This window comes from Streptomyces sp. NBC_00096, from assembly GCF_045041305.1.
Lineage (GTDB): Bacteria > Actinomycetota > Actinomycetes > Streptomycetales > Streptomycetaceae > Streptomyces.
The window spans coordinates 799,749-915,091 of record NZ_CP108221.1 but is presented as its reverse complement, the minus strand read 5'-3'; the positions used below and the strand labels follow the sequence as shown (position 1 = coordinate 915,091).

Here is a 115,343-nt window from a genome sequence, read left to right as displayed (position 1 = left end):
GGTGAAGACGTTGCCCTTGAGGGTGATGCCGCCGGAGCCGGGGATGTCGTGGAACCGGAGCTCCGAAGAGGCTTCCGGGACGGTGCCGGCGGTGGTCGTGGCGGCGGTGGTTGTGGCGGTGGTGGCAGGGGCCGCCTGGGCCTGATGGGGGGCCAGGCCCAGGGCGGCTGCTGCCAGTACGGCTGCCATGGCGGTCGCGGTGCTGGTGGTGCGGACCGTGCGGACCATCGATCGCTCCTCGCGTGTGCCGGGTGTCAAAGTGACCCGACGGTAACGGGAGGGGCTTACCGGTAGTAACCCGTGAGTAAGTTACGTGCCGGTAACGATTGAACTTTGGTCAGCCGCTCTGCGGGGCCCCGGTCTGGGCGCTCTTGCCCTGCCACTGCTCCCAGGACAGGTTCCACTCGCCGTAGCCGTTGCCGATGTCCGCGTTGCCCTTCGAGCCGTCGCCGACGACCTCGAGGGGGTCGCCGACCTGGGACGCCGCGAAAAAGGCCTTGGCGTTGGCGTCGCTCATGCCCACGCAGCCCGAACTGGTGTTGGCGCGGCCGAAGTTGCCGTTGTTCCACGGCGCGGCGTGCACGTACATGCCCGACCAGGTCAGCCGGATCGAGTAGTCGACGTCCTTGTTGTAGGCATTGCCGAGGCCCACGGTCTCGGAGTTCATCCGGATCGTGCCCTCCTTGAGCATCAGCACCATCTTCCCGCTCCAGGAGGCCTTCTGGCCGCCCGGAGTGCCGGCCGAGACCGGGATGGTGTCGACGTTCTGGCCGTTCTCGGTGACCGACATCTTGCTCGTGTCGAGGTCCACCTTCATCCGGCGATCCTTGCCGATCTTGAACTCGGTGTTGTAGTCCTTCACGAACATGCCGCCGCCCGGGCCGGAGTCCACGCCGTTCAGGTGCATGTCGACCTTCACGTCGGTGCCGGACTTCCAGTACTCCCTGGGCCGCCAGTCCACCCGGTCCTTGCCCGAGTAGTCCTTGATCCAGCCCCAGGAACCCTCGGTGTTGTTCGAGGTGGTGACCTTCAGCTGCTTCTCGACCTCGGCCTTGTTCTTCACCGGGTTGTCGAAGACGATCGAGACCGGCAGGCCCACGCCCACGGTGCTGCCCTTGCCGATGTTGATCGAGACCTTGTTCACCTTGTCGGCGGCCGAGGTCTTGAACGTCGTCGTGGCGCTCTGGCTGTCGGTGTTCTGGGCCTCGACCTTGTAGTCGGCGCCCGCCGAGGCGTTGCGCTCCGACTTCCAGGTCTTGCCGTCGGCGGATATCTGCCCGGCCAGCTCCCCGCCCTTGGCGTCCGTCACCTTCACCGAGGCGAGCTTGCCCTCCGCGATCGTCACGGTCACCGGCTCACCGGCCTTGACCTGGTCGCCGGTGAGGTTCACCGAAACCGCCATGTCCGGCTTCTGCTTGATCTCCGACTTGGCCGCATCGCCCGCGCCGCCGCCACCGCCGCAGGCGGTCAGCGCGGCGGCCAGCAGTGCGGTACCCGCCACCACGGCATGGCGACTGCGAACCCGATTGATCCGGCGTGTGCGGCTCAACGAAAACCCCTCCGAAGTAATGACCGTTCGCAAACGAGGATGCGAACGACACGACTCTAGGTTGCACGGGATGCGGAAAAGATCAGGATTCCGTCTGTGACGTGCACCGCAGCGATACGGTCATCGTCCGGTCACAATCGCCGCGCACATCGGTCATGGACGGCTGTGAGAGTCCTGTGCATACCCCGCTTCGGACGTAGAGGAAGGCCGAACCGCCGTGTGCGCACTGCTCGTTACCCCCGCCCAGCAGCACCAGCCCCGACCTCGGGAGCGGGAGCTCACCGTGCGTTCCCTGTCCGTACCGGAATATCTGGGTTTCATTTCCCGGCACGGCAGGGCCAGCTTCCTCCAGTACCCGTCCTGGGCCGGAGTAAAGGACCTTTGGCGCTCGGAAAGGGTCGGATGGCACTACCCGGGCGATGAGATCGAGGGCGCCGCCCTGGTCCTCTACCGTCAATTCCCCGGCACCCGAAAATACTTCGCCTATCTGCCCGAGGGTCCCGTCGCGGACTGGGCCGACCCGCACATCGACCGCTGGCTGACCCCCCTCAGGAACCACCTGAGGGCGTCCGGCGCCTTCGCCGTGCGCATCGGCCCCACCCCCGCCTACCGCCGCTGGTCCGCGGCCGACGCCAAGGCGGGCACCGGCCCGGGCCGGCAGATCTCCGACGTGCTCGCCACCGAGGTGGACCCGGTCGGCGCCGCGCTCGCCGACCGGCTGCGCACCCGCGGCTGGAAGCGCTGCGGGGGCGAGGACGACGGCGACGCCCAGCCGCGCCACGTCTTCCGCGTCCCGCTCGCCGGACGCTCCCTCGACGACCTGTGGTCGGGCCTGAACCAGGAATGGCGGCGCAATGTGCGCCAGGCCACGAAGGCCGGGGTCGAGACGGTCACCGGCACCGCCGCCGACCTGCCCGAGTTCTACCGGCTGCTGCGCATCACCGAGGAGCGCGACGGCTTCGCACTCGGCCGCTCACTCGCGTACTACCGGCAGCAGTACGAGGTCCTCAACGCCGAGGAACCCGGCCGCATGCGGCTCTACCTGGCCGTTCACCAGGGCGAGGTCCTCGCAGCCCACACCATGATCGTGGCCGGCAGCCGGGTCTGGTACCAGACCGGCGCCTCCGCCGACCACCGCCGGGAGGTCCGCCCCAGCAACGCCCTGCAGTGGCGCATGATGTGTGACGCACATGCACTCGGAGCGGACGAATACGACATGCGCGGGGTACCCTCCACCCTCGACCCCGACGAACGGTCCTTCGGGCTGCTGCGCTGGAAGCTCGGCACCGGCGGGCACGTGGTCGAAACCCTCGGCGAGTGGGAGACCTCGATGGACGGATACACCAACACGGCCCTCTACAAGGCGTTCCAGGCGTACATGGCCCGCCGGTGACCCTCGCAGACACCGGAGCGGCCACCGACCGGGCCGGGGCGGAGTCCGACGCCGGGCACGCGGCGCCGAAGAAGACCTCGGTGCTGCGCAGCGGCGCGGTCATGGCCGCCGGCTCGATCGTCTCCCGCGCCACCGGCTTCGTCCGCTCCGCCGTGATCGTCGCCGCCCTCGGCACCACGCTGCTCGGAGACGGCTACGCCGTCGCCAACACCGTCCCGAACATCCTGTACATCCTGCTCATCGGCGGCGCCCTCAACGCCGTCTTCGTCCCCGAACTGGTCCGCGCCGCCAAGGAGCACGAGGACGGCGGGGCCGCGTACACCGACCGGCTGCTCACCGTCTGCACGGCCGCACTGCTGGTGCTCACCGCCACCGCCGTACTGGCCGCCCCGCTCATCGTCTCGGCGTACACCGGCTACACCGGCGGCCAGGAGTCCACCACCGTGGCCCTGGCCCGGTACTGCCTCCCGCAGATACTCTTCTACGGCCTGTTCACCCTGCTCGGGCAGGTGCTCAACGCCCGCGGCCGGTTCGGCGCCATGATGTGGACCCCGGTCCTCAACAACCTCGTCGTCATCTCCGTCTTCGGCCTCTTCCTCCTCGTCTCCCACGGGGCGGGCGGCACGCTGACGGACTCCGAGACCCGGCTGCTCGGCATCGGCACCACCGCCGGCATCGTCGTCCAGGCCCTCGGCCTGATCCCCTCGCTGCGCGCCGCCCGCTTCCGCTGGCGCCCCCGCTTCGACTGGCGCGGCAGCGGCCTGGCCCGCCCGCTGCGCAACGCGGGCTGGCTCGTCCTGCTCGTCCTGACCAACCAGCTCGCCTACTGGGTCGTGACCCGCCTGTCCACCGCCACCGGACAGCGCGCCGTGGACGCGGGCCTGGCCGGCGGCGCCGGCTACACCGCCTACAGCAACGCCTACCTGCTGTGGATGGTCCCGCAGGGCATCGTCACCGTCTCCCTCGTCACCGCCCTCATGCCCCGGATGAGCGCCGCCGCCACCGACGGCGACCTCGCACGCGTGCGCGCGGACGTCTCCTACGCGCTGCGCTCCAGCGCCGCCCTCGTGGTCCCGGCCGCCGCGCTCTTCGCGGCCCTGGCCCCCTGGGTGATCGGCAGCGTCTTCGAGTACGGGCGCACCGGCGCCGCGGACGTCGCCGTCATGGCCGGCATGCTGGCGGCCTTCGCGCCCGGCCTGATCGCCTACTCCGCGCAGTACGTGCTCTCCCGCGGGTTCTACGCCCTGTCGGACACCCGGACCCCCTTCTTCCTCAACCTGGTCATCGCCGCCCTCAACGCCGGGCTCTCGGCCGCCGCGTACCTGCTGCTGCCGCCGCGCTGGGCGGTCACGGGGATGGCCGCGGCCTGCTCGATCGCCTTCACCGCGGGAGCGGCCGTCACCGCGTACGTCCTCGCCCGGCGGCTCGGCCCGCGCGCCGGGACCCGGACGCAGCGGCGCACCACGGCGGTACGCACGCACCTGCGGCTCCTGGCCGCCTGCGCCCCGGCGGCCGCGGCCGGGTACGCCGCCGCGCGCTCCGCCGACCGGTTCGGGAACCTGGCCGGCGCCGCGGCGGGCACCGCGGTGATCCTCCTCGGCGTCGTCCTCCTCGCCCGGCCGCTGCGGCTCACGGAGATCACCGACCTGCTCGACTCCGTACGGCGCAGGTCCGGGCGCTGACCCGGTCCCGACTCCGGTCCCGCCTCCGGCCGCCGCAGATCGGCCGAAGGCGGGAGGAGAGCGCTCGAAGAGCCTGGGATACTGTCCCGATGCCACGCGTACTGCTGATCGAGGACGACCCTTCCATCCGGGAGGGGGTGGGCCTCGGCCTGCGCCGCAGAGGCCACGAGGTCAGCGCCGCCGAGACCGGCGAGGCCGGGCTCGGCCTGATGGCCACCTTCCACCCCGAACTGGTCCTGCTCGACCTCATGCTGCCCGGCATCAACGGCGTCCAGGTCTGCCGCAGGATCCGCGAGACCAGTCAGGTGCCGATCATCATGCTGACCGCGCGCGGCGACGACTTCGACATAGTCGTCGGCCTGGAGGCCGGAGCCGACGACTACATCGTCAAACCCGCCCGCACCGAGGTCATAGAAGCCCGCATCAAGGCCGTGCTGCGCCGCCTCAGCGAGCCCGCCGGCGGCCGGCACGAGGTGGAGTTCCACGGAGAGCTGGCCATCGACCGCTCCGGCCTCACCGTCGCCAAGAACGGCGAGCGGGTCCCGCTGGCCCCCAGCGAGATCAAGCTCCTGATGCACCTGTCGGCCTCGCCCGAGCAGGTCTTCTCCCGCCAGCAGCTCCTCGAATACGTGTGGGACCACAGCTACCACGCCGACGCCAGGCTGGTCGACGCCTGCGTGCGCCGGCTGCGCCACAAGATAGAGGCGCCCGACACCGCCCCCCGCTACGTCCAGACCGTGCGCGGCTTCGGCTACCGCTTCGGCCCGCTCTAGGCGCCCCGGGTGAGACGTTTCGCACCGCTAGGCCTGCGCACCAGGCTGATCGCCGCCTTCCTGCTGGTCGCCGCCATCTCCGCGGTGACCACGGCCGCGCTCACCTACCAGCAGGCCCGCAACGCGATCCTCAAGCAGAGCCAGGACACCGCCGTCAGCACCCTGCGCGACCTGGTCGAAACCCAGACGCTCCGGCTGCCCGTGGACCAGCAGGACCTCCAGCGCATAGCCACCGACCTGGGCAAACGCGGCCAGCCACACCCCTGGATCGTGTACGGGGAGTACGGAAACCTGCGCGCCTCCTCGAACCAGGCCACCACCACGAGCACGGTCGTCAGCGCGGAGATCCGCCGGCAGGTGAGCACCAACCCGCACGGAGCCTTCCAGCGCGTGAAGGACCGCCGCGGCAACCCCTGCCTCGTCGTCGCCATGCCCGCCGTCTTCCGGTACAACGGGGGCCACGAGACCACCGGCGCCGTCTTCTACGCCGTGGTGCCCCTGGACACCGAGCAGATGACCGTGGACGCCATGGTCGGCGCCGCCAGACAGGGCGCCGTCCCGGGCCTGGCGATCGCCGTCATCCCCGCCCTGCTCGCGGCGCGCAGCGTCCTGCGACCGGTACGGGACATGCGCAAGGCCGCCCAGCGCCTGGGACGCGGCCGGCTCGACACCCGGATCGAGGTCCGCGGAGCCGACGAACTCGCCGGACTCGCCCGCACCTTCAACGAGACGGCCCGCGCCCTCGAACAGTCGGTCAGCGAACTGCGGGACGCCGAGGCCCGGGCCCGCCGCTTCGCCGCCGACGTCTCCCACGAACTGCGCACCCCGCTCGCCGGGATGCTCGCCGTCACCGAGGTGCTCGACGAGGGCGCCGAGGACCTCCACCTCGACCCCGACACCGCCAAGGCGCTGCACCTCATCAGCGCCGAGACCGGCAAGCTCGCCGTGCTCGTCGAGGACCTCATGGAGATATCCCGCTTCGACGCCCGCGCCGCCGAACTCAACCTCGACGAGGTCGACGTCGCCGAGGCCGTCACCAAAACCCTGGAACGCCGCCACTGGACCGACGGCCGGATCCGCACCGACCTGCCCCCGGGCATCCGCGCCCGGCTCGATCCGCGCCGCTTCGACGTGGTCCTCGCCAACCTCGTCGGCAACGCCCTCAGACACGGCGGGGCCCCCGTCCGGGTCAGGGTGCGCACCGAAGCCCGGCCCGGGGACGACCGGCTGCTGATCGAGGTCGCCGACAGCGGGCCCGGCATCGCCCCCGAGGTGCTGCCGCACATCTTCGACCGCTTCTTCAAGGCCGACGCCGCCCGCACCCGCTCCACGGGCAGCGGCCTGGGCCTGGCCATCACCCTGGAGAACGTCCGGCTGCACGGCGGAACCCTGCACGCGGCCAACGGCCCCGCCGGAGGGGCGCTCTTCACCCTCGACATGCCGCTGGAGGCCCGTACGTGAACCCGGTGCGCAAGGCCCTGGCCGCGGTCGCGCTGATCGGCCCGATCCTGCTCGCCACCGGCTGCGGGATCGCCACCACCGGGGTCGTCGAGAGCGGCCGCGCGGGCACCGTGGGTCTGGCCACCGAGCCCGATCCGGAGCTGCTGTACTTCGTCTCGCCCGATGGCGGGCTGGTTCCGGTGCTGCTCCCCGGCTCGGCCAAACATGCCCGGGGGGACTCCCTGGTGGCGCTGCTGACGGGTCCGAGCGACACCGCCCGGAAAGCCGGCCTGACCACCCGGCTCCCGCCGCTGGACGGCGGGACGGTCGACAAGACCTCGATGATCATCGGCGCCGACGGGGTGAGCCTGCGCATCTACCTGGCCTTCCCGGTCAAACCGCTCTCCGCGCTGGCCCGTCGTCAGCTGGCGTGCACGGCCCTGTCGGCGGTGCGCATCAGCCCGGCCCCCACCGTCACCCTCTACGGCACCGACGAGAAGCAGGAACGCGAGAAACCGGAAGAGGTGACCTGCGAGGGCGACGGCGGCTGAGCTGCCCGAGCGGCCGTGCCGGACCCGGTGCGCGTGCGTCCCCTTGCGGGCCGGTCCCGCTCACCGTCACCGTGTGACCCATGGACCCAGGCCCTGCCGTCACCCGGGAGCGAGCGGTGGACACCCCCGACGTCTTCGACCCCCGCCTCTACGCCGAAGGCATCCCGCACGCGAGCTACCGCCTGCTGCGCGACCACCGTCCGGTGGCCTGGCAGAGCGAGCCGGAGATCCTCGGCTGGCCCGCCGGCCCCGGCTTCTGGGCCGTCACCCGGCACGCCGACGTGGTCCGGGTCCTGCGCGACCACACCACGTACTCCTCCCACCTGGGCGCCACCCAGATCCGCGACCCCGACCCGGCCGACCTGCCCTTCCTACGGCGCACCATGCTCAACCAGGATCCCCCCGAGCACGGGAAACTGCGCCGGACCGTGGCCCGTGCCTTCACCCCGGCCCGTGTGGACGCCTTCGGCGCCCGCGTCCGCGGACGCGCCCGTACGCTGCTGCGCTCCGCCCGGGACGGCGCCGAGGACGGCACGGCCGATCTGGTGCGCGCCGTCACCGACGAGTACGCGCTGCTGAACCTCACCGACCTGCTGGGCGTCCCGGCCGCCGACCGGGGGCTGCTGCTGGAGTGGACCGTACGGATCATCGGCTACCAGGACCCCGAGGACGCCCCCGCTCCGCCGCTCGGTCCGGACGGAAAGCCGCTGAACCCGCGCTCCCCGGCCCTGCTGGGCGAGATGTTCGCGTACGCCCGCGAACTGGCCGCGTACAAGCGGGCCCACCCCGGCGACGACGTGATGACCGCCCTCGCGCTCGCCGGACTGGAGGAGGCGGAGCTGGAGATGTTCTTCTTCCTGCTCACCGTCGCGGGCAACGACACCGTGCGCAGCGCCGCCCCCGGCGGGCTGCTCGCCCTGGCCCGCGATCCGGACGCGTACGCCCTGCTCGCCGGCGGGCGGGTCCCGGTGGACCGGGCCGTCGAGGAACTCCTGCGCGTCCACCCGCCGGTGCTGAGCTTTCGCCGCACCGCCGCCACCGACACCGAACTCGCCGGTCAGCCGGTCCGCGCCGGGGACAAGGTGGTCGTCTTCCACGCCTCCGCCAACCACGACGAACGGTCCTTCACCGACCCGGACCGCCTCGACCTCGGGCGCGCCCCCAACCCGCACGTCTCCTTCGGCGACGGCCCGCACGTCTGCCTGGGCGCCCACTTCGCCCGGCTCCAGCTGCGCGTCCTGCACGAGGAGTGGCGCACGGCCATGCCCGCGCCGGAACTCGCGGGGGAGCCCCGCCGGCTGGTGTCGAACTTCATCAACGGGATCACACGGCTGCCGCTGCGGGTGTCCGGGCCGGGCCGGTGACGTCGGCGACCAGTTCCGTCACGTCGGGGCCGTAGGCATCCGAGTTGATCACCTTGAGCAGGATGCAGAAGGAGTCGCCGCCGTAGTCGTGGGCCAGCCGCCGGTGGTGCCTGGCCAGGTAGCGGGCCGCGGCCTGATTGCTGATGGCGGTCTGCCCGCACAGCAGGAACACCGGCCGGGAGCCCTGTCCGGCGGTCAGCCGCGCCAGCAGCACGTACTCGACGAGGCCCTTGTCCCAGCGGTACGTCTCCCCGCCGACGGTGATCGCCCCGCGGTCCGGCACGGGCTCGCTGGAGACGACGATCCGCACCCCGGGGAGCATCGAGGCCAGGTGCGCCGTCGTCCGGGCGTTGGAGGAAGGCCCGCCCACACAGAACTCGGCCCGCTCGCCGAAGCCCTGGCGGGCCCCGTCGTGCGTGACGATCTGCACGTTCGCCCCGCAGTCCTTGATCAGGGCGGATATCTCCAGCAGCGCGAAGGCGTCGTTGCGGTGCAGCGAGGAGTCGGTGCCGCCCATCTGGCGGTTGGCCACGAACAGGCAGTCGGAGCCGGCCGGCAGCCCGAAGAAGGCCTGCTTGCGGCGGAGTGCGCGGCGCCACAGGTAGGTCCGGGCGAACCAGCCGAAGCCGCCGCTGATGGCGGTGGCCGCCACCCCCAGCACGATGTTGCGCACGTCTTCGTTCATGGCCGGGATGTTAACCCGCAAGGTCTCGTGCTGACGCGTACAGTGCCCGCAGGCCTGGGCCAGCAGGGCCGTCGGGCCATCGACTGGAGGTACGGATGCGACGTCCTGCCGCAGCACGTCAGTTGGCGCTCCTCGCACTCGCGGGCGCGCTCGTCTCCACCGGCGCCGCCGCGCCGTCCGCGCAGGCGGACGCCGCCGGGACCCCGGCGAAGGTACCGGTGGCCACCGGCTACGGCGGGGCCGTGGCCAGCGTCGATGCCGACGCCAGCGCCGTCGGCATCGCCGTCCTGCGCTCCGGCGGCAACGCCGTGGACGCCGCCGTCGCCACGGCCGCCGCGCTCGGGGTCACCGAACCCTACTCGGCCGGCATCGGCGGGGGCGGCTACTTCGTGTACTACGACGCGCGGTCCGGCCGGGTACGCACCATCGACGGCCGCGAGACCGCTCCGGCGACGGCCACGGCCACCCTGTTCCAGGAGAACGGCGTCCCCATCCCCTTCGCCGAGGGCCAGACCAGCGGCCGCGGCGTCGGCGTCCCCGGCACCCCGGCCACCTGGCGGAGCGCGCTCGACGCCTGGGGCACCCGGTCGCTCGGCGAACTCCTCAAGCCCGCCGAAAAACTGGCGCGGGACGGCTTCGAGGTGGACTCCACCTTCCGGGCGCAGACCGAGCTCAACCAGGACCGCTTCAAGGACTTCCCGGACACCAGGAAGCTCTTCCTGCCGGGCGGCGCCCTTCCCGTGGTCGGCTCCACCTTCAAGAACCCGGACCTGGCGGCCACGTACGCCGAGCTCCGCCGCAAGGGTGTGGGCGCGCTCTACCGGGGCCCGCTGGCCGAGGACATCGTCCGGGCCGTGCGCAAGCCCCCGGTGGACCCGGCCGCCACCCGCGTCGTGCGGCCGGGCGATCTGACCACCGGCGACCTGCGCGCGTACGCGACCAAGCGGCAGGAGCCGACCCGGATCGGCTACCGCGGTCTGGACGTCTACAGCATGGCCCCGTCCTCCTCCGGCGGCACCACCGTCGGCGAGGCGCTGAACATCCTGGAGCGCACCGACCTCGGCTCGCTCACCGAGACCCAGTACCTGCACCGCTACATCGAGGCCTCCCGGATCGCCTTCGCCGACCGCGGTCGCTGGGTCGGGGACCCGGCCGCCGAGGACGTGCCCACGCGGGAGCTGCTCTCGCAGCGGTTCGCCGACTCGCGCGGCTGCCTCATCGACCCGGGCAAGACGCTGACCAGCCCGCTCGCTCCGGGCGACCCGCGTCACCCGGCCGCCTGCGGCGGCGCCGGGAAGGCCGCCCCGACCACGTACGAAGGGGAGAACACCACGCACCTGACGGTCGCCGACCGCTGGGGCAACGTGGTCTCGTACACCCTGACCATCGAGTCGACCGGCGGCAGCGCCATCACCGTTCCCGGCCGCGGCTTCCTGCTCAACAACGAGCTGACCGACTTCTCCTTCGCCCCGGCCGCCCCCGGCGTACCGGACCCGAACATGCCGGGCCCCGGCAAGCGGCCGCGCTCGTCGATGTCCCCGACCATCGTGCTCGAGCACGGGCGTCCGGTGCTGGCCGTGGGCTCGCCGGGCGGCGCGACCATCATCACCACCGTGCTCCAGACCCTGATCGGGCACCTGGACCGCGGGCTGCCGCTGGTCGACGCCATCGCCGCGCCGCGCGCCAGCCAGCGCAACCAGACCACCACCGAGCTGGAGCCCGGTCTGTGGAACAGCCCGGTCCGCGCCGAGCTGGAGGCCCTCGGCCAGGGCTTCCGGCAGAACCCGGAGATCGGCGCGGCCACCGGCGTCCAGCGGCTCCCCGACGGGCGCTGGCTGGCCGCCGCGGAGAAGACCCGGCGGGGCGGCGGCTCGGCGATGGTGGTGTACCCGCAGGGGCACTCGTAACGGGTGCTCATCACGGGCACTCGTAACGGGCACTCGTAACGGGTGCTCGTCACGAGTGCTCATCACGGGCACTCGTGACAGGTGCTCGTACCCCGTGGCGGGCCCTCGTGCCGGCGCCCGCTACGGGGCGGTGAGGATCCTCGGGCCGTCGGCGGTGATCGCGACCGTGTGCTCCGCGTGCGCGGCGCGGCTGCCGTCGACGGTCCGCAGGGTCCAGCCGTCCGCGTCGCAGCGGTAGTCGTCCGTGCCGCCCGCGATCAGCATCGGCTCGATGGCGATCACCATCCCGGCGCGCAGCTTCGTACCCTGCCCGGCCGGGCCCTCGTTGGGCACGCCCGGCTCCTCGTGCATGGAGCGCCCGACGCCGTGGCCGCCGAAGCCGTCGGGGATGCCGTAGCCGGCGGCCCGGCCGACCGTGCCGATGGCGTGGGCGATGTCGCCGACGCGATTGCCGGGCCGTGCGGCGGCGATGCCCGCCGCGAGGGCGGCCTCGGCGGTCCTGATGAGCCGCAGGTCGGCGGGGCGGGCCCGGCCGACGGTGAAGCTGACGGCCGCGTCGCCGACCCAGCCTCCCAGTTTGGCCCCGCAGTCGATGCTGACCAGATCGCCGTCGCGCAGCAGGTACCCGTCGGGGATGCCGTGCACGATGGCGTCGTTGACGGAGGCGCAGATGACGGCGGGGAAGGGCACCGGCGCGAGCCGCGGCCGGTACCCGAGGAAGGGCGAGCTCGCGCCCACTTCCCGGAGCACCTCGCGGGCCACCCGGTCGAGCTCCAGCAGGGACACGCCCACGTCGGCCCGGTCCCGGACGGCGGTGAGGGCGTGCGCGACGACGCGGCCGGCGGCGCGCATCTCGTCGATCGATCGGTCTGACTTCAGTTCCACCATGCCAATAACTATACCGGTATAACTGTAACGGGATAGTTATTGGGGACCGGGGTAGGATGGAGCCATGGTCCGTACCCCCCTCACCCCCGAAGAGCGCGAGCGCGGCGAGCGCCTCGGCGCCCTGTTGCGCACGGCCCGCGGCGGTCGCAGCATGGTCGAGGTCGCGGCCAGCGCCGGGCTCTCCGCCGAGACCCTCCGCAAGATCGAGACCGGCCGGGCCCCGACGCCCGCCTTCTTCACCGTGGCGGCCCTCGCCGAGGCGCTGGGGCTCTCGCTGGACGACGTGATGCGGCGCTGCGCCTTCGTGCCGGTCTGACGGGGGGCCGCGCCTCCGATCCGGCACGGCGCGGCGCGGCGCCGGGCTGCGCCTCCGGTGCGGTGCGGCGGACGGCTGCGCCTCCGGTCCGGCGCGGCGGCCTCGGCCGATCGGCCTCCTCAGCCTGCCGTTCGGGCGGGCCCGGCGGCCGAACGGCCCAATCGGCGGTGGGGCGGGCGGGGCGCGGGGCAAGCGTGAACTCGTGCCAGACATGAACGCATCCGCATCCGCATCCGCATCCAAGCGACTCGGTCTCGGACTCGTCGGCGCCCTCCTCGCGGGCGGCCTGCTGCTCGCGGCCTGCGCCGCCCCCGAGGGCCGGGCCCACGCCAAGGCCCCCGGCGACGTGGTCTTCCGCCATCCGGGCGTCGTGGTCAGCCACACCCGGCTCCAGCACGCGAAGCAGATGGTCGCGGCCGGCAAGGAGCCGTGGAACTCGGCGTACCAGGCGCTCCTGAAGAGCCGCTACGCCTCCCTCGACTACCCGGCACACCCGGCCGACGTGGTGCCCTGCCCCTTCAACTCGGGGCCGCAGTCCTGCCTCGACGAACGGCAGGACGCGATCGCCGCGTACACCCACGCCCTGCTGTGGTCGGTGAACGGGCGCACCGCCCACGCCCGCAAGGCCGTCCAGATCATGGACGGGTGGTCCGCCGTGATGAAACGTCACGCCGAGGCCAATGCCGGACTCCAGGCCGCCTGGTCCGGCTCCACCTGGGCGCGGGCCGCCGAGATCGTCCACGCCGACTACCCGAACTGGGGCGACACACAGGTCTCCCGCTTCAAGGAGATGCTGCGCACCGCCTACCTCCCGGCCGTCCGCGCGCAGGTGCCGTCGTACAACGGCAACTGGGAGCTGGCCATGACGGACGCCGCCATGAGCATCTCCGTCTTCCTGGAGGACCAGGCCGTCTTCCGCGAGTCCCTGGAGCGCTTCCGCGAGCGCGTCCCGGCGTACTTCTACCTCAAGCGGGACGGCGCCCACCCGCTGGGCCCGCCGGGCACGGGCATCGACTCGCCGGACAAGGTCAAGTCGTACTGGTTCGGCCAGGGGACGTACGTCGACGGCATCGCCCAGGAGACCTGCCGCAACCTCATGCACGTCGGCTACTCGCTCGCCGCGTCCGCGCACATCGCGGAGACGGCCTGGCACCAGGGCGTCGACCTGTACGGGGAGCAGGGCGAGCGGCTCAGGGCGGCGCTGGAGTTCCACGCGAAGTACCAGCTGGGCGAGGAGGCCCCCGAGTGGCTGTGCGGGGGCAAGGTGGAGCGCACCATGGGCCCGGACCTGGAGGTGGCCCTGCGGCACTACGAGGAGCTGACGGGCGCGGAACTCCCGTACACCCGGCGGCTGGTCGAGAAGATGCGGCCGGCGGGCACGGACGACCTGTTCGTGGCGTGGGAGACGCTCAGCCACGGGGAGGCGGCGCGGGCCGCGGCGCCTCCCGCTCAGGTCGGCTGACCGGCTGACCGCCGCGGGGCGGGGCGTGGCGGTCGCTCCGGCGTAGGGTCGGCGCATGACGGTTGAAGAGCTGGGCAGGGCGCGGTACGTCAGTCTCACCACCTTCCGCAAGGACGGCACCCCGGTGGCCACACCGGTGTGGGCGGTGGCGGACGGCGCCGAGCTGTACGTGTGGACGCGGAGCGATTCGTGGAAGGTCAAGCGGATCCGCAACGACGGGCGGGTCACGGTCTCGGCGTGCGACGTACGCGGACGCGTGGTCGAGGGGGCTCCGGTGACCGAGGGCGAGGCGCGGCTGCTGGACGAGGCGGGGCTGCGGCGGGTGCGGAAGCTGATGTCGCGCAAGTACACCTGGCAGTTCTGGATGGTGGACGTCCCGGCCGCGGTGTTCCGCCGGGGCAAGCGGCCGCACACGGCGATCGAGGTCAGGTTTGCCCCGCCCGCCGTCAAGCTTTGAGACTCCTGTAGCCCGCCCGTAACACGGGTGGGATCCAATGCGGGGATGGAGACCGCGACTTCACAGGTGATCGGGCAACTCTCCGGATACATGCGGGGGTTGACGCAGAGACTGGATCCAGGGGCGGGCTGGTACGGGGAGTTCCTGCGGCGGGACCCGGAGGGGATGCGGGCCTGTCTCGACGGTGCCGCGATGCCGCCGTGGGACGTACTGGAGTCGCTGCTCGGTGACTTGGCCTCATCGGTGGGCGCGGCGCCGCTCGCGCGGGAGACGGAGTACGCGGCCGGCCTGCGGGCGGCGGCGGTCGGGGTCTGGGACCGGCTGCCGGGCGGAGCGGAGGAGCTGCGCACCCTGCTGGCGTCGGTCGCGGCGCAGCGGACCCAGGCGACCTCGGCGCTGCGCGTGCTGTCCGCGCGGCTCGTGGAGGCCGCGGACCCGGCGGAGGCGGCGGCCCTGTCCCGGGAACTCTCCTGGACCCGCGACGACGCCTCGCGCGGGGCCTCCCGGCACGCCGACCTGACGGCCCGCCTGGAGGCGGTGGCCCCGCCCGCCCCGGGAGCGCACCCCGGAGCCGCGGCGCACGGCGGCCCCGGACCCTTGACCGGCGTCCCCGCGCAGCGCTCCGCGGGGCCGACGGCGGGGACACGGGCGGGGGCGCCGATGGAGGCACCGGCGGGGACATCGGCGGGGACATCGGCGGGCGTACGGGCCGGGGCGGAGACCGGAGCACCGGCCGGAGCCCCGGTCGGAGCGCCGGTCGCGGAGGAGCGGCCCGTCGGGCGGGCGGAGGGGCGGTGGCTGCGCGGTGCGCGGCGGACCGGCGGGGCCCGGTACGCGGGTGCGGCGGTACCCGAAGGGCAGGCCTTCACCCTGCCTCCGGGGCATCCGTCGTCCGACGTGCCGTTGCGGGGCGCCCGCTTCGGCCGCCCCGCGCGCCGGCTCGCCGACCCCGTCCCTGCGGGCGGCCCGCTCACGGAACGGGACGCGCCGACCGGCCGGGCCGTGCACCCCGGGCCGGCCTGGGGGGCCCGGGGCGGCACCGACGGCCGGGAAGGGGGCCCGGGCGGGCACCCGGCACCGATCTGGAGCGCGCCGGACGGCCCCGGGGCCGCCACCGCCCCGGCGCCGGGACCGCACCCGCGCAACGCGTCCGGAGCCTGGGCCGACGCCCCGCAGGACGCCGGCGAGGGCGGCACTCCCGGAGTGTGGGCCGATGGCCCCGCGAACACCGACCCGCGGGGCGCCTCCCACGCCTGGCCCGACTCCGCCCCCGGCGGCGAACCGCAGGGCCGGTGGTCCGGCTCGGGCGGGAGTGCCGGACCGATGGCGGCCTCCGCCCCCGGCGGCGACCCGCAGGGCGGATCCAGCCGGTGGCCCGACTCCGCCCCCGGCGGCACCCCGCAGGACCAGTGGCCCGACTCCGCCCCCGGCGCCGACCCGCAGGGCCGGTGGTCCGGCTCCGGCGGGGGCGGCGGACCGGCGGGTGGTTTCGGCCAGTGGCCCGGATCCGGACCCGGTGGTGCCCCGTACGCGGGGGGTGGGGATCCGGTGGAGGGGTTCGTGGAGGGGCTCGTCGCGTTGCGGGGGCAGGGGCGGAGCGGGGAGGCGCACGCGCTGCTCTGCGAGGCCGCCGCCTGGCCCGCCGAGCGGCTGCCCTGGCTGGGGGAGGAACTGGTGCGGGCCGGGCTGGCCGCAGACTGGGCCACCCTGCTCTGGGAGGCGGCCTCGCTGCCGCCCGCCCGCTTCGCCGCGGCCGCCGCCGCACTCGGCCCGGCCGACCGCGAGGCCCTGCTGCGCCAGGGCGCGGCCCGCCCCGCCGCCGAGATCGCCGAGGCCGCCCTCGTGCTCGGCACGGCCGGCCACACCCGTGAGGCCGACGCCCTGCTCGCCGCCTTCGTCCGGGTCCGGACCGCGGAGGAGTCCGCCCGTCTCGCCCGCCGGGACCCCCGGTGGTTCGCGCCCCGGCTGCTCCGCGCGGCCGAAGCCCTCTCGGGGACTCACCACCGCGACCTGTTGCACGCCCTTCGAGTCGCGAATCTGCCCGTCGCCTGACCGGAAACGACCAGGTGCCGACGTAACTCCTGCGTTTGCTGATCGACTACTCCAACCGCGCGAGGCGGTCTTGCCCCGGGCCGGGCCGAGGCCTACCTTCAACTCCCTACGCGCAGCCGTCGTACAACCTCTACGTGCGTAGAAGCCGGCGTACCCGTCGCGAGGAGCAGCTCATGGCCCAAGTCGTCCGCGCCGCACTGGTCCAGGCCACCTGGACCGGAGACGCCGAATCGATGATCGCCAAACACGAGGAGCACGCCCGCCGGGCCGCCGCCCAGGGTGCGCAGATCATCGGCTTCCAGGAAGTCTTCAACGCCCCCTACTTCTGCCAGGTCCAGGAGCCAGAGCACTACCGCTGGGCCGAAGCCGTCCCCGACGGTCCCACCGTCCGGCGCATGCAGACGCTCGCCCGCGAGACCGGCATGGTGATCGTCGTACCGGTCTTCGAGCTGGAGTCGGAGGGCCTCTACTACAACACCGCCGCAGTCATCGACGCCGACGGCAGCTACCTCGGCAAGTACCGCAAGCACCACATCCCCCAGGTCAGGGGCTTCTGGGAGAAGTACTACTTCCGCCCGGGAAACCTCGGCTTCCCCGTCTTCGACACCGCCGTCGGCCGGATCGGCGTCTACATCTGCTACGACCGACACTTCCCCGAGGGCTGGCGCGAACTGGGTCTCGCGGGAGCCCAGTTGGTCTACAACCCGTCCGCGACCTCCCGGGGCCTGTCCGCGTACCTGTGGCAGCTGGAGCAGCCCGCGTCCGCCGTCGCCAACGAGTACTTCGTCGCCGCGATCAACCGCGTCGGCCAGGAGGAGTACGGCGACAACGACTTCTACGGCACCAGCTACTTCGTCGACCCGCGCGGCCAGTTCGTCGGCGAGCCCGCCAGCGACAAGGAGGAGGAACTCCTCGTCCGCGACCTCGACTTCGACCTGATCAAGGAGGTCCGCGACCAGTGGGCCTTCTACCGCGACCGGCGCCCCGACGCCTACGGAGGACTCGTACAGCCGTGACCAACCCGATCCCCCTGCACAGCCGGCACCGCACCGTCCTGCCCGACTGGCTCGCGCTCTACTACGACCGTCCCATCGAGCTCACCCACGGCGAGGGCCGCCACGTCTGGGACGCCGACGGCAACCGCTACCTCGACTTCTTCGGCGGCATCCTCACCACGATGACCGCCCACGCCCTGCCGGAGGTCACCAAGGCCGTCGCCGAGCAGGCCGGGCGGATCATCCACTCCTCCACCCTGTACCTGAACCGGCCCATGGTCGAACTGGCCGAACGCGTCTCGGCGTTGTCGGGAATCCCCGACGCCCGGGTCTTCTTCACCACCTCCGGCACCGAGGCCAACGACACCGCCCTGCTGCTCGCGACGACGTACCGCCGCTCCAACCAGATCCTGGCGATGCGCAACAGCTACCACGGCCGGTCCTTCTCCACCGTCTCCATCACCGGCAACCGTGGCTGGTCCCCGACCAGCCTCTCACCGCTCCAGACGTACTACGTCCACGGCGCGGTCCGCACCCGGGGCCCCTTCGCCCACCTCGACGACACCGCCTTCACCGCCGCGGCCGTCGCCGACCTGGAAGACGTACTCGGCCAGGTGCGCGGCGGGATCGCCGCGCTGATCGCCGAACCGGTGCAGGGCGTGGGCGGTTTCACCTCACCGCCCGACGGGCTCTACGGAGCCTTCCGCGAGGTCCTCGACCGTCACGGCATCCTCTGGATCAGTGACGAGGTGCAGACCGGCTGGGGCCGCACCGGCGAGCACTTCTGGGGCTGGCAGGCCCACGCCCAGAACGGCCCGCCGGACATCGTCACCTTCGCCAAGGGCATCGGCAACGGCATGTCCATCGGCGGAGTCGTGGCCCGCGCCGAGGTGATGAACTGCCTCGACGCCAACTCCATCTCCACCTTCGGCGGTTCACCGGTCACCATGGCGGCCGGCAACGCGAACCTCGCCTACCTCCTCGACCACGACCTGCAGGGCAACGCCCGCCGCGTGGGCGGCCTGCTGCTGGAACGGCTGCGGGCCATCGCGGTGACCGTGCCCGCCGTACGGGAGGTGCGCGGCCGGGGCCTGATGGCCGGGCTGGAGCTGACGAAGCCCGGCACCGACCAGGCCGACCCGGACGCGGCCACCGCCGTACTGGAGGCGGCCCGGGCCGGCGGCCTGCTGCTCGGCAAGGGTGGCGCCCACAACACCAGCGTGCTGCGCATCGCGCCGCCGCTCTCCCTCACCGTCGCCGAGGCGGAAGAGGGCGCCGAGATCCTCGCCGAGGCCCTGCGAAGCCTCAACTAGCCACGGGGGAGACGTACATGAGCATCCGCACCCTCATCCGCGGCGGTCTCGTCATCACGGCCGCCGACGAGCTGCACGCCGACGTCCTCATCGAGGACGGCCGGGTCGCCGCCCTTGCCGCACACGGCTCGGCGGCGGCCGGGGCCTGGACGGCCGACCGGACGATCGACGCGAGCGGGAAGTACGTCATCCCCGGCGGGGTCGACGCGCACACCCACATGGAGCTGCCCTTCGGCGGCACCGCGGCCTCCGACACCTTCGAGACCGGGACCCGGGCCGCTGCCTGGGGCGGCACCACCACCATCGTGGACTTCGCCGTCCAGACACCGGGCCACGCCCTGCGCGAGGGCCTGGACACCTGGTACGCCAAGGCCGACGGCCGGTGCGCCGTCGACTACGCCTTCCACATGATCCTCTCGGATGTCAACGAGGGGACCCTGAAGGAGATGGACCACCTGGTGGGGGAGGGGGTCACCTCCTTCAAGGGTTTCGTTGGCTCGCGTGACCAGGAATCTTCACGGCGGCTCGGCGACGTAGTGGGTCCGGGCGCCTCGTGCTGAACGACGCGAGGTCCGGCGGTGTGGGTCGCCGGCGTCTCGGCGGCCCTCTTGGCTCGGAATTGCAAGGCGAAGGGAATTAGCAGGTATGACTAGAACTCTCATTACCGGTGGCCTTGTAATTACGGCTTCCGACGAGTTGCATGCAGATGTCCTGATCGAGGATGGCCGTGTCGTGGCGATGGCGACAGCAGGCAGCCAGCAGTGGAACGCCGACCGGGTGATCGACGCCTCGCGGAAATATGTGATCCCGGGCGGGGTTGATGCGCACACGCACATGGAGCTGCCATTTGGTGGCACCTTCGCGTCGGACACGTTCGAGACCGGGACCCGAGCCGCGGCCTGGGGCGGGACGACGACGATCGTCGACTTCGCGGTGCAGACACCCGGGCACTCCCTCCGAGAAGGCTTGGACACCTGGTACGCGAAGGCCGACGGGCAATGCGCGATCGACTACGCGTTCCACATGATCGTGTCCGACGTCAATGAGCACTCCTTGAAGGAAATGGATGGACTCGTCGAAGAAGGCGTAAGTTCGTTCAAATTGTTTATGGCATACCCGGGCGTGTTCTATTCGGATGACGGGCAGATCCTGCGCGCGATGCAGCGGGCGTCGGGCAACGGCGGGCTGATCATGATGCACGCCGAGAACGGCATCGCGATCGACGTGCTCGTCGAACAGGCCCTGGCGCGCGGGGAGACCGATCCCCGCCACCACGGGGAAGTCCGCAAGGTGCTCCTCGAAGCCGAGGCGACCCACCGCGCCATCCAGCTCGCCCGGGTGGCGGGCTCCCCGCTGTACGTCGTGCACGTCTCGGCGGAGGAGGCGGTCGCGGAGCTCGCGCTGGCCCGGGACAAGGGCCTGCCCGTCTTCGGTGAAACGTGCCCGCAGTACCTGTTCCTGTCCACGGACAATCTGGAGGAGCCGGACTTCCAGGGCGCGAAGTACGTCTGCTCGACTCCGCTCCGTCCGCGAGAGCATCAGGCGGCGCTGTGGCGTGGTCTGCGGACGAACGACCTTCAGGTGGTCTCCACCGACCACTGCCCCTTCTGCTTCCGCGGCCAGAAGGAGCTGGGACGCGGGGATTTCTCGAAGATCCCGAACGGGCTGCCGGGGGTGGAGAACCGCATGGACCTCCTGCACCAGGCCGTCCTGGACGGGCACATCAGCCGGCGCCGCTGGATCGAGATCGCGTGCGCGACCCCGGCCCGGATGTTCGGCCTCTACCCGCAGAAGGGCACGATCGCGCCGGGTTCCGACGCCGACATCGTCCTCTACGATCCGCACGCCGAGCAGGTCATCTCCGCCGAGACGCACCACATGAACGTGGACTACTCGGCGTACGAGGGCAAGCGGATCACCGGGCGCGTCGACACGGTCCTGTCCCGGGGCGAGCTCGTCATCGACCGGCGCGAATACACCGGCCGCGCCGGCCACGGGGCCTTCGTTCACCGCTCCACCTGCCAGTACCTGTAAGCAAGCCGCAAGCCCGCACACAGCAGCAACAAGGAGCCATGCATGGACTTCGGCCTCGTCCTGCAGACCGACCCGCCCGCCTCCCAGGTGGTCAGCCTCATGAAGCGCGGCGAGCGCAACGGCTTCCGCTACGGCTGGACCTTCGACTCCGCCGTGCTGTGGCAGGAGCCGTTCGTCATCTACAGCCAGATCCTGGCCAACACGCAGCGCATGCACGTCGGGCCGATGGTCACCAACCCGGGCACCCGCACCTGGGAGGTGACCGCCTCCACCTTCGCGACGCTGAACGACATGTACGGCAACCGCACCGTCTGCGGGATCGGCCGTGGGGACTCGGCGATGCGGGTCGCTGGGCGTGCGCCGAACACGCTCGCCCGCCTCGGCGAGGCCGTCGACGTCATCCGTGACCTTGCTGAGGGGCGTGAGGCCGAGGTCGACGGTAAGCCGCTGCGGATTCCGTGGATCCGGGACGGGAAGCTGCCCGTCTGGATGGCGGCGTACGGGCCCAAGGCCCTCGCGCTCGCCGGACAGAAGGCCGACGGGTTCATCCTGCAACTCGCCGACCTCTACCTCACCGAATGGATGATCAAAGCAGTACGGCAGGCTGCGGTGGAGGCTGGCCGGGACCCGGCCGCGATCACGATCTGCGTGGCGGCTCCGGCGTACGTCACGGCCGACGACTCAGCGCAGGCCCTGGCCCACGCCCGTGACCAGTGTCGTTGGTTCGGCGGTATGGTCGGCAACCACGTCGCCGACCTGGTCTCCCGCTACGGCGAGCACTCCTCGATGGTCCCGGACGAGCTCACCGAGTACGTCAAGTCCCGCCAAGGCTACGATTACAGCCACCACGGTCGCACTGGCAACCCGTCCGCCGACTTCGTCCCGGACGAGATCGTCGACCGCTTCTGCCTGCTGGGCCCCGCCGAGGCGCACATCGAGAAGCTGCGTGCCCTGCGCGACCTCGGCGTGGACCAGTTCGCCGTCTACGCCATGCACGACGCCCGTGAAGTCACGATCGATGCGTACGGCTCTGACATCATCCCGATGTTCGTCTGATTCTCGCGAGTGCTGTGGGGCCGACCAGGAGGTTGGTCCCACAGCAGGTTGCGGCGGTTCTCGGGTGGACACCACGCAAGGGGATCCCGGGGGCGGTCCCCTTGCCCGGTCCCGATGCGGCGGGCTGCGCCTTCCCGCTGTGAGCAGGGCACTTGAGGCGACGCGCCAGGAGCATGTCGCGTCGTACGCGGTACCGGTCGCGGGTGGAGCGTCCACAACGCCGACGGCCCGCGGCTGGCTATCTGAGCCGTCACACCCACGAGGGCCGGTCCACCGCATCCTGCCGACAAGCAAAAATGCCATGGCTATTCCATCAAGCAGTGAATTCGCTTCGCGTTTGCTGGATTCCATTTGGGGCGGCTTCGCAGGGTGGGTGTGTGTAACGCCCGAAGTCTGTGGGCATGAAGCTGATGTCAGTGGCGGCAAGTCGTGAAGTGGAATCCGCCTGTCTCTTTATGTGTATTCAAGGGCGGCGATTCGATGCGCGTCGAGGAGTGTCTGTCTGAGGGCTGTTGCAGGCCGCCCGTTGTCAACGTGGTATTGAAGTCGAGGCCGTTTGACATAGAGGAGCGTCGACGGCTGGCTGTGATCCTCCTCGGTGGCGGTCGGGCGGATACTGGTCGAGATGTCTGCTTGCCTGAAGCTGCTCCGGGATCCACCTCATCGTCGGAGCGTCGGACCGGCGGGTTCTCTCGTGCAGGTGACTCGACTCTGGGTGAGTGAACGGGATTGGTGAACGTCGAATCCACCCTCATGCGTGTGGCCGTCTATCTCCGGGTTTCGACGGTCGGGCAACTATGCGGCTATGGCGTCGATATCCAACTGAACGAATGCCTTGCCTGGCTCGATTTTGTGGTGGGTAAGGGGGAGTATTCCTATGACGTGTATACCGATGGTGCCGTGTCGGGGAAGTCGTTCCGTCGGCCGGACTTGACGGATCTGGACACGGATCTGCTGCGATCCCTTTACGACGTTGTCGTGTTCGGAAAGCTGGACCGCATCGGCCGCACGATGAAGGAGATCCATCGCTGGGTCTACGACACCACGGACATCGAGACCGGTCGGGGGCGACGCGTCCGTGTGGCGACGGCGGACGGCCGCATCGACAGCGAGCATCCCATGTTCGGCATTCAGCTGAGCCTGCTCGCCTACGTGGCAGAGCTGGAGCACGCCCTGCTCCTGGAGCGGACCCTGCGAGGCCGGGAGATGAAGCTCGCAGCGGGGGGCTGGCCCGGAGGCGTCGCACCGTTCTGGCTGATGCTGCCGGCAAGAGGGGACTGCGGAGCGCCGACCCTGCGGGCCCAGGGAGTGGAGCTGCTCGATGTCGGTGCATGGCTGATCGCCGATCAGCAGCTGTGCGCCGCCGAGGCGGCGGCGCACCTCAACGCGCTGGGGTATGTGACGGCACGGGGCCTCCCGTGGACGGGGGACAACCTGGCCAGGGTCTTCCGGCAGACGGCTCTGGATGGCTACGTCGCCTTTCGGTTCGCACGGCATCGCGGGGCCGGCTGCGATCGTGAAGAGGGCGATGGGACGCCGGTACCGGAAGAGGCTGTCCGGATTACTGTGCCGATACCGCTTCCTGCAGGCCGTGTCCGCCAGGTGCGGGCCGCGCTTGCTCGCCGGTCCCGGACTGGAGAGGCACAGAAGACGTACCTGTTGTCGGGCCGGGTCGCCTCCCTGTGCGGGCATCACTACGTTGGCGCGCACCGGGAAGACCGCGGTCGTACCGCCTATCGGTGTACGGGGCGACGCTCCAACCCGCCCTGTAGCTGTCGGGAGATTGTGGCCGGCCCGCTGGAGGACGCGGTGTGGCGCGAGATCGTCAAGCTCCTCGTCGACCGCGTCCAGCTTCGGGTAGTGGCTGAGGACTGGCTCGGTGTCGTCCCTGGTCAGGCGAGGTCGCTTGGTGAACGCCTTGTGGGCCTTGATGCGCGCATCGAACGCTGCCGGCACGTGAGGAAGAAGAAGCTCGCCGCGCTCGCTGGGGCTGTTGCAGCAGCAGGAGACGAGGACTCCACCTTCGTACAGGAGCTGCAGGCGGCCCTTGCCGAGGTCGGGGACGACTTCGTCGGCATGGATCGACGGCTGGGTCAGTTGCGAGAGGCCGTCGCAGGGCGAATGGCGGCGGCGCAGCAACAGGAGATCCGGGCTAGAGAGGTACTGAAGGATGGTGCGGACGTGCACCGCCGCCTGGACCTGTTCGATGTTGAGCAGCGACTCGAACTCGTGGACCTCCTGGATGTCGAGGTGCGCACTGTCACGGAAGTACCCGGCGCGGTACGGGCAGCGGGTTGCCTGTTTGAGGCCTGGTTCAACGAGCGTCAACGTGCCGTGCCTCGGCCGTTGACTGATGACCAGTGGGCCGCGTTGGCCTCGTGCTTCCCTGTGCCGCGGAAGCGCTCACGCGTGGTGCCACCGCGAGTGGCCTTCGAAGCAGCGCTGTACAAGGTGCGCCACGGCATCCAGTGGGATGCTCTCCCGGTGGGGGTCCTGCAGGGGCAGCGTCCGCAAGGCGTCTATCAGCGAGCCTTGGGTTACCTGAAGGACGGGTACTGGCAGCGCGCAGTGGACGCGTTGGGGGACTACGAGGGTACGGCGGTGCCGCCGTTGTACGTACTGCCGGACATCGACATCACCTGCACTCTCGATGCGATCCTGATGGCGCACTGGGGGCATTCGGGCTCTTCGTGACCCACGCTGGGGCCTGCTGCTCCGCCGTATCCGGGTTCATGGTCGCCGGGGCTGGTGCCGAGCTGCTTAGCCGGCTTCCGTGGGAACCGCTGGGTGTCGGCCGATCTGTCGCGCCCACCAGGCCGCGGCACGCATGTCTGTCCAGATCGGAATCGTCCCCTCCGGGCTGGAGGCTTCCTCAAGCCTCTTGGGTAGGCGAGTTCACGTCACGGCGCCGGTCTTGGAAGAGGCTGACCGAGGCCATATCGAGCCGCCTTCCTCACGCGCGGGGTCCATGCCTCACGCATGGCGAAGCCGTGTGCACGTGCACGCTTGGATCTCGCCTACGCATCCATGAGTCCGACAGTGAGTCACTTTCAGCCATCAAAGATTCACGGTCCGCTATCGGAATTCAGTCATCCTGCGTGAAGCACGGGTACGTAAGCAGGTCGCTACCTCATCCTGGAACGTTCGTCACCACACGGAGGGGGAAACGATGAACGCCTTACGCCGTCATGCCGCAGATCCGGATGTCCTGACCAGGACCACGGGGCTGGTGAACTTCCTGCAGGAGATGGTGCGCAGCAGCCATCAGCGCCAGCGAGATGACCGTAGCCGTGGGAAGGACCGGCTGTGGCTCTCGGATCTGCCCGCCCAAATCCGTAAGCCCGGTGTCCGTGAGGACGGCGTGCTCCTACAGCTCAAGCATGTTCCGCAGGAGCCGCCGCCGGATCTCCCAGAACTCCTGGAAGGCTGGATCGACCCGCTGGCGTGCTTGGACCCCGACGCAGAAGACCCTCCGCTGGCCGACGAAGGGCCGGCCCACAGCAGGCTGCCGGTCCCGGCGGGAACACTCCGGGATGACGAGCCGGCCGTTATAGCTCGGGATGAGGCGCCCGAGGTGCTGCGCGTATACGGGCCGTGGCTGAACCGCTGGCGGACGTGGGCGCAGAAGGAACGACGTGAGCAGCCACTGCGCGCCTTGTACGACATGGTCTACGCCTGGCATCAGAGGCTCGCGCTGGAGGACGACCGGGTCGAGTTGGTCTTGGCGGTGGGCCTGCTGACGTGGGACAAGCCGGGGCCGGACGCGGTACACCGGCATCTGCTTGTCCAGCGCGTGGAGACCTCAGTGCACCGCGGGACCGCCGAGGTGACGGTGCGGCTGTCGGCGGAAGGGGCAATGCGCCTGGAAGATCAGGACTTCCTGGACTCCGGGGACGGCTGGATCCGGGAGCAGTCCGCGGTCCTGGGCGATGACATCGCTGCCAGTGCTGTGCACCCACTGGACCCAGACGCGCTCGAGTTGCTGTCCAAGTGGCAAGACCGCGCGTACCAGCACCGGATCGCCTTCAGTGCTCGATGGCAGCCGCCAGGGTCGCCCGAGCCCGTTTCGCGGGTGACGTACGCACCCGCCTTGGTGATGCGGCCTCGGAATTTGAACGCCCTGCTGCGCCTGTACGGGAAGATCGCGGAGACCATCGCAGCGGAGGAGTACGCGCCCCTCGGCCTGGCCCAGATGGTCTTGGACGGCCTGAGCACCGAGGAGCGCGCGGCCTGGGACGGCCATGGGCTGCGGCAGGCTCCGCTCTTTCAGGGTGATCCGCTCTTTCCAGGCAAGACGAATGAGCAGCAGCGCAGGGTGCTGCGCCGTCTGCAGAGGGACACCGGTGTGGTCGTGCAGGGCCCGCCGGGCACGGGCAAGACGCACACGATCGCCAACCTGGTGTCGGCTCTTCTCGCAGAGGGCCAGCGGGTCCTGGTCACCAGCGCCCGTGACCAGCCGCTCGCCGTACTGCGCGACAAACTTCCCAAGCCCGTCAGGGACCTGTGCGTGTTGCTGCTGAGTTCCACCCGCAGCAACAACGGCACCAGCGAACTGGAACGGACCGTGACAGCGCTGACCAAGCAGGTGGCCAGCACGGATGCCGAGACCCTGCAGGCGGAGATCACCCACTTGACCAGACGGCGCCTGGACATCCAGGGCCGCATCGGCACCCTCACCGACCAGCTGTTGTCGGTACGTGAGCAGGAGTACCGCCACCAAGGGGTGGCACCCGGCTACGCCGGCACACTGGCCGAGATCGTGCAGCGAGTCCAGGACCACAAGCCGTCACTGAGCTGGATCGGCGCCCTGGCCGACAATGTGCCCGAAGAGCCGCCGCTGTCGGCTCAGCAGGCTCAGGAACTGCTGGTGCTGCTGCGAGAAGGCGCGGGTGAACCCCGTACCGGCGGTGTACTGCCCTCTGTCGAGGAGCTGCCGTCCTCTGACCTGGTTGACGAGACCTTCGCCGCGAGCCGCCTGACATCGCACGGCCTGGACGAACAGACCCTGCAGTTACGCGACGTCCTCGCCGGGTTGGACCCCTCGTTGACCGATGACATCGCAGGTCATCTGGACAGCGCGGCGACTGCGCTGCACTACCTCGGTCTTCCAGCGGACCCGTCCCGCTGGGAGGAAGACTGGTGGGAGAGCCAGGCACTCACCGAGCGCCTGACACACCCTCAGACACTGCTGTGGAAACGAGTCGAGGACACCGCTGAATACATCACCCAGGCGCGCAACGCACTCGACTCGGTCGGAGTGCGGCGCGTGCACCTGCCCGACGGCCTCGATGTCCAGAAAGCCGGAAGCATGGCTAGTTCCGGGCAGGACCTCCTCAAGCATCTGCAGGCCAAGGGCCAGCCACATGTGCGAGAGCGGTTCATGCCGCTCGCCTCACGCGAGCAGAAGAACGCCCATGACCTCCTGACTCTTTGCACCATCGACGGTCAGAGTCCGCGCACCGTAGATGACTTGAAGCACGTCCTGGCGTACCTGCGAGCCCACATCGCCCTGGACGTCGTTGCGGTGCGCTGGAAGCAGGTGAAGGCATCTCTACCCGAAGGAGACCTCGAAGTTCTCCTTGCGGAACTGGACCATCGTCAGAAGCAGTTGAAGCACATTTCCGCCTTTGCGCAGGCGAGGGAAAGCATCGACCGGATCCTCGTCGGCCAGAGGGTCAGGCTCGCTCTGACCACGCGAACCGCCTGGCAGGTCCTCACGCACGCGGCAGGCGCCCTTGCCCACAGGCGTGCCGCTGACGAAGCGCTTGCCCAGCTCGCCTCCTGGGACCGGTACCTGAGTGCTACCGAGGACGGACAACAGCCAGCCCCAGAGGCACGTGCCCTGTCGGCCGCGCTGCGCGAACAGGACTCAGCCGGCTACATCACAGCCATCGACGCCCTGTACGCCGCACATCAACGCGATGCACGCCGGAGCCGCTGCCGACACCTGCTCGACCAAATTCGCACCGCCCACCCCGTGCTCGCCGCCCACCTGCTGGAAGAAGCCCATGACCCGCAGTGGGACGAACAACTGGCCCAGATCGAGCGTGCCTGGGCATGGGCCAGAGCCGCGCAGTTCGTCGCTATTCGCCGCACGCCCGGCTTGGAACAGAGGCTGGACACGGAACTCGGCCAGCAGGAGAGCCTGCTGGAGGAGATCACCGGTGAACTTGCCGCGACCTGGGGCCGGCTGCACTGCCTGAGGAACATGACCCCCGAACAGCGGTCGGCCCTGCAGATGTACCAAACCCACATGTCCAGCCTCGGCCGCGGTACGGGCCGCAGCGCCGACCGGCTGCGCGCTGCCGCCAAGGAACGGATGCGGGTAGCCCAGGGCGCCGTACCCGCCTGGGTCATGCCCATCGCGGACGTCGCCGAAATGGTGCAGACCGGCCACAACAGCTTCGACGTCGTCATCGTCGACGAAGCAAGTCAGGCCAGCATGGACGCCCTCTTCCTGCTGTGGCTCGCGCCGCGCGTCATCGTCGTCGGTGACGACAAGCAGTGCTCACCACCATCCACGGGCTTCGGCCGTCACCAGGCCATCCGCGACAAACTCGCCGCCTATCTCCACGACATGCCCTCCGGCGTCCGCGAGCTGTACATGCCGCACACCAACCTCTACGGCCTGCTCAGCTCGTTCTTCCCAGAAGTCATCCGCCTGGATGAACATTTCCGCTGCGTCCCGGAGATCATCAACTGGTCGTCGGCCAACTTCTACGACCACTCCCTTCTGCCGCTCCGCCAGTACGGGGGCGAACGGTTGGACCCCCTGCGTGTCACCTACGTCGAGGACGCGGCAACGGTCGGCCGCGAGGTTCGGATCCACAACCCGAGGGAAGCCGAAGCCATCGTCGACACCCTTGAGAGCATGACCGAGGATGCGGCCTACCGCGACAAGACGATCGGTGTGATCGTCCTGCAAGGCCACGGCCAGACCAAATACATCCAGGCCTTGATCGAGCAGCGCATCGCCCCCGCTGTCCGGCAACACCATCGCATCCAGGTAGGCAACGCCGCCTCGTTCCAGGGCGACGAGCGCCACGTCATCCTGCTGTCCATGGTGGTGACCGACCCACCGAAGATCGCAGGCGGCGCCCGTAGCGAACAGCAGGCGTACAACGTGGCCGCCAGCCGCGCCCAGGACCAGATGTGGCTGTTCCATTCAGTGCCGGTGGACCGCCTCAAGCCCAACGACATGCGCCTGAACCTGATCACCTACATGCACAACCCGCCGGCTGCCCTCTCCGCCGTGCATGACATCGGCTTCGTATCCCCCGATGCCGTGCAAGCACCGTTCCAGTCGATGTTCGAGCAAGAGGTCTATCTCCGGCTCAAGGACCGCGGTTACCACGTCCTGCCGCAGTATCCAGCCGGCACCAAGAAGATCGACCTCGTTGTCGTCGGCGCCCGCGGACGTCTTGCCGTGGAGTGCGACGGCGCCTACTTCCACGACACCACCCGTGAACAGATCGAACGCGACCACCAGCGCGACCGAGAACTGCGCAGGGTGGGCTGGGAGTTCTACCGCATCCCCGAGAGCGAGTTCCGCTTCGACCCGGACGAGGCGCTCACTGGGCTGTGGTCCGAACTGAAACGCCTGGACATCCATCCTGCCGAATACACGCTCCCAACAACAGCGCCCGAAGAATCGCCCGCCTGGAGCCCCCTCGACCTATCCGGTCCGGATCACGACGAGGAGGACGAGGCACCCGACGGCGACGAAGCCTATGACGCCGACTACGGCGAGCCGCCTGCCGTTTCCGACAGCACCTCATCGCGGGACGTCCAGATCAGCAGCCCCACAGACCTAAGCGACTTCTCCGGCTACGGCGGGGACGACGACCCAGAGGAACTGGAGCAGAGCGCATGACCTATGCACCGGAGAACGGCACCCGCACCCTGGACACCAACACCATCAAGGAGCTGGCGCGCATCATCTGCGGCGACGACCACCTCTACTACCGCGGTACGCGCGACCTGACACGCTTCTTCGAGAATGCCGGCTGGCTCAACGTCCTCGACTTCGACGGTGAGTCCCGCAGCGAATGGACCCTTGACCGTCTCACCGAACGCCGCGCCGACAGCGTGGCCATCGACCAGGTCCTGCTGCGCCTCGCCGATGCCCGTGAGTACTACGAGGAACCCCACCAACTGGCCAAGGTCCTCCAGGCGGTCAACATCTTCCTCGTCCACGAGGGCCTGCGTCTGGAGAACCCCGGTGGACGTCCCCGTCTGGTTGCCTGCGACCCCGCACTCGGACACCCCGGGGAGCAGGCCCCCGTCGAGCTGAAGGCCACCATGGCCGATGTCATCGCCGATGAGCGTATGGCGCAGCTCCTGCAGCACCGCCTCGACGAAGCCCGCACGTGCTTCGCCAACGGAGCCCACATCGCCGCGGTCATCATGCTCGGGTCCCTGCTCGAAGGCGTTCTCCTTACAGTCATTCAGGAACGCGACGCTTCGCTGCTGACCCGACGGGACCTCAAGCGCATCGGCCTGGGGGAGCTGATCGACATCTGCACACAGGCGCGATGGATCGACGCGGACACCACGAGCTACAGCCACACCTTGCGTGACTACCGCAACTTCGTCCACCCTCACCGCGAGTATCGCGAGGAGCACAAACCTGACCGCGACACCCTCAACGTCTCATGGTGGGTCGTCAACGGGGCTCTCAACGACCTCGCGGCCACACACCCCCACTAGGTTTCGCCTCTCGGGCTGGGAGCTGGCCTAGTACAGGTGGGCCGTCCGTCGGAAGCCGTTGGCGTCGCGCACGGTTGAGCGAGTGCGTCAAGTGGAGGCCGTCACAGTCGGATTGATGCTGCCGACTCCGTCCGAGATCGCGAGTATCTTATAAAAATGGCCCCCCGCTTGCGGTAGGGTCTCCGTAACTCAACTGCCGCCTACCGGAGGTCTTCTTGCCATTCTCCCTGTCAACGTCCCCTGCGGAGTCCGATGATGTACGGGCTCAACTTGGTGGAATGGGGACCAGGTTGGAGTACCTGCATGAAGTGCTACGTGCGGGCGAAGCGGCACGGCGAACCGCAGTCCCCAACGACCCAACGGGGACCGGGGGGCGGCGAGCCTATGAGGCGCACGTGCGCACCGTCCGGGAGCTGCATATCGAGCACGAGGGGTGGGCGCGACTCGTGCACGGCCGGCTGGAGCTAGTTTGCAACGCCGACCGGTCGATAGCGGTGGGCGTCATGGTCGGTGATGCGGCCACCGGTCAGGCGAGCCTGTTCCCGAAGAACGGGCGTCGCCGGGGCGCAGCCACCGGGCAGGTCACTCGCGCCAACGAGGGCGAGGGAGCGGCGCACGTCCAGACCGCTCTGTTCGTGGCTGGCGCGGGGCCCGGGGGTGTGTCGCTCAGCGAAGAGGAAGCCTGTGCGCTGAAAACGTGGTTTCTGTTGTCGTACCGCACGCAGGTCGGAGACGCGGTGCGTATCGACTGCGAACTGTCGCGGCCTAAGGGGTTCGTGGATGGATTTGTGGTCGAATGGGGAAGTCGGATTCCGCTTCCCGCACTCACGATGGACGGAATCGAACCCTTGAACGATGATGGGCCTGGGGAGATCGACATCCCTGTCGATTTCCGCTGAGTCCGTTGGTGGGGGCGGCGGAGTCCACCGCCCCCACCAAGTACCACCGATAGCTGAGGCAGCCCCCACATGGTGACCCCGTCCCGTATCGCCCTAGCACGCAAGCGCAGGGGGTTGACCCTGGCCGAGCTGTCGGACCGAGCAGGGGTCTCGATGCAAAGTCTGTCGAACTACGAGACGGGACGAACCGCTCCCCGGGCTGGCACCCTGAACAAGCTGGCCTCTGCCCTGGACTTCCCCGCCGCCTTCTTCCAGGGGCCGCCGCTAGAGGAACTCCCTGCCGACGGGATTTCGTGGCGGGCGCGCAGTAAGGCTTCGCCACGGGTGCTGGATGCCGCCCGTGCGGCAGGAACGCTCGGTGCGACGCTCTACGACTGGATCGCCGAAAGCTTCCGCCTTCCAGTTGTGGACGTGCCATCCCTGGGCAAGCCGGACCCGGAAACGGCCGCCGGAATGGTCCGCACCCGCTGGGAGCTGGGCGAGGCACCGGCTCCGAATATGGTGCACCTTCTGGAGGCCCATGGGGTGCGAGTGTTCTCCCTGGACCCCGACCACGCTGAGGTCGACGCGTTCGCGGTGTGGCGTGACGGCGTGCCCTTCGTGTTCCTCAACACCCTCAAGTCGGCCGAACGCGGCCGCTTTGACGCTGCGCACGAACTCGGGCACCTAGTGATGCACGGCAGCGAGCATGCCTGCTCGGGGCCTGATGCCGAACGGCAGGCAAACGCCTTCGCATCCGCGTTCCTCATGCCCAGGGCGAGCGTCCTGGGCCACATGCCGTCGGGCGCGCATGTTGACCAGATCATTCGCGGCAAGCGGATCTGGAAGGTTTCTGCCATGGCCCTGACGTACCGCATGCACGATCTTGGCCTGCTTACAGATTGGCAGTACAGGTCAACATGCGCGGAACTGAGTCGGTTGGGATTCCGTTCTGCCGAACCCGAGGGCATGGGGCAGCGGGAGACGTCGCAGGTGCTGACCAAGGTCTTCGCAGCATTGCGAGCGAAGGGTGTTCGGCCTTCCACAGTCGCGGCGGAAGTGGGGCTGACTGGCGAGGAGATGAACAGACTTCTGTTCGGCCTCACCCTTACAACCGTTGCTGGCGGTGGACAGCAGACCGTTTCCACTTCCAAGCGGCATCTGTCCACCGTCGGCTCGCCGACTTCCGGGTCTGCAGGTTCAACGGCGGCCCCTGCTCGTCTGTCCTCTCGGCGTTCCGGCCTACATGGCGCTCCGCTTCGAGGGTGAAGGAACGCGATCCGGCAGGCGCCCTCGAATGCTGCCTGGCAACGGCCGGCGTTTACGCTGCGAGCGCCAGCCAGCGAATGACGGGCACTGCGGTGCCGCCGCTGTACGTACGGCCAGATATCGACATCACCTGCACCTTCGATCCGATCTTGATGACATCACCGACTCACGCTGTGATGCCGGAAGTCTGACCCATTGGCGCTGGACCGCGATGGGCCGATAGGGAGGGGTGCATCGGCTGGCACAATCAGGATCAGTCGAACCGCTGGCAAGGCTCTACTCCATTGTCGACTGACTGCCAGCAGGTTCTTCGTCTGCTGGTGGTACAGGAGCCACCCTGCGGCTGACCAGCGGGAATGGCCGATGCAGGGCCAAGTTCTCAGTGCCTGGTCCGCGAATGGTCCGGATCTTGGTGCCTGGTCCCTGCCCGGCGCGACGCTGCGCACCGTAGCGGAAGGCGGATGTGTCCGGACCGGCGCCGCGTCACCCCGCCGAACGGGTCTTGGCGGCCGTGCGTGGTGCGGGGGCGAAACCGGGGGGTGGCGGTGGGAGGCGGGCGCCCGCCGGGGCGGCGGCATAGACGTAGGCGTCGGGCCGCAGGGCGAGGGTGGCCGCGCGGCGTCGGTCGAGCCAGGGCAGCAGGACGTCGTCGCTGTCGACGAGGGTGCCTTCCGCCGGTCGGGAGCCGGCGGGTGTGATCGTCAGGGAGGGGACGTCCCACTGGGGCTGGGGTGCGGCTGTCCGTGCGTGCAGCAGCAGCCAACCGCCATGGAGCGCGTCGTCCAGCCGTACGACCGACCCGTCGGGTGCGGTCACCCGAGGCTGCGGGATCTGGCAGCCGGACGCGGGGGTGCGGGGGTGGGCCTGGAGCCCGGTGTCGTAGCGGGCGACGGGAATCCAGTGGGAGTCCTGCAGCCACTGGGCGAAGCCCGGCACGCGGTTGAGGACCGGGAGTACGGTGTCCCGCAGCCAGGTGACCGGGCGCCGCCGTTCCGTGATGATCCGGCCGACGAACACCGCTCGCCTGGTGACCTCTTTGACGTGAGGCTTGCGCTCGGCCTCGTAGCTGTCCAGGACCGACTCCGGCAGTTGTTCCCGCAGCACGGCGTCCAGCTTCCAGCACAGGTTGGCCACGTCGCGCACCCCAGCGGCCATGCCCTGGCCGATCCACGGCGGCATCGCGTGTGCGGCGTCACCGGCCAGGAAGACCCGGCTCACCCGGAAACGGGCGGCGCAGCGGACGTGGTGGCTGTACACGGCGGCCCGCTGGATCCGGATGCTGTCCTGGCCGATCCCGTACCGGGACACGAGCTCGTAGATCGCGTGGTCCGTCGTCAGGTGCTTCTCGTCGTCGGCCGGCAGGACGGGGAACTCCCAACGGTGGTGGCCCAGCGGCGTCGGGCAGTCCACCGCCGGCCGGGCCGGGTCGCAGCGGAAGCGCAGCCGGTCGTGGTCCGGCCACGGCTTCAGCATCTCGGTGTCGACGACGACCCAGCGGTCCTCGAACGTCTGCCCCTCGTAGCCTACTTCGAGCTGTGCCCGGGTGGCGCTGGAGCCGCCGTCGGCGGCGATCACGTAGGAGGTGCGCAGGCGTCGTACGGAGTTGTCGGCGGAGGCCACCATCAGGTCGACGCCTTCCGCGTCCTGAAGCACGTACCGGCACTCGTGTCGCAGCAGCACCTTCACGCCGGGGTAGCGCGTCACGCCCTCGCGCAGCACCCGCTCCAACGCGGGCTGGTAGAGGAACATCTGCGGCGGATGGCCGTGCCCGCGCCGGGTGGGGCAGGCGCGGACGAAGGTACGGCCACGCCTGTCCACGAACTCCACGGGCCGGTCGGCGAGCATGTCCTGCTTCAGCCGCTCGGCCAGTCCGACACGCTGCCAGATCCGCAGCACCTCCTCGTCGGTGGAGATGGCGCGGGCGCGGGAGTAGACCTCGCCGTCGCGCTCGATGACGACGACCCTCAGGCCCATTGCACCCAGCAGGTTCGCGGCCGTGACCCCCGTGGGCCCGTACCCGATGACGGCGACGTCGTACGCGCCGTCCTCGGCATTCACCTCACTCACCAGGCCACCTCATTCGATACCCCTAAGATGAATTCACCCGCCTTGTAACGCATTTGCGGCTGTTGGCGCGTATGCGGCAGTCGTCCCGCCACCCTCGTACCGGAGGCAGCACCATGGCCGGTTCACCCCGTCGCGTCGACGTCCACCAGCATCTCCTCCCGCCCTTCTACCGCGACCTCCTCGCCAAGGCGGGCATCGCCGAGGCGGGCGGTCGTGCCCTGCCCGACTGGAGCCCCGAGGCGGCCTTGGAACTCATGGATCTGCTGGGCACCGCCACCGCCTTCCTGTCCGTGTCCACACCGGGCGTCGGCTTCCTGTTCGACCCCGACAAGGCGGCCGAACTCGCCCGTCAGCTCAACGACTTCTGCGCTTCGCTCCCCGCCGACCACCCCGGCCGCCTCGGCTGGTTCGCCACGCTGCCCATGCCGGACGCCGCCGCCTCCGCGGCCGAGGCCGAGCGGGCGCTGGACGAACTGGGCGCCGACGGTGTCACCCTGCTCGCCAACAACCGGGGCACCTACCTCGGCGTGCACGGCCAGGGCGCCCTGTGGCGCACCCTGAACGAGCGGGGCGCCGTCGTTCTGGTCCACCCGGCCGACCTCCCGGCTCCGGCCGTCGACGGCATTCCGCCGTTCGCCGCGGACTTCCTCCTGGACACCACCCGGGCCGCGTACCTCCTCGTACGCAACGGCATCGTCCGCCGCTACCCCGGCATCCGTTTCATCCTCGGCCACGCCGGCGGCTTCGTGCCCTACGCCTCCCACCGCATGGCGGTCGCCATCGCGAACGACACCGGGAGGAGCCCCCTCGACGTTCTGGACGACCTCCGCGGCTTCTACTTCGACACCGCGCTCTCGTCCAGCCCCGCCGCCTTGCCCACGCTGCTGGCCTTCGCCCGCCCCGGGCACGTTCTGTTCGGCAGCGACTGGCCCTTTGCCCCCACCCCCGCCGGTCAGTACTTCACCGCCGGCCTCGACACCTCCGTCGAACCGGAGACCCTGACGGCCGTCAACCACACCAATGCCGAGGCCCTCTTCGCACGCCTTGGCGCGACGCCGGTCCCGGCGCCCAGGGCGAACCTGGCGCGCGCGGCTCAACGGACCGCTGCCCGGCTGCTGTTCAAGCTCGTTCAGCCCGGCGCCCGGTGAAGCGGCTTTCCCCTGCGAGACGAGGTTCACGAGAGCCTCTCGCGGAGCAGGGAGAGCACGGCGGGCCGTTGCTGGTCCGGATGGCAGAAGTAGTGGTCGCCGGAGAACGTCTCCAGCCGGAACTCGCCGTGGGTCACTTCTTTCCATGCGCTCATGCCCTCCTCGCCGACCAGCGGGTCCCGGAGCCCGTGCAGCGCGGTGACGGGTGCATCGAGGTCCGCATCCGCGGTCGAGGGCGTGTACCCGTGGACGATGCGAAGGTCGGCACAGCCGACGGGATCCAGCACACCGAGAAGCTGCTGCCCGGCTTCCCCGCCGAGGGACTCCCGCACGGCGCGGGCGAGTTCCTCGGAATCTCCCCCGAACGCGTCCAGCAGCTCGGTGGGGGACGGCCATGCCGAGTACCCGAGGGACCCGTAGGCCTTCGCGACCCGGGTCGCCAGGGGATTGGGCCCGAGTGAGGGTGAGGTGTACGCCGCGACGAAGAGATGACGCAGCGGCCCGCCACGGACGGTGCCGAACTCGTGGGCGAGCCGGTAGGCCAGCAGCGCGCCCATGCTGTGGCCGTAGAAGGCGAAGGGGCGGTCGGTGTAGGGGGCCAGTGCCTCGGCCAGGAGCCCGACGGCCTCCCCGCAGTCCTCCAACGGGTGCTCCTGCCAACGGTTCTCCCGGCCCGGGAGCTGCACCGGGCAGACGTCGATGTCGTCCGGCAGCCCGTCCGCCCAGGTGCGGAAGACGGACGCGCCGCGTCCGCCGTACGGGAGGCAGAACAACCGCACCCGGGGGCTCCGGCTGAGCCGGTGGTGCAGAAGCCACCGGGCCGGGTCCCGGGCCACCGGGACCGAGTGCCGTTCCCCGACGGACGCCTGGTCCCGGGCGTCGGCCGGGCCAACGGATCCGGGAACCGACCGGAAGGCCGGCAAGCCTGCCAACAGGGTGGCCAGATCACCCACCGTGGGGCCACCCAGCAGTACGTCCAGCGGGACGTCGGCGCCGAGATCCGCGAACAGCAGCTGGCGCAGTCGAAGAGTGCCGAGCGAGTCGAGGCCGAGGTCGGAAAGGGAATGCTCGCTCATGTCCTGAGCGTCCACGGTGATCAGGCCGGGCAGTACGCCGGTCACGTACGCGAGGAGGATTTCAGGCTTTTCGTCCGGCGTGGCCCGCCGCAGCCGCCGCACCGTATCGGGGCGTCGCGGTGTCTGCTCGTTCACGAGGGGACCGGCGACCACGTCAGGGGGCAGGAGTCGTACCTCGGCTTCGTGGCATTCGGCCAGCAGGCGTCCCGCGTGGTCGAAGAGCCGGTAACCGCCCACGAGGCTCTGCCCGTCCACCGGCTCGGTCAGCTTGAAGTGCGCCCACAGCGGCTCGGCTCCGGCATCGGGGGTGTTGTCGAGACCGAACCGGCCCAGAGAGGCGGTGATGAACGCGGCATCGACGGAGAGTCGTTCACCACCGGCCAGGACATACAGCTGGGCGCAGGCGTCGAAGAGGCCGGGATTCAGTCGCGCCTCGGGCCCGTCCGCCCCGGCGCCCCGCAGCCGGGCAAGTACTTCGCCGTCGCCCGACCAGGCTTCCTCGACGCACATGACGGAACCGCCCAGCGCCACACCACGCCCGCGCAGGCCGCGGTAGAAGTCGTCGCCCGAGGAGTGAACGGGCAGGCGTGCGCGCAGCGCCCGGCGCTCCTCCTCGGGCAGTTCGGGCCCCACCAGGGAGGGACGGGTGCGGAACTCGCCGTACACGTGCCTGCTCCATCGCGACTCTCCGTCGGCGACGCTGTGCACGGTGAAGGACCGCCAGCCGCCCTGCTCGTGCCCACCGGTCCGGTCACCGCCCTCGACGACGATCTGCACCGTACGGCGCTCGTCGGCGAACCGCAGAACCTGTGCGAACACCACGTCGCGCAGCTCGTACGCCGGGGCCCCGCCCAGCTCGTGGGCGACCGAGGTCAGCATGTCGTGGTAATAGCCCAGGTGCAGGACCCCGGCCGTGTCGGCGAGCGCGGGCAGCCGCCGCCGACTGAGAACGGTCTCGAACTGGTGGCTCGGCAGTGGGGACCGTACGAGCGTGAGCGCCGTCGGACTCGGCGCCAAAGGGGAGGCACCGTCCGTTCGATGGACGGCGGCTCGGAAACTCTCGGCCCGTGGCACCGGCGGGGCATGTCGGGTGCGCCGGAAGGGGTAGGTGGGCAACGTGAGACAGGCGGGACGCTCACCGTCGTGGATCCCGTCCCAGGTCACCTCGGCCCCCGCCCGATAGGCCGAGGCGAGCCCTTCGAGCAGCCGGGTCCACAGGCTCGGGCCGCTCCCGGCGTCACTCGGGGCCCGGTCGCTCGCGGTCGCGCGGGTGATGCTCCACCACAGGGTGTCGGCCGCCTCGGCCGCCTCCGTGTCCGCGGCCGGGCCGACGGTGATGAAGGTTCCGTAACCGCTGTCCGCAAGGGGGGCGAGTACCACACGGACGGCATGCGGCTCCCCGTCCGGCCCGGCGCCCGGTCGAGCCTCTTCGGAGAGCCAGAAGCCGGGATCGGTCGGTCGTCCGCCGTTCGCCGCCGCCCCGGGGCCGGGGATGAAGCGCAGCCTGGGCTGTGCGAGGGAGGCCGTGGGCCGCGGGCCCGCCCCGCGGCGGGCCGCGAGGTACGCCCCGGCGTCCGGTACGTCCATGATCCCGGCGAAGCAGGCGGCAGCCAGCGCACCGACGCCGCTACCGCCCACCGCGGCGGGGACGATGCCCCACCGATCGGCAAGGAGGCGGGCAAGCGCGAGTTGATAGGTGAAGCGGAGCACGTCGGCCACGAGCGGTTCGAGCCGGGACGTCCGGTCCCGGTCAGCCGTCGTGCGCGGATCCCATGCCGCGGCGGCCCCTGCGGCCGCGGTGGCCTGCAACCGGGTGAGGCACTCCTCGTGCGCGGCGCGGAAACCCGGGCTCATCGCGTACAGCTCGGTGGTGTGCTCCGCCGCCTGGACGAGGTCGGCGTGCAGGAACAGGGCCGTGTGCCGACCGGCGCGGCGCGGCCGGTCCGGTACGAGCCGATCCGTCATTTCCTGGAGTTCTACGCCGAGTTCGACGCCCGAGGCGGTGGTCACCAGCGCAGCCCGGTAAGGGAAGTGTCGGCGGCGGGTCCCAAGGGTGTGGGCGATATCGGCCGGATCCGCCTCGGGGTGGGCACAGACCCAGTCCGCGAGACGACGCACGAGGTCGCCCAGTGCGTCGGGGTCGGCTGCGGACAGCGGCAGTACGTGTGCCCCGTGCGGCGATCGCAGGGCGGCGGCGCGCTGCTCCGGGGCAGTGGTCTCGGCGTCTTCCAGGACCACGTGGGCATTGGTGCCGCTGAAGCCGAAGGAGCTCACCCCCGCGATCCGCGAGCCCTTGCCTGCCGGCCAGGGCAGCGACCGGTCGGGCAGGATCACCGCGCGGCCGGCTGCGCCCAGACGTGGGTTGGGCTCCTCCAGGTGGAGGTTGCCCGGGATCCGGCCGTGCCGCAGCACCTGCACGGCTTTGATCAGCCCCGCGACACCGGCGGCCGGTTCCAGATGACCGATGGCGGACTTCAGCGCGCCGAGGACCAGGGGATGCGAGGCGGGCCGGTCCCGGCAGAGGACGTCGGCGGCGGCGCGGAACTCGATCGGATCGCCGAGCGGTGTTCCGGTGCCATGGGTCTCCAGGTATCCCACCTCGTGCGGGTCGACCCCGGCGTCCCGCAGCGCCTCGCGCAGCAGCTCCCGCTGAGCACGTTCGCTGGGCACGGTCACGCCACCGGACTTCCCGTCGTGGTTGACCGCGGAGCCGCGGATCACGGCCAGTACGGGAGCCCGGACCGCGCGGGCGTCGGACAGCCGCATGAGCGCGACCATGCCGCACCCCTCGGCCCGGACGTAGCCGTCGGCGGCGGCGTCGAAGGGACGGCACCGGCCGGTGGGCGACAACGCGCCCATCTTGCACAGAGCGACGTACGGTTCGGGCGCGAGCAGCAGGTTGACCCCGCCGGCGAGGACGGCGTCGCACTCCCCGAGGCGCAGGCTCCGCAGCGCCAGATGGACGGCCACCAGCGAGGACGAACACGCCGTGTCGATGACGAGTGCCGGTCCGCGCAGCCCCAGCGTGTGGGCGATCCGGCCGGCGGCGATGCTCGGGGCGATGCCGGTGGCGGTGAACGGACCGACCTCCGTGGGCGGGACGGGCACCCGGGAGTGGTCGGAGCCCGACATCCCGACGAACACGCCGACTCTCCGCGGCGCCGGCCCTTCGACGAGGAGCCCGCCTCTTTCCATCGCCTCCCAGCTCGTCTCCAGCAGCAGACGGTGCTGCGGATCCATCTGCGCCGCTTCCTGTGCCGGGATGCCGAACAGGTCCGCGTCGAAGGCGTCGACGTCCTCGGTCAGGAATCCGCCTCTGCTGGTGTACGTCCGGCCCGGAGCCTGGGGGTCGGCCGAGTGGTACAGCTGCGTGGGCCATCGGCCGGCGGGGACGTCGCCGACGGCGTCGACGCCGCGTTCCAGCAGTTCCCACAAGCGCTCCGGCGAGTCCGCGCCGCCGGGCAGCCGACAGGCCATGCCCACGACGGCGATCGGTTGCTGTCTGGCCGATCGCTCCTGTTCGAGCTCGGCGCGCAGGGTGCGGATGGCCGTCAACGACCGCTCCAGCAGATCGTTCTGGCGCTGCGTCACAGTCCCAGTTCCTTCAGCTCGTCGCTCAGCGCGATATCGAGGTCGTCCCCGAAGCCCTCCTCCGTCGCGCCCTGCCCCGCGGCGTCCACGGCGCTCAGGATCGGGAGCGTCCGGGCGAGCCTGCCGAGATCCGCGTACAGCACGCCGAACTCCGGTGTGCCGGTGGCGAGGGAGAGGTCGAACGCTTCGGTGGCCAGGTCGGTGTCCACGGGGGCCAGGCCGTGGCGGCGCAGCAGGTATCCCTCGGTCGCCGCGTCCACCCGCATCCCGCCGTCCCTCATGTACGGCCAGATCAATGCGATGCTGCGGCCGCTGCGTTCACCGCGGGCGCGCAGCTCCTCGCGGCGTCGGGCGAAAGCGGTGAGGAAGGCGCTGGCGTAGCCGTAGTCGCTCTGCCCGGCGTTGCCGGTGAGGGAGGTGAGCGACGAGAAGGTCATGAAGAAGTCCAGTTCGTCACCTTGGGTGAGGGCATCGAGGTGGACGGCGCCGGCGAGCTTCCCGGCGAGCACCTCGTCCACGTCCTCGGCGGTCTTGCCGGACAACAGCGCGTCCTGGATGTGTCCTGCCGCATGGATGACGCCGCCGAGTCCGCCGTGCCGGCTTCGTACCTGCTCCAGCAGGCGGCGTACGTCGTCCTCTCGGCCCATGTCCGCTCGGATGTGTTCGACTGTGGCGCCGGTCGCGGCGATCCTGTCGATCGCCTCCCGCTGGCCGGGCCCGGGTGCCGACCTGGCGGCAAGGACGAGGGTGCAGCCGGGAGCGCGCCGGGCGATGTGCTCGGCGAAGGCCATTCCCAGTGCCCCGTGACCGCCGGTGATCAGGTAGGTGCCCTTGGGGGCGAGCCGGCCCGCCTGCCGGTCACCGGCCGCCGGGCGAAGCCTCCGCATCCGCCGGACGAGGCGGCCGCCGGGAGCGTGGCGGACCTCGGCGGGAGGTTCCGGCACACCGAGCTCGCCGCCGCACGCCTCGATCACCCGTGCGAGTCCGGGCAGCGCATCCGCCGTCTCCCCGGCCACGGCCAACGACTGGCAGATCAGCCGGGGGCTTTCGTGCCGTACGCAGCGGGCGAACCCGCCGAAGGCCTCCACCAGGGGCTGCGGTCCCTCGGCTTCGGCGTACTCGTCGAGCAGCAGCAGCCGCACCGGGTCGGGGAGAGTGGCCAGAGAGCGGGCCAACGGGAAAACCGAGCGGATACCGACGTCGAGCTGTGCGTCGAGCTGTGCGTCGGGGTGTGCGTCGGGAGTCGGGGCGGTCATGCCGGCACCGGACGCCCAGCGGTGGACGAAGACCCTGGGCACGCCGCCCGGTCGGGCGGCGAGGTCCGCCACCAGCCGTGCGCAGTCCGCGTCCTGCCCCGGCCGCACGACGTACTCGTCGTCTCCGGTGCGGCCGTACTCCTCGCCCGGCCGGACCAGGATCACCGGAGTGTCCGAGCCCAGCTCCCGCTGCCGTCGGGCCAGCGCCGCGGCGAGCGTCCCGTCCCGGTCGAAGACCACCGCCCCGGTCGGCCAGGCGACGGGGGCGCCCGCCGGGTCCGGCAGGGGATCCGCGTCCCAGATCCCCTCGTAGAACATCTTCTCGAACCCGGCTTCCGGGCTCTCGATGACGGAGGACGGCCCCACGGCGGGTGCCGTGGTCACCACAGGGGGAAGGGGGACCGAGCCGATCTTCTCCAGCAGGAATCCGGCCAGTTCCCCGACGGTCGGGTAGTCGAACGTGACCGTCGCGTACATCGGTACGCCGAGCTCCTCCTCGATCCGGGCGGCGAGCTGGACGGCGAAGATCGACTCCAGGCCGAGTTCGATGAAACCGCGGTCGGGATCGGGAAGGGTTCCCGGGGCGTACTGGAGCAGCCGACCCAGCTCCCCACGGAGCCGCTCCACGAGGAAGGAGCGCCGCTCGCTCTCCGGTAGGACGGCCAGCTCGGCGAGGGTGCCGGTGTCCCGGCCGCCGTCGGGTTCCGTCGCAGTCGAGCCGTCCGGCCCGGCGTCGTCGAGCCAGTACCGGTCGCGGCTGAACGGGTAGACCGGAGCGGGTGTCCGGCGCGGGCTCTCGTCCGCCGTGTACATCTCGTGCCAGTCCCACGAGGTGCCCTGCGTCCACGCGCGGGCGATGTCGTCCCACTTCCCGAGTTCCGCGAGACGGGCCGGCTCGCCGGAAGCCGTTTCCGGTCGGGGTCCGCGCGGTGCGACCCCCCTGTGCACCACCGGGTGTCCGACGGCGCTGTCGGACGGGGAGCCGTCCTCCAGGTAGGCGCGGAGGGCGGAGACCGCTTCCTTCCGGTCGGCGGCGACGAACGCCAACCGGTGCGGCAGGGCGCTCCGTCCGCACTGCAGGGTGTAGGCCAGGTCGAGGAGAGCGTCGGCTTCGTCCCTCCCGCCGTCGGGACCGTTGCCGCCGTCGGCCAGGAACACCCGCAGCCGCTCGGCGTACCGCCGCAGTGCGGCCTCGTCGTCGGCGGACAGCACGAGGACGCGGGGGCGGCGCTCGCTCCGACGCCGGGGCGTCTGCTCGGGTGCCTCCTCCAGTACGACATGGACGTTGACGCCGCCCGCGCCGAAGGAGCTGATGCCGGCCCGGTGCGGCAGCGGCGTACCGTCCGGCCCGCTCATCGGATCCCACGGGCCGCGTACTGCCTGGACCTTGAAAGGAGTGTCCTCGAAGGGGATCTCGGGGTTGGTGCGGTCCGAGTGCAGCAGCGTCGGGACCAGCGTGCGGTACCGGAGCTGTAGCGCGGTCTTGGTCAGCTGGGCGATGCCGGCCGCCGCTTCCGCATGGCCGATGTTGGACTTCACCGAGCCGACGGCGCAGTACTGACCGACCCTGGTGGAAGGGGCGTACGCGTCGGCGAGCGCGCGCATCTCGATGGGGTCGCCGAGGCTGGTGCCGGTGCCGTGGGCCTCGACGTAGCCGATGGTGTCCGCGCTGATGCCCGCCGACCTCAGGGCCGCCTGGATCACTTCGGTCTGCGCGACGGGGTTGGGGACGCTGTAGCCGAAGGTCCGGCCGTCGCTGTTGACCGCCGAACCCTTGATGACCGCGTAGATGTGGTCGTTGTCGATCAGCGCCTGCCGGAGCGGCTTGAGCAGCACGGCGCCGACCCCCTCGGCCGGGACATAGCCGTCGCCGCCCGCGCCGAAGGCCCGGCACCGGCCGTCGCTCGCGAGGAACCCCGCGTCCTGGAGCATCATGTACTTCGTCGGGTGGAGGGAGAGGTTGACCCCTCCGGCGATCGCCGCGTCGCACTCACCGCGCCGGATGCTCTCGCAAGCGAGGTGTACCGCGTACAGGGACGAGGAGCAGGCGGTGTCGACGGTGAGGCTGGGACCGCCGAGGTTCATCAGGTAGGACACCCGGTTCGCCGCGGAGAACGTCTGGGACTCGACCGTCACCCACTCCCCGCGGGCGACCGCCCCGGCGCCGAAGAGCTGGTAGTTGTTGTACGTGAGGCCGCAGAACACCCCGACCGGCGCCCGCCGGTCACCCGCCGCGGGATCGGCGAGGGAGGCCGGTGTGTGGCCGGCGTCCTCGACGCACTCCCACGCCGTCTCGATGAACAGCCGTTGCTGTGGATCGAGGAACCGGGCCTCCACGGGTGCGATGTGGAAGAACGTGGCGTCGAAGGCGTCGACGTCGTCCAGGAAGCCGCCCCATCGCGGCCAGTCGTCGCCGTGGCGCTCCCTCGCGAGTTCGGCGTACCGGCGGAAGCCCGGACGGTCCAGGGGGATCTCGCCCACGGAATCGACGCCGTTCAGGAGATTGCGCCAGAACCCGGTGACGGTGCGGGAACCGGGGTAACGGCCGCTCATGCCGACGATGGCGATGTCGAGGCCCGACGAGGACGGTTCGCCGCGCGTCGCCGTCGGCACGGTCCGCGAGGAGGGGGTATCGACCGTCATGGGGGCGGGGGCGGAGTGCCGGGCCAGGTAGGAGGCCAGATCGCGGAGGTTCTTGTACGTGTAGAAGACCGTGGCGGACAACGGGCCGTACCGGTGCTCCAGGCGCTTGCGTAGCTGGAGCACCGTGATGGAGTCCAGGCCCAGTCGCTCGAACGGAGTGTCCACGCCGATCTCGGTCCGGTCCCATTTCAGCACTCCGGCGAACTCGTCGAGCAGCTCCTCGGCGATCTCGGTGTGTGCCGAAGGGGAGGGCACGGCGTCCACCGTGCCGGCGCGCTGACCCGAGCCCGGCAGCGTGGCCGCGTGGCCCTGTGGTGGCAGGGCGGGCGAGCTGCTCAGCTGCTGCCGGGGCCAGAACCGGCGCGGCTCGAAGGGGTAGCCGGGCAGGGGCATCCGGCGGTACGGCCATGCCGGTCGCAGCGCGGCCCAGTCCAGCGCGACACCCGCGGTCCACAACCGGGCGAGTCGGTCGAGTCCGCCGCCCGCGGCGAGCTCGGCGAGGTAGGCGGCACCCGGCGGGTCCGCTCCGAGGTCGGCGAGGGCGTCCGTGGCGACGCCGGTATGGACGCCCCGGGCCCCGGCGTCGTCGCGACAGAAGCTTTCGAGACCGGCGCGCAGTTCCGCGAGGTTCCGTGCGACGACCGCCAGCCGGTACGGCATGGCTTCCCGCCCGGTCTGCAGGGTGGCCGCGAGGTCCGGGAGGTCCGCAGGGCCCAGGAGGCCGTACGCCGGGGCTTCGTCGGGTGCCGGGGTGTCACCCAGGCGGGCGGCGAGCTGCTCGGCCTGGGCCCGTAGCCGCTCGGCGGAACGGGCGGACAACGGCACGATGTGAGCCCGGCCATCCAGCCGTGGCCGTGGTACCGGAGTCGCCGGAAGGTACTCCTCCAAGACCACGTGGGCGTTGACGCCGCCGAAGCCGAACGAGCTGATCCCGGCCCGGCGGGGCAGCGAGCGGCCCTCCGCCCCGACTGGACGGGGCCAGGCGCGGGTCCGGTTCAGGAGGCGGAAGGGGGAACCGGCCAGCCGGAGGTGCGGGTTGGGTGCGGTGAAGCCGCGCAGGGCCGGCAGGCGGCCGCATTGGACCGCGAGGATCGCCTTGACCAGGCCCGCCATGCCCGCGGCGGCCTCCAGGTGGCCGATGGAGGTCTTCACCGAGCCGATGCCGCAGTGCGGCTCGTCTGCATCGGCCAGACCCCAGTCGTCGTACAGCGTGCGGAACGCTTGTCGCAGGCCTTCGATCTCGACCGGGTCACCGAGCTCGGTGCCGGTTCCGTGGGCCTCGATCAGCCCGGCGGTGGACGGGTCCAGACCGGACTGCCGCCAGGCCGCGACGATCACGTCGGCCTGGCGGTCCGGGCTCGGGGCGGTGAGCGAGGCCGTGCGGCCGCCGTGCCCGACGGCGCTGCCCCGGATGACCGCGTGGATTGTGTCCCCGTCGGCTTCGGCCCGGGCGAGCGGCTTGAGGAGCACGGCGGCGACGCCTTCACCGCGTACGTATCCGTCGGCCCGTGCGTCGAAGGCCTTGCAGCGGCCGTCCGGGGCGAGCATTCCGGCCTGGGCGAAGGAGACGAAAGCACTCGGCCCGGCGAGGACGTTGACCCCTCCGGCGACGGCCTGGTCGCATTCACCGAGTCGGATGCTGCGGACGGCCCGGTGCACGGCCACCAAGGAGGACGAGCAGGCGGTGTCCACCGGCTCGCTGGGGCCGTGCAGCCCCAACAGGTACGAGACGCGGTTGGCGAGCACCGAGTGCGCCAGCCCGGTCGCCGTGAGGGCCTCGACCGGCGTGCCGGCGGCGGTCAGCGCCTCGACGTAGTCCATGCCGCTGACGCCGGCGAAGACCCCGGTGCGGCTGCCGGCCAGGGCGGACGGCCGGTAGCCCGCGTTCTCCACCGCGTGCCAGACGGTTTGCAGGAACAGCCGTTGCTGAGGGTCCATCAGCAGGGCCTCGGCGGGGGAGATGTCGAAGAAGGAGCAGTCGAAGGCGGCCGCGTCGCGGAGGAAGGCACCCCATCGCCGTGGTGCCGCCTGCTCAGAAGGAGTGGCGGGGCCGCCGTCGGGCGACCGCCAGTCCCAGCGGTCGGCGGGGACCTCGCCGACAGCGTCGTGTCCGGCGATCAGGTTCTCCCAGAACCCGCGGAGATCATCGGCACCCGGGAACACGCCGCTGATGCCGATCACCGCGATCGGCTCGTCCGTCGCCACGGCCGATGCCGGCCCGTGGGCGGTCGGCGGCACGGGATGCGCGGGCGCGGCTGCGTCGGCGGTCGGCGACGGGTCTTCGGCCGTCGACTCGGCCGGGTACAGGTGCGGCATCCGGTCGCGATGTGCGGACACCAGGTGGCGGGCGAGCGCGCCCACGGTGTGGTGCTCGAAGAAGACCGACGGTGCCACGTCGGTTCCCAGGTGATCGCTGAGCCGACAGGAGAACTCGATGAGCTGGAGGGAACCGAAGCCGAGTGCGGCGAGCGCCGCCGTCGAGGTGACCGCAGTGCTCCCCCCGCTCTCCCGGCCGGTGGCCCCCAGCATCTCCCGCACGTCGTGCAGGAGGTCGCGTTCGAGGAGGCGTACGTACGCCTCGTCGTCCTGCGGCTGTCGTACCGGGGCGGGCCGCGGGCGCGTCGGCTGCGCTCGAATGGCCCGGACCATTCCCGTGACCGCCGTACCCGGTCCGACCTGCTGGAAGTCGTCCACTCCCGCGTCGAGCAGGTGGCGCACCGAATCGGTCCAGCGCACGGGGGCGGTGATCTGCCGTGCCAATTCGGCGCCGATGTCCCGGCCGTGGGGCGCGGCGGTGGTGTTGGCGATCACCGGAATCCGCGGCGGCGCCAGTTCGAATCCCGTGACGAAGTCGGCGAACGCCGTCGCCGCGTCACCCATGTAGCGGGAGTGGAACGCGCCGCTCACCGGCAGCGGGAGGCAGTTGGCGCCGGCCGTCACCAGGTGCGGGACGACGCGGGTGATGCTCTCGGCAGGGCCGGAGATCACCAGCTGTTCGGCGGTGTTGTAGTTGGCGACGTCGATGTCGTCGCCTCCGCACCGGGCCAGGACGTCGGCGATGCCGTCCGCGCCGAGACCGATGACCACGGCCATACCACCACCGGCGGCCAGGGCCATGAGCTCGGCACGCTTCTGCACCAGTCGTAGGCCGCCCTCGAAGTCGAAGACACCGGCGGCTTCGAGGGCGTTGTACTCCCCGAGACTGTGGCCTGCCAGGAAGTCGGGCGGGTTGTCGTGCCGCTCCGACCAGTCCCGGTGGGCGAGGGAGTTGACGACGTACAGTGCGGGCTGGGTGTAGAGGGTGTCGTCGAGTCGGCCGTCCGGGTCGCTCAGGCACAGCCCCGCGATGGAGTATCCGAGGATGTCATCGGCCCGGGCGGTGAGGTCCGGGAACCGCGCGAAGAGCTCCCCGCCCATGCCACGGTGCTGGGAGCCCTGCCCCGGGAACAAAAGCGCGATCACTGCTGACTGCTCCGATGATGTGTTCGGGGTTCGGGAAGGGGCTGGGCGAGAACGGCCGACCGCACCAGCCCGCCCGATTCGTATGCTTCTCGGCACGCGCTTCGGCGCAGCTTGCCACTGCTGGTCAGGGGCAGGCTTCCGGGTTGTACGGGAACCAGTTCGTGCAGTTCCACGCCGTGCTTCACCATCAATGCCGTGCGCACGGCGTGCTCCACGCTGGTGTCCGTCAACTCCGCGTCGCGTACGGCCCTGGGATCCACCTCGGCGACCATGACCAGGCGTTCGCGGCCTGTGACGTCGAACCGGAAAGCGGAGATCCGGTTCGGCCGGAAGGCGGGGACGGCGTCCCCGACGGTGGCCTCCAGATCGTTGGGCCAGTGGTTGCGCCCATTGATGATAACGACGTCCTTGACCCGTCCGGTCACGTACATGTGGCCGTCCGTCAGGAATCCGAGGTCGCCGGTGCGCAGCCAGGCGCCGTCCGAGTCGACGCCCGCATCCCTGGGCCGGTCGTGGAAGGTCCCGGTTCCGGTGGCGCCTCCGGCGTAGCCGGGGCTGACGTTCCCGCCGCAGGTCCAGATCTCACCGACCCGACGGTCGGGCAGGACATGGCCGGCCGGGTCGGTTACGCACACGCGCTGGTCCACGGGCACGCCGCAGCTGACCAGTTCCACGACCTGCTCGGGCGCCGTGCACGTGTCCGCGGCGACCGCGTGTCCGCGGGCCAACGCCTCCCGGTCGCAGGGCAGCACGCGGGGCTCCTCGTCCACGGGCGCTGCGGTGACCACGAGGGTGGCCTCCGCGAGCCCGTAGGAAGGTGTGTGCGCCTCGGGGTGGAAGCCGCACCGGGCGAAGTGCTCGGAGAAGCGGCGCAGGGTCGACGCCCGGACCTGCTCACCGCCGTTGCCCAGGACCCGCAGACTGGACAGGTCGAGGTCGTCCAAGTCCGCTCCGCGTACCCGGTTCACGCACAGGTCGAGGTTGAAGCACGGTCCGGACGTGATGGTGCCGCGCCACCGGTCGATCGCCCTGAGGTAGGTCAACGGCCTGCGGACGAAGTCGGTCGGCCCCATCAGGACGCACGTGGCGCCCGCACCCAGCGGTCCCAGTACGCCGAGCATCAACCCGAGGTCGTGGTAGAGCGGCAGCCAGCTGACGGCGACGCTCAACCGGTCGACCCGGAAGGCGGCGTTCACCTGGGCCACGGCCCGTGCGATGTTGCCGTGGGTGATCTGCACGCCGCGCGGTGCGGAGGTCGATCCGGAGGTGTACTGGAGGTAGGCGACCGTTCCCGGAAGCAGGTCGACGGGCTGCCCGCCGCCGGACCTCTCATCGGGCACCTCGTCGGTCCGGATCACCTCGTACCCCGCGAGCCGCGGGTCGTCGGCCAGCAGGCGGCGGACGTCCGCTTCACCGGCCTCGTCGGTGAGCACCACGCGGACGCCGGCATGGGGCAGCACCGACGACAGCCGGTCGGCGCCCCAGACCGAGTCGGCCTCGCAGAGGGGGACGGCGACGACGCCCGCGTAAAGGCAGGCAAGGAAGGCCGTGACGTACTGCGGACCCTGCGGGCACACCAGGGCCGCTCGGCTCAAGGGCGCGCACCGTGACCGGAGTTCGGCGGCGACGGCGCGGACCCGGCGGTCCAGTTCGGCGTACGTCCAGGTGAGCGGTTCATCGACGGTCCCGCCGCGGGTGCCGACGAACCGGTAGGCGATGTCGTGCGGTCTGTCCTGCGCGAGCCGGCGCAGCCGCGCTACGGGATGGTGCGGCGGCAGGGCGGAACGGGCCGAATCCCCGGCGGCGGCACCGGACGGTTCGGGCAGGGAAGCGGACACGGTCCGGACTCTCCTCGTCGCAGTGGATTCACGATCATCGGTCGTGATCACCAACGCGTGCCCGCGGCGGAGGACACGGCGCGGGTCGGCCAACGGCGAATCGAGAACGAACGGCCCGAACAGACCGAACGGACCGCACGAATCGAACAGGTCCCACTGGAAATTTCCTTGTCGGAATCGGTGGTACGGTGCCGACCCTCTTTGCGTGCTTCGTCCCCTTGCGGGCCAGGTGGGAGCTTCCCTTCCGTGACCCGCACGCAATTCCTGGAATGGCGCAACCAGAATGAAGCAGATCATCGGATTATCCCGGTCCCGTCCCCGGGTGGTTCTTGCCGTTGCCGCTCTCTGCGTCCTGCTCTCCACCGTGGTGGGAGCGCTGACGTCGGACCGGCTCACGGCCGGTGGGATGTATCCGGAGTCAGCGGAATCCGTTCGGGCGGAGCGCATCTTGGGGGAGAGATTCGGTGCGGGCAGCCCCGACGTGCTTCTGCTTGTGAAACCTCGCGACACGAGGCAGCCGGTTGACGCGCCGGCCGTTGCGGCGGCGGGCAAGTCGCTGACCGGCGCCGCACGCCGCGCGGCCCCAGTCCACTACGTCTCCTCGTTCTGGGACGGCGATCCGGCGATGCGCGCCCGAGACGGCCGAAGCGCCGTGATCGCCGTGAAATACCGGGGTGATGAGAAAGAGGTCGGCGAGGCGGTGGAACGCCTGTTGCCGTCCGTCCTCGGCGAGCAGGGCCCGGTCACCGTGTCGGCTGCCGGCTCCTCCGCGGTCCTGGACGCGTTGCAGGAGCAGAGCCACCGTGACCTGCTCCGCGCCGAGTTGCTGACCGCTCCGCTGGTGCTGTTGCTGCTGATCCTGGTCTTCCGCAGCCTTCTGGCCGCGCTGCTTCCCGTCCTCGTCGGCGTGCTGTCCGTGACGACGACCTCGGCACTGCTCGGTACGCTGGCGATGGTCACGCCGGTCAGCGTCTTCGCACTCAACATCGCCAGCGCCCTCGGCTTTGGCCTGGCCGTCGACTACAGCCTGTTCATGGTGACGCGCTTCCGGAGCGAACTCGACTCCGGTGCGGCCACGGCTGCGGCACTGCGGACGACGCTGGCCACGGCGGGTCGGACCGTGGCGTATTCGGCGGTCGCGGTCTCGCTGTCCCTGGCCGCGTTGCTCGTATTCCCGACGATGTTCCTGAGGACCGTGGCCTTCGGCGGAATCCTCGTAACGCTGCTGTCCGCGCTCGCCACCTGGGTGGTCCTGCCGGCCGCCCTCGCCTTGCTGGGCCGTCGGCTGCGTACGGGGACCGCGCCCCGTTCGAGCGACGTCAAACGCTCGGTCGACAGGGCCACGAGCTGGGTCTGGTCCGCCAGTGCCCGGCTCGTCCGGCGAGCCCCGGCGCTGGTGGCGGCCGCGGTGACGGTCCTCCTGCTGACCTTGGCCGCCCCGTTCCCGGCAGTGTCCTTCGCCTTCCCGGACGACCGGGCGCTCCCCGCCGGAACCGCGGTCAGGGCTGCCTCCGACAGCGCGCGCCGGGACTTTCCGCAGCTGTTCGCGCCAAGGATCGCCGTGGTGTTGCCCGGTGCGGCCGCCGGACGGCAGGGGTGGGCCGGGACCGAGAACTACGCGCGCTCGCTCTCCCGCGTCCCAGGCGTACGTCAGGTCGACACCGCGACCGGCACTCTCACCCGTGGCGATCGGCACCCGCCCGCCCCGACGGCCGTGCGCTCCTTCATCAACGGCTCCGACACGTGGCTCAACGTCACGCTGACCGGCGACCGGGTCCTGGACGCGCTGGCAGCCGTACGTGACGTGTCAGCGCCCGTACCACCACTGATGGGTGGCGATGCCGCCCATCTGCAGGACACCAAGACCGCGCTCGCCGACCGCCTGCCAGCCGCCCTCGTATGGGTGGCCGCATCGATGTTCGTGCTGTTGTTCGCGTTCACCGGCAGCGTGCTGGTGCCGCTCAAGGCCATCCTGCTGACCGGACTGAGCATGACCGCAGCCCTCGGAGCCATGGTCTTCATCTTTCAGGAAGGCCATCTGCAAGGCCTCGTCGGGTCGTTCACCCCGGTAGCCGCCACCGACATCATGATGCCGATCCTGGTGATCGCCATCGCCTTCGGGCTCTCGATGGACTACGAGGTGTTCCTCCTCTCCGCCTTCCGCGAGAGTTACCTCGCTCTGGGGGACAACTCCGCGGCCATCGAGGCCGCGGTACGGCGCACGGCACCCCTGATCACCTCGGCAGCCGTCCTCATCATCGTGGTCTTCCTCGGCCAGGCGTCCTCGCCCGTCGTCCCGCTGAAGATCGTCGGCGTCGGCATGGTCCTCACCATCGTGCTGGACGTGACCGTGATGCGCATCCTGCTGGCCCCCGCCCTGATGCACCTGGCCGGCCGGGCCAACTGGTGGGCCCCCGCGCCACTGTCCCGCTTGCACGGCCGCTACGGGCTCGCCGAGACCTGAGGGACCCCTCATCTTGAGTTGCCAAGGGGCCGGATCTGGGGATACGCGTCGTGCTGAGGCGCTCTGCAGGATGCGTGCGGCCGCCGGGGGCTCCGGGGCCGGGGGCGGTGAAGCGTGCCCTGCCATGTCCGTGCCGGGAAGCCTGCCAGCAAGGCCAGCCAGCCAGGACGGCGTGTCAGGTCCGGAGTGCGGTGCGAGGCGACCTGGCAGGCCGCCAGCGCCCGAATGGCATCCACCGGACCTCCGGGTTCGGCGCGCGGTGTGACTGGCCGCGCCTCATGACCGGGCGGTGTCGACTTCCGCGACCCGGGCTCGAATCCGGTCCGTGACTGGCCCGGGGGAGCGCCCGATCACGTTGATCGGCCACGCAGCGTCACGAGTTCGCTCCGATCGGCTTCTGGTCGGAAACGGCTCCTCGGGGGCAATCGGCCCTCCAAGGCCCCGAGTTCAGGGTCTAAAAGAATCCAAGTGCAGGCCACTCTACCGATCGGGAAGATCGCCGCGCAGGCTTCCGCGGCGAAATCGTCGAGTGGCTCACTGAATGTGCTGGTCTGCACGTTTCGCTCGCGATCTTCGATGCCAACAAGCAAGACGGTCAAATCGGATGCCGCTCGTCGAGGCAATCCCGTCGATCGAAGCCCGCAACCTAAACGCGGTCCGCGCCGCCGCCGACAACCAGACCACGCTGGCCCTGCCCGGCGTACACGCAGACCTCTCCACAGCCCGAGCCCTCGTCCTCATGCTCCGCGTCATGTTCAACGGCACCCGACGTCGTATCCGGGCGTAGTGGTCCGGCTTCTAGTGGCAGTAGTTAACTGTGAGAAGTGCGAGGAAAGGTACAGTAGTTGAGGGATAGCGCTCGGTGCCTGGGTACTCCATCTTGGCGTGATCGGCCCCTGGCCCTGAGCGTCGAGTGGTGCTTCTGCCTGCGATGTCCGAGGCCCCACTGCGACGCTCTGGGCACTCTCATGAAACTCAATTACCTGTCTTTTGAGGGTTCTTAGAGTAGTGAAGCTGTTCATGGCGTACCCAGGGGTCTTCTACAGCGACGACGGGCAGATCCTGCGCGCGATGCAGCGGGCGTCGGGCAACGGCGGGCTGATCATGATGCACGCCGAGAACGGCATCGCGATCGACGTGCTCGTCGAACAGGCCCTGGCGCGCGGGGAGACCGATCCCCGCCACCACGGGGAGGTCCGCAAGGTGCTCCTCGAAGCCGAGGCCACCCACCGGGCGATCCAGCTGGCCCGGGTCGCCGGCGCGCCCCTCTACGTGGTCCACGTTTCGGCGGAAGAGGCGGTCGCGGAGCTGGCCCTGGCCAGGGACAAGGGGCTGCCGGTCTTCGGCGAGACCTGTCCGCAGTACCTCTTCCTGTCCACCGACAACCTCGAAGAGCCCGACTTCCAGGGCGCGAAGTACGTCTGCTCCACCCCGCTACGGCCGCGCGAGCACCAGGCGGCGCTGTGGCGGGGCCTGCGCACGAACGACCTCCAGGTGGTCTCCACCGACCACTGCCCGTTCTGTTTCCGGGGCCAGAAGGAGCTGGGCCGGGGGGACTTCTCGAAGATCCCGAACGGGCTGCCGGGGGTGGAGAACCGCATGGACCTCCTCCACCAGGCGGTCCTGGACGGGCACATCAGCCGCCGCCGCTGGATCGAGATCGCCTGCGCGACCCCGGCCCGGATGTTCGGCCTCTATCCGCAGAAGGGCACCATCGCGCCGGGCTCCGACGCCGACATCGTCCTCTACGATCCGCACGCCGAGCAGGTCATCTCCGCCGAGACGCACCACATGAACGTGGACTACTCGGCGTACGAGGGCAAGCGGATCACCGGACGCGTCGACACGGTCCTGTCCCGGGGCGAACTCGTCATCGACCGACGCGAGTTCACCGGCCGCGCCGGCCACGGCGCCTTCATCCCCCGCTCCACCTGTCAGTACCTGTAAGCCGCAAGCCCGCACGCAGCAGCAGCAAGGAGCCATGCATGGACTTCGGCCTCGTCCTGCAAACCGACCCGCCGGCCTCGCAGGTCGTCAGCCTGATGAAGCGGGCCGAACGCAACGGATTCCGTTACGGCTGGACCTTCGACTCGGCGGTCCTGTGGCAGGAGCCGTTCGTCATCTACAGCCAGATCCTGGCCAACACGCAGCGCATGCACGTCGGTCCGATGGTCACCAACCCGGGCACCCGCACCTGGGAGGTGACCGCTTCCACCTTCGCGACGCTGAACGACATGTACGGCAACCGCACGGTCTGCGGGATCGGGCGCGGGGACTCGGCGATGCGGGTCGCCGGGCGCGCGCCCAACACCCTCGCCCGCCTCGGCGAGGCCATCGACGTCATCCGGGACCTTGCGGAGGGCCGCGAAGCGGTCGTGGACGGGAACCCGATCAAGATCCCCTGGATCCGGGACGGGAGACTTCCGGTCTGGATGGCGGCCTACGGGCCGAAGGCCCTCGCCCTGGCAGGGCAGAAGGCGGACGGGTTCATCCTGCAGCTCGCCGACCTCTACCTCACCGAATGGATGATCAAGGCGGTCCGCCAGGCTGCCGTGGAGGCCGGCCGTGACCCGGCCGCGATCACCATCTGCGTGGCGGCCCCGGCGTACGTCACGGCCGACGACTCGGCGCAGGCCCTGGCCCACGCCCGCGACCAGTGCCGCTGGTTCGGCGGCATGGTCGGCAACCACGTGGCCGACCTGGTCTCCCGCTACGGCGAGCACTCCTCGATGGTCCCGGACGAGCTGACGGAGTACGTCAAGTCCCGCCAGGGCTACGACTACAGCCACCACGGCCGCACCGGCAACCCCTCCGCCGACTTCGTCCCCGACGAGATCGTCGACCGCTTCTGCCTGCTGGGCCCCGCCGAGGCCCACATCGCGAAGCTCCGCGCCCTGCGCGACCTGGGCGTCGACCAGTTCGCCGTCTACGACATGCACGATGCCCGGGAAGCGACCATCGACGCGTACGGCTCCGAGGTCATCCCGTCGTTCAGCTGACTTTCGCGAGGGGCGCGGGGCCGACCGGGAGGTCGGCCCCGCAACAGGTTGCCGGCGGCTCTCGTGCGACCGGTCACCACCGACCGCCGAGGACACCCACCTGGACGGGCTCCGAATCGCAGCGGCGGGCGGACCGGGTCGGTGACGGTGGGCGTGTCATCCCCACGGGGCGACGTTCGGCACGGTAGATCAGGCAAGACTCTCGCCGAGCCCAACACCGCCCCGGAGGTTCCATGTCGAAAAGCGGCGCGCCCCGCATCGACGTCCCGAGTGAGGCCCCGGCGCGGGCGTCGCTCGTGTTGGCGTCCCTGATCATCGTTGCCGCGGTGGCCAACCTGAACCTGTCGGTGGCCAACGTGGCGCTGCCCGCGATCGGGAAGGCCTTCGACTCCTCCCAGACCTCGCTGAACCTGGTCGCCGTGGGGTACTCCCTCGGCCTCGCCGCATCGGTCCTCTACCTGGGTGCGGTCGGCGACCGTCACGGGCGCAAGCTGCTGCTGCTCCTCGGTACCGCTCTGTCCGTCCCCGCCTGCCTGCTCGCCGCGTCCGCGCCGAACGACACGGTCCTGGTGATGGCCCGGATCCTCGGCGGGCTCTCGGCCGGCATGGCCTACCCGACCACCCTGGCGCTGATCACCGCCCTGTGGGCGGGGCCCGGGCGGACGAAGCCGATCGCGCTGTGGTCAGCCCTGGGCGGCGGCATCTCCATGCTCGGGCCGGTGATCGCGGGCGCGCTGCTCGAACGCTTCTTCTGGGGGTCGGTGTTCCTCATCACCCTGCCCCTCGCCGTGGTCGCGCTGGTCATGGCCCTGCTGTTCGTCCCCGCACACGCCAACGAGTCGGCCGAACCGGTGGACAACCTCGGCGGCATCCTGTCCGTCCTCCTGATCGCGGGACTGGTACTGGCGATCAATTTCGCCGCCGTCCCCCACCAGGGAGCACTGGTCGTCGGCCTCGCCGTGATCGCCCTGGCCGCCGGAGCGGCGTTCTTCCGGCGTCAGCGCCGGGCCCCCAACCCGTTGTACGACCTCCGCATCGCCGGACGGCGCACGTTCTGGGTCGCCGCATGCGCGGGAATCATCGTGTACGGCTCCATGATGGGATCGGCGTTCATCAGCCAGCAGTACCTGCAGAACGTGCTCGGGTACAACCCCGTCGAAGCCGGCGCCGCCATCCTCCCCCTCGTCGTGATGATGGTGCTCGTGGCACCACGGTCCGCGAAGCTGGTCGAGACACGTGGCGCCCGCACGACCCTGCTGATCGGCTATGCGTTCCTCTTCCTCGCCTTCGCCTGGATGCTGCTGTTCTGGGGCGAGCACAGCCGCTACTGGCACATCGGCCTCGCCTACGTGCTCACCGGTATCGGCGCCGGCCTCGCCGGGACGCCCGCATCCCACTCGCTGACCGGATCGGTGCCCGTGCGGCGGGCCGGCATGGCCTCCGGCACCGCCGACCTGCAACGGGACCTCGGCGGGGCCGTCATGCAGTCCATCATGGGGCTGCTCCTCACCGCCGGCTACGCCTCGGCCTTCAGCGCGGCGATCGCCGCCTCCCGCGAGAGCAAGGACGTGTCGGACCAGGTCCAGAGCGAGCTGACGAAGTCGTTCGCCTCCGCCGGGCAGGTCGCCCAGCAGCACCCCCAGTACACCGACCAGATCATCGCGGCAGCACGCCGGTCCTTCCTCCACGGCGACGACTGGGCGTACACCGTCGGCCTGGCCGCGATCGCCCTGGGCGCCATGCTGATCTTCTTCATGTTCCCGCACCGGGACGCCGAGCGGGAGCTCCTGGGGCGCTACTACGCCGAGGACTCCGCCTCCGCCTCCGCCGCCACCGCCACCGAGAGGTCGAGCGGACCGGGAGCCTGAGAGGCCGTAAGGTCAGCTGGTCGCCGACCGGGTCTCCCGCGCCCCAGTTGAGCCGTTCGGTTCGGGAGAGCACCCCATTGGGTCAGTGGCAGTCGTGCCACCGGGGCCATGGCAGTGCGGTGGTGCTGTCGTGGTGGCGCGGATTGCGCGTCACCGTCAGCACCCAGGGAGCGGTTCAGTGGAAGCCAGCAGCAGTGACCGTAGCCGAGCGCTCGTTGTTCCTCGGGTCCTCCAGCCGTCCGACACGAACTGCTGAGGCGCACATGCACAGCGCGATCGCGATCATGGCGGACACCCCTCCGCAGCTGCTCCCGGCCCGCCAACTCATGGCCTTCACCCTGGCCTCCCACATCCTGCTCGTTCCCTTCGGCGTGGCCCTTCCCGCCATCACCCTGCTGATGCACTACCGCGGGCTGCGCAAGGGCGATCCGGTCGCCCTGCTGCTCGCGCGGCGCTGGTCGGCGGTCATGGCCGTGCAGTTCGCCATCGGCATCGTCACCGGGACCGTGCTCTCCTTCGAGTTCGGCCTGCTCTGGCCGGGCCTCATGGGCCGGTGGGGCGATGTCTTCGGCCTCGGGTTCGGGGTCGAGGCGTGGGCGTTCTTCCTGGAGGCGATCCTCATCGCCATCTACCTCTACGGCTGGCGGAGGCTGAAGCCGTGGACGCACTTCTGGCTGGCTCTGCCCCTGCCGCTGACGGCACTGCTGGGCGCGTTCGGCATCATCGCCGCGAACTCCTGGATGAACACGCCGCGCGGCTTCTCGCTCGACGCGGGCGGCAACCCCGTGGACATCGACGTCCGCAAGGCGATCTTCACGCCGATCTTCGGCCCCGAGTACTGGCACTTCGTGGCGGGTGTCGTCCTCACGGCGGGCTACGTCGTGGCCGGGGTGTACGCGGTGGGCTGGTTGCGCGGCCGGCGTGACCACTACCACCGGCTCGGCTTCACCGTTCCGTTCACCGTCGCCGCGATCCTCACCCCCGTGCAGTTCGTGCTCGGGGATTCCATCGCCCGCTCGGTGTTCCAGGAGCAGCCGGTGAAGTTCGCCGCCACCGAGTTGGTCTGGAAGACCGCCACCCACCAACCGGAGTACCTGTTCGGACGCCTGCACGAGGACGGAACGGTCTCCGGCGGGCTCAAGTTCCCCCAACTGGACTCGATCCTCGCCGGTTTCAGCCCGGACACCCGGGTGACGGGCCTGTCGTCGGTCCCCGCGAGCGACCGCCCCACGGCGACCCAGGCCACCATCGCCCACTGGGCGTTCGACATCATGGTGTCGATCGGGAGCGTGCTCCTCCTGCTCGCGCTCTGGTACGGCTGGTGCTGGCTGCGACGCCGCGACCTGCCGGGTTCCCCGTGGTTCTTCCGGTGCGCCGCCGTGGCGGGGGTGGCCTGCCTGGTGACGGTGGAATGCGGCTGGATCACCGCCGAGGTGGGGCGCCAGCCCTGGATCGTGTACGAGAACATGCGGGTGTCCGAAGCCGTCACGGACGCCCGGGCCGCGTCGTTGTGGACGATGCTCGCCATCGTCATCGTGGTCTACGCACTGATCTTCGGCACCTTCCTGGGGGTCCTGCTCACCATGCGCACCCGCTGGCGGATCGCGGACGAACAAGAGGGCGGTGCCCAGGCCGCCGGCACTCCGGAAGGCGACGCCCCCTACGGGCCCCGCCGGGCGACCGTCGCTGCCGCACCGGATCACGATCACGGCTCCGCTCGCGGTGACGGAGGAGGGCGATGATCCAGGACGTCGTGGCCTGGGTGCTGCTGGCCGCAGTCGCCGCCTACGCCTGTGCGGGCGGGACGGACTACGGAGCCGGGTTCTGGGACCTCTTCGCGGGCGGCACCGTACGGGGCAAGCGGCCCCGGTGGCTGATCGACCACGCCATGGAGCCCGTCTGGGAGACGAACAACGTCTGGCTCATCTTCGTCCTGGTGTTCATGTGGACGGGCTTTCCGGTCCTGTTCCAGACGCTCTTCACCGCCATGTGGCTGCCTCTGGCGCTCGCGGCCCTGGGGCTCGCCCTGCGCGGTGCGGGCTTCGCCCTCCGCAAACCCATGACACGCCTCGCGCACCGCAGGATCTACGGCACCACCTTCGCCGTTTCCTCCCTCCTGGTGCCCTTCTTCCTCGGGGCGGTCGTCGGCGGGCTCGCCACGGGCCGGGTCGCTCCGGGGACGAAGGCGTCCGCGGACGCGTGGTCCAACGGGACCTCCGTGCTCTGCGGCCTGCTCACCGTCGCCGCGACCGCCTTCCTGGGGGCGGTGTTCCTCACCGCCGACGCCCGCCGCTTCGACGCCCCCGACCTCGTCCACTACTTCCGGCTGCGCGCCTGGTACGCCCTCGGGTTGATCGCCGTCCTGACCGCCGTCGGCCTCGTCGTCACACACCACGACGCGCGCTACGTCTACGACGGCCTCACCAGCGGCGTCGGCCTCGCCTCCGTCCTGGCGGCCGCCGTCTGCGCCGTGGCCACCGCCGGGCTGCTCCACCGCACGGCCACGGGCTGGGCGAGGATCACCGCGGTCGGGAGCGTCGCCCTCGTCGTCATCGCCTGGGGGCTGGCCCAGCGCCCCTACCTCATCCCCACCTCGCTGACCGTGGACCAGGCGGCCGGAGCACCGACGACACTGCGCTGGCTGCTCCTGGTCACGGTCATCGCGATCGTGCTCGTCGGACCGCCGCTGGTCCTGCTCTACCGCCTGGACACCAGCGGCGCCCTGCAACCCCTCGCCGACGACGACCTGCGCCGCACGGCCGTGAACCGGGATCGGGGCCCCCACCGCTGACCACCCCGCCTGGCCACCGCCGTCCTCACCGAACTCCACGACGAACGGGCCGCCTTACCCCGCCGCCGCCTCTCCATCGAGAGCATGGACAGGCTCCATCCCAGGCGCGCGACGCACTCGACCCGGTCGGAGTGCTCGGCGTTCCGGCTGCCGGCCCCCCGTCCTACGGTGCGAGGAGGGTGAAGTCGGCGAAGTCGAAGCCGGGGGTCACCATGCAGCTCACCAGAACCTCACGGTCTTCGGCGGGGCGGGCGCTCTGCCAGTAGCCGGCCGGCACGCACACCTCCAGCTCGGTGCCGGGGCTGCGGTGCGATCCCAGGCGGTGCTCGGTGACCGTGGTCGGGGCCGGTCCGGGCGGGCTGACGCACAGAACCAGGGGGCCGCCGGCGCGCCACAGCCAGATCTCGTCGCTGGCCACCGTGTGCCACCGGGAGCTTTCCTCCGGTGCCAGCAGGTAGTGGATGAGGGTGGCCGAGGGCCGCTGACCGGATCCGGTGGGGTGGGGAACGCTGAAGGGGGAGGTGTAGATCCTTCGGTACCAGCCGCCTTCGGGATGGGGTTCCAGGCCGAGGATGCGGGCCGTCCCGGGAAGAGAAGTCATCGGGTGCGGGCTCCGCTCGGGACGGTGGTCTCCGCGGCGGCGGGCGGTCCGTAGCGCTCGTAGTAGTCCTGGAGGAGTCCGGACTCCTCCAGGACGGTGTCGGCCCAGGCCGGGTCCAGCCCCGCCGGGGCGGGCCGGGTCGCGACGGCGCAGGCGCCGGTGAGCATCCCCGCGTACACGAGGTCGGAGTGGAGGTTGCTGATGCTGTCGGTCCCGTGGAAGTTCACGGGCCGGCCCCCGGCCAGAACCGTGACGTCCACGCCTCCCGGGAGGCGTTGGGTACGGGGCGCGTGGCCCACCGCGGAGTGGTGCGGGCCCTGGGTCGCGAGCGCGGCGAGTGCGGGCAGGTCGAACTCGACGTCGCGGCTGCTGACGCTGGCGAGGTAGGCGGGCCGCTTCAGGGCCTGGAACTCGCGGGTGGACATGCTGGTACGGCCGGTGGCCCCGAAGACGAGGAGGGGGGCGTGCCCGGTGAGGAGCGTGCAGAGTTCACGGGCAGTGGTGTAGCCGCTTTCGTGGGCGTCGATCAGGTGGAGGATGTCGGAGTCGTGGACCGCGACGCGCATGCGCCGCTGGGTCAGGAGGCCGGCGATCTGGGCGCCCACGCTGCCGTAGCCGATGACCAGAGCGGGCTGGCCCTCGATCTTCAGGGCGGGCAGCAGGTCCAGGGCTGTCGCGACGGCCTTCTCGGCGATCCAGTACGACTCGATGCGGCCCTTGAGCCTGGACTGGGCGACGGAGAAGACCGGGAACGGTAGTTCGTGTTCGCGGCCTCGGAGCTTGTAGATCCCGGACATGGTCTGCTCGACCACCCCCGCCCAGGGGCCGACCGCGTCGGCCGGCCGGAGCCCGGCCCGAGCCTGGTCCAGCAGCGTGGGTGCGATGTATCCGCCGTCGTCCAGGGCAAGACAGCGCAGGCCCCGTTGCCGGGCCAGGGCGGTGTGCCGGGTGACGGCTTCGGCATCCGTGGAATCGCGGACGGTCACCCCCAGCTCGTCAAGGTGGCCGTGGACGCGGTGGCGCCACTGGTAGGCGTAGTCCTTGCGCAGGACCGTCATGGAGTCCAGGGGAGCGCCCAGTTCGGCGAGGCATCCGACGAGGTGGATCAGGTCGGTCAGGAAGTGCCCGGTGACCAGCACCGCGAAGCCCGCGAGCGGCTTGCCCCCGCGCAGCCGGTCGACCGTGGCGCTCATCAGGGGGAGCTCGCCCGCCACCCGCTGCGTTTCCTGTTCGGAGAGGGGCTGGCGGTGCCAGATCTCCGCCCACCGCCCCAGGGAGGCGGCCGGTGGGGTGCCCGTGGCGGTGGTCAGTCGCAGGTGCAGGTGCAGCAGGGACGTTTTGTCGCACAGGCGCCGGGCCGCACGGTACAGGAGGTGAGGGCCGTCCTCGGGGGCGGCGGTGACATCGACCATGGTCGAGGCGAAGGAGACGAGGCCGTCTAAGGGCGCCGGCTGGGGGTGGTCCGGACGTCCGATGATCAGCGAGGCTGCCGAACGGATCGTCCCGACCCGGTTGCCGGACACCTGCCGCTGCTGACAGCCTGGTTCCCGAGCCGGTCCGACCGCGGGCCGGCCGGACCCGGGGGGACCGTCATGAACGTCAGAGCCGCCGCCATAGCCGCCACCGCTGCCTTCGCGCTCGCCGCGCTGGGCGCGGGCCCGGCCTTCGCGGACAACCACAGCAGCGTCGCACCGCAGGGCATGGACGGGAACTTCCAGCACGCGGACCCGCAGCAGGCGGTGGCCGCCATCGACGGCCAGTCCGAGCACCTGGCTCCGCAGAGCCAGGGCCCGCAGTACATTCAGAACTAGGCCGGACTACGGGCTCTCCGCGCCCCAGCCGTTGGGGCAGGCGGCCGGGGTGGCCGGGGCGGTGCCGTAGGCGTAGGCCACGAAGTCCTTGAGCTCCGGACCCCAGTAGGGCCACGTGTGGTCGCCGGTGCCCCGGCAGTACCGGTGGGCGACCGTGCGGTCCTTCAGGTCCTGGTGGAGGGCCGCCGTCATGGCGCCGATCTCCTTCTCGCCGGTGCCGCCCGTGCCGCCGGCGTACAGGGCCATCTTCCCGCCGTACGAGGCGTACTTGCCGTCGAGCGCCAGGTTGACCGGGTTCTGCCCCGGCCAGGTGCTCGGCGGCCCGAAGACCGTGGCCATCCGGTACGGGGTGTCGCCGGTCACCCGGAACTTCCCGTCGAACAGGCCGGTCCACAGGATCGACGCCCCCACCTGCCAGGTGGAGTCGGAGATGATGGTCTGCGCGCCCGGGTCGTAGATGTCCGTACCGGGTGAGAAGGCGCCGACCGCGGAGAACAGGTCCGGGTGGCGGCCGGCGTAGCGCAGGGCCCCGTAGCCGCCCATGGAGACGCCCGCCACGGCCCGTCCGGAGGCCGCCTTCACCGTGTTGAAGTTGGCGTCGATCCACGGGACCAGCTGGTCGATGTGGAAGGTCTCCCACTGCGGGGCGAAGAAGCCGTCCGTGTGGCCGGCCCAGTCGCTGTACCAGCCGGCCTTGCCGCCCTCCGGCATGACGACGATGCCCTTGAAGGCGGAGTCCTTCAGGCTCGCGGTGACGTTGCCCTCGTCGGTCTTCGACCACTGCTCGACGTCGCCCGTGCCGCCGTGCAGCAGGTACAGCACGGGGTAGGGGTGCGCCGGGTCGCGCTGGTAGTCCTCCGGCAGCAGGATCCGTACCCGCACCGGGACCTGGACCGGATTGATCGACGGGGTCCCGCCGTGCGCGGCGAAGATCGCGGCGGTGGTCACGGAGGCGTCGCCCATGCGCTCGCTCTGGCCGGCGGCGGCGGACCAGGTCTGCAGGGTCAGCCCGGCGGCATTGGGCGCGGGCAGCGAGGGGAGCACGGACGCCGCGCCCACGGGGGCCGCGGGCGCGGCGATCACGAGCGCGGCGGCGGTGGCGAGCAGGGCCGCCGCGCGGCGGAGGGGGCGCAAGGTCCGTAGGGGTCGCACGGGGCGAAGGGGTCTCAGGGATCGGCGCACGAAGGCTCCCAGGAAGGCGGAGGGGGAGAGGGAAGGGGGGAAGGGGGGGAAGGGGGAGGGCGCGGGCCCGGCCGGTCTAGCACGGGCGGGCGGAGGCCACCAGGAGGTCGACCGGGTTCCGGTCCGCCGCCGGGCGCCGCGGGGGTGCCGCCGGGGCCGCTGCGGCCCGCCGCCCCGTTCACCTGCGGTCCACCCGGAGTGCGGCGGTCCGCCGGGATTGCCGGTGGGGATTGTCAGCCGGTCGTGCTTTGCTGGAGGCATGATCGATGAATTCCTCGCCCGCGACCTGTCCGCCGTCGACGAAGCCGTCCGCAAGGCGGCGGCGGTCGAGATCATGCCGAGATTCCGCCAGCTCGCCGACCACGAGGTGGACCAGAAGAGCGGCCCGCACGACCTGGTGACCGACGCCGACCGCAAGGCCGAGGAGTACCTCACCGTGGCCCTGACGCGGCTGCTGCCGGGCTCGGCCGTGGTCGGGGAGGAAGCCGTCCACGCCGACCCCGGGGTGTACCGGGCGCTGCGCGGTGACGCCCCGGTGTGGATCGTGGACCCCGTCGACGGGACCCGGCAGTTCGTGCACGGCGATCCGGAGTTCTGCACACTGGTCGCGCTCGCGCACCACGGGGAGATACTCGCCTCCTGGACCTTCGCCCCGGCGCTGGAGGAAATGGCCACCGCCGTCCGCGGACAGGGCGCGTACGTCAACGGCGAGCGGATCCTGAGCGGATCCCCGGAGCCGGGCGCCGAGCTGAGGGTCGCCACCGCCCACCCGCTGTACACCACCGAGGAGGAGCGGCGCGTCCTGGCGCGGCTCGACGTCCCGGGGGTGGCCTCCCGCGCGTGCGGTTCGGCGGGCCTGGAGTACCTCAAGGTGGCCCGGGGCCGGATGGACGGCCTGGCGTTCAACTGGCCCTCCGCCTGGGACCACGCGGCCGGGCTGCTGCTGGTCGCCGAGGCCGGCGGCGCGCAGAGCACCGTCGACCGGGTCCCCTTCCGGGTGGACCGGGACAACGCGCTGCCCTTCGCGGTCGGCCGTGACGAGGCCACGGCGGTACGGATCCGGGAGCTGCTGCGGGGCGAGTGAGGACCCCGCCGGGGGCGGCGGCCGGGCCCACGGCGCACGGATCCGGCGCGGATCGCGGACGTACCCCTGGACAGGCGCAATACCCTGGGGGCGGTGCCGCCGCCGGACGAAGGAGTCGCAAGTGCCGCCGATCCTTGATGCGGTCGTCGTGGGGGCCGGGCCCAACGGGCTGACGGCCGCCGTCGAACTGGCCCGGCGCGGCCTCTCGGTGTCCGTGTTCGAAGCCGCCGACACGGTCGGCGGCGGGGCCCGGACCGAGGAGCTCACCCTCCCCGGCTTCCGGCACGACCCCTGCTCGGCGGTGCACCCGCTCGGCGCGGGCTCCCCGGTCTTCGCGACGATGCCGCTGAAGCGCTACGGGCTGGAGTGGCTGCACGCCCCGCTGCCCATGGCGCACCCCTTCGACGACGGCACGGCGGCCGTGCTCGCCCGCTCCGTCGCGCAGACGGCCGCGTCCTTCGGGCCCCGGGACGCGGGCACGTACCGGCGACTGGTGGAGCCGTTCCTCGGCAAATGGGACACCCTGGCCCGGGACTTCATGTCCCTGCCGAGCACCGCGCTGCCCCGCGACCCGGTCACCCTCGCCCGCTTCGGGCTGGCCGGACTGCCGCCGTCCACCTGGCTGCTGAGCCGCTTCCGCGACGACCGGGCCCGCGCCCTGTTCGCCGGGCTCGTCGCGCACGTCATCGCCCCGCTCGGCGGGATCGGTACCGGCGCCGTCGGCCTGGTCTTCGCCCTCGCGGCGCACGCGAACGGCTGGCCGATGCCGCGCGGCGGCTCGCAGTCCATCTCCGACGCGCTCACCGGGTACCTGCGCGACCTCGGCGGGACCGTGCACACCGGGTTCGAGGTCAAGCGGCTCGACGACCTGCCGCCGGCCCGGGCGTACGTCTTCGACACCTCCCCGACCGCGCTGGCCCGCATCGCACGCCTGGGCCGCGTCTACGACGGCTACCGCTACGGCGCCTCCGTGTTCAAGCTGGACTACGCCCTGGACGGCCCCGTCCCCTGGACCGCCGAGGAGCCGCGCCGGGCCGGCACCGTACAGATCGGTCCGCGCACCCGCGACATCGACGCGGCCCTGCAACTGGCCTCCGGCGGGCGGGCCCCGCGCACCCCCTTCCTCATCGCCGCCCAGCCCAGCCTGGTCGACCCGGGCCGGGCGCCCGAAGGGAAGCACACCTTCTGGGTGTACGGGCACGTCCCGGCGGGCTGGGACGGCGACCTCACCGAGCCGGTCGAGCGCCAACTGGAACGCTTCGCCCCCGGGTTCCGCGACCTGGTGCTCGCCCGCGCCACGGCGGGCCCGCCGCAGCTCGCCGCCCGCAACCCGAACTACGTGGGCGGCGACATCGCCTGCGGTGCGGCCTCGGGCCTGCAGCTCCTGCTGCGCCCCCGGCTCACCCTGTCCCCGTACAGCACGGCCCACCCGGCGGTGTTCCTCTGCTCCTCGGCCACCCCGCCCGGCCCCGGCGTGCACGGCATGTCGGGCCACAACGCGGCCAAGGCCGTCTGGCGCCACCTGCGGCGCAAGGGCTGACGGACACCGGGCGCGGCGGATCCGCCGGGATCGCCGGAGGCCGGATTCCGGTGTGCTGATGGGAACGAGCGAACCGGGCCTCGCCACGTACGGGGAGCGAAGGGCGCCGGGGAAATCCGGAAAGGATTCCGCTCCGAATTCCATGGCCCGCCCGGGATGCCGAAAGGCCTGCCCGCCGGCGTTCCGCGCGGCGGTCCGGGACTCTCCCCCTTTCCCGTGACGAAAGGCCGAACGGCCCGGACCGTGGAGGTCCGGGCCGTTCGGTGCCGACCGGGCAGGTGCCCGGCGGACACGGGCTAGAGTTTCGTCAGCGCCACGTATTGGTGTGCCAGAGCGCCGTCTGCCACGTGCCGTCGCCGTCCTTGCGGTAGACGACCAGGTTGCCGTCGTCCTGCAGCTGGATGTAGGCGCCCGGATTGCCGAAGGTGTTTGCCGCCCACAGTGCGCCGCCCTTGCCCTCGCCGCCGTCCTTGCCGTAAAGGACGAAGTTGCCGTCGCCCTGCATGCGGGCGTAAGCGCCGGGGCTCCACGGAGCGGTCACCCACTGCTCCTTGCCCGTGGCCAGGTCGCGGAGCGACAGGTGGCCGTCACCCTCCATGAGCAGGGCGTTGCGCTTGCCCTGGATCCAGGCACCCGGCGTCAGTTCCTGGCCGGCCTGGAGCTTGGGGCTGCGCATCCAGGTGTTCGAGGACCACAGGCTGTTCTGCCAGCCGTTGGTGGTGCCGCTCTTGTAGAGGACCAGGTTGCCGTCGGCCTGGAACTGGAGGCGTGCCCCGCTGTTGCCGGGGGTGTTGGTCGCCCACAGCGCGCCGCCCTTGCCCTCGCCGCCGTCCTGCTTGTAGATGACGAAGTTGCCGTCGTTCTGCACGACGGCGTACGCGCCGTTGTTGCCGTAGGTCCCGGAGGCCCAGAGCGCGCCTCCCTTTCCGTCGCCGCCGGTGCGGTGGTACAGGACCAGGTTGCCGTCGGCCTGCATGACCAGCTTGACGGACGGGGTGGTGTAGGTCTGGCCGGAGGCCAGCTTCGCACCGGCGTCGAAGCGGATGCTGCCGTCGACGACCAGGCCCGCCTCGTAGGCCACTTCGCCCGCCGGAACCTTCTTGCCCAGCCACGCGATCATCGTGTTGTCGGCCTTGCGGGCCCACAGGTCGGCGTTCCCGTCGCCGTTCACATCGCCGGCCGAGCCGATGGACGGGTAGTCCGCCTGCTTGACCCCGTAGCCGATGTAGACGCGGCCGGCCTTGTTCCCCCAGGTCGTGGGGTCGACATTGCCGTCGGCGCCCTTGGCACCGTAGGTGCGGAACAGATCGCCGGTGGCGTTGTCGCGCAGCCACAGGTCGGGCACCGAGTCGCCGTTGGTGTCGCCCGGTGCGATGACGGTGTACTTGTCCCAGTCGCCCTCGCCGACCAGAACCGGTTCGTTCAGCAGGTAGGTGGCGCTGTAGTAGGCCCACAGCTGCTTGCCCTGCTTGACCAGGACGTCGGGGCGGTTGTCGCCGTTCAGGTCGCCGGGAGTGATGACCTGCTCCGCGTTGTACCAGTGGTCGTCGCCGGTCCAGTCGTCACCGAAATCGCAGCCGGAGTCAGGGTCCTTGACCGGGCAGGGCACGGTCAGTTCGGTCCGGCTGCGCTCGTCGATCACCCCGGCACCCTTGTTGGCGTAGGCCCACAGGCGGCTCTTCTTCGCGACGGTGTCGTACCCGAAGGAGACGAGGTCGTTGTAGCCGTCCTTCGTCCAGTCCCCGCTGGTCAGGGTCTGCTGGCCGCGGAACGTCTCGCCGGCGCCGCCGTTGACGCCCGCGACGAAGGAGCCGTTGCCCATCCCGGCGTACATCGACAGGATGCCGTTGGAGTCCGCGGACCAGATGTCCTTGAACCCGTCGCCGTTGAGGTCTCCGGCGGCGTCACGGCCCGCGGCGCCGCGGTTGGCGTAGAACTTGTAGACCGCCGTGTCCGAGCGGTTGCCCGCCGCGTCCACGCTCTGCACGTTGACGACGTGCGGGCCGTAGCTCGGCGGAGTGATCTTCACTGGCTTGCCCGGAGTGGTGGAGAGCTGCTCCTGGTCGTTGTCCGCCCAGTAGATGAACTCCGCCACGTCGGCCACGCCGTTGGCGTCGAAGGTGAAGGTGCCGGGCGTGCGGGCCTTGCCGGTGTTCGCCGGCCAGCTGGTGTCACCGCTGGGGAACTCGGTGGAGGCGACGCGGGGCTTCTTGCTCGGCCGGTCCCGGTCGACGGTGAACGCGCAGGTGCCGGTCCACGCCGAGGTGGCATTGTCCTGGTCCCTGGCGCTGACCCGCCAGGTGTAACTGCCGCTGGGGAGGCTGGCGTCGGGGACGGTCCAGGTCGCGAACCTTCCCTGGAGGGCCGGGATCGACTGGGTCGCGGTCGGGGTGCTCTGGCCGGCCTTGAAGAGCTGGAACTCGGCGGTCAGGTTGCCGGCGTCCGGGTCCTCGATCGTGGCGTACAGGGAGATGCCGGTGTTGCCGATCGCGCCGCCCGAGCACGCGGTGCGCGGGCTCGTACCCATCGACGAAGGCGTCTTGGGCGGGTTGTTGTACTCGGTCTCGATCGTCAGCGTCTTCGGGTCGAAGCGCTTCCAGCCGAAGGTGTCCGACTCGTTCCCGGCGTAGAGGCCGACGGTCGCGGTGGACCAGTTGCCGGCCGCGGCCTGCCTGGCCAGCCCGGTGGTGTCGAACTCGAGGTTCCCGGCGGCGCAGTCGGTGCTGCTCCAGCCCTTGGAATCGTTGACCGTCGCGAGCTTGGAGATCTTGCCGGGCTGGTTGTTCCAGGTGGTGTCGGACGAGATCGCGCCGACGTGCCACAGCTCCACCGGGCGTGCCTGGCAGGACCAGGACCAGGTGTTGCGGACCCGCAGGGTCGACTTGCTGACCTGCGTGCCCTTGATGTTGGACGTGTCGAACTGGAAGAAGGAGCGGGACAGGCCGTTGGTCTCGTTCTCGTAGCCGACGCGGACGTCGTCCTTGGTGTTCCAGTACGAGTTGTTCTTGTACTTCTCGTAGACGCGCGTCCAGTTCTGCCGCTCGCCCCAGGCCCACGAGGGGTCGATGAAGACGGGGTACTTGGTCTGCGCGCCGGTCAGCAGTGCCTGGTCGGGCTTGATCTCCAGGGTGCCGTTGGCCACCGTCGTCGGCATGTGCGCGTCCTTGGCGCCGGCCGGCGGAGTGAACGCGTCCGAAGGTGCGGGCGTCTCCCCCGTGCCCGTGCCCGTGCCCGCGGCCGCGCCTGCAGCCGGGGCCTTCAGCGCCTTCGCGGCGGGTGCGGACTGGGCGCCCGCCGGAGCCGCCGCCGTCGTCGAGTCCCACATCAGCGGGGACGGGCTGGTGAAGACCGTCTGCCCGGCCGGGTTGACGGCGGTGATCGCACCGGTCCCCGCATCGGTGGACACGTTCAGTCCGACCGTGCCGACCTTGAACTTCAGGGCGGCGAGTTCCGGGTTCTTCGCCGCGGCGGCGGTCTTGACGACCAGCAGCTGCGAGAAGCCCTCGACTTCGGCCTTCACCTGGAGGTCCACGTCGGGAAGCACATCGGCGTACGTCGCCACGTTCGCGGCGAGGGTCGGCTTCGGCAGCGCCTTGGGCCACGTCAGCGACAGCGTCCGGCCGTCCTTCACACCCGTCAGCAACGGGCCCGTACCGCCCCCCGAGAACGACACGGACACGGTGGCGGCCTTGGAGGCGACCTTCCCGTCGCTCCCGAACACCAGCGTGGGATCCGTGGGCACCCACACCCCGGCACGCAGCACCCGCACCGGGGTCCCGTACCGCTTCACCGACCACTTGCCGGCCGGCGTGGCCCAGGTGTCCGAGGACTCCGTCCGGGCCGACACCAGCTCGTACGGCCGGCCGGTCGCCTTCGCCTGCTGCAGGGCGAAGTCCTCTGCGCTCATCGATCCGTCGGCGACCGGATCCGCTGCTGCCGCAACGGCGGCGGACGACGGAAGGACGGCCATTCCGGAGGCCGTTATTCCGATCGTCAGCAGGACGGGTATTGCCCGTCTGTGCCACACATTCTGCACTTCGGTATTCCTCCCCTAATTGGCGGCGCCACTGTACCCCGAGCAATGCTTACCGTGGAGACCTTTTATCGATGTGAATTTCCCCAGGAGTGCCAAGCTCTGAACTTCCTCAAATCTATTGACGAAAGCAGCGGTGCTGCCGGGCGGGAGGATCCGCTGTTCAGCCTTTCGTCGATGCGCCAGAAGTCGTTGTCCGGATTTGATCAACAAGGCGCGATTTGCCGTGGTTGAGGGATGTTCAGGGCGTCTGTCGGGGTGTCAGAACCGCTGAATGCGGCTGTTAATCTGCAATGGTAAATTTCTATAGAAGTATGGGGTGGGGTGTGAGAAAGTTTCGCATGCGAGGACTTTCTGCGGCATTGGCTGCGGCTGTCCTCACAAGCGTGCTGCCCGGCGGTATTGCCGTGGCAGACAGCAAACCCGGTCCGAAGCTGCCAGGACTGAAGCAGCCGAAGGCCGTACCCGTGTCACCTGTTCAGGCGGGCGGGGTGACGAAGGCCGATGGAGCGGGGGAGACTCCATGGAAGTCGCCGAAGGTCTCCTGGCCATCGGCGGGATCGGCCGAAGTGGACCTGGCCTCCGGGCCGGTTTCCAAGGCGTTCCTCTCCGGCGCGGCCCAGGCGCCGGCCGCCGGCACGGGCCGGGGACAGGCGGGCACGCTGCCGGTGACCGTCTCCCCGGCGCCCGGGAAGGCTGCCGAATCCCCGTCTAGGGTCACGGTTTCCGTCGCGGCGAAGGACGCCGCCCGGAAAGCCGGCGTGGACGGCGTGCTGCTGTCGGTGGGCCGCTCGGACGGTTCAGCGCAGGCGGGGGCCGCGGACGTATCGGTTGACTACAGCACCTTCCGCGGAGCCTACGGCGGTGACTACGCCGCGCGCCTGCGCCTGGTGGAGCTGCCGGCGTGCGCGCTGACGACTCCCGAGCGTGCCGAATGCCGGACGCAGAAGCCGCTCCTGACGCGGAACGACACGCGCGCCGGCAAACTCACGGCGCAGGTCGTGACGCCGGGTGCGGCCGCGGGCAAGACGTCCGGTGCCCAGCCGAAGTCCGCCCCGGCCGCCGCCCCGGCCGCCGCTCCGGCCGCCGCGCCCGTCGGCGCGGCGACGGTGCTGGCCGCGACGGCGGGCGATGCCGGTCCCACGGGTGACTACAAGGCGACATCGCTGCAGCCGTCCGGGTCGTGGAACGCGGGCGGGTCGACGGGAGCGTTCTCCTGGTCCTACGGGATCAGTACGCCCACCGTCCCCGGCGGTCTGACCCCGAAGATCTCCCTCGGCTACAGCTCGCAGTCCGTCGACGGACGCATGGGCGCGTCGAACAGCCAGGCCTCGTGGATCGGTGACGGCTGGTCCTGGGAGCCCGGCTTCATCGAGCGCAAGTACAAGTCCTGCAACGACGACCAGACCGGTGGGACCAACACCACCAAGGTCGGCGACCAGTGCTGGTTCAACGACAACGCGACCCTCTCGCTGGGTGGCAAGTCGACGGAGCTGGTCTACGAATCGGGCAAGGGCTGGCACCCGGCCTCGGACTCGGGCGAGAAGGTCGAGAAGCTCACCGGCGCCGTGAACGGCGACAAGGGCACGGCCGGAGTCGACGGCGTGGGTGAGCACTGGAAGGTCACCACGGCCGACGGCACCCAGTACTTCTTCGGCCTGAACCACCTTCCCGGCTGGAAGGACGCCACCACTCCGACGACCAACTCCACCTGGACCACGCCGGTCTTCGGCAACCAGGCGGGCGAACCCTGCTACAACGCCTCGTTCGCGAGCGCCTGGTGCCAGCAGGCCTGGCGCTGGCAGCTCGACTACGTGGTCGACCCCGGCGGGAACGCCATGGGCTACTACTGGAAGACCGAGACCAACAACTACGAGCGCAACGTCTCGTCGACCACCGGCAAGGGCACGGTCACCCCGTACGTGCGCGGCGGCTGGCTCGACCACATCGACTACGGCCTGCGCTCCGACACGGTCTACACCGCCAAGGCGATGGGCCAGGTCACGTTCGACGTCGCCGAGCGCTGCCTCTCCGCTTGCGGCACCTTCGACGAGACCAACGCCAAGAACTGGCCGGACTCCCCGTTCGACCTGTTCTGCAAGGACGGCTCCACGGAGTGCAAGGGACAGACCTCGCCGACCTTCTGGTCGCGGATGCGCCTGACCGGGATCAACACCAAGATCCTCACCGGCGGCGCGTACCAGGACGTCGACTCCTGGGCCCTGGACCAGAACTTCCCGCCCGCGGGCGACGGCATCTCCACACCCCTGTGGCTGAAGTCCATCACCCGCACCGCGAAGGCCGGCGAGGGCGAGGACATCCCCCTCAAGCCGGTGACCTTCGCCGGTGAGCAGCGGGCGAACCGCGTCGACAGGACCGGTGACGGTCTGGCGCCCTACGTGCGCCTGCGCCTGTACCAGGTGACCACGGAGACGGGCGGCACCATCGGTGTCACCTACTCACAGCCCGACTGCACCCCCACCACCCTGCCCGCCGCCGACGCGACGAACACCACGCGCTGCTATCCGGTGAAGTGGGCGTGGGAGGGCGAGGTGACCAAGGTCGACTGGTTCAACAGCTACGTCGTCACGCAGGTCGTGGAGGGTGACAACCTCGCCTCCACGCCCGACAAGGTGACCTCGTACACGTACCTGGGCGGCGCGGCCTGGGACAAGGCCGACGACGAGTTCATCAAGGCCGAGGACCGCATCCACTCCGTGTCCCGCGGCTACGGCCTCGTCCAGACCCGCACCGGCGCGGCCAGTGACCCGAAGACCCTCTCCGAGACCCGGTACTTCCGCGGCCTCGACGGCAAGGCCGTCACGGACGGCACGGGCGCCGCGGTCACCGACCGGCCCGAGTTCGCCGGAATGACGCGGGAGTCGGCCGTCTACGACGGCGACGACACGAAGAAGCTCGTCAGCGCCACCTCGAGCACCCCGTGGCGCTCGCCGTCCAGCAGCGCCACCCGGGTCCGCCCCGGTCTGCCCGATCTCGTCTCCTACAAGACCGGCACCGAGAAGGAGTCGGTCCGCACCACGGTCACGGGCGGAACCCGCACGACCGAGAAGAGCCGTCACTTCGACGCCTACGGCATGGTCGACTGGGAATCGTCCGCGGGCGACACCGCCAAGACGGGCGACGAGACCTGCACCACGACCACCTACGCGCGCAACACCGCGACGTGGATCCTGGACCGGCACAGCCGTGTCGAGACGGTCGCGGTGCCCTGCGGAACGACCCCGGCCAGGCCGGCGGACGTCATCAGCGACACCCGCACCTACTTCGACAACGGCACGCTCGGCACGGTCCCCGGCGCCGGGCTGGTCACCAAGGCCGATTCCATCAACGGCAAGGGCGACGGCTACGACGTCCAGGCCTCGGTCCCGCTCACGTGCGGTGCCGCCAAGAACCAGCTCTGCTACGACGCCTACGGCCGTCAGCTGGCCTCCGCCGACCCGTACGGCAAGGTCACGACGATCGCGTACACCCCGGCGGCGGGCGAGCCCCTGACCTCGATGGTGGTGACGAACCCGCTGGGGCACGCCGTCACCTCCGAGATGGACCCGCTGCGCTCGCAGCCCAAGAAGGTCACGGACGCCAACGGCAAGATCACCACGACGGCGTACGACGCCCTGGGCCGGGTGGCGAAGGTCTGGCTGCCCACGCGCTCGGCGGTCACCTACCCCGATTCGCCCAACCGCGTCTTCGAGTACACGGTGACCAACGACGCACCCAACGTCGTCACCTCGAAGACCCTGACGCACGACTCCCAGTACGCCACCTCGTACGCCATCTACGACGGCCTGCTGCGCGACCGCCAGACCCAGACGCAGTCGCCCGACCTGTCCGGCCGCCTGGTGTCCGAGACGTCCTACGACACCCGGGGCCTGGCCTGGCGCAACTCCGGTACCTACTACGCCACGGGTGCCCCGTCGGCTCAGCTGGTGACCGGGACGGAAACCACCTACCCGGCCTCCACCGACACCGTCTTCGACGGTGCCGGACGGCCCACCGCGGTCATCGCCAAGAAGTTCGGCACGGAGACCAAGCGCGTCACCACCAGCTACACCGGTGACACCACCACGGTCATCCCGCCCCAGGGCGGCACCGCCACGACCACGGTCGTCGACGCGCTGGGACGCACCACCGAGCAGAAGCAGTACACGAACGCCGGACGGACGACTTCCCAGTCGACCGCGTACACCTACGACAAGCTCGGCCGGCTGTCCCAGGTCACCGACCCGGGCAACGCCAAGTGGACCTACACCTACGACGTCCGCGGCCGTCAGGTCGAGGCGAACGACCCGGACAAGGGTCTGACCAAGACCGCCTTCGACGGGGGCAACCGGGTCACGGACGTGACCGACGCCGGCGGCGTCACCCTGCACTCCGACTACGACGACCTCGGCCGCCTGGTCACCACCAAGCAGGGCGCGACGACGCTGACCTCCCAGGTCTACGACACGGTCGCCAAGGGCCAGCTCTCGAAGTCGACCCGCTTCGTCGACGGCAAGGCGTACGAGTCGGCGGTCACGTCGTACAACAGCCTCTACCAGCCGGTGGGCACCGAGCTCACCATCCCGTCCACCCCCGACACCGGGGCCATGGCGGGCACCTACAAGTGGATCACCTCGTACAACCTCAACACCGGCCAGGTGATGTGGGTCAAGCACCCCGCGGTGGGCGACCTGCCGGCCGAGCAGGTCAGCAACACCTACACCTCGGTGTCCGGCCTCCTCAACACCGTGGGTGCCGGCAGCGTCCCGCTCGTCTCGGCCGTGACGTACGACCACTACGGCAGGGCCGTGCGCGAGGAGATGGGCGACTTCGCCCAGCACCTGTGGCGGACCACCGAGTACGACGAGCACACCGGAGCCGTCGCCCGCGCGTACACCGACCGCGAGGTCGCGCCGCAGCGGATCGAGGACACCAAGTACACCAATGACCCCGCGGGCAACCTGACGTCGATCACCACGGCGTTCGGCCAGGACGCCCTCCGCACCACCGACACCCAGTGCGTCAGCATGGACGCCCTGCGCCGCATCACGCAGGCATGGACCAACAAGGGCGAAGCCTGCGCGGCCACCCCGTCCGCGGCGGTCATCGGCGGAGAAGACCCGTACTGGACCACCTACACCTACGACGCGGTCGGCAACCGCAAGACGGAGACCAGGCACAAGACGGCCTCCGGTCCCGCGGCCGACACGCTGCGCACCTACACCGCCCCCACGGCCGGCAAGCACGACCTGCCCAAGGTCACCCAGACCGGCACCGACCCGCACGACGAGACCTTCACCTACGACGCCTCGGGCAACACCAAGACCCGCAAGAGCGGCACCGGTGAGACCCAGTACCTCGACTGGGACGTCGAAGGCCACGTCAAGACCATCAAGCAGGGAACGTCCACCAGCTCGTTCACGTACGACGGCGCCGGCCAGCGCCTCGTGCGCAAGGACTCGACGGGCACCACGCTCTACCTCCCCGCCGGCAACGAGCTCAAGCTCGACAAGGCGGCCAGGCTCACCGGCACCCGCTACTACGGCGACGTCGCCATGCGCACGGGCGGCAAGCTCAGCTTCACCCTGGCCGACCACCACAACACCGGCACCACCCAGGTGAGCGCCGACGCCGTGCAGACGGTGACCCGGCGCAAGACCGGCATCTTCGGCGAGGACCGCGGCACCAAGCCCGTCAACTGGGCGGGCGAAAAGGCCTTCGTAGGCGGCACCAAGGACGCGGACACGGGCCTCACCCACCTCGGCGCCCGCGAATACGACTCCACGACCGGCCGCTTCATCTCGGTGGACCCGATCATGGACCTCACCGACGCCCAGCAGCTGCACGGGTACACGTACTCGAACAACAACCCCGTCAGTTTCTGGGATCCCAGCGGCCTCTGGATCGACGACGGAAGCGGTCACTCCGAGAACAAGGAGACGGGGGCGCACTCCTACGGGCGTGACGTCAATGGGAACTATGCGGATGAAGACCTCACGGCAAATGATGTAGCCTCGATATCGAATGCCGTCAATCAGATCGAGAGGGAAATAACCGACGTCGCCCGTGAATACATGGACGACAAAACATACGCCGCATGGCGTGCGGCGTACGAAAAGGAGCTCAGCGGCTTCAGAGCGAGGGGATACGACTCGGAGGACGATCGCATTGCAACTGCGGTAAATCTCTGCGTCGGGTCTCACGCAATGAATTGCCCTGAGGAAGTGCGAAGGTACTTCTTCGACCTCGAGCTTCAGCGCTTGACTCAGTACATGGGCTACGATGGCACTCCCGGAGCGAGCGCGGGAGCGGGAGCGGGCGGGGCCGGTGCTGCCGGCCGTTCGATGTTGCGAGGGAACACCGGTAAGAAGTCTCCGACGAACTGCTTCCTCGCCGGAACGCTCGTACTCATGGCCGACGGGACTCAGAAAAAGATCGAGGACATTGAGGTCGGAGACGCGGTTCTCGCAACCGACCCGATATCGGGGGAGACTGAATCCCGGTATGTCGAAAAGCTGATACGCGCGGAGGGCGACCGAGAGCTCAATTCTCTCTCCATTGCCACCCCTGACGGAATCGGCGAAATCACGGCGACACGCGATCACCCCTTCTGGTCCCCGTCTGAGCAGGCCTGGATCAACGCAGGCGTACTGCGCCCCGGAATGACCGTGCAGACCGCAGGCGGTGCAGCCGTCGTGATTACTGCCAACAGGGCATTCGCGGAGCGTGTGAAGACGTACAACTTCACGGTGGCGGACTTCCACACCTACTATGTGCTGGCGGGCGCAACACCGGTACTCGTTCACAACAGTGTCTGTGGATCTGGGCGTGATCTGGTCCCTGACGATCGAATCGATCACATCCTCGACGGGCACCGGCATGGCGGCGAACCGGGCAACAGTCATTTCCCTGAAGGTTGGAGTGACGATGATATCCTTGATGCCATCGCCGATGTGGCTACTAGCCCGAAGAGTACGTACACATGGAAGACCGGCTCTGCGAAATATGCGGAGAGAACCGGGCTCACGAGGAAGCGCGAACCGGCCATTCAGGCTATCTTTGGAGAGGTTCGCGGTGTGCGAATAGAGGTGCGATATGAACCTCTCACCGGCAGGATTCTTACTGGATTTCCCACATCGAAATAGGGTGTGTCGATGATGGAAAAGCGTGAGCGTGTGAGGACTGTGATCGCACAGCTCCTCGAGGATTCTCCTCTGGTCTCGCAGGAGGTCATCGAGGATGTGCATCACTTGCTGGGCGTAGGAGAAGAGGGGCTGGCTTTTCACACCATGTGTTCGTGGATCTACGAGGATGAACTCCCTATTACATCCGCGTACTATCAGCGGCTGATGGCTGCAGCTCAAGAGGTGGGTGACTCCACTTCTGTCGATAAGCTCGATGAGCTGATTCTCGATCAGGTGGAAAATGATTGAACTCCTATGTAGTCCTTTCTGGGTTGCATGCTGAGTGAGAAACGAGCGAAGGGCTCCATGGCGATTTCCGTGGAGCCTTTCGGCATGTGTCGGCAAGGCGAATCTGCCACGGATGGCTGCGGCAGGCCGCCCCGTTGGGTTGTGTCGGCGTCCCGGAGCGCGTCGGAGGGGAGTGCAGCCGGTGTTGGTGCGGACCACAACTGCGGGAAGGGGCGTCGCGGTTGAAGTAGCGTGCGGCTTCTGCGGAGGAAGGGATCACGATGGTGCGCATCGTGCTTGTTCGGGGGGACATCACCGGGGAGACGGTGGATGCCGTGGTCAATGCGGCGAACTCTTCGCTGCTTGGCGGGGGTGGGGTCGACGGGGCCGTTCATCGGCGTGGGGGGCCGGAGATCCTGGCTGCCTGTGAGGATTTGCGGCGCTCGCACTACGGCAGAGGGCTGGCGACGGGGCAGGCCGTCGCCACCACGGCCGGGCGGCTTCCGGCCGGGCACGTGATCCATACGGTCGGGCCGGTCTGGTCACGGGACGAGGACCGGTCGGCACTGCTGGCCTCCTGCTACCGGGAGTCGCTGCGGGTCGCCGATGAGCTGGGAGCCCGTAGCGTCGCGTTCCCGGCGATCTCCACCGGGATCTACGGATGGCCCATCGACGACGGGGCGCGGATCGCGGTGGAGACCGTACGGGCGGCCCTGACCGAGGTGGAGGAGGTGCGGTTCGTGCTGTTCGACGAGCGTGCCCACGAAGCCTTCGTGGTGGCGGTGGCGGCAGCGGCGGAGGCGGAGGGGCCGGGGACGGACTGAGCCGGTGGCTGGCAGCCGGCTCGGCTAGGGCGTCGAGAACAGCCTGCCGTAGGCCGTGACGGTGGACGTGGGGGAGCCGGCCGCGCGGAGGGCCGCCCAGAGGAGGACCTGGTTCGCGGTCAGGACCGGGCGGTCCAGGGTGGCCTCCAGGGCGGCGATCGCGCCGACCGCGCGGAAGCCGTTGCCGCCGATGACGACCGCCTCCGCCGTGTCCGGGACCCGGGAGGCCACCCAGTCGTGCAGGGCGCGCGGCTCGATGAGGGTCTGCCCGCTGGGGAGCTCGCAGGGGGCGGCGTACGGGACCTCGAAGCCGGAGTCCTCGTAGTAGCCCCGCCCCAGGTCGCTCAGGGTCTCGTCGAACCACGGCGGGTCCACGAGGGCGATCCGGCCGGCCCCCAGGGCCCGCAGCGCCTCGACGGCGGCCGCGCAGGTGGCGACCACGGGCAGGCCGTGGGCGCGCTTGCTCAGCCGGTCCAGCATGTACCCCTCCGCACGGGGGCCGATCACGTACGCGGAGCTGGTGAAGGCGTAGGCGATCACCGCCAGGGGCGCGGCGGCCAGCAGCTCGGCCGCCTCGTCCACGTGCGGGGGCTCGGCGAAGGCCCGTACGGGGGCGAGCGGGATGGTGGGGTCCATCACACCGCCGCTCCCCATCGCGCCGAACGGCACCCGGGCGGCGTGCAGCCCCACGTCGGCGGGGGCCATGGCGCGCAGCTCCGACTCGGGGCCGACGTCGGCGTGCGGGGTGAGGACACCGAGGCGGACGCGCACGTCCCACCCGTCGGGCTGCCACATCGCTCGTTCCTCTCGGAGAGTGAGGGAGGATGCCCTACTTTGGCACCGGCCGGGCCGGTGTGCCGCGGGGCCGCGCCGCCCGAGGGGTTGTCCACAGTGTCGGGGGATCCGGACGGATGTGTCCGAGGAGGTCGCTAGGCTTCTCGGATGACCACTTCGGAAGCAGCAGTCGAGACCCCCGATGCCCTGCAGGTGCTCCACCGCGTCTTCGGGTACGACTCGTTCCGCGGCGAGCAGCAGCAGATCATCGAGCACGTCGCCGGCGGCGGCGACGCGCTGGTGCTGATGCCGACCGGCGGCGGCAAATCGCTGTGCTACCAGATCCCGGCGCTGGTCAGAGCGGGTACCGGAGTGGTGATCTCCCCGCTGATCGCGCTGATGCAGGACCAGGTGGACGCACTGAACGCGCTCGGGGTGCGGGCCGGGTTCCTCAATTCGACGCAGGGCGCCGACGAGCGGCGAGCCGTCGAGCAGGCCTTCATCGGCGGCGAGCTCGATCTGCTGTACCTGGCTCCCGAGCGGCTGCGCACCGAGGGCACGCAGCGGCTGCTCGACCGGGGCACCGTCTCGCTCTTCGCCATCGACGAGGCGCACTGCGTCGCCCAGTGGGGCCACGACTTCCGCCCCGACTACCTCGCGCTGTCCATGCTGCACGAGCGCTGGCCGAAGGTGCCGCGCATCGCACTGACCGCGACGGCCACCGAGGCCACGCACGCCGAGATCGCCGCGCGCCTCGGTCTGGAGGAGGCCCGCCACTTCGTGGCCGGCTTCGACCGGCCGAACATCCAGTACCGGATCGTCTCGAAGAACAACCCGGTCAAGCAGCTGCTGGAGCTGATCCGGACCGAGCACGCCGGGGACGCCGGGGTCGTCTACTGCCTCTCGCGGGCATCGGTGGAGAAGACGGCGGCCTCCCTGGTGGAGCACGGCATCGACGCCGTGCCGTACCACGCGGGGATGGACTCCCGCACCCGCGCGGCGAACCAGTCGCGGTTCCTGCGGGAGGACGGGGTCGTGGTGGTGGCCACGATCGCGTTCGGCATGGGCATCGACAAGCCGGACGTGCGCTTCGTGGCACACCTGGACCTGCCGAAGTCGGTCGAGGGCTACTACCAGGAGACCGGCCGCGCCGGCCGCGACGGGGAGCCGGCCACGGCCTGGCTGGCCTACGGGCTCCAGGACGTGGTGCAGCAGCGCAAGATGATCGAGGGCTCCGAGGGCGACGAAGCGCACCGCCGCGGACTGGCCCAGCACCTCGAAGCGATGCTCGCGCTGTGCGAGACGGTCGGCTGCCGCCGGGTGCGGCTGCTGGCGTACTTCGGGCAGACGGGCGCGCCGGACTGCGGGAACTGCGACACCTGCCTGACGCCGGCCGAGTCCTGGGACGGGACGGTCCCGGCGCAGAAGCTGCTGTCCACGGTGTGGCGGCTGGCCAAGGAACGGCGGCAGAAGTTCGGCGCCGGCCAGATCATCGACATCCTCCAGGGCAAGAAGACCGCCAAGGTCATCCAGTTCGACCACGACGGGCTCTCGGTGTTCGGCATCGGGGCCGATCTGGGCACTCCGGAATGGCGCGGGGTCGTACGGCAGTTGCTGGCGCTCGGGCTGCTGGCGGTGGAGGGCGACTACGGGACGCTGGTGCTGACGGAGGCCAGCGCCGAGGTGCTCGGGGGCCGCCGGAGCGTCCCGATGCGCAAGGAGGCGGCTCCGGCCGCCGGTTCCTCCCGCAGGGAGTCCGGATCGCGCTCCGGGAAGGGCGCGCGGGTACCGGTCGACCTGCCCGCGGCCGCCCTGCCGGTGTTCGAGTCCCTCCGCGCCTGGCGGGCCGAGACCGCGCGGGAGCAGGGCGTACCGGCGTACGTGGTCTTCCACGACGCGACGCTGCGGGAGATCGCCACGCAGCTGCCCGGCACGGTCGCGGAGCTGGGCACGATCAGCGGGGTCGGCGAGGCGAAGCTGGCCAAGTACGCCGAGGGCATCCTGCGGACCCTGGGCGGGGCGGAGGCCGGGCCCGAGGCCGGTGCGGAGACCGGTGCGGAGACCGGCGCGGAGATCGGCGCGGGGTCCGGCGCGGAGACCGGCGCGGGGTCCGGCGCGGCCCCGGCAGCGGCTCCGGCCCCGGCCGTCCCTGCGGCCGCTCCGTCCGTCGTCGCCCCGGCCGCGGCCCCGCCGGTCGCCCCGCCCGTCGCCGTACCGGCGCGCAGGGCTCCGGCCCCGCCGGAGGGGGAGTCCCTCTTCGGTCCGGAGGACGAGGACATCGACCCGCCCTGGGACGACTGGGAGTAGGCCGGGATCAGGCCGCGAGGAGGCCGGGGGGAGGCCGGGGGGAGGGCCCGGGGGAGGCCGGGAGAACGGCCGACCGGGCCTCGCGGCCCCGGCCGGGGCCCCGGGAAGGCTCCGGCTGCGCGGCGGCTCGTCCGGGGTCAAGCTGGAGCCATGACCGGTACCCGGTCGGGCCCCCGCAGCTCCGAATTGCGGCTGGCCCTCGCCATGCGGGGCGGGGTCAGTCTCGCCGTCTGGATGGGCGGCGCCTGCTGCGAGACCTCCCGGTTGCGCGATGCCTCCCCGGAATCTCCGGGAGTCGCCGGGGCAGCCGTCTACCGCAAGCTGCTGGCGGGCTGCCAGTACCGCAACGTGGACATCGACGTCCTCGCCGGCACCAGCGCAGGCGGGCTCAACGGCGTCCTGCTCGCCTGCCACCTGGTGTACGGAATGCCCTTCGGGGACGGGGTCCGTGACGTCTGGCTGCGCCTGGGCGACCTCGAAGACCTGCTGCGCCGCCCGGCCCTCGGCGGCCTCGAAACCCTGCTGCGCCGCGGGACCCTCTTCGTCCTGCCCGACTCGCTGATGCGCGGTGACGAGTTCTTCTACGAGGAACTCCGCGCGGCCATGGAGAAACTCATCGGGGAGGCGCCCCGCGGGTTCAAGGCCAGCACCTCGCTCCGGCTGATCCTGACGGCGACCCGGCTTCGGCCCCGCAGCGACCGGGTGCGGCCCACGCTCGGGCAGCCGCTGCTGGTCGGCCGCTCGGACGCGTACTTCCACTTCCGCCACCGCGGCGGCCTGACCGACTTCCCCGCGGAAGGCGAAGCCCGCAAGGCGGCCCTGGAGCGGCTCGCCTATGCGGCCCGCACCTCGTCCTCCTTCCCCGGGGCCTTCGAGCCGGGCCGGCTGTTCGTCGGGAACGAACCGCCCTGGCCCGCCGAGGACCCGCCCCGGGTGGACATGCGCGGGATCAGCAGCGAGACCGGCTACCCCGATGAACGGCTGAACGGCTGCGCCGAGTTCATCGACGGCGGGCTCCTCGACAACATCCCCGTCGCCTGGGCGGTCCGGGCCATCGCCGGAACCCCGGTGACGAGGAAGGCGGACCGGTGGCTGCTCTTCCTCCAGCCGGTGCCGCCCTTCCCGCCCGAGCCCGTGACGGGCACCGGCCCCGGAGCCACCCGCCTCGTCAGGATCGCCGCGAAGTCCCTGGCCGTGAAGTCGGGCGCCGAGTCCCTGTACGACGACGCGCTCGCGCTGCGGGCCGCCTCCGACACCACCCAGCTGACCCGGGGCATCACCCGCGCACTGCCCCCGGACCTCGACTCCCTGCGCTGCGCGGCGGCGGCGCGCGAGGCCTCGTACAGCGCGGCCGTGGGCCCGGCGGAGGCCAAGCGGCTCATCCGGCTGCTCGAGGACCCCTCCGGGGTGACCGGCCCCGACCCCCTCCCGGTGCCCGCGGGGCCGGGCCCGCTGGAGGCGCTCGACACGGGCCGGGGCGAGGCGTCGGTGTTCTTCGCCCGGCTGCGGGACGAGGCGGAGGCCCTCGCACCCGCCCCGCGCGCCACGCCCCTGGCCCTGGCCCGCGCGGTACGGCTGCTCATGGACTGGGTCTCGGCCTGCGAGGGCGGCTGGGACGAGGGCGACGACGGGGGCCACGACGGGGGCCGGGACGAGGGCCACGACGGGGGCCGGGACGAGGGCCGGGACGAGGGCCGTCTCCGGGCCGTGGCGGAGTGCCGGGAGCTCCTCTACGCCTACCGGTTCGCCGTCTCCACGCTCATCGCGGTCTGGGACCGGCTGCTGCTCGACGCCTACGCGGCGGGCCTCGCCGGCGGGATTCCGGCAGATCCGCTGGCCCCCCGCACCCGGGCCGCGGCGCGGCTGCGGGCCGCGCTCGCGGTTCCGTCGATGCCGGCCGGACTGCCGTCGACACCGGCGACCGGGGCGCTGGCGGCGAAGTGGCGCGCATGGGCGGTGGACCTGGCCGCCGCGCTCGCGGACGGGCCCCAGCCCGCACCGGGCACGGGCGCGGGCGGCCACCAGGAGGCCTACGCGGACCTCTGGGACCGGATCGCGGAGCTCGGGCGCCACATCGGGCAACGGCTGGACCCCGCCCCCGCCGGGTTCGGGGCCCTGGGAGCCGCCGCGCTCCTCGGCAACGCCAGGATGCTCGACGCGCTCACCGACGCCGAGGTCCTCCTCGGCCCCATGCGCCCCGATCCGCAGTCCGAGGCCACCGACATCGACTTCCACACCGTCTCCGCCGCCAATCGGAGCTGGGCCGCCGATCTGGTGCTGGGCAGGGAACGCACCCCGCAGGAGATGGTCGAGGGCAAGCTCAGCGGGAACCAGGTCGCCAACTTCGCCGCCTTCCTCAGCGTCCGCTGGCGCCTGGGGGACTGGATCTGGGGCCGGCTCGACACGGCCGCCTCGCTCGTCTCCGTCGTCGCCACCGACGAACGCCTCGAGCACGCCTTCGAGGGCTTCGTCAACCTCCCCGACCTGCGCCGGCGGGTCGCCGATCTGATGGATCCGGGACCGCGCTTCGCCGGGCTGTGGGACCAGTCCCTGGAGAACCGGCCGGAACTGGAGCCCTGGGACCGGGTGCGGTACGTCCTCACCGCCGTCCGCCAGCACGAGATCCTCGAAGAGGAGCTGCCGCTCCTCACCGACCTGCACCGCAAGGGCTTCATGGCGGGCAACCGGGTCCGGGACATCCCCGCCCCCGGGGTGGTGCCCGACTTGGACCTGGACGCCCCGGGCGCGCTGGACAAGGCCCTGGGGACACTCCGCGAGGTCGGGGCCGAACGGGCCGGCCGGCTGCTCCGGGCCCCGGACCCCTGCCGTGCGGCGGTGCGCGCCGGTCTCGTCGCCTGGCCGTCCCTCCAGCCCGCGGGGCTGGCCTGGGCCCGGCTGCCGCGCACCGTGCTGGCGGCGCTGAAGCCCCTGTTCTGCCTCCTGCCGGTGATCGGCGGGTTCGCGCCCGTACAGGCCCTCGTGGCCGCCGCCCTGATGTGGTGCGGGGTCGCCCTCAGCACCGAGAACTGGTCCTCCCTCCTGGGCCACATCCCGATCTGCCTCTTCGCCCTGATCGCTCTGAAGGCCCTGCTGGGGCAACGGGTCGGCAGCGGCAAGCTGCGCTGGTTCCTGCTGCTCCTCCTCGGGGGCGCCCTGGTCGTTTTCGGCCTGTGGCGGCCGCGCGCGGGTCCGTCCCACCCGCCCTGGGCCGGTCACCTGGACGGCGGCCTGGTCGTCGGCGCCCTGTTCGCGCTGGCCGCCTTCGCACTGCTCTGCGCGGGTTCCGACCGCTACGGGCCGGTGTGCGGGTACGCCGTGGGCGCCGGGGTCCTCGCGGGCGGGCTCCAGTACTGGCAGCCCGCCCTCGGCGGCTGGTGGGGAGCCCTGATCCTCTACTCCGTCCTCCTGTGGGTCACCGCGGTCCTGCCCTGGCTCTACCCGAAGCCGGGGCCGGGGCCGAAGTCGAAGCCGAAGCCGAAGCCGAAGTCCAAGCCAGGGCAGGACCGAAGCCAGGCCGAAACCGGGACCCGGGACGCGGGCCACCCCGCCGGAGCCCGACACAGCGCCGCTCGGTGAAGCCTCGGATAGGGTGAATCGGTAGGAATCGGGCCCCCTGGGGTGAGGTCGGCGCATTGGACACGTACCAGGAGACGAGCGGGGTACCGGACCAGCCGGTGGCTGCTGTCGGGTACGCGGGCGTACTGAGCGAGCTGCTGCCGATCGCCCTGTGGCGGGAGGACGCCGACGGGCGGGTCGTCGAGTGGTCGCTGGCCGCCCAGGACCTGCTGGGCCACCGCCCCGAGGACATCCTCGGCCGGTCCGGCAGCTCCGTGCTCGTCCCCGACGCCAACCGCGAGCTCGCCGCCCAGCTGACCGCCCGGGTCCAGGCGGGGGAGACCGTGGTCGGCACGCTGCCCGTGCGCCACCGCGACGGGCACCGCGTCCCGATGGAGATGTGGATCCTGCCCGCCCCCGATCCGCAGGGGCGCACCGGGGCCATGCTCATCGCGGTGGAGACCTCCGAGGTCCTGCGGATGCGCGATTCGCTCGCCGCGCTGCAGAGCCTGTTCACACAGTCGCCCATCGGCCTCGGCACCCTCGGCCCCGACCTGCGCTTCCTGCGCGTCAACGACGCCCTCGCCCGGATGAACGGGGTGCCGGCCGCCGAGCACATCGGCAAACGGCTCACCGAGGTCGTGCCCGGGGTCAACGCCGCCGCGCTGGAACGCCTCATGCGCAAGGTGCTGGAGTGCGGCTCCGCCGTCGTGGACGTCCGCCGCACCGGCCGCACGCCCGCCGATCCCGAGCACGACCGGACCTGGTCGTGCTCTTACGCCCCGCTGCTGGACGGCTCCGGGCGGCGGCTCGGGCTGATCGCCTCGCTCATCGACATCACCGACGGGCAGCGCGCCCAGGAGGAGGCGGAGCGCGCGCGCAGCCGGTTCGCCCTGCTGGCCGAGGCCGACGCCCGCATCGGTACGACGCTGGACCTCGGGCAGACCGCCCAGGAGCTCGTGGAGGTGCTGGTACCGCAGCTGACGGACTCGGCCGACGTACAGCTCCTGGAAACGGTACTGGAGCCCGACGAGGCCGCCGCCTCCACGCGGGGCGTGCTGCGGCGCCTCGCCGCCACCTTCCCGGACCCGGGCGCGCCCACCTCCCGGCTGGCCGCCGGGCAGACCTTCCAGATCCCGGCGCACACCGCGTACGAGCAGGTCATCACCGAGGGCCAGCCCATGAACCTCTACACGGCCGACATCCCGGCCCTGATCAAGGACCCGCGCGCGGCCGTGCTGCGCGCCTACCTGGCCACCCTCGGATGCGCCCGGATGGTCCCGCTGGTGGCCCGCGGCCGGGTGCTCGGGGTGGTGGTGGTGACCCGGATGCGCGGGCGCGAGCCCTTCGACCACGAGGACTGCGTACTGATCGACGAGGTGGTCGCGCGGGCGGCCCTCAACATCGACAACGCCCGGATGTACACCAACCAGCGCGCGGCGGCCCTGACCCTGCAGCGCAGCCTCACCAACAACGTGCTGCCCGAGGTCGCCGGGCTGGAGCTGACCGGCCGGTACCTGCCGGCCAGTGACCACGACGTCGGGGGCGACTGGTTCGACGTGATCGAACTGCCCGACGGCCGGACCGGCCTGGTGATCGGCGACGTGATGGGCCACGGCATCCACGCGGCCGCGGTCATGGGCCAACTGCGCACGGCCGTACGGACACTGGCGCGCCATCAGGTGGCCCCGGAGGAGATGCTCCGCTCGCTGGACGCGGTGGTGGCCGACCTCGGCGAGGACGAGATGGCCACGTGCGTGTACGCCGTCCACGACCCGGTGACGGGCGTGTGCGTCATCGCCCGCGCCGGGCACCCGCCGCCGGCCGTCGTCACGGCGTCCGGGGTCGTGACCTTCCTGGAGGGCCCGCCGGGAACCCCGCTCGGCACGGGCGGGCAGGAGTTCCGCACCGAGGAGGTGCTGCTGCCTCCGGGAAGCCTGCTGGCGCTCTACACCGACGGTCTGATCGAGTCCCGGGAGCGGGATCTGGACGAGGGGATGGCGGAGCTGGCGGGTGTGCTGCGGGATGCGGGCCGGCCGCTGGAGGCCTTGTGCGACACGATCCTGGAGCGCCTGCTGCCGGAGGCGGCGCAGGACGACGTGGCGGTCCTGCTGGCCCGGACCCGCTGAATCGGGATAATTGCCCTAGTGCAATAGTTGGTTGTGTCTAGCGCAATGAGTGATTATCGTTTCTCCCATGTCTGCCAAGTCGCCTTCGCCCATCACGCTCACCGGCCGCCACGTCCGCCTCGAGCCCCTGACCAGGAGTCACCTCCCCGACCTGTACGCGGCCGGCGGTGGCGACGACGAGGTCTGGCAGTGGCAGGGCGGCCCCACGCCGCACTCGCAGGAGGAGCTGGGCGCCAAGCTCGACTCGGTGCTGGCGGACGCGGAACGCGGCACGTACCTGCCCTTCGCGGTCATCCACCTCGAGAGCGGCCGGGCCGTCGGCTGGACCACGTACCTGGACATCAGCCCGGCCAACGAGCGCCTGGAGATCGGCTGGACCTGGTACGGACGCGCGTACTGGCGCACCGCGGTCAACACCGAGGCGAAGCTGCTCCTGCTCACCCACGCCTTCGAGGACCTCGGCATGGGCCGCGTGCAGCTGAAGACGGACCACCTCAACACCCGCTCCCAGGCCGCCATCGCCCGCCTCGGCGCCCAGCGCGAAGGCGTCCTGCGCCGCCACCGCCGCCGCCCGGACGGCACGTGGCGCGACAGCGTCTACTTCTCCCTGCTGGCCGACGAATGGCCGCGGGCCAAGGCCCTGCTGGCCGCCCGGCTCTGAGCCGGGGCCGCCGCTACCAGGCCAGGTCCTCCAGGCCGTCCAGGTCCAGGAGGGTCGGGGGCGCCGGCTCGGCCGTGCCCGACAGCGGCAGTTCGGCCCAGATCACCTTGCCCCGCTCCGTGTAGCGGGTGCCCCAGCGTTCCGCGTACTGCGCGACGAGGAACAGCCCGCGCCCGCCCTCGTCGGTGGTGGCCGCGTAGCGCAGGTGCGGGGAAGTGCTGCTGCCGTCGGAGATCTCGCAGATCAGGACGCGGTCCAGGAGCAGCCGGACCCGGATCGGCGCGCTCCCGTAGCGGATGGCGTTGGTGATCAGCTCGCTGAGGATGAGCTCGGCGGTGAAGGAGATGCCCTCCAGCCCCCACGCGGCCAGCTGCGCGGCGCCCGCGCGGCGCACCTGCGAGACGTCCGCGGGGTCGGAGAGCACCTCCCACTCCGCGATCCGGTCGGCCGGCAGCCGCCGGGTGTCGGCGATGAGCAGGGCGATGTCGTCGCTCGGCGTCGGGAACAGCAGCGCGGCCAGTACGTCGGCACAGGCCTGGTCGGGGCTGCGGTCCCGCCGGGACAGGGTCTCGGTCAGCAGGTCGAGCCCGGTGTCGAAGTCCCGGTCGCGGTCCTCCAGCAGCCCGTCGGTGAACAGGACGAGCCGGCTCGCCTCGGGCAGGTCCAGCTCCACGGCCTCGAAGGGCATCCCGCCGACGCCCAGCGGCAGCCCGATCGGCAGTTCGGGGTACCGGACCACCCCGTCGGGACCGACCAGCGCCGGGCCGGGGTGGCCGGCGCTGGCCATGGCGCAGCGGCCGGACACCGGGTCGTAGACCGCGTAGAGGCAGGTGGCGCCCGTGACGCCCGAGGACTCGCCCTCCCCGGACCCCTCGTCCGCGGCGGACTCGTTCTGGTCGATCCGGTCGATCAGCTCGTCCAGATGGCCCAGCAGCTCGTCGGGCGGCAGGTCGAGCGTGGAGAAGTTGTGCACGGCGGTCCGCAGCCGGCCCATCGTGGCGGCCGCGTGCACCCCGTGCCCCACGACGTCCCCGACCACCAGCGCGACCCGGGCGCCGGCGAGCGGGATCACGTCGAACCAGTCCCCGCCCACCCCCGCCTTCGCGGGCAGGTACCGGAACGCGACGTCCACGGAGTCCAGGTCCGGCAGCACCCGGGGCAGCAGGCTGCGCTGGAGGGTCACGGCCACCGCGTGCTCGCGCGTGAAGCGGCGGGCGTTGTCGATGGAGACGGCGGCCCGCGCCGCAAGCTCCTCCGCGAAGGACAGGTCCTCCTCGTGGAAGGCCTCGGGGGTGTCCGCGCGCCAGAAGTTGGCCATGCCCAGGACCACCCCGCGGGCCTGGAGCGGTACGGAGATCAGCGAGTGGAGCCCGTACTCCAGGGCCACCCGGGTGCCGTCGTGGTCCTGGGCCCGCCAGCCGAACGCGGAGCTCAGGTCGGCCGCGAGGACGGCCCGCCCGGCGTCCAGGGCCGTCGCCATCGGCGCGGTCGGCACGATGAAGCGGATCGTGTCGCCGACGGGCTGCAGGGGCGAGTCCACGCGGACCCCGCTCATGGCGGCCCGGCGCATCTCGGTGTGCGTGCCGACGCTGGGCTCCTCGCCGCGCAGCACCGGCTCCAGCAGCTCCACGGTGACGAAGTCCGCGAAGCGCGGGACGGCGACCTCGGAGAGCTCCTCGGCGGTGCGCACCACGTCGAGGGTGGTCCCGATGCGCACACCGGCGTCGTAGAGCAGCTGCAGGCGGTCGCGGGCGACGGCGGCCCGGCCGGAGAGCGCGGCGAGCTCGGTGGAGTCGCGCAGGGTCGTGACGGTGCCCGAGGGGCGGCCCCCGTAGGGCTTGGTCGGCCGCACGTTGACGGCGAGGAGCCGGCCACCCGAGCGGTGCACCTCGTCGGTGGCCACCCGCCCGGACGCCAGCAGCGCGGCCGTGCGCGGATCGAGGCCGAGATCGCCGACGTGCCGCTGCTCGGCGTCGGCCGGCAGGTCTAGGAGGCGGCGGGCCTCGTCGTTGGCGAGGACGACCCGGCCCTCGGTGTCGATGATCAGGACGCCCTCGCGGACGGCGTGCAGAACCGCTTCGTGGTGTTCGTTCATCCGGGTCATCTCGGCCTCGCCCAGGCCCCGGGTCTGGCGCCGCAGCCGGCGGCTGACGAGCGCGGCGCCGCCGGTGCCCAGGAGCAGGGCGCCGGCCGCCGCGCCCAGGAGCAGGGGCAGCTGTCCCTCGACCACGTCGCCGACGTTGGCGACCTCGATCCCGGTGGCGACCAGGCCGACCACCGTGCCCGCGGAGTCCCGTACGGGCACCACGGCGCGCACCACGTCGCTCGGCTTCCCCTCGAAGGTCTCGGTGAAGGCGTGCCCGGCGACGGCGCGCGAGAGGTCGCCGGTGGAGCGCTGGCCGATCAGCTCGGGGCGGGAGTCGGTGTACCGGATCCCGTCGGTGTTCATCACGGCGATGAAGTCGACGCCGGAGGCCCGGCGGGCGCCCTCGGCCAGCGGCTGGAGCCGGGCGGTGGGGTCGGGGGACTCCAGCGCCGCCGGGAGGCCGGGGGCGTGGGCGAAGGCCTCGGCGGCCGCCAGGGAGCGGTTGCGGGCGTCGCGCTGGCTGTCGTACCGGGCCTGGAAGAACAGGGCCGTGGCGGCGGCGGTGATCAGCACCAGCACGAGGACGGCCTGGAGCGCGAAGACCTGGCCGGCGACGCTGCGCGCACCGAGCGAGAGGTTCGCGAACAATCCGGAGACGGGGCGGGCGATCCGGCGCGCGAACCGGCGTGCGGAGCGCCTTGCACGGACGAGTGCGGACCGGCCGGGGCCCGGCCCGGACGGGAGCCCGTGCTCGGGCGCCCCTTCAGAGCCCCTGGGCAGGCCAAAACGTCCGGTCATGAGCCATTTCTAACACTGTCCGCGGGGATTGGGGGAGGCCCTGATGCGGTGGCCGCCGCACGGTAGGCGCGGGGGCTGGTGCCGATGTACGAGGCGAAGTGCTGGCGGAAGGTGACCTCACTGGCGAATCCGGCGCGCCGGGCCACCTCGGGGACCGGATGATCGGTGCGTTCCAGCAGTTTGCGGGCTTCGTCCAGACGGTGGCCGAGGAGCCATTTGTGCGGGGTGGTGCCCGTCGAGGCGGCGAAGTGCCGGGCGAAGGAGCGCGGCGACATGCCGGCCCACCGGGCCAGGGTGGCCACGTCCAGCGCCTCGTGCAGCCGCCCCAGCGCCTTCGCCCGTACGGCGGCCAGCGCCTCGGCGGTCCGGTCGGCGGCCGGGGTGGGCCGGTCCAGGTACTGGGCGTGGTCGCCGGTGCGGAAGGGGCCCGTCACCATCGAGCGGGCGATGGCGGCGGCGGCCTCGGAACCGTGGGCCTCGCGGACCAGGTGGAGGCAGAGGTCGATGCCGGAGGCGACCCCGGCGGAGGTCCACACCCCGTCGTCCTCGACGTAGAGCGGGGCCTCGGTGACCTGCACGGCGGGGTGCCGGCCGGCCAGCGCCGGGGCCAGCGACCAGTGTGTGACGGCCCGGCGGCCCGCCAGCAGCCCGGCTTCGGCCAGGATGAAGGCGCCGGCGCACAGGGCGGCCACCGCGATGCCCCGGGCGTGGGCGTCCCGCAGGGCGGCGAGGACCGGCTCGGGCGTCGGATCGCAGGGCCGGGCCAGCGCGGGGACGACGACGAGGTCGGCCTCGGCGAGCCAGTCGAGCCCCCGGTCGGGGGTCAGGGACAGCCCGCCGGGGAGCGGGATCGGGCCGGGGGTCAGGGCACACCGGCGCAGCTCGAAGGCGGGCACCCCGAGGTCGCTGCGGTCGGGACCCCAGACCTCGGTGATGACGGCGAGGTCGAAGGCGCGGATCCCGGGCTGTACGACGATCGCGACGCGGTGCATGGCGGTGAGTCTGCCACGCCCGCCCCGCCGGGCAGCGGGGCTGTGGGGGCTCGTGGGGCGATGGCGGGCCGCTGTGGAGGGGGGTGGGCCCGGAGGGTCGGTCCGGGGCCTGCGGGGGCCCCTGGGGGCTCCTCGGGGTCGCGTACGGGCTGCGGGGGCGTCGTCGCGCGGGACGCGGGCGGTGCGGAGGGGCTGTACGCGGTACGTGGAGCGGCCGCGGGCCCGGTGGGGGGTCCGTTCGAAGATGGCCGCGGGCCCGGTCGGGGTCCGTTCGGAGGCGGCCTCGTCAGGGTCGGGGCCCGTCACGGGGGGCGCCGGCTGCCAGGCTGGCAGGATCCCATCGGTCGGGGTCACCGGCGCCGCTGTCACGGGGGCCGCCGGCCGCCCAGGATGGAGCCATGACGAACAAGATCGAGATCGCCGCGAACAGTGCCCTCCTGGTCATCGACGTACAGAAGGGCTTCGACGACGCCGCCTTCTGGGGGCCGCGCAACAACCCGGCCGCCGAGGCCAACATCGCCGAACTGATGGACGCCTGGCAGGAATCGGGCCGCCCGCTGGTGCTCGTCCAGCACGCCTCCCGACCCGGCGGAGCCCTCGCGCCGGACCTGCCCGGGTACGCCCTCAAGGACTTCGTCGCCGAGCGCGCGGAGCAGGCCGCCCTGCACGTCGTGAAATCGGTGAACTCCTCCTTCTACGGCACCCCCGACCTGGCCGACTGGCTCACCGCGCAGGGCATCGGGCAGCTCGTCGTGGCCGGGATCCAGACCAACATGTGCGTGGAGACCACGGCCCGGATGGCGGGGAACCTCGGCTACGACGTCCTCGTGCCGCTCGACGCCACGCACACCTTCGACCTGGCCGCCGGACCCGGCCCGGACGCCCCGCGGCTGACGGCCGACCAGCTCGCCACCGCCACCGCCGTCAACCTGCAGGGCGGCGGCTTCGCCCGGATCGTCACCACCGCTCAGCTCGTCGAAGAGGTCCGCGTCCGGGCCGACGCGTAGCCGGGTGCGCCCGCCGGGCTGCCACGGGCACGCCGCGCGAACGCCGCCGGCCCGGCCCCCGGTGAAGGGGCCGGGCCGGCGGGTGGTGCGGGGCTGCGGTCAGAGGACGTCGGCCGCGATGTTCTGCGCCACCCGCTCCAGCAGCGGGCCCGCGTTCGGGATGCTCACCGCCGGGTCCGGCTCGATGTCCGTGAGCGGGTAGGCACGCTGGATGCCCGCCGCCTGGAGGGCCTCCGGCGTGAGCAGCAGCCGGCCGCAGACCGCGACGACCGGCTTGCCCGCCGCACGGGCCGCCGCCGCGACACCGGCCGGAGCCTTGCCGTGGAGGGTCTGCTCGTCCAGCGAGCCCTCGCCCGTGATGACCAGCGTCGCCCGCTCCAGGGCGGGCGCGAAGCCGAGCACCTCCAGCATCAGCTCGATGCCGGGGCGGAACGAGGCTCCGAGCAGCAGGGCCCCGTAGCCGATGCCGCCCGCGCCGCCCGCACCGGGCGAGAGCGCGGCCTCGGCGGCCAGGGAGCCGATCGACTTCTCCAGTACCACCGCGAAGTGCGCCAGCGCCGCGTCCAGCGTCGCCACGTCCTCGGGCGACGCCCCCTTCTGCGGGCCGTAGACCGCCGGAGCGCCCTTCGGACCCGTCAGCGGGTTGTCCACGTCGCTCGCCAGGACGAAGTCGATCTCCTTGATGCGGGGGTCGATTCCCGACAGGTCGGCCGAGGCCAGCCCGGCCAGCGCGCCGCCGCCCGGACCGACGGGTTCACCGTTCGCATCCAGGAACACCGCGCCCAGCGCGGCCAGCATGCCCGCACCGCCGTCGGTGGTGGCACTGCCGCCCACGCCGAAGACGATCGAGCGCGCTCCCGCGTCGAGTGCGGCCTTCAGCAGTTCGCCGGAGCCGTAGGTGGTCGCCGTCAGAGGGGCGAAGACCCCCGCCGGCAGCAGCTGGAGCCCGGAGGCCTCCGCCATCTCGACCACCGCGGTGCCCTCGCGCAGCGCGAAAGCGGCCGTGACCTGGTCGCCGAGCGGTCCGGTGACCCGTACCTCCCGGCGTTCGAAACCGGCCGCCACGGCGGCCGCGACCGTACCGTCGCCGCCGTCCGCGACGGGGAGGGTCTCGATCTCCACGCCCGGTACGGCCTTGCGAAGGCCGGCCGTCACCCGCTCAGCGACCTGAACGGCCGTGAGCGAGCCCTTGAATTTGTCCGCGGCGATGAGCACGCGCGCGGTCTCAGTTACTGCTCCGTCCGTCACCTTGCTAATCCCTTGCTATCGAACAGTGCAGTCGCGCCGTCCATGAGCCTATCCGGAGGATCCTCCTATGCCCATGGGTGGCCTGGGCCACACCCGGCGCGGCATGCCCCTAAATAGGTATATACACCTGCATAGTGTGGCCGCATGAGCACGGATTCACTGGAACAGCCACGTCCGGAATCCCCAGGTGGGGGCTCCGAAGGACCCGGCGGCGGCACTCCCGGCGCCACTCCCGACGGCACCCCCGACCTCACCGTCGTCACCGTCGGGGTGATCGCGGTCCTGGCCGTCGTCGCCTGGGCGGCGCTGGGCAAGAGCTCCTTCGATTCCGCGTCGGGCACCGCTCTGGCCTGGGTCCTGAACAACTTCGCGTGGCTGTTCGTGATCGCCGCCGACGTGTTCCTCGTCATGTGCGTCGTGCTCGCGATCAGCCGCTTCGGCCGGATCCGCCTCGGCAAGGACGACTCTGAGCCGGAGTTCACCAACCTCGCGTGGATCGCGATGATGTTCAGCGCGGGCATGGGGATCGGCCTGATGTTCTACGGGGTGGGGGAGCCGCTCACCCACTACCTGAACCCGCCCCCCGCCTCCGGCGCCGCCCCCGGCACCGGGGACGCCGCCCGGGCCGCCATGGACTACTCCTTCTTCCACTGGACCCTCACCCCCTGGGCGATCTACGGCATCGCGGGCCTCGCCCTCGCCTACGCGACCTTCCGCAAGGGCCGCGGCAACCGCCTGAGCTCCGCCTTCGTCCCCCTCATCGGCGAGGAGCGGGCCAACGGATGGCCCGGCAAGGCCATCGACCTGCTCGCGGTCTTCGCGACCGTCTTCGGCACCGCCACCAGCCTGGGCCTCGGCGCGCTCCAGGTGGCCAAGGGACTCAACATCACCACCGGGGTCGAGGACTCGACGACCCTCGAGCTGATCATCATCGGGTCCCTCTCCGCCGCCTTCGTGCTCTCCGCCTTCTCCGGCCTGCACAAGGGCGTCAAATGGCTCAGCACGATCAACATCGTGCTCGCCGCGTCCCTGATGCTCTTCGTCTTCGTCCTCGGCCCGACCGTCTACGTCCTCGACGTGATCCCGGCGAGCGTCGGCAGCTACCTGCACGACCTGCTTCCCATGGCCACCCGTACCGGCGCCTTCACCGACAGCGCGTGGCTCGGCGCGTGGACGATCTTCTACTGGGCGTGGTGGCTCTCCTGGGCGCCGTTCGTCGGTACCTTCATCGCCCGCATCTCGCGCGGCCGCACGATCCGCGAGTTCCTCGTCGGCGTGCTGCTGGTGCCCAGTGGCGCCACCGTCGTCTGGTTCTGCGTCATGGGCGGCACCGCGATCCGGCTCGACTCCACCGGCGCCGCCGACATGGCCGCCAAGCTCAAGGAAGGCACCGAGGCCTCCCTCTTCGCGATGCTCGACGCGCTTCCGCTGGGGACGGTCACCTCGTGGATCGCGATGGCCCTGGTGATGACGTACTTCGTCACCAGCGCCGACTCCGCCTCCCTCGTGATGGGCTCGCTCACCAGCCGCGGCGCCCTGCATCCGCCGACCTGGCTCGTCGTCACCTGGGGCGTGCTGATGGCCGCGGTGGCCGCCGTACTCCTCGTCGCGGGCGGCCTGAAGTCCCTCCAGACGGCCACCATCCTGGTCGCGCTGCCGTTCGTGATCGTGATGCTGCTGCTCTGCTGGGCCCTGATGAAGGAGCTGCGGGCCGACCCCGGCGCCGGACCCGTCCGTCACCACGCCCTGCACGGAATGCGGGACGCGGTCAAGGCCATGGTCGGCGACGCCATCACCGAACGGGGCCCGGCCCGCCACCCCCGCCTGCGCCGCGTAGCCGAGTCGAGGAACCGCGACCGCGAGGACGGACCGGGCGGCGCGGGCACCCCGGGCACCTGACCCGGCCCACCGGGGCGGGTGGGTAGGGTTGCGGCGTGACCACCACGGATGACTACGCCACCTACATCGAGAGCCTGCCCCGGGTGCTGGCCGGTGCGGCCGCGCTCTACCGGGACGCCGGGGGTCGGGTGCTCCTCGTCGAGCCCAACTACCGCGAGGGCTGGGCCCTGCCGGGCGGCACCGTCGAGTCCGACCAGGGCGAGTCCCCGCGGACGGCCGCCCGGCGCGAGAGCGCCGAGGAGATCGGCATCGACCTGCCGCTCGGCCGGCTGCTCGCCGTCGACTGGTCGCTCGGCGCGGGGCGTCCGCCGCTCGTCGCGTACCTCTACGACGGCGGCGTGCTCGACGCGGCGCAACTCGCCTCGATCAGGCTGCAGGAAGAGGAGCTGATCTCGTGGCGGCTGGTCGAGCCCGCCGAACTGACGGCATATCTGCCCGGCTCGCTCGGCCGGCGCACCCAAGAGGCGTACCGGGTCCTGCAGTCGGGCGAGGGCGCCGCGGAGCTGGAGAACGGGTCCAGGCCGACGGCTGCTTAGCCCGTCCCGCTCGTTATTCCGTGCCTACACCGAGCAGGACAGAATTCAGAAGATGATCAAGATGTACGCCTGGCCCAGCACCGCCGACGGGCCCGACGCCCTGCCCATCGTCCACTTCACCACCGATCAGCAGTCCGGCGGCGAGGTCACCCCCGACGGGGTGCCGGTCTGGATGTTCGACACCGCGATCCACGACGGCGGCTGGGCCCCGTTCACCGACTTCGAGGCCTGGTCCGTCCCGGCCCCCGGCTGGCAGGCCTTCTACCGCCGCGAGGACGACGTCCTCGCCGTCACCGGCCCCGGCTCCTGCGAGGGCTGGTACCAGGGCGGCCTCGGCGCCGACGCGGACTGGGTGGGCGCGGCCGCCGCCCAGCAGAGCGTGGTCCTGCTGGCGGCCCCCGTCCAGCACCCCTCGCTCTACGCCTACGCCGTCGAGGCGGGCGCCGCCTTCGCGCTGCTCGTGCCGCTCGTGGTGATCTAGAGGGGCCGGAGGATCTACGGGGGCCGGAGGATCTACAGGGTCTCCGCTCCCGACTCGAAGGCCAGCAGGCGCACCTTGCGGTCCACGCCGCCGCCGTAGCCGGTCATGGAACCGGAGGCCCCGATCACGCGGTGGCACGGCACGATGATGCTGACCGGGTTCTTCCCGTTGGCCAGGCCCACCGCGCGGGAGGCGTTCGGCTTGCCGAGCCTGGCGGCCAGCTCCCCGTACGACCAGGTCTGCCCGTAGGGGATCCGTACGAGCTGCTCCCACACGCTGCGCTGGAACTCGGTGCCCTCCAGCCGCACCGGCAGGTCGAACGCGGTGAGCTCGCCGGCGAAGTACGCGGTCAGCTGCCGCACCACCTCCGGGAAGGGCTCCTCGCCCGCCGCCACGCGCTCCCCGAAGGCCTCCTCGGCCGGGCGGTGGCGCTGCCCGGTCATGTAGAGGCCGCTGAGGACCCCGTCGGTGGCGACGAGGGTGAGCGGCCCGTAGGGGCTGTCGACGACGGTGTGCCGCTTGGCGGTGCTCGTGCCGGTGCTGGTGCCGCCCGTGGCGGTGCTGCTCGTGTTGCTGCTGCTCATGGTGGTTCGTGCTCCTCGGAAGTCAGGCGGGCAGGACGTTGATCGCGTGGTCCTCGGTGGCCCACAGGTACTGCACGGCGTACGCGCGCCAGGGCCGCCAGCGCGCCGCGCGGGCCGTCAGCGCGGCGGGCGTGGACGGCAGCCCGAGCCCCTTCGCGGCCCGCCGGATCCCCAGGTCGGCGGGGAGGAAGGCGTCCGGGTCGCCCAGCGCCCGCATCGCGATGATCTCGGTGGTCCACGGGCCGAACCCGGGCAGTGCGCCCAGCCGTGCCCGGGCCGACTCCCAGTCGCTGTCCGCGGCGAGCGGCAGCGAACCGTCGGCGAGCGCCGAGACGAGCGTGGTGAGGGTGGTGCGCCGGCTGCGCGGCAGGGCCAGGGACTCCGGATCGAGCCCGGCCAGCGCCCGCGAGGACGGGAAGAGGTGGGTCAGCCCGCCCTCGGGATCGGGGTCGGCCACCGGTTCGCCGTGGGCGCGCACCAGCCGGGCCGCGTGCGTACGGGCCGCGGCGGTGGACACCTGCTGCCCGAGGACCGCCCGTACGGCGAACTCCTCCGCGTCGACGGTCCGCGGCACCCGGCGCCCGGGGGCCTTGTCCACGAGCGGGGCCAGCAGCGGGTCGGCGCGCAGCTGCTCGTCGACGGCCTCGGGATCGGCGTCGAGGTCCAGCAGCCGGCGGCAGCGGCTGATGGCGATGGTGAGGTCGCGCAGATCGGTGAGGGCGAGCCGGCAGCCGATGTGGTCGGGCCGCGGGGTGAGCGCGACGACCCCGGTGCCGTACGGGAGCCGGAGCGTGCGGCGGTACGCGCCCGCCCGCCACTCCTCGACCCCGGGGACGGCCGTCGCGGCGAGGTGGCCGAAGAGGTTGTCGGGGTTGAGCGGGGCGCGGAAGGGGAGCCGCAGGCTGATGGTGCCGGGCACCCGGGCCCGGGCCGCCTCCGCCCCGCTCCGGGCGTGCAGCGGGCCCTTCCCGGCCCTGGTCCGCAGGTCGCTCGGGGCCAGGGCGAAGACCTCGCGGACGGTGTCGTTGAAGGTCCGGATCGAGGAGAACCCGGCGGCGAAGGCGATGTCCCCCATCGGGAGCTCCGAGGTCTCGATCAGCAGCCGGGCGGTCTGCGCGCGCTGGGCCCGGGCGAGGGCGAGCGGTCCGGCGCCGAGCTCGGCGTTGAGCTGGCGCTCCACCTGGCGGGCGGAGTAGCCGAGCCGGGCGGCCAGCCCCGGAACGCCCTCGCGGTCGACGACCCCGTCCTGGATGAGGCGCATGGCGCGGGCGACGGCGTCGGCGCGGGCGTTCCACTCGGGGGAGCCGGGGGAGGTGTCGGGGCGGCACCGCTTGCAGGCCCGGTACCCGCTCTGCTGGCAGGCGGCGGCGCTGGGCAGGAAGGTCATGTTCTCGACCTTGGGCGGCACGGCGGGGCAGCTGGGCCGGCAGTAGATTCCCGTGGTCCTGACGGCGGTGAAGAACCAGCCGTCGAAGCGGGCGTCCTTGGACTGGACGGCCCGTACGCAGCGCTCCGTGTCGGTGTACATGGCTTCCATCCTCCCGGGCGGGGGGCTCCCGGGCTGGCGGTTTTCCGACACCAAGTTTACCGGGGCGCCCCCTGCTTCCCCGGTCCCTGGGGCTCCGCCCGCAGGTGCGCGCAGCGGCAATTCCAGCCCCTCCGGCGTTTGAGGAGCGGGGGTCCGGGGGCTGGCCCCCGGGAACGGTGCCGCACCCGGCAACGGTTTGGGCCCCCGGCCGTCGTCAGGCGGTCCGCGTACGCGGAGAGGGCCCCCGGTCGCCTCGTGGCGGCCGGGGGCCCTCTCGTGTGCGTACAGCCGGGTTACGGGGCCTGCGTGGCCCTCGCCTCGCGGCGGTTGTGGCGGAACGTGTTCGCCCGACGGGTCGTCGCGAACAGCGGGATGGTCGCCGCCAGAGCGATCTGCAGCGCGCAGCCGGTCTGGAGCAGCAGCCCACCGCCCGGCGCGTCGAACGCCCACGCCGCCAGCAGACCCATCGCCGCGACGATCCAGCTCAGCATCGCCACCGCGAGGACGCCCCGCGGCTTGGGGTACTCGACCCGGCTCACCATCAGCCAGGCCACCCCGACGATCGCCATCAGCGTCGGAATGAACGGCAGCTCCAGCAGCACGATCGAGACGACCGTGAGCGCGCCGAAGGGGCTCGGCATGCCCTGGAACATGCCGTCCTTCATCGCCACGCAGCTGAATCTGGCCAGGCGCAGTACGACCGCCAGCAGCACCACGATCGCCGCCAGCGCCGACATCTTCTGCACCGCGTCGTCGGCGACCATGCCCCAGACGAGGACGAAGTACGCGGGCGCGAGGCCGAAGCTGATCAGGTCGGACAGGTTGTCCAGCTCCGCGCCCATCGGCGAGCTGCGCAGCTTGCGGGCCACGATGCCGTCGAAGAGGTCGAAGACCGCGGCGAGCAGCATCAGTATCACGGCCGTCGCGGCGCTGCTGCGGGCCATGCCCGACTCGCCGCTGCCGGTCAGGTGCGGGATGAGGATCCCGGTGGTGGTGAAGTACACCGCCATGAATCCGCACGTCGCGTTGCCGAGGGTGAGGGTGTCCGCTATCGACAGCCGCAGTGACAGCGGCATGTCGTCCTCGGCGGACTCCTCCTCGGAGGCCTCGGGCACCCATCCCGACGACGGGTTCGCCGGAGTCTCAGGGTCAGTCACGGTCAATTCGGGTCACCCCCGCGGTGGTGGCCTGGCCGACCTCGACCGCGACCTCGACGCCCTCGGGGAGGTAGATGTCGACGCGCGAGCCGAAGCGGATCAGACCGATGCGTTCGCCCTGCTCCACCTTGGTGCCGGCCGGCAGGTACGGGACGATCCGGCGGGCGACGGCGCCGGCGATCTGCACCATCTCGATGTCGCCGAGCTCGGTGTCGAAGTGCCAGACAACGCGCTCGTTGTTCTCGCTCTCCTTGTTGAACGCCGGAACGAATCCACCGGGGACGTGCTCCACGGACGTCACCGTGCCCGCGAGGGGCGCGCGGTTGACGTGGACGTTCAGCGGGCTCATGAAGATCGCGACCCGGGTCCGTCCGTCCTTCCACGGCATGATGCTCTGCACCACACCGTCGGCGGGGGAGATGACCCGGCCCTGCGTGATCTCACGCTCGGGGTCGCGGAAGAACCACAGCATGCCCGCCGCGAGCGCGGTGGTGGGCACGGCCACTGCCGCCCAGCGTCCGGACTTCCGGGCCCGGGTGAGGCTGAGAGCGGCGGTGGCGACGGTCGGCAGAAGCCACGGCGATGCTCCGCGCGCGAGGCGTCCACCGAGGAGGCCGACGCGAGGTGCAGAGGTTTGGCTGTGGGGCATGGATGACCTTCGTAGCGGGTGATGCCGCGCCGCAAACGGGGGGACGGGACGGCGGCTTTACTGGAATGCTATCGGTTGCGCACAACAACTGGGCAAGCCAGAAGCCGAGTCGATGACCACACGCCAGTGACTGGTAGTGACCCTCTCGCGGAAAATCACTGGATGATTTACCGCAAAAGGGACTTTCAGCCCTGGAGTCGGTACTCCTCGAGCAGGCGTCGCCCGATGATCATTTTCTGGATCTCGGCGGTACCTTCACCGATGAGCAGCATCGGCGCCTCCCGGTAGAGACGCTCGATCTCGTACTCCTTGGAGAAGCCGTAGCCACCGTGGATACGGAACGCGTCCTCCACCACCTCCTTGCAGTACTCGGAGGCGAGGTACTTCGCCATCCCTGCTTCGAGGTCGTTTCGTTCCCCGGAGTCCTTTTTGCGTGCTGCATTGACCATCATCGCATGGGCGGCTTCGACCTTGGTAGCCATCTCGGCCAGCTTGAACTGGATCGCCTGGTGCTCGGCGATGGCCTTCCCGAAAGTGTGACGTTGCTGGGCATATGAGACACCCAGCTCGAATGCACGCTGTGCGACGCCGCAGCCACGGGCCGCCACGTTGACGCGGCCGACCTCGACCCCGTCCATCATTTGGTAAAACCCTCGGCCGGTCTCGCCGCCCAGGACCCGATTGGCCGGAATGCGTAGTCCGTCCATGATGAGCTCGGTGGTGTCGACCCCCTTGTAGCCCATCTTGTCGATCTTGCCGGGAATGGTCAGGCCCGGCCGGACCTCACCGAAGCCGGCCTCCTTCTCCACCAGGAAGGTCGTCATCGACTTGTGGGGGGCGGTGCCCTCCGGGTGTCCTTCGTCACTGCGCACCAGGACGGCCACCAGCGTGGACGTGCCGCCGTTCGTCAGCCACATCTTCTGGCCGTTCAGGACGTACTCGTCGCCGTCCTTCACCGCCTTGGACGTGATGGCCGACACGTCGGAGCCCAGCCCCGGCTCGGACATCGAGAACGCGCCGCGCACCTCGCCCAGCGCCATGCGCGGGAGGAAGTACTCCTTCTGCTCCTGCGTGCCGTGCTGCTTGAGCATGTACGCCACGATGAAGTGCGTGTTGATGATGCCCGAGACGGACATCCAGCCGCGCGCGATCTCCTCTACGCACAGCGCGTAGGTGAGCAGCGACTCACCCAGGCCGCCGTACTCCTCGGGGATCATCAGGCCGAACAGGCCGAGTTCCTTGAGACCGTCGACGATCGCCTGCGGGTACTCGTCCCGGTGCTCCAGCTCGGTCGCGACCGGGATGATCTCCTTGTCGACGAACTCCCGGACGGTCTTGAGGATGTCCCTCTGGTCGTCCGTCAGGCCGGCGGTCTGGGCAAGTCGGCTCATGGTTCTACTTCCCCTGTTCCTTCAGCGTGGGGCGGCCGGGCTGCTCGCCGCCGCGCTCCTTGATGTACGTCTCGGTCGGGACCATCACCTTGCGCCGGAAGACGCAGACGAGGGTGCCGTCCTGCTTGTAGCCCTTGGTCTCCACGTAGACGATGCCGCGGTCGTTCTTCGACTTCGACGGGGTCTTGTCGAGGACCGTGGTCTCGCCGTAGATCGTGTCCCCGTGGAAGGTCGGCGCCACGTGGCGCAGCGACTCGATCTCCAGGTTGGCGATCGCCTTGCCGGAGACGTCCGGTACGGACATGCCCAGCAGCAGCGAGTAGATGTAGTTGCCCACGACGACGTTCTTGCCGAAGTCGGTCGTGTTCTCCGCGTAGTTGCTGTCCATGTGGAGCGGGTGGTGGTTCATGGTCAGCAGGCAGAAGAGGTGGTCGTCGTACTCGGTGACCGTCTTTCCGGGCCAGTGCTTGTAGACCGCGCCGATCTCGAACTCTTCGTAGGTGCGTCCGAACTGCATGCTGATCAGCCTTCCGGGATCTCGAACTTGGTGGTGCGCTGCATGCCCGCGGCGCGGCCCTTGCCCGAGATGACCAGCGCCATCTTGCGGCTGGCCTCGTCGATCATCTCGTCGCCGAGCATCGCCGAGCCCTTCTTGCCGCCGGCCTCCGAGGTGCACCAGTCGTACGCGTCGAGGATCAGCTCTGCGTGGTCGTAGTCCTCCTGCGAGGGGGAGAAGACCTCGTTGGCCGCGTCGACCTGGCCGGGGTGCAGCACCCACTTGCCGTCGAAGCCCAGGGCCGCCGCGCGCCCGGCGACCTCGCGGTAGCCGTCGACGTTCTTGATCTGGAGGAAGGGGCCGTCGATCGCCTGGAGGTCGTGCATACGGGCCGCCATCAGGATCCGCATCAGGATGTAGTGGTAGGCGTCCGCGCCGTAGCCGGGCGGCTGCATGCCCACGACCAGGGACTTCATGTTGATCGAGGCCATGAAGTCGGCCGGCCCGAAGATGATGGTCTCCAGTCGCGGGGAGGCGCCGGCGATCTCGTCGACGTTGACCAGGCCCTTGGCGTTCTCGATCTGCGCCTCGATGCCGATCTTGCCGACCTCGAAGCCCATGGTCTTCTCGATCTGCGTCAGGAGCAGGTCGAGCGCGACGACCTGCTGGGCGTCCTGGACCTTCGGCAGCATGATGCAGTCGAGGTTCTGGCCGGCGCCCTCGACGACCGTGATCACGTCGCGGTACGTCCAGTGCGTGGTCCAGTCGTTGACGCGCACCACCCGGGTCTTGCCGGTCCAGTCGCCGTTGTTCAGCGCGTCCACGATGGTGTGGCGGGCGCCCTCCTTGGCGAGCGGCGCGCAGGCGTCCTCCAGGTCGAGGAAGACCTGGTCGGCCGGCAGGCCCTGGGCCTTCTCCAGGAACCGGGGGTTGGAACCCGGCACCGCGAGACAGGAGCGGCGCGGCCGCAGCCGGTTGACCGGGGAAGAGGGCGTGGTCATGCGGGGACCTCCGTGCTTGCAGCGATTTCGGTGGAAACGGTCGTGTCTTCGGCGTCGCCGATCGGGTGGAGCTTGTTCGCCTTGCGGATCTCGTCGACGATACGGCCGATGATCTCCGTGATGCCGAAGTCCTTCGGGGTGAAGACCGCGGCCACCCCGGCCGCCTTCAGCGCCACGGCGTCGGCATTGGGAATGATGCCTCCGAGGACGACGGGGATGTCACCCGCCCCCGCCGCGCGCAGCCGTTCCAGTACGTCGGGGACGAGCGCGCTGTGCGATCCGGACAGGATGGACAGTCCGACGCAGTGCACGTCCTCGGCCAGCGCCGCCGAGGAGATCTCCTCGGGGGTCAGCCGGATCCCCTGGTAGACCACCTCGAAGCCGGCGTCGCGGGCCCGCACGGCGATCTGTTCGGCGCCGTTGGAGTGTCCGTCCAGGCCGGGCTTGCCGACCAGCAGGCGCAGCCGGCCGGAGCCCAGCTCGTCGGCGGTGCGGGAGACCTTCGCGCGGACGAGGGCCATGGGGGTCCCCTCCTCGGCGGTCACGGCCACCGGGGCCGAGGAGACCCCGGTCGGGGCCCGGAACTCGCCGAACACCTCGCGCAGGGCGTTGGACCACTCGCCGGTGGTGACACCCGCGCGGGCGCACTCCAGGGTGGCCTCCATCAGGTTCTCGTCGCCCGCGGCGGCCTCCTTCAGCCGGTCCAGGGCCTGCATGACCGTCGGGAAGACGAACGGGTCGCTGCCGCCCTGCCGGTCCGAGGACTCCTGCCGCTCGGCCCGCCAGCGGCCGATCCGCTCCACGGTCAGCGCCTCGACCGCCGCGTCCACCGTCATGATGGCGCCGTCCAGGTCGGAGGTGAGCGGGTTCTCCTCCGTCTGCTGGAAGCAGTTGACGCCGACGATCTTGTCCTCGCCGGCCTCGATCCGGGCCCGCCGCTCGGCGTGCGAGGAGACCAGCTCGCCCTTCAGGTACCCGGATTCGACGGCCGCCATCGCGCCGCCCATCTCCTGGATCCGGTCGATCTCGGCCAGGCACTCGGCCACCAGGGAGTCGACCTTGGCCTCGACGACGTGCGAGCCGGCGAAGATGTCCTCGTACTCCAGCAGGTCGCTCTCGAGCGCGAGGACCTGCTGGATGCGCAGCGACCACTGCTGGTCCCAGGGCCGGGGCAGGCCCAGCGCCTCGTTCCAGGCCGGCAACTGCACGGCGCGGGCGCGGGCGTCCTTGGAGAGGGTGACCGCGAGCATCTCCAGCACGATGCGCTGGACGTTGTTCTCCGGCTGCGCCTCGGTCAGACCCAGGGAGTTGACCTGGACGCCGTACCGGAAGCGGCGCTGCTTCTCGTTCTCGATGCCGTAGCGCTCGCGGGTCACCTTGTCCCAGATGCGGCCGAAGGCGCGCATCTTGCACATCTCCTCGATGAAGCGGACGCCCGCGTTCACGAAGAAGGAGATCCGGGCGACGACCTCGCCGAACCGTTCCTCGGGCACCTGGCCCGAGTCGCGGACCGAGTCCAGGACCGCGATGGCCGTGGACATCGCGTACGAGATCTCCTGGACGGGCGTGGCCCCGGCCTCCTGCAGGTGGTAGCTGCAGATGTTGATCGGGTTCCACTTGGGGATGTGGTTGACCGTGTACGCGATCATGTCCGTCGTCAGGCGGAGCGAGGGCCCGGGCGGGAAGACGTGCGTCCCGCGCGAGAGGTACTCCTTGACGATGTCGTTCTGGGTGGTGCCCTGGAGCTGGGCGATGTCCGCGCCCTGCTCCTCGGCGGCCACCTGGTAGAGCGCCAGCAGCCACATGGCGGTGGCGTTGATCGTCATCGAGGTGTTCATCTGCTCCAGGGGGATGTCCTGGAACAGCCGCCGCATGTCGCCCAGGTGGGAGACCGGGACCCCGACCCGGCCCACCTCGCCGCGGGCGAGGATGTGGTCGGGGTCGTAGCCGGTCTGCGTCGGCAGGTCGAACGCGACCGACAGGCCGGTCTGGCCCTTGGCGAGGTTGCGGCGGTACAGCTCGTTGGACGCCTCGGCCGTGGAGTGGCCGGCGTACGTCCGCATGAGCCACGGACGGTCCTTCTGGCGCTCTGTCATCTCAGGCTGTCCCTTTGGCCTTTGAGGCTGTATCAGACGTTGCGGAAGCGGTTGATGGCGTCGAGGTGCGTGGCGCGCAGCTCTTGGTCCCGCACGCCCAGGCCCTCCTCGGGGGCGAGGCACAGCACGCCGACCTTGCCCTGGTGGAGGTTGCGGTGGACGTCGTAGGCGGCCTGGCCGGTCTCCTCCAGGGAGTAGACCCGCGACAGGGTGGGGTGGATCTTGCCCTTGGCGACCAGGCGGTTGGCCTCCCAGGCCTCGCGGTAGTTCGCGAAGTGGGAGCCGACGATCTTCTTCAGGGACATCCACAGGTAGCGGTTGTCGTACTCGTGGTTGTAGCCCGAGGTCGAGGCGCAGGTGACGATGGTGCCGCCCTTGCGGGTGACGTAGACCGAGGCGCCGAAGGTCTCGCGGCCCGGGTGCTCGAAGACGATGTCCACGTCCTCGCCGCCGGTGAGCTCACGGATGCGCTTGCCGAAGCGCTTCCACTCCTTCTGGTCCTGGGTGTGCTCGTCCTTCCAGAACTTGTAGCCCTCGGCGCTGCGGTCGATGATCGCGGTCGCGCCCATCGCCCGGCAGATGTCCGCCTTCTGCTCGCTGGAGACCACGCAGATCGGGTTGGCGCCGCCGGCCAGCGCGAACTGGGTGGCGTACGAGCCGAGTCCGCCGCTCGCGCCCCAGATCAGGACGTTGTCGCCCTGCTTCATGCCGGCGCCGTTGCGGGAGACCAGCTGGCGGTAGGCGGTGGAGTTGACCAGGCCGGGGGAGGCGGCCTCCTCCCAGCTGAGGTGGTCGGGCTTGGGCATCAGCTGGTTGGACTTGACCAGTGCGATCTCCGCCAGGCCGCCGAAGTTGGTCTCGAAGCCCCAGATGCGCTGCTCGGGGTCGAGCATCGTGTCGTTGTGGCCGTCCGAGGACTCCAGCTCGACCGAGAGGCAGTGGGCGACGACCTCGTCGCCCGGCTTCCAGGCGTTCACACCGGGGCCGGTGCGCAGGACGACGCCCGCGAGGTCCGAGCCGATGATGTGGTACGGGAGGTCGTGGCGCTTGGTGAGCTCCGAGAGGCGCCCGTAGCGCTCCAGGAAGCTGAAGGTGGAGACCGGCTCGAAGATCGAGGTCCACACCGAGTTGTAGTTGACCGAGGAGGCCATGACGGCGACCAGGGCCTCACCCGGGCCGAGTTCCGGCAGCGGGACCTGGTCCAGGTGCAGGGACTTGCGCGGGTCCTTCTCGCGGGTGGTGAGCCCGGCGAACATCTCCGCCTCGTCCTTGTGCACGGTGATCGCGCGGTACGAGTCGGGGAGCGGCAGGGCAGCGAAGTCGGCGGCCGTCGCGGCCTGCGACTGGATCGCGTCCAGGATGTCCTTCACGGTGTTGCCTCCGGCCGTGCGCTGATGAGGGTGCGCTGAGGGAAACGGGTTGCGTGGTGTGGCGAAGCGGTGGAGCAAGAGGGTGGGGCGCCGTCGATTCGGCTGGGGTGCTGCTGCGCGTTGCCTGTGGTGGGGCGGTGCGGGGGCCTGGTGACGCAGGCATCCGGGGCGCGTTCCGTGCCGAGTGGGCCGGTCCGCGGGGACATCCGGACGAGATTCAACGTATGGCACCCCGTGTCACTCAGCAAGGCACCGCGTGCCAAAACTTTCTCTCATTTGCGGATTGACCTGCACGGATGAGCGATGATCGATCAGAGTTACCCGCGAGTAGGGGCAAGTCGGGCATACGCAGAAGGCCGCCCCCGGAATCGGGGGCGGCCTGTGTGACGAGAGTCGCGCGCGTTGCTTTCGGACTGCCTGTCGCGCGCTACTTGCCGCGCAGTGCCTCTTCGATGGTCCGCATGACCTCGTCCAGCGGGGCGTCCGTACGCGCCACCGCCACCAGGACCTCGCCCCGGGTGCGCACCGAGGCCACCTCGGGGGCCGGCGCCGCGGACGCCGTGTTCAGCGTGCGCCCCGCGCCGATCCCCGAGCCGAAGGTCTTGCGCACGATCGCGAAGGCGTGGTCCAGCTGCGCCTCCACGTCGCCCTGCCCGCCCGCCCGCAGCCAGCGCCGCAGCACGTGGTTGTGGGCCGTGACCACCGCCGAGGCGGCGACCTCCGCCAGCAGCGGGTCGTCGTTGCCGTCGTGGTGGTCCTGCTCGTCGAAGTGGGCCAGCAGGTACCGGGTGAACAGCCGCTCGTACCGGGCGACCGAGGCGATCTCCCGCTCCCGCAGCGCCGGCACCTCGCGGGTGAGCCGGTAGCGCTCCACCGACACCGCCGGCGAGGCGGCGTACATCTTCATGACTTCCTTGATCCCCCGGCACACCGTGTCGAGCGGGTGCTCGTGCGCCGGGGCCACGTCGAGGACGGCCTCGGCGCGGGTCAGGGTGTCGTCGTGGTCCGGGAAGATCGCCTCTTCCTTGGACCGGAAGTGCCGGAAGAAGGTCCGGCGGGCCACCCCTGCCACCGAGGCGATCTCGTCGACCGTCGTCGCCTCGTACCCCTTGGTCGCGAAGAGCTCCATCGCGGCCGCCGCCAGCTCGCGGCGCATCTTGAGCCGCTGCGCGGCCGCCTTGGTGCCCGCCGGGGTCTCCGGGACGTCGGAGGCCGAGGAGGCGCGGGGTGAGGTCTTGGCGGGCTGGGACATAGAGCGAAAGTACTTCATTCGAGCGGGAGAGCGCTCCCGAGGGGGGTCGGGCAAGGAAGGATGCGGGGGAGAGCCCGCACTGGGCTCGGAAGGTACGGCCTGCCGTGAGGGTCCGGCAGACCCGAGCAGCCCTCCCCACGCATCCGGCTCGTGTGCCTGCCGCCGCTTACCGGCGGGGGGCGTACTCACGGAATCCGCGGCCGGTCTTCCGGCCCAGGCAGCCCGCGGCGACCAGGTGCTCCAGCAGCGGGGAAGGGGCCAGGCCCGGGTCCCGGAACTCCTTGTGCAGGACCTGCTCGATGGCCAGCGACACGTCCAGGCCGACCACGTCGAGGAGCTCGAAGGGCCCCATCGGGTAGCCGCCGCCCAGCTTCATCGCCGCGTCGATGTCGTCGATGCCGGCGTAGTGCTGCTCGACCATCTTGATCGCGTTGTTGAGGTACGGGAACAGCAGCGCGTTCACGATGAAGCCGGCCCGGTCCCCGCAGTCCACCGCGTGCTTGCGCACCTGGGCGCAGACCGCGCGGACCGTGGCGTGCACGTCGTCGGCGGTCAGGACGGTGCGGACCACCTCGACCAGCTTCATCGCAGGGGCCGGGTTGAAGAAGTGCATGCCGATCACGTCCTCGGGCCGCGAGGTCGCGCGGGCGATCGCGATCACCGGGAGCGAGGAGGTCGTGGTGGCGAGCACCGCGCCGGGCTTGCAGACCTTGTCCAGCGCCTGGAACAGCTCCTGCTTCACCGCCAGGTCCTCGGCGACGGCCTCCACGGCCAGGTCCACGTCGGCGAAGGCGTCCAGCGAGCCCGCCGCCGTGATCCGGTCCACGGTGGCCGCGGCGGCCTCCTCCGTCAGCCGGCCCCGGTCCACCGCGCGCTTGAGGGACTTGCCGATCGCGGCCTTCGCCGCGTCCGCCTTCTCCTGGCTGCGGGCCGCGAGCACCACCGGGAAGCCGGCCTGCGCGAAGACCTGCGCGATACCGCTCGCCATGGTCCCCGAACCGGCCACGCCGACCGAGTTCACCGGACGGCTCGCCCGGACCAGGTCCCCGTCGGGCGGGGTCTGCAGGTCGCGGACGATGACCTGGCTGCCCGGTCCCTCGTACGTGTAGAACCCGCGCCCGGACTTCTGCCCGGTCAGGCCCGCCTCGGCGAGGTGGCCCAGGACCGGGGCCGGGGCGTGCAGCCGGTCACCGGAAGCCGCGTACATGGCCTCCAGGACGGTCCGGGCGGTGTCCACGCCGATCAGGTCGAGCAGCGCGAGCGGGCCCATCGGCAGACCGCAGCCCAGCCGCATCGCCGCGTCGATGTCCTCGCGGGAGGCGTACTTCGCCTCGTACATGGCGGCGGCCTGGTTCAGGTAGCCGAACAGCAGGCCGTCGGCGACGAAGCCCGGCCGGTCGCCGACCGCGACGGGCTCCTTGCCGAGCTCGCGGGCCAGCGTCGTGACCGCCTCGACGGCCGGCGGGGCCGTCAGCACGCTGGAGACGATCTCGACCAGCTTCATCGCCGTGACCGGGTTGAAGAAGTGCAGGCCGACCACGCGCTCCGGGCGCTGCGACTCGGCGGCCATCCGCGTCACCGACAGGGCGTTGGTGCCGGTGGCCAGGATCGCGGTGGGCCGGACGATCGCGTCGAGCTCGCGGAAGATCCGCTGCTTGAGCTCGTAGGACTCGGGGACCACCTCGATGACGAGATCGGCCTCGGCGGCGGCGCCCAGCTCGGAGAAGGTGCGGAAGCGGGCGAGCACGCCCTCGCGCTCCTCCTCGGTGAGCTGCCCCTTGACCACGGAGCGGGCGGTGGCCGCCGCGAGGGAAGCGGTGGCCCGGCGGGAGGCCGCGTCGCTGGTGTCGATGCCGATGACCTCGCGGCCGGCCCGGGCGAGGACCTCGGCGATGCCGGAGCCCATCGTGCCGAGACCGACGACGGCGATGGTCTGCAGAGCCGGACGGACGGGCTCGGCGGAGGGGGCGGACGGGGTGGACTGACTGGACGTGGACGGAAGGTCCATCGCGGGACTCCAGTGGAAGAGGGTGACGACTGAGGGGGCGCGCGGCGCACGGCGCGCGCGGATGCCGTACGGAAGAGCCGTGCGGAGAAGCCCGGGCCCGGTGATCCCGTGAGGAGGTGTCCGTGGGGAAGCGGCCGGGAGGGCGGAAGCGGCGGAACCCTGTCCCGGGGTCGCGCCGTGAGGTCGTACGCCATGCGTACGGAGGTCGTGCTGAACCGACTGGCACGAGGTGGCTGCGTCACCAGGCCGCCCTCGTACGTGTTGTAGGGACAGTAACCCGTTGGTAACTGGTCCGCCAGAGCGGGGAGATGTGACCTGTACCGCCCAAATGTACCGATCATCGATCATCGATCAAACGACAGTCGGGGAACCCGGCACGGCGACCCTCCCGGCCCCCTAGGGTGGCCGGGTGAACGAGGTGTTGGAGCGCCTGCGGGCGGAAGCGGGGCAGGCGCCGGGTGACGAGGCGCGGTACGAGGCACTGCTGGTGGCGGACACGGACGGCCTCGCGGCCTCCCTGACCTCCGCCGGACTGCCCCTGTGGGCCCGCGAACTGGCCGCGTACCGACTGGGGCTGGCCGGGGACCGGCGCGCCTTCGAGTCGCTGGTCCTGCTGCTCAACCACCGTGACCCGGCGCGCTGTGAGGCCGCCGCGCGGGCGCTGGCCGTCCTCGGGGACCCGCGCACCGCGCGCGCGGCGGCGGCCCTGGCGACCAACGAACTGCGCACGGCCTACGCCCTGCACCCGGTCCGGCTGCTCGCGGCGCTGCGCGCCCCGGAGTCCGCCCCCGCGCTGATCCGCACCCTGTCGCGGCTGCTCGCGCCGAACGACCCGTACTGGCGGGTGGCCCTGGCCTGCGTGGAGGGGCTGGGCGCGCTGGCGGACCGGCGCGCCCGCGAAGTCCTCGTACGGGCCCAGTCGCACCCCCGGCTGGCGGTGGCGGCGACCGCGGCCCTGCGGGGGCTGGAGCTCAGCTAGCGAAACCGGTCTTGAACCCGGTCCCGAAACCGGCCCCGGAACCGGTCCTGAAGCCGGTCTCGGTCTCGGCCCCGTGTCCGGACCTCGTCCCGGCCCCATCCCGCTCGGGGACGATCGCGAAGGCCTCGATCTCCAGCAGCAGTTCGGGCCGGAACAGCGCCACGACCTGGACCGCCGAGGAGGCCGGGAGACGGTCCTGGGCGAACACCTCGTCACGGGCCGTGCGTACCGCGGGGAGGTGGGCCACGTCCGTGACGAAGTACGTCACCTTCACCACGTCCTCGAAGGTCGCCCCGGCCGCCGCCAGGCACCGGCGCAGGTTCTGGAACACCTGCCGGGCCTGGGCGGCGGCGTCGCCCTCGCCGACGACCTCGCCCTTCTCGTCGAAGGCGCACTGCCCGGACACGGCGACGAACCGCCCGGTGCCCCAGACGACGTGGTTGTAGCCGGTGCCCGGGGCGACGCCCTCCGGCGCGGGGATCCGGGTGAGATGGTCGTCCTGTGAAGTGGTCATGGCACGATCCTGCCCGCTCCGGCCGGGATGGCCAAGGTCGGCAAGGCCGGCGGGGTCGGCAAGATCCGAAAGGGACGGTCTAGCCGCGGAAGCCGAGCAGGCCGTGCAGCGCCGCGCCGCCCGCCGACGGCGGCACCGCGCGGGTCGCGGGGATGGGCGTCGGGGCCGGCTGGGCGGGGCAGACGGCGTCGGCGGCCTTGCCCGTCAGCAGGTACGAGGACAGCTTCTCGTCCAGGCACTTGTTGCCGCTGAGCGAGACGCCGTGGTTGCCACCGCCCTCCTCGACCACCAGCGCCGAGCCCGCCAGCTTGCGCCGCATGCTCACCGCGCCCTCGTACGGGGTCGCCGCGTCCTCCGTCGCCTGGAGGAGGAGCGCCTGCGGGAGCGCGGTGTTGGTGACGTCGGGGGCCTGCAGCGGCTCCGCCGGCCAGAACGCGCACGGGGCGTTGTACCAGGCGTTGTTCCAGGTCATGAAGGGCGCCTTGGCGTGCGTGCGCCACATGTCGGCCCGCCACCGGTTCCAGTCCTTCGGCCAGGCCGAGTCCCGGCACTGCACCGCCGTGTACACGCTGTAGCTGTTGCCCGCCGAGGGCTCCACCGCGCCGAACTTCTCGTACGCGGCGACCAGCGGCTTGGGGTCCGCCTGCACGGCGTACGCGGAAAAGGCCGCCGCCAGGTGGGGCCAGTAGCCGTTGAAGTAGCCGCCCGGCATGAAGGTGTCCTCCAGCTCGGCCGGGCCCACCTTGCCGCCCGCCGGGGCAGTGCGCAGCGCGGTGCGCATGTCGTACCAGCGGGCCTCGACCGCGGCCGGGTCGGTGCCCAGGTGGTAGGTGGAGTCGTACGTGGCCACCCAGGCCAGGAAGGCCTTGTGGCGGGCGTCGAAGGCCTGGTCCTGGGCGAGGTTGTCCTCGTACCAGACCCCGGCCGGGTCGACGACCGAGTCCAGGACCAGGCGGTGCACCCGGTCGGGGTGGAGCTTGGCGTACACCGCGCCCAGGTAGGTGCCGTAGGAGTAGCCGAAGTAGCTGACCTTGTCCGCGTTCAGGGCGGTGCGCAGCACCTCCAGGTCGCGGGCCGCCGAGACCGTGCCGATGTACGGGAGGACGTCCGCGTGCTTGGTCTGGCAGGACTCGGCGAAGGACTTCACCCGCTCCAGGTTGGCCCGCTCGGTCTCCTCGTCCAGGGGTACGGAGTCGGGCCGTACGGGGGTGAAGTGGCCCGCGCCGCAGTCCAGGACGGGCTCGCTCTTGCCCACGCCGCGCGGATCGAAGCCGATCACGTCGTACTGGGCGGCCACGTCCTTGGGCAGCGCGGCGGCGATGTACCCGGCCAGGGTGAGGCCGCTGCCGCCGGGCCCGCCGGGATTGACCAGCAGCGGCCCCTGGGAGCGCGCGGCCGTGTGGGGGACCCGGGTCAGGGCCAGGGAGATCTGCCGGCCGGCCGGGTCGTCGTGGTTGAGGGGCACCGAAAGGGAGGCGCACTGGAGCGTCGGATAGCGGGAGGTCGCGCAATTGGACCAGCTCAGGGGTCCGGGTCCGGCTGCGGGGACCGGCGCGGCCGGGGCCGCGGCCGTGACCGGGCTCGCGAGGGCGGCGGCGACGGCGGATACCGCCACCAGGACGGCGGCACGCTTCATAGCGGGACCGGGCTTGATCATCGGGTGCAACACGGGGCCTCCCAGCCGAGGGTTCTGGGCGGAATCGTCCCTGAACCTGCGCCCGAAAGGGGGGATTGAGCCCGCTATTGGCCCGATCTGATGACCCTTCAGTCAGTCGTATGGTCGTACAGGAGCTCGGGGGCCGGTGCTCAGAGCAGGCTCAGCTGGGTGGGCCCGGCGGGCGCGGGATCCGCCGGCCGTTCCGGTACGGGGATCCGCCGGTCCGGTCCGCGCCCGCCCGGCCCCATGCCGAATTCGGCGGCGAGCTCGTGGACTTGGCGGGTGATCATCCGCTGGTGCCAGGTGGGTGCGTACGAGCCCCCCGCGTACATCCGCTCGTAGCGCGGGACCAGGTGCGGATGGCGCTCGCCCAGCCAGGCCGTGAACCACTCGCGCGCCCCGGGCCGCAGATGGAGTACCAGGGGTGTCACGGAGGTGGCGCCGGACTCGGCGACCGCCCGGACGGTGGCCCGCAGCTGCTCCGGGGAGTCCCCGAGGAAGGGGATGACCGGGGCCATCAGCACCCCGCACTCGATGCCCGCGTCCGTGAGGGTGCGGACGGCCTGCAGCCGGGCGGCGGGGGAGGGGGTGCCCGGTTCCACCGTGCGCCACAGGGCGGTGTCGGTGAAGCCGACGGAGACGGAGATCCCGACGTCGGCGACGGCGGCGGCCTCCTGGATGAGGGGGAGGTCGCGCAGGATCAGGGTGCCCTTGGTGAGGATCGAGAAGGGGTTGGCGCGCTCCCGCAGCGCCCGGATGATGCCGGGCATGAGCCGGTAGCGGCCCTCGGCGCGCTGGTAGCAGTCGACGTTGGTGCCCATCGCGATGTGCGCGCCGCTCCACTGGTGCGAGCCGAGCTCGCGGCGCAGCAGCTCGGGGGCGTTGGTCTTGACGACGATCTGGGAGTCGAAGCCGATGCCGGTGTCGAGGTCGAGGTAGCCGTGCGTCTTGCGCGCGAAGCAGTAGACGCAGGCGTGGCTGCACCCCCGGTACGGGTTCACGGTCCATTCGAACGGCATCCGGGAGGCTCCGGGGACCCGGTTGAGGATCGAGCGGGCGCGGATCTCGTGGAAGGTGATCCCCCGGAACTCGGGGGTGTCGAAGGTGCGGGTGACGACGGAGTCCGCTCCGAAGAGCGCGGCCGGCCCCGTGGGGCCGTCGGTCAGGTTGTTCCAGCGCATGAGCGCCTCCCTCGGTAGCTCTGGGCCGAGAATAGAACAAACGTTCCCATGATCGTGCGGGATACGGAACCCGCTGGTCAGAGCGGTGCGGAATTCGCCGGTCAGCGCGGTGCGGAGGACGCGGGGCTGCGCCCCATGGCGGGATGCAGACTCACGGCGCGCCCCGGACCGGTCGGGAAGGAGGGGTCCGAGTTCGAGGCCGAGTCCGCTGCGGCCCACGCCGGGTACTCGCGCAGACGCCGGCCGCCCCCTTCGGGCAGTGGGCCGCCGGGCTGCCCGGCGATCCGGCCCTCGACGGGTTCGACGCCTTCCTGCGCGAGGTCGAGGACCCGCTCCGGGAGATCGGCGGGTGCCGCCGCGAGGCGTACGTCCACTTCGGGTCGGTCCGGGCCGCCGCGTGCGAGAACGTCCTGACCCTGGACGGCTGGTGGTGCGAGTGGGGCGAGGCTCCTCTGCACGGAACCTGCGAGGACCCCGCCTCCTGCCCGCACGCCCCGCCGGACAGGCGCGAGCGCGGCAGCGCGGCCGCCCATCTCGCCAAACT

General features: G+C 71.0%; 74 protein-coding genes and 3 pseudogenes (2 of these 77 cut by a window edge). 47 read left to right on the top strand and 30 right to left on the bottom strand.

The genetic code is table 11. From position 1 onward, the window contains the following. Positions 1-228, bottom strand: partial view of a CocE/NonD family hydrolase gene (locus OG904_RS03980; RefSeq protein ID WP_405487408.1) — the start only. The gene continues 1,398 nt to the left of window position 1, outside the view; only the first 228 of its 1,626 coding nucleotides appear in the window; its start codon is at positions 226-228; the stop codon falls past the left edge of the window. 109 nt (positions 229-337) lie between these two features. Continuing rightward, positions 338-1,501, bottom strand: a complete 1,164-nt coding sequence (locus tag OG904_RS03975; protein WP_405487406.1) for an Ig-like domain-containing protein — start codon at positions 1,499-1,501, stop codon at positions 338-340. A 265-nt stretch (positions 1,502-1,766) separates the two neighbouring features. On the opposite strand from OG904_RS03975, the gene OG904_RS03970 reads away from it, so the two are divergent. From OG904_RS03970 to OG904_RS03945, 6 genes are all read left to right on the top strand, one after another. Then, positions 1,767-2,942 (top strand): lipid II:glycine glycyltransferase FemX, encoded by a 1,176-nt coding sequence (locus OG904_RS03970; RefSeq protein WP_405487404.1) that lies wholly within the window; start codon positions 1,767-1,769, stop codon positions 2,940-2,942. Next, positions 2,939-4,624: a murein biosynthesis integral membrane protein MurJ gene (gene murJ, locus OG904_RS03965; protein ID WP_405487402.1), complete on the top strand. Its 1,686-nt coding sequence runs from the start codon at positions 2,939-2,941 to the stop codon at positions 4,622-4,624. The genes OG904_RS03970 and murJ overlap by 4 nt, the downstream gene beginning before the upstream one ends. A gap of 89 nt (positions 4,625-4,713) precedes the next feature. Further along, positions 4,714-5,397, top strand: coding sequence for a response regulator (locus tag OG904_RS03960; protein ID WP_405487400.1), 684 nt, complete (start codon positions 4,714-4,716; stop codon positions 5,395-5,397). A 9-nt stretch (positions 5,398-5,406) separates the two neighbouring features. After that, the gene (locus tag OG904_RS03955; RefSeq protein WP_405487398.1) at positions 5,407-6,858 is read left to right on the top strand and encodes an ATP-binding protein; all 1,452 of its coding nucleotides are present in this window, start codon (positions 5,407-5,409) and stop codon (positions 6,856-6,858) included. Beyond that, positions 6,855-7,388 (top strand): hypothetical protein, encoded by a 534-nt coding sequence (locus tag OG904_RS03950; RefSeq protein WP_405487396.1) that lies wholly within the window; start codon positions 6,855-6,857, stop codon positions 7,386-7,388. Before OG904_RS03955 ends, OG904_RS03950 begins: the two co-directional genes overlap by 4 nt. An 80-nt stretch (positions 7,389-7,468) precedes the next feature. Continuing rightward, positions 7,469-8,752 (top strand): cytochrome P450, encoded by a 1,284-nt coding sequence (locus OG904_RS03945; RefSeq protein ID WP_405487394.1) that lies wholly within the window; start codon positions 7,469-7,471, stop codon positions 8,750-8,752. Here the strand turns inward: OG904_RS03945 and OG904_RS03940 are convergent. Next, positions 8,712-9,437 (bottom strand): hypothetical protein, encoded by a 726-nt coding sequence (locus OG904_RS03940; protein ID WP_405487392.1) that lies wholly within the window; start codon positions 9,435-9,437, stop codon positions 8,712-8,714. The genes OG904_RS03945 and OG904_RS03940 overlap by 41 nt on opposite strands. A 95-nt stretch (positions 9,438-9,532) precedes the next feature. Here OG904_RS03940 and ggt point away from each other — a divergent pair, with 95 nt between their 5' ends. Next, positions 9,533-11,344: a gamma-glutamyltransferase gene (gene ggt, locus OG904_RS03935; RefSeq protein WP_405487390.1), complete on the top strand. Its 1,812-nt coding sequence runs from the start codon at positions 9,533-9,535 to the stop codon at positions 11,342-11,344. 120 nt (positions 11,345-11,464) lie between these two features. Here ggt and map read toward each other — a convergent pair whose 3' ends face one another. Beyond that, positions 11,465-12,232: a type I methionyl aminopeptidase gene (gene map, locus OG904_RS03930; protein WP_405487388.1), complete on the bottom strand. Its 768-nt coding sequence runs from the start codon at positions 12,230-12,232 to the stop codon at positions 11,465-11,467. Between the two features lie 64 nt (positions 12,233-12,296). On the opposite strand from map, the gene OG904_RS03925 reads away from it, so the two are divergent. The 15 genes and pseudogenes from OG904_RS03925 to OG904_RS03855 all read left to right on the top strand — a co-directional run bounded on the left by OG904_RS03925 (position 12,297) and on the right by OG904_RS03855 (position 32,964). Beyond that, positions 12,297-12,548 (top strand): helix-turn-helix transcriptional regulator, encoded by a 252-nt coding sequence (locus OG904_RS03925; RefSeq protein ID WP_328301598.1) that lies wholly within the window; start codon positions 12,297-12,299, stop codon positions 12,546-12,548. Positions 12,549-12,759: 211 nt separating this feature from the next. After that, on the top strand, positions 12,760-14,010 hold the full coding sequence (locus tag OG904_RS03920; protein WP_405487385.1) for an alginate lyase family protein: 1,251 nt from the start codon (positions 12,760-12,762) through the stop codon (positions 14,008-14,010). 55 nt (positions 14,011-14,065) lie between these two features. Then, entirely contained in the window at positions 14,066-14,467 is a 402-nt protein-coding gene (locus tag OG904_RS03915) for a PPOX class F420-dependent oxidoreductase (RefSeq protein WP_405487383.1), read from the top strand. Positions 14,468-14,566: 99 nt separating this feature from the next. Further along, the gene (locus OG904_RS03910) at positions 14,567-16,519 is read left to right on the top strand and encodes a hypothetical protein (protein WP_405487381.1); all 1,953 of its coding nucleotides are present in this window, start codon (positions 14,567-14,569) and stop codon (positions 16,517-16,519) included. A gap of 173 nt (positions 16,520-16,692) precedes the next feature. Continuing rightward, positions 16,693-17,535 (top strand): nitrilase-related carbon-nitrogen hydrolase, encoded by an 843-nt coding sequence (locus OG904_RS03905; protein WP_405487379.1) that lies wholly within the window; start codon positions 16,693-16,695, stop codon positions 17,533-17,535. Continuing rightward, on the top strand, positions 17,532-18,827 hold the full coding sequence (locus OG904_RS03900) for an aspartate aminotransferase family protein (protein ID WP_405487377.1): 1,296 nt from the start codon (positions 17,532-17,534) through the stop codon (positions 18,825-18,827). The genes OG904_RS03905 and OG904_RS03900 overlap by 4 nt, the downstream gene beginning before the upstream one ends. 17 nt (positions 18,828-18,844) lie before the next feature. Further along, positions 18,845-19,321 (top strand): annotated as a pseudogene (locus OG904_RS03895) (amidohydrolase family protein); the annotation flags it as partial. Between the two features lie 151 nt (positions 19,322-19,472). Continuing rightward, positions 19,473-20,861: a dihydropyrimidinase gene (hydA, locus tag OG904_RS03890; protein WP_405487375.1), complete on the top strand. Its 1,389-nt coding sequence runs from the start codon at positions 19,473-19,475 to the stop codon at positions 20,859-20,861. 42 nt (positions 20,862-20,903) lie between these two features. Next, entirely contained in the window at positions 20,904-21,917 is a 1,014-nt protein-coding gene (locus tag OG904_RS03885) for a TIGR03842 family LLM class F420-dependent oxidoreductase (RefSeq protein WP_405487373.1), read from the top strand. A 732-nt stretch (positions 21,918-22,649) separates the two neighbouring features. Continuing rightward, positions 22,650-24,611 (top strand): recombinase family protein, encoded by a 1,962-nt coding sequence (locus OG904_RS03880; RefSeq protein ID WP_405487371.1) that lies wholly within the window; start codon positions 22,650-22,652, stop codon positions 24,609-24,611. Between the two features lie 475 nt (positions 24,612-25,086). Next, positions 25,087-29,790: an AAA domain-containing protein gene (locus OG904_RS03875; protein ID WP_405487369.1), complete on the top strand. Its 4,704-nt coding sequence runs from the start codon at positions 25,087-25,089 to the stop codon at positions 29,788-29,790. After that, positions 29,787-30,626: a hypothetical protein gene (locus OG904_RS03870; protein ID WP_330299398.1), complete on the top strand. Its 840-nt coding sequence runs from the start codon at positions 29,787-29,789 to the stop codon at positions 30,624-30,626. Before OG904_RS03875 ends, OG904_RS03870 begins: the two co-directional genes overlap by 4 nt. A gap of 395 nt (positions 30,627-31,021) precedes the next feature. Continuing rightward, the gene (locus OG904_RS03865) at positions 31,022-31,525 is read left to right on the top strand and encodes a hypothetical protein (RefSeq protein WP_405487367.1); all 504 of its coding nucleotides are present in this window, start codon (positions 31,022-31,024) and stop codon (positions 31,523-31,525) included. A gap of 69 nt (positions 31,526-31,594) precedes the next feature. Continuing rightward, entirely contained in the window at positions 31,595-32,773 is a 1,179-nt protein-coding gene (locus OG904_RS03860) for a helix-turn-helix domain-containing protein (RefSeq protein ID WP_405487365.1), read from the top strand. Next, positions 32,770-32,964: a hypothetical protein gene (locus OG904_RS03855; RefSeq protein ID WP_405487363.1), complete on the top strand. Its 195-nt coding sequence runs from the start codon at positions 32,770-32,772 to the stop codon at positions 32,962-32,964. Before OG904_RS03860 ends, OG904_RS03855 begins: the two co-directional genes overlap by 4 nt. Positions 32,965-33,256: 292 nt before the next feature. On the opposite strand, the gene OG904_RS03850 is transcribed toward OG904_RS03855, so the two are convergent. Next, positions 33,257-34,840 carry a bifunctional 3-(3-hydroxy-phenyl)propionate/3-hydroxycinnamic acid hydroxylase gene (locus tag OG904_RS03850; RefSeq protein ID WP_405487361.1) on the bottom strand — a complete coding sequence of 528 codons (1,584 nt, stop codon included), beginning with the start codon at positions 34,838-34,840 and terminating at the stop codon, positions 33,257-33,259. Between the two features lie 113 nt (positions 34,841-34,953). On the opposite strand from OG904_RS03850, the gene OG904_RS03845 reads away from it, so the two are divergent. Beyond that, positions 34,954-35,988, top strand: coding sequence for an amidohydrolase family protein (locus OG904_RS03845; RefSeq protein ID WP_405487359.1), 1,035 nt, complete (start codon positions 34,954-34,956; stop codon positions 35,986-35,988). Between the two features lie 26 nt (positions 35,989-36,014). Here OG904_RS03845 and OG904_RS03840 read toward each other — a convergent pair whose 3' ends face one another. From OG904_RS03840 to OG904_RS03830, 3 genes are read right to left on the bottom strand one after another with little or no spacing between them, the layout of a single operon-like run. Beyond that, positions 36,015-40,655 carry a beta-ketoacyl synthase N-terminal-like domain-containing protein gene (locus OG904_RS03840; RefSeq protein WP_405487357.1) on the bottom strand — a complete coding sequence of 1,547 codons (4,641 nt, stop codon included), beginning with the start codon at positions 40,653-40,655 and terminating at the stop codon, positions 36,015-36,017. Continuing rightward, positions 40,652-48,016, bottom strand: a complete 7,365-nt coding sequence (fabD, locus tag OG904_RS03835; RefSeq protein WP_405487355.1) for an ACP S-malonyltransferase — start codon at positions 48,014-48,016, stop codon at positions 40,652-40,654. The genes OG904_RS03840 and fabD overlap by 4 nt, the downstream gene beginning before the upstream one ends. Then, positions 48,013-49,854: a fatty acyl-AMP ligase gene (locus OG904_RS03830; RefSeq protein ID WP_405487353.1), complete on the bottom strand. Its 1,842-nt coding sequence runs from the start codon at positions 49,852-49,854 to the stop codon at positions 48,013-48,015. Before OG904_RS03830 ends, fabD begins: the two co-directional genes overlap by 4 nt. 283 nt (positions 49,855-50,137) lie before the next feature. Here OG904_RS03830 and OG904_RS03825 point away from each other — a divergent pair, with 283 nt between their 5' ends. The 7 genes and pseudogenes from OG904_RS03825 (at position 50,138) to OG904_RS03795 (ending at position 59,976) form a co-directional block, all read left to right on the top strand. Continuing rightward, a complete protein-coding gene (locus tag OG904_RS03825; RefSeq protein ID WP_405487351.1) occupies positions 50,138-52,318 on the top strand; it encodes an MMPL family transporter in 2,181 nt (726 codons plus the stop codon). A gap of 604 nt (positions 52,319-52,922) precedes the next feature. Continuing rightward, the gene (locus tag OG904_RS03820; protein ID WP_405487349.1) at positions 52,923-53,105 is read left to right on the top strand and encodes a hypothetical protein; all 183 of its coding nucleotides are present in this window, start codon (positions 52,923-52,925) and stop codon (positions 53,103-53,105) included. A 224-nt stretch (positions 53,106-53,329) separates the two neighbouring features. Further along, positions 53,330-54,265: pseudogene (locus OG904_RS03815) on the top strand (amidohydrolase family protein); the annotation flags it as partial. Between the two features lie 38 nt (positions 54,266-54,303). Further along, positions 54,304-55,317, top strand: a complete 1,014-nt coding sequence (locus OG904_RS03810; protein WP_405487347.1) for a TIGR03842 family LLM class F420-dependent oxidoreductase — start codon at positions 54,304-54,306, stop codon at positions 55,315-55,317. Positions 55,318-55,550: 233 nt separating this feature from the next. After that, entirely contained in the window at positions 55,551-57,185 is a 1,635-nt protein-coding gene (locus tag OG904_RS03805) for an MFS transporter (protein ID WP_405487345.1), read from the top strand. A gap of 263 nt (positions 57,186-57,448) precedes the next feature. After that, the gene (locus tag OG904_RS03800) at positions 57,449-58,927 is read left to right on the top strand and encodes a cytochrome ubiquinol oxidase subunit I (protein WP_405487343.1); all 1,479 of its coding nucleotides are present in this window, start codon (positions 57,449-57,451) and stop codon (positions 58,925-58,927) included. Then, a complete protein-coding gene (locus OG904_RS03795; protein ID WP_405487341.1) occupies positions 58,924-59,976 on the top strand; it encodes a cytochrome d ubiquinol oxidase subunit II in 1,053 nt (350 codons plus the stop codon). The genes OG904_RS03800 and OG904_RS03795 overlap by 4 nt, the downstream gene beginning before the upstream one ends. 163 nt (positions 59,977-60,139) lie before the next feature. On the opposite strand, the gene OG904_RS03790 is transcribed toward OG904_RS03795, so the two are convergent. Together OG904_RS03790 and OG904_RS03785 are read right to left on the bottom strand one after the other, a co-directional pair. Continuing rightward, positions 60,140-60,577, bottom strand: a complete 438-nt coding sequence (locus OG904_RS03790) for a cupin domain-containing protein (RefSeq protein ID WP_405487339.1) — start codon at positions 60,575-60,577, stop codon at positions 60,140-60,142. Then, the gene (locus tag OG904_RS03785) at positions 60,574-61,989 is read right to left on the bottom strand and encodes a hypothetical protein (protein ID WP_405487337.1); all 1,416 of its coding nucleotides are present in this window, start codon (positions 61,987-61,989) and stop codon (positions 60,574-60,576) included. The genes OG904_RS03790 and OG904_RS03785 overlap by 4 nt, the downstream gene beginning before the upstream one ends. Before the next feature lie 180 nt (positions 61,990-62,169). On the opposite strand from OG904_RS03785, the gene OG904_RS03780 reads away from it, so the two are divergent. Further along, positions 62,170-62,388, top strand: coding sequence for a hypothetical protein (locus OG904_RS03780; RefSeq protein ID WP_405487335.1), 219 nt, complete (start codon positions 62,170-62,172; stop codon positions 62,386-62,388). A gap of 6 nt (positions 62,389-62,394) precedes the next feature. Here OG904_RS03780 and OG904_RS03775 read toward each other — a convergent pair whose 3' ends face one another. Continuing rightward, a complete protein-coding gene (locus OG904_RS03775; RefSeq protein ID WP_405487333.1) occupies positions 62,395-63,522 on the bottom strand; it encodes an alpha/beta hydrolase in 1,128 nt (375 codons plus the stop codon). A 307-nt stretch (positions 63,523-63,829) separates the two neighbouring features. On the opposite strand from OG904_RS03775, the gene OG904_RS03770 reads away from it, so the two are divergent. Together OG904_RS03770 and OG904_RS03765 are read left to right on the top strand one after the other, a co-directional pair. Further along, on the top strand, positions 63,830-64,654 hold the full coding sequence (locus OG904_RS03770; protein ID WP_405487331.1) for an inositol monophosphatase family protein: 825 nt from the start codon (positions 63,830-63,832) through the stop codon (positions 64,652-64,654). A gap of 121 nt (positions 64,655-64,775) precedes the next feature. Next, positions 64,776-66,194 carry a phytoene desaturase family protein gene (locus OG904_RS03765; RefSeq protein ID WP_405487329.1) on the top strand — a complete coding sequence of 473 codons (1,419 nt, stop codon included), beginning with the start codon at positions 64,776-64,778 and terminating at the stop codon, positions 66,192-66,194. 307 nt (positions 66,195-66,501) lie between these two features. On the opposite strand, the gene OG904_RS03760 is transcribed toward OG904_RS03765, so the two are convergent. After that, the gene (locus OG904_RS03760) at positions 66,502-70,101 is read right to left on the bottom strand and encodes an FG-GAP-like repeat-containing protein (RefSeq protein ID WP_405487327.1); all 3,600 of its coding nucleotides are present in this window, start codon (positions 70,099-70,101) and stop codon (positions 66,502-66,504) included. Positions 70,102-70,275: 174 nt separating this feature from the next. Here OG904_RS03760 and OG904_RS03755 point away from each other — a divergent pair, with 174 nt between their 5' ends. From OG904_RS03755 to OG904_RS03740, 4 genes are all read left to right on the top strand, one after another. Continuing rightward, a complete protein-coding gene (locus tag OG904_RS03755; RefSeq protein WP_405487325.1) occupies positions 70,276-70,461 on the top strand; it encodes a hypothetical protein in 186 nt (61 codons plus the stop codon). Between the two features lie 257 nt (positions 70,462-70,718). Continuing rightward, positions 70,719-77,372 carry a polymorphic toxin-type HINT domain-containing protein gene (locus tag OG904_RS03750; protein WP_405487323.1) on the top strand — a complete coding sequence of 2,218 codons (6,654 nt, stop codon included), beginning with the start codon at positions 70,719-70,721 and terminating at the stop codon, positions 77,370-77,372. Between the two features lie 9 nt (positions 77,373-77,381). Continuing rightward, positions 77,382-77,660, top strand: coding sequence for a MafI family immunity protein (locus OG904_RS03745; RefSeq protein WP_405487321.1), 279 nt, complete (start codon positions 77,382-77,384; stop codon positions 77,658-77,660). Between the two features lie 260 nt (positions 77,661-77,920). Next, positions 77,921-78,463, top strand: a complete 543-nt coding sequence (locus OG904_RS03740) for an O-acetyl-ADP-ribose deacetylase (RefSeq protein WP_405487319.1) — start codon at positions 77,921-77,923, stop codon at positions 78,461-78,463. Between the two features lie 24 nt (positions 78,464-78,487). Here the strand turns inward: OG904_RS03740 and OG904_RS03735 are convergent, their stop codons facing one another. Then, entirely contained in the window at positions 78,488-79,258 is a 771-nt protein-coding gene (locus tag OG904_RS03735; RefSeq protein WP_405487317.1) for a maleate cis-trans isomerase, read from the bottom strand. A 147-nt stretch (positions 79,259-79,405) separates the two neighbouring features. On the opposite strand from OG904_RS03735, the gene recQ reads away from it, so the two are divergent. From recQ to OG904_RS03715, 4 genes are all read left to right on the top strand, one after another. Continuing rightward, on the top strand, positions 79,406-81,544 hold the full coding sequence (gene recQ, locus OG904_RS03730) for a DNA helicase RecQ (RefSeq protein ID WP_405487315.1): 2,139 nt from the start codon (positions 79,406-79,408) through the stop codon (positions 81,542-81,544). Between the two features lie 150 nt (positions 81,545-81,694). Next, positions 81,695-85,120: a DUF3376 domain-containing protein gene (locus OG904_RS03725; RefSeq protein ID WP_405487313.1), complete on the top strand. Its 3,426-nt coding sequence runs from the start codon at positions 81,695-81,697 to the stop codon at positions 85,118-85,120. A gap of 56 nt (positions 85,121-85,176) precedes the next feature. Further along, positions 85,177-87,228 carry a SpoIIE family protein phosphatase gene (locus tag OG904_RS03720; RefSeq protein WP_405487311.1) on the top strand — a complete coding sequence of 684 codons (2,052 nt, stop codon included), beginning with the start codon at positions 85,177-85,179 and terminating at the stop codon, positions 87,226-87,228. A gap of 67 nt (positions 87,229-87,295) precedes the next feature. Beyond that, positions 87,296-87,889, top strand: coding sequence for a GNAT family N-acetyltransferase (locus OG904_RS03715; protein WP_405487309.1), 594 nt, complete (start codon positions 87,296-87,298; stop codon positions 87,887-87,889). A 13-nt stretch (positions 87,890-87,902) separates the two neighbouring features. Here the strand turns inward: OG904_RS03715 and OG904_RS03710 are convergent, their stop codons facing one another. Further along, positions 87,903-90,773, bottom strand: coding sequence for a SpoIIE family protein phosphatase (locus OG904_RS03710; protein ID WP_405487307.1), 2,871 nt, complete (start codon positions 90,771-90,773; stop codon positions 87,903-87,905). Continuing rightward, entirely contained in the window at positions 90,770-91,765 is a 996-nt protein-coding gene (locus tag OG904_RS03705) for a GlxA family transcriptional regulator (protein ID WP_405487305.1), read from the bottom strand. Before OG904_RS03705 ends, OG904_RS03710 begins: the two co-directional genes overlap by 4 nt. A gap of 398 nt (positions 91,766-92,163) precedes the next feature. On the opposite strand from OG904_RS03705, the gene OG904_RS03700 reads away from it, so the two are divergent. Continuing rightward, complete coding sequence (locus OG904_RS03700; protein ID WP_405487303.1) at positions 92,164-92,772, top strand: cysteine hydrolase family protein; 609 nt, start codon at positions 92,164-92,166, stop codon at positions 92,770-92,772. 99 nt (positions 92,773-92,871) lie between these two features. On the opposite strand, the gene OG904_RS03695 is transcribed toward OG904_RS03700, so the two are convergent. Next, complete coding sequence (locus OG904_RS03695) at positions 92,872-94,020, bottom strand: glycerate kinase (RefSeq protein WP_405487301.1); 1,149 nt, start codon at positions 94,018-94,020, stop codon at positions 92,872-92,874. 144 nt (positions 94,021-94,164) lie between these two features. Here OG904_RS03695 and OG904_RS03690 point away from each other — a divergent pair, with 144 nt between their 5' ends. The 3 genes from OG904_RS03690 to OG904_RS03680 are packed head-to-tail and all read left to right on the top strand — an operon-like array spanning position 94,165 to position 96,936. Then, positions 94,165-95,919 (top strand): BCCT family transporter, encoded by a 1,755-nt coding sequence (locus OG904_RS03690; protein WP_405487299.1) that lies wholly within the window; start codon positions 94,165-94,167, stop codon positions 95,917-95,919. 35 nt (positions 95,920-95,954) lie between these two features. Further along, positions 95,955-96,455 carry an NUDIX domain-containing protein gene (locus OG904_RS03685; protein WP_405487297.1) on the top strand — a complete coding sequence of 167 codons (501 nt, stop codon included), beginning with the start codon at positions 95,955-95,957 and terminating at the stop codon, positions 96,453-96,455. A 52-nt stretch (positions 96,456-96,507) separates the two neighbouring features. Continuing rightward, positions 96,508-96,936: a hypothetical protein gene (locus OG904_RS03680; protein ID WP_405487295.1), complete on the top strand. Its 429-nt coding sequence runs from the start codon at positions 96,508-96,510 to the stop codon at positions 96,934-96,936. 32 nt (positions 96,937-96,968) lie between these two features. Here OG904_RS03680 and OG904_RS03675 read toward each other — a convergent pair whose 3' ends face one another. The 11 genes from OG904_RS03675 to OG904_RS03625 all read right to left on the bottom strand — a co-directional run bounded on the left by OG904_RS03675 (position 96,969) and on the right by OG904_RS03625 (position 110,468). After that, complete coding sequence (locus OG904_RS03675; RefSeq protein ID WP_405487293.1) at positions 96,969-97,520, bottom strand: methylated-DNA--[protein]-cysteine S-methyltransferase; 552 nt, start codon at positions 97,518-97,520, stop codon at positions 96,969-96,971. A 22-nt stretch (positions 97,521-97,542) separates the two neighbouring features. Next, entirely contained in the window at positions 97,543-99,048 is a 1,506-nt protein-coding gene (locus tag OG904_RS03670; RefSeq protein WP_405487291.1) for an AlkA N-terminal domain-containing protein, read from the bottom strand. 293 nt (positions 99,049-99,341) lie between these two features. Beyond that, positions 99,342-100,163: a CDP-diacylglycerol--serine O-phosphatidyltransferase gene (gene pssA, locus OG904_RS03665; protein ID WP_405497748.1), complete on the bottom strand. Its 822-nt coding sequence runs from the start codon at positions 100,161-100,163 to the stop codon at positions 99,342-99,344. Positions 100,164-100,197: 34 nt separating this feature from the next. Beyond that, entirely contained in the window at positions 100,198-100,854 is a 657-nt protein-coding gene (locus OG904_RS03660) for a phosphatidylserine decarboxylase (RefSeq protein ID WP_328301641.1), read from the bottom strand. A gap of 185 nt (positions 100,855-101,039) precedes the next feature. Further along, the gene (locus OG904_RS03655) at positions 101,040-102,245 is read right to left on the bottom strand and encodes an acyl-CoA dehydrogenase family protein (RefSeq protein ID WP_243341650.1); all 1,206 of its coding nucleotides are present in this window, start codon (positions 102,243-102,245) and stop codon (positions 101,040-101,042) included. A 4-nt stretch (positions 102,246-102,249) separates the two neighbouring features. Then, complete coding sequence (locus tag OG904_RS03650; RefSeq protein ID WP_053681718.1) at positions 102,250-102,762, bottom strand: MaoC family dehydratase; 513 nt, start codon at positions 102,760-102,762, stop codon at positions 102,250-102,252. A gap of 5 nt (positions 102,763-102,767) precedes the next feature. Beyond that, positions 102,768-103,742, bottom strand: a complete 975-nt coding sequence (locus tag OG904_RS03645) for an HpcH/HpaI aldolase/citrate lyase family protein (RefSeq protein WP_405487288.1) — start codon at positions 103,740-103,742, stop codon at positions 102,768-102,770. Continuing rightward, complete coding sequence (locus OG904_RS03640; protein WP_405487286.1) at positions 103,739-105,838, bottom strand: protein meaA; 2,100 nt, start codon at positions 105,836-105,838, stop codon at positions 103,739-103,741. The genes OG904_RS03645 and OG904_RS03640 overlap by 4 nt, the downstream gene beginning before the upstream one ends. A gap of 32 nt (positions 105,839-105,870) precedes the next feature. Beyond that, positions 105,871-107,208: a crotonyl-CoA carboxylase/reductase gene (gene ccrA / locus OG904_RS03635; protein WP_405487284.1), complete on the bottom strand. Its 1,338-nt coding sequence runs from the start codon at positions 107,206-107,208 to the stop codon at positions 105,871-105,873. A 427-nt stretch (positions 107,209-107,635) separates the two neighbouring features. After that, on the bottom strand, positions 107,636-108,460 hold the full coding sequence (locus OG904_RS03630) for a TetR family transcriptional regulator (RefSeq protein ID WP_405487282.1): 825 nt from the start codon (positions 108,458-108,460) through the stop codon (positions 107,636-107,638). A gap of 166 nt (positions 108,461-108,626) precedes the next feature. After that, entirely contained in the window at positions 108,627-110,468 is a 1,842-nt protein-coding gene (locus tag OG904_RS03625; RefSeq protein ID WP_405487280.1) for a 3-hydroxyacyl-CoA dehydrogenase family protein, read from the bottom strand. Between the two features lie 409 nt (positions 110,469-110,877). Between OG904_RS03625 and OG904_RS03620 the strand changes: the two genes are divergently transcribed. Continuing rightward, positions 110,878-111,447, top strand: coding sequence for a HEAT repeat domain-containing protein (locus OG904_RS03620; RefSeq protein ID WP_405487278.1), 570 nt, complete (start codon positions 110,878-110,880; stop codon positions 111,445-111,447). A 106-nt stretch (positions 111,448-111,553) separates the two neighbouring features. On the opposite strand, the pseudogene OG904_RS03615 reads toward OG904_RS03620, so the two are convergent. The 3 genes and pseudogenes from OG904_RS03615 to OG904_RS03605 form a co-directional block, all read right to left on the bottom strand. Continuing rightward, positions 111,554-111,961, bottom strand: a pseudogene (locus OG904_RS03615) (RidA family protein); the annotation flags it as partial. A 79-nt stretch (positions 111,962-112,040) separates the two neighbouring features. Next, a complete protein-coding gene (locus OG904_RS03610) occupies positions 112,041-113,597 on the bottom strand; it encodes an alpha/beta hydrolase (protein ID WP_405487276.1) in 1,557 nt (518 codons plus the stop codon). Between the two features lie 170 nt (positions 113,598-113,767). Continuing rightward, positions 113,768-114,799 carry an Rv2578c family radical SAM protein gene (locus OG904_RS03605; RefSeq protein WP_405487274.1) on the bottom strand — a complete coding sequence of 344 codons (1,032 nt, stop codon included), beginning with the start codon at positions 114,797-114,799 and terminating at the stop codon, positions 113,768-113,770. 143 nt (positions 114,800-114,942) lie between these two features. On the opposite strand from OG904_RS03605, the gene OG904_RS03600 reads away from it, so the two are divergent. Then, positions 114,943-115,343 carry the 5' portion of a hypothetical protein gene (locus OG904_RS03600; protein ID WP_405487272.1) on the top strand. Its footprint extends 115 nt past the window's final position, so only the first 401 of its 516 coding nucleotides appear in the window; the start codon lies at positions 114,943-114,945; its stop codon lies off the right edge, out of view.

Bases quoted from the DNA above. Each gene is read 5' to 3' on its own strand.
- OG904_RS03960 (WP_405487400.1), top strand. From the start codon at position 4,714: ATGCCACGCGTACTGCTGATCGAGGACGACCCTTCCATCCGGGAGGGG.
- OG904_RS03945 (WP_405487394.1), top strand. From the start codon at position 7,469: ATGGACCCAGGCCCTGCCGTCACCCGGGAGCGAGCGGTGGACACCCCC.
- OG904_RS03940 (WP_405487392.1), bottom strand. From the start codon at position 9,437: ATGAACGAAGACGTGCGCAACATCGTGCTGGGGGTGGCGGCCACCGCC.
- ggt (WP_405487390.1), top strand. From the start codon at position 9,533: ATGCGACGTCCTGCCGCAGCACGTCAGTTGGCGCTCCTCGCACTCGCG.
- map (WP_405487388.1), bottom strand. From the start codon at position 12,232: ATGGTGGAACTGAAGTCAGACCGATCGATCGACGAGATGCGCGCCGCC.
- OG904_RS03925 (WP_328301598.1), top strand. From the start codon at position 12,297: ATGGTCCGTACCCCCCTCACCCCCGAAGAGCGCGAGCGCGGCGAGCGC.
- OG904_RS03920 (WP_405487385.1), top strand. From the start codon at position 12,760: ATGAACGCATCCGCATCCGCATCCGCATCCAAGCGACTCGGTCTCGGA.
- OG904_RS03915 (WP_405487383.1), top strand. From the start codon at position 14,066: ATGACGGTTGAAGAGCTGGGCAGGGCGCGGTACGTCAGTCTCACCACC.
- OG904_RS03905 (WP_405487379.1), top strand. From the start codon at position 16,693: ATGGCCCAAGTCGTCCGCGCCGCACTGGTCCAGGCCACCTGGACCGGA.
- hydA (WP_405487375.1), top strand. From the start codon at position 19,473: ATGACTAGAACTCTCATTACCGGTGGCCTTGTAATTACGGCTTCCGAC.
- OG904_RS03885 (WP_405487373.1), top strand. From the start codon at position 20,904: ATGGACTTCGGCCTCGTCCTGCAGACCGACCCGCCCGCCTCCCAGGTG.
- OG904_RS03875 (WP_405487369.1), top strand. From the start codon at position 25,087: ATGAACGCCTTACGCCGTCATGCCGCAGATCCGGATGTCCTGACCAGG.
- OG904_RS03870 (WP_330299398.1), top strand. From the start codon at position 29,787: ATGACCTATGCACCGGAGAACGGCACCCGCACCCTGGACACCAACACC.
- OG904_RS03860 (WP_405487365.1), top strand. From the start codon at position 31,595: ATGGTGACCCCGTCCCGTATCGCCCTAGCACGCAAGCGCAGGGGGTTG.
- OG904_RS03845 (WP_405487359.1), top strand. From the start codon at position 34,954: ATGGCCGGTTCACCCCGTCGCGTCGACGTCCACCAGCATCTCCTCCCG.
- OG904_RS03825 (WP_405487351.1), top strand. From the start codon at position 50,138: ATGAAGCAGATCATCGGATTATCCCGGTCCCGTCCCCGGGTGGTTCTT.
- OG904_RS03820 (WP_405487349.1), top strand. From the start codon at position 52,923: ATGCCGCTCGTCGAGGCAATCCCGTCGATCGAAGCCCGCAACCTAAAC.
- OG904_RS03810 (WP_405487347.1), top strand. From the start codon at position 54,304: ATGGACTTCGGCCTCGTCCTGCAAACCGACCCGCCGGCCTCGCAGGTC.
- OG904_RS03805 (WP_405487345.1), top strand. From the start codon at position 55,551: ATGTCGAAAAGCGGCGCGCCCCGCATCGACGTCCCGAGTGAGGCCCCG.
- OG904_RS03800 (WP_405487343.1), top strand. From the start codon at position 57,449: ATGCACAGCGCGATCGCGATCATGGCGGACACCCCTCCGCAGCTGCTC.
- OG904_RS03795 (WP_405487341.1), top strand. From the start codon at position 58,924: ATGATCCAGGACGTCGTGGCCTGGGTGCTGCTGGCCGCAGTCGCCGCC.
- OG904_RS03790 (WP_405487339.1), bottom strand. From the start codon at position 60,577: ATGACTTCTCTTCCCGGGACGGCCCGCATCCTCGGCCTGGAACCCCAT.
- OG904_RS03785 (WP_405487337.1), bottom strand. From the start codon at position 61,989: ATGGTCGATGTCACCGCCGCCCCCGAGGACGGCCCTCACCTCCTGTAC.
- OG904_RS03780 (WP_405487335.1), top strand. From the start codon at position 62,170: ATGAACGTCAGAGCCGCCGCCATAGCCGCCACCGCTGCCTTCGCGCTC.
- OG904_RS03770 (WP_405487331.1), top strand. From the start codon at position 63,830: ATGATCGATGAATTCCTCGCCCGCGACCTGTCCGCCGTCGACGAAGCC.
- OG904_RS03760 (WP_405487327.1), bottom strand. From the start codon at position 70,101: ATGAGCGCAGAGGACTTCGCCCTGCAGCAGGCGAAGGCGACCGGCCGG.
- OG904_RS03755 (WP_405487325.1), top strand. From the start codon at position 70,276: ATGCTTACCGTGGAGACCTTTTATCGATGTGAATTTCCCCAGGAGTGC.
- OG904_RS03745 (WP_405487321.1), top strand. From the start codon at position 77,382: ATGATGGAAAAGCGTGAGCGTGTGAGGACTGTGATCGCACAGCTCCTC.
- OG904_RS03740 (WP_405487319.1), top strand. From the start codon at position 77,921: ATGGTGCGCATCGTGCTTGTTCGGGGGGACATCACCGGGGAGACGGTG.
- OG904_RS03735 (WP_405487317.1), bottom strand. From the start codon at position 79,258: ATGTGGCAGCCCGACGGGTGGGACGTGCGCGTCCGCCTCGGTGTCCTC.
- recQ (WP_405487315.1), top strand. From the start codon at position 79,406: ATGACCACTTCGGAAGCAGCAGTCGAGACCCCCGATGCCCTGCAGGTG.
- OG904_RS03725 (WP_405487313.1), top strand. From the start codon at position 81,695: ATGACCGGTACCCGGTCGGGCCCCCGCAGCTCCGAATTGCGGCTGGCC.
- OG904_RS03715 (WP_405487309.1), top strand. From the start codon at position 87,296: ATGTCTGCCAAGTCGCCTTCGCCCATCACGCTCACCGGCCGCCACGTC.
- OG904_RS03710 (WP_405487307.1), bottom strand. From the start codon at position 90,773: ATGACCGGACGTTTTGGCCTGCCCAGGGGCTCTGAAGGGGCGCCCGAG.
- OG904_RS03705 (WP_405487305.1), bottom strand. From the start codon at position 91,765: ATGCACCGCGTCGCGATCGTCGTACAGCCCGGGATCCGCGCCTTCGAC.
- OG904_RS03700 (WP_405487303.1), top strand. From the start codon at position 92,164: ATGACGAACAAGATCGAGATCGCCGCGAACAGTGCCCTCCTGGTCATC.
- OG904_RS03690 (WP_405487299.1), top strand. From the start codon at position 94,165: ATGAGCACGGATTCACTGGAACAGCCACGTCCGGAATCCCCAGGTGGG.
- OG904_RS03680 (WP_405487295.1), top strand. From the start codon at position 96,508: ATGATCAAGATGTACGCCTGGCCCAGCACCGCCGACGGGCCCGACGCC.
- OG904_RS03675 (WP_405487293.1), bottom strand. From the start codon at position 97,520: ATGAGCAGCAGCAACACGAGCAGCACCGCCACGGGCGGCACCAGCACC.
- OG904_RS03670 (WP_405487291.1), bottom strand. From the start codon at position 99,048: ATGTACACCGACACGGAGCGCTGCGTACGGGCCGTCCAGTCCAAGGAC.
- OG904_RS03660 (WP_328301641.1), bottom strand. From the start codon at position 100,854: ATGCCCCACAGCCAAACCTCTGCACCTCGCGTCGGCCTCCTCGGTGGA.
- OG904_RS03655 (WP_243341650.1), bottom strand. From the start codon at position 102,245: ATGAGCCGACTTGCCCAGACCGCCGGCCTGACGGACGACCAGAGGGAC.
- OG904_RS03650 (WP_053681718.1), bottom strand. From the start codon at position 102,762: ATGCAGTTCGGACGCACCTACGAAGAGTTCGAGATCGGCGCGGTCTAC.
- OG904_RS03645 (WP_405487288.1), bottom strand. From the start codon at position 103,742: ATGACCACGCCCTCTTCCCCGGTCAACCGGCTGCGGCCGCGCCGCTCC.
- OG904_RS03640 (WP_405487286.1), bottom strand. From the start codon at position 105,838: ATGACAGAGCGCCAGAAGGACCGTCCGTGGCTCATGCGGACGTACGCC.
- OG904_RS03630 (WP_405487282.1), bottom strand. From the start codon at position 108,460: ATGTCCCAGCCCGCCAAGACCTCACCCCGCGCCTCCTCGGCCTCCGAC.
- OG904_RS03625 (WP_405487280.1), bottom strand. From the start codon at position 110,468: ATGGACCTTCCGTCCACGTCCAGTCAGTCCACCCCGTCCGCCCCCTCC.
- OG904_RS03610 (WP_405487276.1), bottom strand. From the start codon at position 113,597: ATGAAGCGTGCCGCCGTCCTGGTGGCGGTATCCGCCGTCGCCGCCGCC.
- OG904_RS03605 (WP_405487274.1), bottom strand. From the start codon at position 114,799: ATGCGCTGGAACAACCTGACCGACGGCCCCACGGGGCCGGCCGCGCTC.